The sequence below is a fragment of the Hydrobacter penzbergensis genome, from assembly GCF_900106985.1.
In the GTDB taxonomy this organism is placed as follows: Bacteria; Bacteroidota; Bacteroidia; order Chitinophagales; family Chitinophagaceae; genus Sediminibacterium; species Sediminibacterium magnilacihabitans.
On record NZ_FNNO01000003.1, the window covers coordinates 1 to 115,343 of the forward strand.

101 protein-coding genes, 2 tRNA genes and 2 riboswitches (1 of these 105 running past the window's edge) are annotated in these 115,343 nt (G+C 45.8%); of the genes, 46 read left to right on the top strand and 57 right to left on the bottom strand.

Features of this window, described 5'->3' with window-relative positions; genetic code table 11:
• Positions 1–101: 101 nt before the first annotated feature.
• Positions 102–1,181 carry a helix-hairpin-helix domain-containing protein gene (locus BLU98_RS04515; protein WP_092722471.1) on the top strand — a complete coding sequence of 360 codons (1,080 nt, stop codon included), beginning with the start codon at positions 102–104 and terminating at the stop codon, positions 1,179–1,181.
• 20 nt (positions 1,182–1,201) lie between these two features.
• On the opposite strand, the gene BLU98_RS04520 is transcribed toward BLU98_RS04515, so the two are convergent.
• Together BLU98_RS04520 and BLU98_RS04525 are read right to left on the bottom strand one after the other, a co-directional pair.
• Positions 1,202–1,645 (bottom strand): hypothetical protein, encoded by a 444-nt coding sequence (locus BLU98_RS04520; RefSeq protein WP_092722474.1) that lies wholly within the window; start codon positions 1,643–1,645, stop codon positions 1,202–1,204.
• A 30-nt stretch (positions 1,646–1,675) separates the two neighbouring features.
• A complete protein-coding gene (locus tag BLU98_RS04525) occupies positions 1,676–3,961 on the bottom strand; it encodes a KAP family P-loop NTPase fold protein (RefSeq protein ID WP_257574704.1) in 2,286 nt (761 codons plus the stop codon).
• Positions 3,962–4,752: 791 nt separating this feature from the next.
• Here BLU98_RS04525 and BLU98_RS04530 point away from each other — a divergent pair.
• From BLU98_RS04530 to BLU98_RS04565, 7 genes are all read left to right on the top strand, one after another.
• Entirely contained in the window at positions 4,753–5,364 is a 612-nt protein-coding gene (locus BLU98_RS04530) for a M15 family metallopeptidase (RefSeq protein ID WP_092722478.1), read from the top strand.
• 120 nt (positions 5,365–5,484) lie between these two features.
• Positions 5,485–6,135 carry a hypothetical protein gene (locus BLU98_RS04535; RefSeq protein WP_092722480.1) on the top strand — a complete coding sequence of 217 codons (651 nt, stop codon included), beginning with the start codon at positions 5,485–5,487 and terminating at the stop codon, positions 6,133–6,135.
• Positions 6,135–6,680 carry a hypothetical protein gene (locus BLU98_RS17700; protein ID WP_092722482.1) on the top strand — a complete coding sequence of 182 codons (546 nt, stop codon included), beginning with the start codon at positions 6,135–6,137 and terminating at the stop codon, positions 6,678–6,680. Before BLU98_RS04535 ends, BLU98_RS17700 begins: the two co-directional genes overlap by 1 nt.
• Positions 6,681–6,727: 47 nt before the next feature.
• Complete coding sequence (locus BLU98_RS04545) at positions 6,728–7,105, top strand: VOC family protein (RefSeq protein WP_092722484.1); 378 nt, start codon at positions 6,728–6,730, stop codon at positions 7,103–7,105.
• A gap of 62 nt (positions 7,106–7,167) precedes the next feature.
• Positions 7,168–7,689 carry a DinB family protein gene (locus BLU98_RS04550; RefSeq protein WP_092722486.1) on the top strand — a complete coding sequence of 174 codons (522 nt, stop codon included), beginning with the start codon at positions 7,168–7,170 and terminating at the stop codon, positions 7,687–7,689.
• Between the two features lie 532 nt (positions 7,690–8,221).
• Positions 8,222–8,551 carry a single-stranded DNA-binding protein gene (locus BLU98_RS04560; protein WP_092722490.1) on the top strand — a complete coding sequence of 110 codons (330 nt, stop codon included), beginning with the start codon at positions 8,222–8,224 and terminating at the stop codon, positions 8,549–8,551.
• Between the two features lie 23 nt (positions 8,552–8,574).
• The gene (locus tag BLU98_RS04565; protein ID WP_092722492.1) at positions 8,575–9,153 is read left to right on the top strand and encodes a hypothetical protein; all 579 of its coding nucleotides are present in this window, start codon (positions 8,575–8,577) and stop codon (positions 9,151–9,153) included.
• A gap of 63 nt (positions 9,154–9,216) precedes the next feature.
• On the opposite strand, the gene BLU98_RS17705 is transcribed toward BLU98_RS04565, so the two are convergent.
• Complete coding sequence (locus BLU98_RS17705; RefSeq protein WP_257574705.1) at positions 9,217–9,348, bottom strand: hypothetical protein; 132 nt, start codon at positions 9,346–9,348, stop codon at positions 9,217–9,219.
• A 147-nt stretch (positions 9,349–9,495) separates the two neighbouring features.
• Here BLU98_RS17705 and BLU98_RS04570 point away from each other — a divergent pair, with 147 nt between their 5' ends.
• Both BLU98_RS04570 and BLU98_RS04575 read left to right on the top strand, forming a co-directional pair.
• Positions 9,496–9,708, top strand: a complete 213-nt coding sequence (locus BLU98_RS04570; protein ID WP_139173834.1) for a hypothetical protein — start codon at positions 9,496–9,498, stop codon at positions 9,706–9,708.
• Positions 9,709–9,747: 39 nt separating this feature from the next.
• Entirely contained in the window at positions 9,748–10,140 is a 393-nt protein-coding gene (locus BLU98_RS04575; protein WP_092722496.1) for a single-stranded DNA-binding protein, read from the top strand.
• Between the two features lie 174 nt (positions 10,141–10,314).
• On the opposite strand, the gene BLU98_RS04580 is transcribed toward BLU98_RS04575, so the two are convergent.
• On the bottom strand, positions 10,315–11,310 hold the full coding sequence (locus tag BLU98_RS04580) for a hypothetical protein (protein WP_092722498.1): 996 nt from the start codon (positions 11,308–11,310) through the stop codon (positions 10,315–10,317).
• 6 nt (positions 11,311–11,316) lie between these two features.
• On the opposite strand from BLU98_RS04580, the gene BLU98_RS04585 reads away from it, so the two are divergent.
• The 4 genes from BLU98_RS04585 (at position 11,317) to mobC (ending at position 15,854) form a co-directional block, all read left to right on the top strand.
• The gene (locus BLU98_RS04585) at positions 11,317–12,033 is read left to right on the top strand and encodes a JAB domain-containing protein (RefSeq protein WP_257574706.1); all 717 of its coding nucleotides are present in this window, start codon (positions 11,317–11,319) and stop codon (positions 12,031–12,033) included.
• Between the two features lie 217 nt (positions 12,034–12,250).
• Entirely contained in the window at positions 12,251–12,646 is a 396-nt protein-coding gene (locus tag BLU98_RS17530) for a plasmid mobilization protein (protein WP_139173835.1), read from the top strand.
• Positions 12,631–13,857 carry a relaxase/mobilization nuclease domain-containing protein gene (locus BLU98_RS04590; RefSeq protein WP_092722500.1) on the top strand — a complete coding sequence of 409 codons (1,227 nt, stop codon included), beginning with the start codon at positions 12,631–12,633 and terminating at the stop codon, positions 13,855–13,857. Before BLU98_RS17530 ends, BLU98_RS04590 begins: the two co-directional genes overlap by 16 nt.
• A 23-nt stretch (positions 13,858–13,880) precedes the next feature.
• Positions 13,881–15,854 (top strand): conjugal transfer protein MobC, encoded by a 1,974-nt coding sequence (mobC, locus tag BLU98_RS04595; protein ID WP_092722502.1) that lies wholly within the window; start codon positions 13,881–13,883, stop codon positions 15,852–15,854.
• A 12-nt stretch (positions 15,855–15,866) separates the two neighbouring features.
• On the opposite strand, the gene BLU98_RS04600 is transcribed toward mobC, so the two are convergent.
• From BLU98_RS04600 to BLU98_RS04625, 6 genes are all read right to left on the bottom strand, one after another.
• Positions 15,867–16,142 carry a hypothetical protein gene (locus BLU98_RS04600; protein ID WP_092722504.1) on the bottom strand — a complete coding sequence of 92 codons (276 nt, stop codon included), beginning with the start codon at positions 16,140–16,142 and terminating at the stop codon, positions 15,867–15,869.
• A 231-nt stretch (positions 16,143–16,373) separates the two neighbouring features.
• Positions 16,374–16,459, bottom strand: a tRNA-Leu gene (locus BLU98_RS04605).
• A 36-nt stretch (positions 16,460–16,495) separates the two neighbouring features.
• Positions 16,496–16,568 (bottom strand) — tRNA-Gly (locus BLU98_RS04610).
• 85 nt (positions 16,569–16,653) lie between these two features.
• On the bottom strand, positions 16,654–16,857 hold the full coding sequence (locus BLU98_RS04615) for a hypothetical protein (protein WP_026770336.1): 204 nt from the start codon (positions 16,855–16,857) through the stop codon (positions 16,654–16,656).
• Positions 16,858–16,898: 41 nt separating this feature from the next.
• On the bottom strand, positions 16,899–17,927 hold the full coding sequence (locus tag BLU98_RS04620; protein ID WP_092722506.1) for a glycosyltransferase family 2 protein: 1,029 nt from the start codon (positions 17,925–17,927) through the stop codon (positions 16,899–16,901).
• Between the two features lie 32 nt (positions 17,928–17,959).
• Positions 17,960–19,093, bottom strand: a complete 1,134-nt coding sequence (locus BLU98_RS04625; protein ID WP_092722508.1) for a serine hydrolase domain-containing protein — start codon at positions 19,091–19,093, stop codon at positions 17,960–17,962.
• 235 nt (positions 19,094–19,328) lie between these two features.
• Between BLU98_RS04625 and rocD the strand changes: the two genes are divergently transcribed.
• Positions 19,329–20,567 carry an ornithine--oxo-acid transaminase gene (gene rocD / locus BLU98_RS04630; protein ID WP_092722511.1) on the top strand — a complete coding sequence of 413 codons (1,239 nt, stop codon included), beginning with the start codon at positions 19,329–19,331 and terminating at the stop codon, positions 20,565–20,567.
• Here the strand turns inward: rocD and BLU98_RS04635 are convergent.
• The gene (locus BLU98_RS04635) at positions 20,530–21,615 is read right to left on the bottom strand and encodes a tryptophan 2,3-dioxygenase family protein (protein WP_092722513.1); all 1,086 of its coding nucleotides are present in this window, start codon (positions 21,613–21,615) and stop codon (positions 20,530–20,532) included. The genes rocD and BLU98_RS04635 overlap by 38 nt on opposite strands.
• A 57-nt stretch (positions 21,616–21,672) precedes the next feature.
• Between BLU98_RS04635 and pyrF the strand changes: the two genes are divergently transcribed.
• Entirely contained in the window at positions 21,673–22,485 is an 813-nt protein-coding gene (gene pyrF / locus BLU98_RS04640; protein WP_092722515.1) for an orotidine-5'-phosphate decarboxylase, read from the top strand.
• A gap of 57 nt (positions 22,486–22,542) precedes the next feature.
• Positions 22,543–25,350: a M16 family metallopeptidase gene (locus tag BLU98_RS04645; protein ID WP_092722517.1), complete on the top strand. Its 2,808-nt coding sequence runs from the start codon at positions 22,543–22,545 to the stop codon at positions 25,348–25,350.
• Positions 25,351–25,487: 137 nt separating this feature from the next.
• Here the strand turns inward: BLU98_RS04645 and BLU98_RS04650 are convergent, their stop codons facing one another.
• Positions 25,488–26,774, bottom strand: a complete 1,287-nt coding sequence (locus BLU98_RS04650) for a glucose-1-phosphate adenylyltransferase (RefSeq protein ID WP_092722519.1) — start codon at positions 26,772–26,774, stop codon at positions 25,488–25,490.
• 20 nt (positions 26,775–26,794) lie between these two features.
• Positions 26,795–28,210, bottom strand: coding sequence for a glycogen synthase (locus tag BLU98_RS04655; protein WP_092722521.1), 1,416 nt, complete (start codon positions 28,208–28,210; stop codon positions 26,795–26,797).
• Between the two features lie 125 nt (positions 28,211–28,335).
• Here BLU98_RS04655 and BLU98_RS04660 point away from each other — a divergent pair, with 125 nt between their 5' ends.
• Both BLU98_RS04660 and BLU98_RS04665 read left to right on the top strand, forming a co-directional pair.
• On the top strand, positions 28,336–29,784 hold the full coding sequence (locus BLU98_RS04660) for an MFS transporter (protein WP_092722523.1): 1,449 nt from the start codon (positions 28,336–28,338) through the stop codon (positions 29,782–29,784).
• Between the two features lie 11 nt (positions 29,785–29,795).
• Positions 29,796–30,764 carry an ROK family protein gene (locus BLU98_RS04665; RefSeq protein WP_092722525.1) on the top strand — a complete coding sequence of 323 codons (969 nt, stop codon included), beginning with the start codon at positions 29,796–29,798 and terminating at the stop codon, positions 30,762–30,764.
• Here the strand turns inward: BLU98_RS04665 and lipA are convergent.
• Positions 30,733–31,683: a lipoyl synthase gene (gene lipA / locus BLU98_RS04670; protein ID WP_092722527.1), complete on the bottom strand. Its 951-nt coding sequence runs from the start codon at positions 31,681–31,683 to the stop codon at positions 30,733–30,735. The two genes, BLU98_RS04665 and lipA, sit on opposite strands and share 32 nt — an antisense overlap.
• 36 nt (positions 31,684–31,719) lie before the next feature.
• Positions 31,720–32,550, bottom strand: a complete 831-nt coding sequence (locus BLU98_RS04675; RefSeq protein ID WP_139173836.1) for a hypothetical protein — start codon at positions 32,548–32,550, stop codon at positions 31,720–31,722.
• A gap of 44 nt (positions 32,551–32,594) precedes the next feature.
• Here BLU98_RS04675 and BLU98_RS04680 point away from each other — a divergent pair, with 44 nt between their 5' ends.
• On the top strand, positions 32,595–32,999 hold the full coding sequence (locus BLU98_RS04680) for an OsmC family protein (RefSeq protein ID WP_092722532.1): 405 nt from the start codon (positions 32,595–32,597) through the stop codon (positions 32,997–32,999).
• 3 nt (positions 33,000–33,002) lie between these two features.
• On the opposite strand, the gene BLU98_RS04685 is transcribed toward BLU98_RS04680, so the two are convergent.
• The 7 genes from BLU98_RS04685 to BLU98_RS04715 all read right to left on the bottom strand — a co-directional run bounded on the left by BLU98_RS04685 (position 33,003) and on the right by BLU98_RS04715 (position 37,942).
• Positions 33,003–34,277: a DUF2851 family protein gene (locus BLU98_RS04685; RefSeq protein ID WP_092722534.1), complete on the bottom strand. Its 1,275-nt coding sequence runs from the start codon at positions 34,275–34,277 to the stop codon at positions 33,003–33,005.
• Positions 34,278–34,306: 29 nt separating this feature from the next.
• Positions 34,307–34,912 (bottom strand): Maf family protein, encoded by a 606-nt coding sequence (locus BLU98_RS04690; RefSeq protein WP_092722536.1) that lies wholly within the window; start codon positions 34,910–34,912, stop codon positions 34,307–34,309.
• The gene (locus tag BLU98_RS04695) at positions 34,909–35,847 is read right to left on the bottom strand and encodes a geranylgeranylglycerol-phosphate geranylgeranyltransferase (protein ID WP_092722538.1); all 939 of its coding nucleotides are present in this window, start codon (positions 35,845–35,847) and stop codon (positions 34,909–34,911) included. Before BLU98_RS04695 ends, BLU98_RS04690 begins: the two co-directional genes overlap by 4 nt.
• Positions 35,848–35,878: 31 nt before the next feature.
• Positions 35,879–36,394: a KdsC family phosphatase gene (locus BLU98_RS04700; protein ID WP_092722541.1), complete on the bottom strand. Its 516-nt coding sequence runs from the start codon at positions 36,392–36,394 to the stop codon at positions 35,879–35,881.
• 21 nt (positions 36,395–36,415) lie between these two features.
• A complete protein-coding gene (iscX, locus tag BLU98_RS04705) occupies positions 36,416–36,655 on the bottom strand; it encodes a Fe-S cluster assembly protein IscX (protein WP_026770353.1) in 240 nt (79 codons plus the stop codon).
• A gap of 99 nt (positions 36,656–36,754) precedes the next feature.
• Positions 36,755–37,093 (bottom strand): 2Fe-2S iron-sulfur cluster-binding protein, encoded by a 339-nt coding sequence (locus BLU98_RS04710; RefSeq protein WP_092722543.1) that lies wholly within the window; start codon positions 37,091–37,093, stop codon positions 36,755–36,757.
• A gap of 72 nt (positions 37,094–37,165) precedes the next feature.
• On the bottom strand, positions 37,166–37,942 hold the full coding sequence (locus BLU98_RS04715; RefSeq protein WP_092722545.1) for a Rossmann-like and DUF2520 domain-containing protein: 777 nt from the start codon (positions 37,940–37,942) through the stop codon (positions 37,166–37,168).
• Positions 37,943–37,956: 14 nt separating this feature from the next.
• On the opposite strand from BLU98_RS04715, the gene BLU98_RS04720 reads away from it, so the two are divergent.
• Positions 37,957–38,820, top strand: coding sequence for an alpha/beta hydrolase (locus BLU98_RS04720; RefSeq protein ID WP_257574707.1), 864 nt, complete (start codon positions 37,957–37,959; stop codon positions 38,818–38,820).
• A gap of 66 nt (positions 38,821–38,886) precedes the next feature.
• Positions 38,887–41,484, top strand: coding sequence for a type I DNA topoisomerase (gene topA, locus BLU98_RS04725; protein WP_092722549.1), 2,598 nt, complete (start codon positions 38,887–38,889; stop codon positions 41,482–41,484).
• 41 nt (positions 41,485–41,525) lie between these two features.
• Here the strand turns inward: topA and BLU98_RS04730 are convergent, their stop codons facing one another.
• A complete protein-coding gene (locus BLU98_RS04730) occupies positions 41,526–42,599 on the bottom strand; it encodes a fatty acid desaturase family protein (protein ID WP_092722551.1) in 1,074 nt (357 codons plus the stop codon).
• A gap of 223 nt (positions 42,600–42,822) precedes the next feature.
• Here BLU98_RS04730 and BLU98_RS04735 point away from each other — a divergent pair, with 223 nt between their 5' ends.
• Positions 42,823–43,692, top strand: coding sequence for a transglutaminase family protein (locus tag BLU98_RS04735; protein WP_026773795.1), 870 nt, complete (start codon positions 42,823–42,825; stop codon positions 43,690–43,692).
• A 5-nt stretch (positions 43,693–43,697) separates the two neighbouring features.
• Here BLU98_RS04735 and BLU98_RS04740 read toward each other — a convergent pair whose 3' ends face one another.
• Complete coding sequence (locus tag BLU98_RS04740; protein ID WP_026770360.1) at positions 43,698–44,108, bottom strand: OsmC family peroxiredoxin; 411 nt, start codon at positions 44,106–44,108, stop codon at positions 43,698–43,700.
• Between the two features lie 39 nt (positions 44,109–44,147).
• Between BLU98_RS04740 and BLU98_RS04745 the strand changes: the two genes are divergently transcribed.
• The 3 genes from BLU98_RS04745 (at position 44,148) to BLU98_RS04755 (ending at position 47,110) form a co-directional block, all read left to right on the top strand.
• Positions 44,148–44,477: a tRNA-binding protein gene (locus BLU98_RS04745; protein ID WP_092722553.1), complete on the top strand. Its 330-nt coding sequence runs from the start codon at positions 44,148–44,150 to the stop codon at positions 44,475–44,477.
• Positions 44,478–44,492: 15 nt separating this feature from the next.
• Entirely contained in the window at positions 44,493–44,990 is a 498-nt protein-coding gene (locus BLU98_RS04750) for a methylated-DNA--[protein]-cysteine S-methyltransferase (RefSeq protein ID WP_092722555.1), read from the top strand.
• A gap of 83 nt (positions 44,991–45,073) precedes the next feature.
• The gene (locus tag BLU98_RS04755) at positions 45,074–47,110 is read left to right on the top strand and encodes a T9SS type B sorting domain-containing protein (protein ID WP_257574708.1); all 2,037 of its coding nucleotides are present in this window, start codon (positions 45,074–45,076) and stop codon (positions 47,108–47,110) included.
• A 56-nt stretch (positions 47,111–47,166) separates the two neighbouring features.
• Here BLU98_RS04755 and BLU98_RS04760 read toward each other — a convergent pair whose 3' ends face one another.
• The 6 genes from BLU98_RS04760 to BLU98_RS04785 all read right to left on the bottom strand — a co-directional run bounded on the left by BLU98_RS04760 (position 47,167) and on the right by BLU98_RS04785 (position 56,659).
• The gene (locus tag BLU98_RS04760) at positions 47,167–47,655 is read right to left on the bottom strand and encodes a cytidine deaminase (protein WP_092722557.1); all 489 of its coding nucleotides are present in this window, start codon (positions 47,653–47,655) and stop codon (positions 47,167–47,169) included.
• Between the two features lie 72 nt (positions 47,656–47,727).
• Positions 47,728–49,245 carry a signal peptidase I gene (gene lepB / locus BLU98_RS04765; protein WP_092722559.1) on the bottom strand — a complete coding sequence of 506 codons (1,518 nt, stop codon included), beginning with the start codon at positions 49,243–49,245 and terminating at the stop codon, positions 47,728–47,730.
• 82 nt (positions 49,246–49,327) lie between these two features.
• Complete coding sequence (locus BLU98_RS04770) at positions 49,328–50,488, bottom strand: sigma-54-dependent transcriptional regulator (protein WP_092722561.1); 1,161 nt, start codon at positions 50,486–50,488, stop codon at positions 49,328–49,330.
• Between the two features lie 32 nt (positions 50,489–50,520).
• The gene (locus BLU98_RS04775; RefSeq protein ID WP_092722563.1) at positions 50,521–52,584 is read right to left on the bottom strand and encodes a TonB-dependent receptor; all 2,064 of its coding nucleotides are present in this window, start codon (positions 52,582–52,584) and stop codon (positions 50,521–50,523) included.
• A gap of 74 nt (positions 52,585–52,658) precedes the next feature.
• The gene (locus tag BLU98_RS04780) at positions 52,659–53,645 is read right to left on the bottom strand and encodes a pyruvate dehydrogenase complex E1 component subunit beta (RefSeq protein ID WP_026770368.1); all 987 of its coding nucleotides are present in this window, start codon (positions 53,643–53,645) and stop codon (positions 52,659–52,661) included.
• 110 nt (positions 53,646–53,755) lie between these two features.
• Positions 53,756–56,659: a TonB-dependent receptor domain-containing protein gene (locus BLU98_RS04785; protein ID WP_092722565.1), complete on the bottom strand. Its 2,904-nt coding sequence runs from the start codon at positions 56,657–56,659 to the stop codon at positions 53,756–53,758.
• A 74-nt stretch (positions 56,660–56,733) separates the two neighbouring features.
• On the opposite strand from BLU98_RS04785, the gene BLU98_RS04790 reads away from it, so the two are divergent.
• Positions 56,734–57,666 carry a phosphoribosylaminoimidazolesuccinocarboxamide synthase gene (locus tag BLU98_RS04790; protein WP_092722567.1) on the top strand — a complete coding sequence of 311 codons (933 nt, stop codon included), beginning with the start codon at positions 56,734–56,736 and terminating at the stop codon, positions 57,664–57,666.
• A gap of 1 nt (position 57,667) precedes the next feature.
• Here BLU98_RS04790 and trhO read toward each other — a convergent pair whose 3' ends face one another.
• Positions 57,668–58,714 carry an oxygen-dependent tRNA uridine(34) hydroxylase TrhO gene (gene trhO, locus BLU98_RS04795; protein ID WP_092722569.1) on the bottom strand — a complete coding sequence of 349 codons (1,047 nt, stop codon included), beginning with the start codon at positions 58,712–58,714 and terminating at the stop codon, positions 57,668–57,670.
• Between the two features lie 169 nt (positions 58,715–58,883).
• On the opposite strand from trhO, the gene BLU98_RS04800 reads away from it, so the two are divergent.
• Positions 58,884–61,271 carry a TonB-dependent receptor gene (locus BLU98_RS04800; RefSeq protein WP_092722571.1) on the top strand — a complete coding sequence of 796 codons (2,388 nt, stop codon included), beginning with the start codon at positions 58,884–58,886 and terminating at the stop codon, positions 61,269–61,271.
• A 6-nt stretch (positions 61,272–61,277) separates the two neighbouring features.
• Here the strand turns inward: BLU98_RS04800 and BLU98_RS04805 are convergent, their stop codons facing one another.
• The 3 genes from BLU98_RS04805 to BLU98_RS04815 are packed head-to-tail and all read right to left on the bottom strand — an operon-like array spanning position 61,278 to position 65,254.
• Positions 61,278–61,628, bottom strand: coding sequence for a hypothetical protein (locus BLU98_RS04805; RefSeq protein ID WP_026773784.1), 351 nt, complete (start codon positions 61,626–61,628; stop codon positions 61,278–61,280).
• An 11-nt stretch (positions 61,629–61,639) separates the two neighbouring features.
• Positions 61,640–64,102: a penicillin acylase family protein gene (locus tag BLU98_RS04810; protein WP_092722573.1), complete on the bottom strand. Its 2,463-nt coding sequence runs from the start codon at positions 64,100–64,102 to the stop codon at positions 61,640–61,642.
• A 60-nt stretch (positions 64,103–64,162) separates the two neighbouring features.
• A complete protein-coding gene (locus BLU98_RS04815; protein WP_092722575.1) occupies positions 64,163–65,254 on the bottom strand; it encodes an aminotransferase class I/II-fold pyridoxal phosphate-dependent enzyme in 1,092 nt (363 codons plus the stop codon).
• 50 nt (positions 65,255–65,304) lie between these two features.
• Here BLU98_RS04815 and BLU98_RS04820 point away from each other — a divergent pair, with 50 nt between their 5' ends.
• Positions 65,305–65,916 carry a MiaE family protein gene (locus tag BLU98_RS04820; protein WP_257574709.1) on the top strand — a complete coding sequence of 204 codons (612 nt, stop codon included), beginning with the start codon at positions 65,305–65,307 and terminating at the stop codon, positions 65,914–65,916.
• A 1-nt stretch (position 65,917) separates the two neighbouring features.
• On the opposite strand, the gene BLU98_RS04825 is transcribed toward BLU98_RS04820, so the two are convergent.
• The 8 genes from BLU98_RS04825 to BLU98_RS04860 all read right to left on the bottom strand — a co-directional run bounded on the left by BLU98_RS04825 (position 65,918) and on the right by BLU98_RS04860 (position 73,121).
• A complete protein-coding gene (locus BLU98_RS04825) occupies positions 65,918–66,910 on the bottom strand; it encodes a GSCFA domain-containing protein (protein ID WP_092722577.1) in 993 nt (330 codons plus the stop codon).
• Positions 66,911–66,945: 35 nt separating this feature from the next.
• Positions 66,946–67,818, bottom strand: a complete 873-nt coding sequence (locus BLU98_RS04830; RefSeq protein ID WP_092722580.1) for a hydroxymethylglutaryl-CoA lyase-like TIM-barrel protein — start codon at positions 67,816–67,818, stop codon at positions 66,946–66,948.
• 87 nt (positions 67,819–67,905) lie between these two features.
• The gene (locus BLU98_RS18020; protein ID WP_371937713.1) at positions 67,906–68,091 is read right to left on the bottom strand and encodes an aquaporin; all 186 of its coding nucleotides are present in this window, start codon (positions 68,089–68,091) and stop codon (positions 67,906–67,908) included.
• A 23-nt stretch (positions 68,092–68,114) separates the two neighbouring features.
• Entirely contained in the window at positions 68,115–68,858 is a 744-nt protein-coding gene (gene rlmB / locus BLU98_RS04840; protein ID WP_092722584.1) for a 23S rRNA (guanosine(2251)-2'-O)-methyltransferase RlmB, read from the bottom strand.
• Positions 68,859–68,869: 11 nt separating this feature from the next.
• On the bottom strand, positions 68,870–69,430 hold the full coding sequence (locus BLU98_RS04845; protein WP_092722586.1) for an NUDIX domain-containing protein: 561 nt from the start codon (positions 69,428–69,430) through the stop codon (positions 68,870–68,872).
• Positions 69,431–69,502: 72 nt separating this feature from the next.
• Entirely contained in the window at positions 69,503–70,756 is a 1,254-nt protein-coding gene (metK, locus tag BLU98_RS04850; RefSeq protein ID WP_026770385.1) for a methionine adenosyltransferase, read from the bottom strand.
• Positions 70,757–70,804: 48 nt separating this feature from the next.
• A complete protein-coding gene (locus BLU98_RS04855; protein WP_092722588.1) occupies positions 70,805–72,289 on the bottom strand; it encodes a DUF4270 family protein in 1,485 nt (494 codons plus the stop codon).
• Between the two features lie 13 nt (positions 72,290–72,302).
• The gene (locus tag BLU98_RS04860; protein WP_092722590.1) at positions 72,303–73,121 is read right to left on the bottom strand and encodes a glycogen/starch synthase; all 819 of its coding nucleotides are present in this window, start codon (positions 73,119–73,121) and stop codon (positions 72,303–72,305) included.
• Between the two features lie 105 nt (positions 73,122–73,226).
• Between BLU98_RS04860 and panC the strand changes: the two genes are divergently transcribed.
• From panC to BLU98_RS04920, 12 genes are all read left to right on the top strand, one after another.
• Positions 73,227–74,072 carry a pantoate--beta-alanine ligase gene (panC, locus tag BLU98_RS04865; RefSeq protein ID WP_092722592.1) on the top strand — a complete coding sequence of 282 codons (846 nt, stop codon included), beginning with the start codon at positions 73,227–73,229 and terminating at the stop codon, positions 74,070–74,072.
• A gap of 24 nt (positions 74,073–74,096) precedes the next feature.
• The gene (panD, locus tag BLU98_RS04870) at positions 74,097–74,444 is read left to right on the top strand and encodes an aspartate 1-decarboxylase (protein WP_443667550.1); all 348 of its coding nucleotides are present in this window, start codon (positions 74,097–74,099) and stop codon (positions 74,442–74,444) included.
• Positions 74,444–75,460, top strand: coding sequence for a lysylphosphatidylglycerol synthase transmembrane domain-containing protein (locus BLU98_RS04875; protein WP_092722595.1), 1,017 nt, complete (start codon positions 74,444–74,446; stop codon positions 75,458–75,460). Before panD ends, BLU98_RS04875 begins: the two co-directional genes overlap by 1 nt.
• Before the next feature lie 21 nt (positions 75,461–75,481).
• Positions 75,482–75,979 (top strand): D-glycero-beta-D-manno-heptose 1-phosphate adenylyltransferase, encoded by a 498-nt coding sequence (gene rfaE2 / locus BLU98_RS04880; protein WP_092722597.1) that lies wholly within the window; start codon positions 75,482–75,484, stop codon positions 75,977–75,979.
• A gap of 58 nt (positions 75,980–76,037) precedes the next feature.
• Positions 76,038–78,131: a polyphosphate kinase 1 gene (ppk1, locus tag BLU98_RS04885; protein ID WP_092722599.1), complete on the top strand. Its 2,094-nt coding sequence runs from the start codon at positions 76,038–76,040 to the stop codon at positions 78,129–78,131.
• Positions 78,112–79,005 carry a Ppx/GppA phosphatase family protein gene (locus BLU98_RS04890; protein ID WP_092722601.1) on the top strand — a complete coding sequence of 298 codons (894 nt, stop codon included), beginning with the start codon at positions 78,112–78,114 and terminating at the stop codon, positions 79,003–79,005. The genes ppk1 and BLU98_RS04890 overlap by 20 nt, the downstream gene beginning before the upstream one ends.
• Positions 79,006–79,035: 30 nt before the next feature.
• Positions 79,036–79,851, top strand: coding sequence for a 3-methyl-2-oxobutanoate hydroxymethyltransferase (gene panB / locus BLU98_RS04895; RefSeq protein WP_092722603.1), 816 nt, complete (start codon positions 79,036–79,038; stop codon positions 79,849–79,851).
• 75 nt (positions 79,852–79,926) lie between these two features.
• Positions 79,927–81,012, top strand: coding sequence for a sensor histidine kinase (locus BLU98_RS04900; RefSeq protein ID WP_092722605.1), 1,086 nt, complete (start codon positions 79,927–79,929; stop codon positions 81,010–81,012).
• A complete protein-coding gene (locus tag BLU98_RS04905; protein WP_092722607.1) occupies positions 81,012–81,710 on the top strand; it encodes a LytR/AlgR family response regulator transcription factor in 699 nt (232 codons plus the stop codon). Before BLU98_RS04900 ends, BLU98_RS04905 begins: the two co-directional genes overlap by 1 nt.
• A gap of 313 nt (positions 81,711–82,023) precedes the next feature.
• Positions 82,024–83,547 (top strand): L-piperidine-6-carboxylate dehydrogenase, encoded by a 1,524-nt coding sequence (gene amaB / locus BLU98_RS04910; protein WP_092722609.1) that lies wholly within the window; start codon positions 82,024–82,026, stop codon positions 83,545–83,547.
• Positions 83,548–83,757: 210 nt separating this feature from the next.
• Positions 83,758–84,456: a twin-arginine translocation signal domain-containing protein gene (locus tag BLU98_RS04915; protein WP_092722611.1), complete on the top strand. Its 699-nt coding sequence runs from the start codon at positions 83,758–83,760 to the stop codon at positions 84,454–84,456.
• A gap of 29 nt (positions 84,457–84,485) precedes the next feature.
• Complete coding sequence (locus BLU98_RS04920; protein WP_257574711.1) at positions 84,486–85,460, top strand: c-type cytochrome; 975 nt, start codon at positions 84,486–84,488, stop codon at positions 85,458–85,460.
• Here BLU98_RS04920 and BLU98_RS04925 read toward each other — a convergent pair.
• From BLU98_RS04925 to BLU98_RS04980, 12 genes are all read right to left on the bottom strand, one after another.
• Complete coding sequence (locus BLU98_RS04925) at positions 85,447–87,279, bottom strand: UbiD family decarboxylase (RefSeq protein WP_092722613.1); 1,833 nt, start codon at positions 87,277–87,279, stop codon at positions 85,447–85,449. The genes BLU98_RS04920 and BLU98_RS04925 overlap by 14 nt on opposite strands.
• A gap of 65 nt (positions 87,280–87,344) precedes the next feature.
• Entirely contained in the window at positions 87,345–89,654 is a 2,310-nt protein-coding gene (gene metE, locus BLU98_RS04930; protein WP_092722615.1) for a 5-methyltetrahydropteroyltriglutamate--homocysteine S-methyltransferase, read from the bottom strand.
• Between the two features lie 184 nt (positions 89,655–89,838).
• Positions 89,839–90,035: riboswitch (cobalamin riboswitch) on the bottom strand.
• 45 nt (positions 90,036–90,080) lie between these two features.
• Complete coding sequence (locus BLU98_RS04935) at positions 90,081–92,477, bottom strand: ribonucleoside-diphosphate reductase subunit alpha (protein ID WP_092722617.1); 2,397 nt, start codon at positions 92,475–92,477, stop codon at positions 90,081–90,083.
• Between the two features lie 184 nt (positions 92,478–92,661).
• Positions 92,662–93,630, bottom strand: a complete 969-nt coding sequence (locus BLU98_RS04940; RefSeq protein WP_026770400.1) for a ribonucleoside-diphosphate reductase small subunit — start codon at positions 93,628–93,630, stop codon at positions 92,662–92,664.
• A gap of 107 nt (positions 93,631–93,737) precedes the next feature.
• A riboswitch (cobalamin riboswitch) is annotated at positions 93,738–93,958 on the bottom strand.
• A gap of 111 nt (positions 93,959–94,069) precedes the next feature.
• Positions 94,070–94,750 (bottom strand): DUF8737 domain-containing protein, encoded by a 681-nt coding sequence (locus BLU98_RS04945; RefSeq protein WP_092722619.1) that lies wholly within the window; start codon positions 94,748–94,750, stop codon positions 94,070–94,072.
• Positions 94,751–94,775: 25 nt separating this feature from the next.
• Positions 94,776–95,288, bottom strand: a complete 513-nt coding sequence (locus BLU98_RS04950; RefSeq protein WP_092722621.1) for a hypothetical protein — start codon at positions 95,286–95,288, stop codon at positions 94,776–94,778.
• A 32-nt stretch (positions 95,289–95,320) separates the two neighbouring features.
• On the bottom strand, positions 95,321–97,198 hold the full coding sequence (locus BLU98_RS04955) for a glycoside hydrolase family 13 protein (RefSeq protein WP_092722623.1): 1,878 nt from the start codon (positions 97,196–97,198) through the stop codon (positions 95,321–95,323).
• A 3-nt stretch (positions 97,199–97,201) separates the two neighbouring features.
• Positions 97,202–98,530, bottom strand: coding sequence for an MFS transporter (locus BLU98_RS04960; RefSeq protein WP_092722625.1), 1,329 nt, complete (start codon positions 98,528–98,530; stop codon positions 97,202–97,204).
• Between the two features lie 63 nt (positions 98,531–98,593).
• Positions 98,594–99,076, bottom strand: a complete 483-nt coding sequence (locus BLU98_RS04965; RefSeq protein ID WP_139173837.1) for a hypothetical protein — start codon at positions 99,074–99,076, stop codon at positions 98,594–98,596.
• Between the two features lie 80 nt (positions 99,077–99,156).
• Positions 99,157–102,678, bottom strand: coding sequence for a chromosome segregation protein SMC (smc, locus tag BLU98_RS04970; RefSeq protein ID WP_257574712.1), 3,522 nt, complete (start codon positions 102,676–102,678; stop codon positions 99,157–99,159).
• 117 nt (positions 102,679–102,795) lie between these two features.
• Positions 102,796–103,500 (bottom strand): cell division ATP-binding protein FtsE, encoded by a 705-nt coding sequence (locus tag BLU98_RS04975; protein ID WP_092722631.1) that lies wholly within the window; start codon positions 103,498–103,500, stop codon positions 102,796–102,798.
• Between the two features lie 47 nt (positions 103,501–103,547).
• Positions 103,548–104,726 (bottom strand): AIR synthase related protein, encoded by a 1,179-nt coding sequence (locus BLU98_RS04980; protein WP_092722916.1) that lies wholly within the window; start codon positions 104,724–104,726, stop codon positions 103,548–103,550.
• Between the two features lie 83 nt (positions 104,727–104,809).
• Here BLU98_RS04980 and BLU98_RS04985 point away from each other — a divergent pair, with 83 nt between their 5' ends.
• Entirely contained in the window at positions 104,810–105,757 is a 948-nt protein-coding gene (locus tag BLU98_RS04985) for a bifunctional riboflavin kinase/FAD synthetase (protein ID WP_092722633.1), read from the top strand.
• 12 nt (positions 105,758–105,769) lie between these two features.
• Here BLU98_RS04985 and holA read toward each other — a convergent pair whose 3' ends face one another.
• Entirely contained in the window at positions 105,770–106,768 is a 999-nt protein-coding gene (gene holA, locus BLU98_RS04990) for a DNA polymerase III subunit delta (protein ID WP_092722635.1), read from the bottom strand.
• Positions 106,769–106,927: 159 nt separating this feature from the next.
• Here holA and BLU98_RS04995 point away from each other — a divergent pair, with 159 nt between their 5' ends.
• Entirely contained in the window at positions 106,928–107,884 is a 957-nt protein-coding gene (locus tag BLU98_RS04995; protein ID WP_092722637.1) for a DUF8428 domain-containing protein, read from the top strand.
• A gap of 74 nt (positions 107,885–107,958) precedes the next feature.
• Positions 107,959–109,119, top strand: a complete 1,161-nt coding sequence (locus tag BLU98_RS05000) for a sensor histidine kinase (protein ID WP_092722639.1) — start codon at positions 107,959–107,961, stop codon at positions 109,117–109,119.
• On the opposite strand, the gene BLU98_RS05005 is transcribed toward BLU98_RS05000, so the two are convergent.
• Positions 109,116–109,775, bottom strand: a complete 660-nt coding sequence (locus BLU98_RS05005; RefSeq protein ID WP_257574713.1) for a GIN domain-containing protein — start codon at positions 109,773–109,775, stop codon at positions 109,116–109,118. The two genes, BLU98_RS05000 and BLU98_RS05005, sit on opposite strands and share 4 nt — an antisense overlap.
• A 55-nt stretch (positions 109,776–109,830) precedes the next feature.
• Entirely contained in the window at positions 109,831–111,819 is a 1,989-nt protein-coding gene (gene glgB, locus BLU98_RS05010) for a 1,4-alpha-glucan branching protein GlgB (RefSeq protein WP_092722644.1), read from the bottom strand.
• Between the two features lie 136 nt (positions 111,820–111,955).
• Between glgB and BLU98_RS05015 the strand changes: the two genes are divergently transcribed.
• On the top strand, positions 111,956–114,727 hold the full coding sequence (locus BLU98_RS05015) for an outer membrane beta-barrel protein (RefSeq protein WP_092722646.1): 2,772 nt from the start codon (positions 111,956–111,958) through the stop codon (positions 114,725–114,727).
• 11 nt (positions 114,728–114,738) lie between these two features.
• On the top strand, positions 114,739–115,343 hold the 5' portion of the coding sequence (locus tag BLU98_RS05020; RefSeq protein WP_092722649.1) for a GLPGLI family protein. The gene runs 130 nt beyond the window's last position; 605 of the gene's 735 nt are visible here — the first part of the coding sequence; it begins with the start codon at positions 114,739–114,741; its stop codon lies beyond the right edge, outside the window.

Genomic DNA, 115,343 nt, shown 5'->3' on the forward strand with positions numbered 1-115,343 from the left:
AAGCAAAAAAAGAAAAGAAAGGTAATAGTAGTATTAGTAGGTCTTTTATATCTTAGTTGAACACATTATCTGTCCTACATATAGGGTACATTATAAAAGGCATGATGGAGCGGGGCTATACAGCCGATTATGCTGCAAGGGTCTTCAAACAATTGGAGGGCTTCGGCTCTTATGGCTTCCCCGAAAGCCATGCCTCCAGCTTTGCGCTGCTGGTCTATATATCCAGTTGGCTCAAATGCTTCTATCCCGATGTGTTCGCCTGCGCCTTGCTGAATTCCTGGCCCATGGGTTTTTACCAGCCCGCACAGATCATCATCGATGCCCGTAAGCATGGCGTAGAGGTTCGCCCCATCGACATCAATCATTCTGATTGGGACAACACCCTCGAAGAAAAAGCAGGAAAGTACTGTGCATTACGTTTGGGCTTCCGCCAGATCAAAGGCATCCGCGAAGAAGACATGCAGTTGGTAATCAACAACCGTCACCAACCTTACACGTCAATCAACGCACTCCGCGACACTGGCTTATCAGACAAAGTACTGATCAAACTGGCCGACGCCGACGCCTTTCGCTCCATCGGTTTGGATCGCCGCCAAGCACTTTGGGAAGTATCCACTAAAGACAATCCCATCGAATTATATAAGGGCCACCCCGCTCCCGCGGCTGCAAATGAAAAACAGATCGAACTACCCTTCATGCAACTCTCAGAACATGTGGTCGAAGATTACGCCACCACGGGCCTGTCACTCAAAGCCCACCCTGTCAGGTTCCTCCGCCCCCAACTCGACCAATTGCATGTCACCACCACCGCCGACCTTTCCAGGTTACGCAACGGCGACCGCGTAAAAGTGGCGGGCCTAGTCCTGGTCCGCCAGCACCCTGGCACCGCCAAGGGTGTTCTTTTTATGACGATCGAAGACGAAACCGGCAACGCCAACGCCGTCATCTGGGAAAGCGTCTCCCAGCAATACCGCAACGAAATCCTCAGCTCCCGCCTCATCCTGCTGGAAGGCAAACTCCAAATAGAAGGCTTGGTGATTCATATCGTAGTAGAAAAATGCCACAACTTGTCGCGCTTGCTAAAAAGGCTTACTCCCAGCCACAACTACGGACTCTCGGTTTCATCACACCCTGATACTACTCCACAAAATATATTCTTTGGTGGCAGAAATTTCAAGTAAGAAGCAACGTGTAACACTACTTAAGAAGATCGTGCTCTCCTTCGAGCCCATTCAAACAATTCCGATAAGGAACGAAATTCTGCGACATGGATAGCTATCAAGGTAAAATTCTTCTTTCGCAATTCACAATAGCTTTCTATTGCATTATACGGTGTTTTTAAGCTCTTATCCGACAACCATATTTCCTCTACTTTCGATGGAACATTTCCCACAACTTTCGCAACTGAATCTATATCGATCATTTCTTCTCGACGCTGTATAGCAAGCAAATAATCGCTCAATTCCTTCATTAAATCACCCCATAATGAATCGGAATGACAATGCTTATCAACTCGGTCAAAAAATTTTTTTGACAAAAGAAAATCAGCCTTAAACTGAGTTTGTAATTTGTTGAATTCATGCTCGTCTATTATAGCACCAGGAACAAATCCACTAAATATTTGATAAGCATCCTTATATTCCATCAGCGGCGCATTTTATAATCAAATCACAATTCACTGCTTCCTACGAAGCTTATTGTCAATCGGTATAGTGTAAAACTTAAAATTTATATATTTTTTAAATCCTGTAGCTTCCAATGCAGTAAATAATTCCTTGAACTCTTTCAGATAGCTCCATTTGGTATCTTTTTCACCATTTATGTACTCCTTGAATTTCTCCCAGCTACCAAAAATTATGGTCACGCCCCCAGATATTGCAAAAGTTTCCTGATTCAAAGGTTCAGCATCAATCATTAAATAAATAAATTCATTAAGTTCCTTATTAATGATCTCCCTCATTATTGAACAAATATCATCAGGGTAGTATTTTTCATCGCTGTAACCACCGTTTCCTGACGAAAGAAACTTTGTTTGCTCACAATCCCAAAACAAATCGAGCAATCGCTGGTCAATTTTCTGATACTCTTTATAATATTTTTCAAGATACCCTATGGAAATTTGCTTCAACTCATCTCTGGTTAAAGGGAATATAGCACCATCCACTAAGGTCCGATTAGCCAACCTGACAAACTGTGACTCATAGTAAAATGGCATATCTGCCTCTTCAAAGACTTGCTTAATAAATCGCCCTAAAGCGTCCTTGCCTCCAGCATTAGCATACAATACTCCAGAATTGTTTTGGTAGCCGCCTATCATTTCTATCAATCTATCTCCATCGTATCCAATGGTATGTTGATAACGATTTCCCCCAGATGGTCTATTAGCCAAATAAAATATAGCTCGAATAACTTTTTCAAACTCCTCCAGACTACGAAACTGCTTAATTTCTTTAAATCGATCTTGCAGTTGTTCGCCTAGCCCATTCGTCACCCATTGATCAATTTTGCGCTTTAACGCTGATTGTTCCAAAGTAAGAGATTCCTTGAACTCAATGTCCGACAAGTCTTCATCAGAAAGGCTATAAGAGAAATATCGATCAAATTTATCAACGTTTACCACCGACATAAAGCGCCCCTTCGGGTAATGGTACCCAACCGCATCCTGAAAGATGTCCTGAATAAAGGTGAAGACTTTGTCAACTTCATTTTGAGGAAGATGCATTTCCTCCCAATTTTTACTGAGGAATACTTTTAGGTATTTTTCATTTTTCTCCTTTTCAGAAAACCCTTCATGAATCCGCAAATCCTTAGCAGCTATAAGCCCGTACTTTCTGATATTCCCTCCCTGGTCTATCACCACTTGAAAAAAAGTCTGCCTATCTCTGAATAAAAGTTGATATACGCCCGGATATTTCAAATGCAGTAGTTCCAGATTAATAAAATCCCTGACATCTACTTCACCCAACAACGGAGTAAGATTTAGCAAAATCGCGTTTGATAGACGGGTGACATCCCGAATCGAATCGAGCCAATCCAATATCTGCGCTGGCGCAACAAGCGCACCTCCATAGAGAGCATGATCAATTTCATTATGCACGCCTTCTGGAAGAAATTTCTTTAATTTTTCACTCAGTACTTTTCGCAGCACCTCCTTTTTGAAATGTGGTAAAGTAATCTCTATCTGAAATATTTTTTCGAGAAATTGACCATGATTATACGGGTTCTGATCCTTCAATGCTTCCGTTATATATTGTTTATCATAGCATACAATAAAGCAAGTATTAAAGAAGTCAGCAGTGTTTCTAATCAACCGGATTACTTCGACGATCTCATTCTTATCCAGTCGGTCAATGTCGTCAATATACACAACTATTTTCTTTCCCAACTTTTCCAGAGAATCATTAATTGTTTTATGTAAGCTATTAAGCGAATCATAGCCAAACAATAAAGAAACCGAAGACTGAAGCGTTTTAGAAAATCGACTGTCATTTATCGCCATCAATTTGTTCGCGTAGTTGACCAGTTGATTGGATATTTCAGGGTCTTCCTCCCGAATCCTTTCTTCAATTGTATTAAAAAAATCCTTTATTATGGCCTGGGGCGTTTGACTATTCCACGGATTAAAATCAATTGAGATAACTTCGTTACGATTTCCAATACTTCGTTTTAGTAAATCAACAAACGAGGTTTTGCCTAGCCCCCATTTGCCATTAATACCGATGGCGAATGATTTCCCGAAATCACTGCATAAAATTTTTTTAGCCAGGTTATTCGCGTAAGGCATATATCCAAGCAAGTCTGCTCCATCACAACCAATCGAACTATCATCATCAAATGCTTGCTTATCACGTTTATATTCTGACGACTTGCTTCCTTTTAAAGATCGGTATAACCCTATGCCAACAAACAGTAAAAGAATATCAGCATATTTCAGCCATGGGGCGAAGGAAAAATCAGTCATAATGAACTCATTATCCATTATTCTATAATACAGATATAAAATGCAAATCAGAACAGATAGTGTCCAAAATAGGCGAGATATCGGAAAGATGCTCCTGGTAAAAATTCGGGATATTATAAAGGCCGCGGTTATAAAAAATACCGAGTCATTGACCCATGTTGACTCGACTGTTGATAATAGTGATGTGACAACATATTGACTTAATAAATGTTCAATGGGTTTATGAAAGATGATATAAATAAAAAGAGTAGCAACGACCCACTTGACCTCAGTAAATATTTTAAGTTTTCTCAAAGCCCTGGTTTTCATATAAGAAATATATACATAAATGTGTTTACGTCCTAATTCTTTAGAGGAATAAACCCTAAAATTTCCACCGCCTGCAAATACGTCCCGATGAAAACACTTCGAAAAATAGGTGATTTCACCCTTGCGTAGGGCCTCCTTTATCCCTACTTTCATTCCAGATTCCATCAGAAACTTGAGCGAGGCACATTTCACCCCTATGTAAAGATTAAATCGATCGATCAGCTATATAATTCGCGTCGCTCAAAAATGTGGTCAAGTATAACAGGAGCGGATACTAGTAATTCCCAGAAATAGGAGTATATAATAAAAGAGCTTCGTCTAATATCCGTGCGCAAAATCGCCGACAAGCAATTCAGATTCATTCATTTAAAATATAGCTATGAAGTACCTATTTGGATTGTTGGCTTGAAAACATGGAAAGCACAAATATCCTAGCACATATAGACGCTCCTTCTTATTCTCTCACTTAAAATTTCTAAACTATGAGTTACAATGCAATGAAAAGCGACATACTTTTTTATCAAAGGTTTTTACAATCGAATAACCTATATATGGGTAAACTTGACGGCATCTGGGGGCCTCTTTCAGATAAAGCGGACAAAACATTTCGCCAGATGAGCAGTTCTATTGCGGATGAAATGGGAAAATTCGATGAAAGAAGCGAGCAAAATATTACTACCCTGCTCCTTCCTGTTCAACGAATTGCAAGAAGGTTTCTGGCTAGTGTCGGAAATTATGATTCGATTGTTAAAATAATCTCCGGAACAAGGACTTACCAGGAACAAGACAAACTTTACGCACAAGGCCGGACAATTCCCAATCTACCCATTGTCACGAATGCGAAAGGTGGTCAAAGCAACCACAATTTTGGACTGGCTTGGGATATCGGTCTCTTTGAAGAAAGCGGACTTTACATTGAGGATGACACAAAATACCAGGAAATTGCTGAATTGACCTTGCCTCATTTATCCGAGATTGAATGGGGCGGCGAATGGCGAAGGTTTAAAGATTATCCGCACTATCAGTACAGGACATCCACCGATGAAATTGCTGCAATACGGCAACGTTTCGAAGCCGGATCGGTACTGGCATAACAGGGACTGCTACTGGCAATTTCCCCAAATAGGCGCTGTATGACAGAAGAGCTTCAGTCTAAAATAGACTGAGAGAATAGATAACAGGCAATTCAGATTCACTCAATAAAAAACATTGTTATGAAATACCTATTTGTATTATTGGCTTTATTTATAAAAACAGAGTCGTTTTCGCAAATACAAAGATTGACACCGGCCACTGCATTAGGGGTAACGCATGTAGATACCACTAGGAAGCCATATGCAACTTCTATCGCAAGGTCGGCTGATGTCCACAGGGACGTTAGTTTGTTCGCACAAAAAGACACCACGATTAATATTCGAATTGAAAGATCCCAGCTGGATTCATTCATCGCAAAAAAAATAGACATAGGACAGAAAGCTTCTTTATTACTCTCGAATTATGATTTTACCAAACCCACCCAAGATAATTCAAGGAGAGTTCAAAGAATAAAAATGCTATCCAATAATTCAGTCCACATACTATATAATGATGGGACAAGTCAAATACGTACTTACCAAACTATGTCAATGGAAGGTGCCGCAGACGACCCCGGCAGCAACGTCGATATCAGTTATCCTCAGGCGCCTCAACAGAACTCAACACTAAGTAAATACACGACAAAACTAAATAACGAGCTTCAAGACCCCTTACGAAAATTATTATCTCCGTCTGATTGGGATGATCTTGTTAAAGCAGAAAAGGATATATCCATTTTCGAACGAATAGATAAAAGGTTGCAATTCCTGATCTTTTTAACTACAAAGTAATGAGCATACGCACCGTAGCTAATACAAAGACGAGTTCGATACTATTAATACTGTGTGTGCTTTTCTGCATGCCTGTAGTTGCGAACGCCTATCAAAATACCAATCCTCAGAATAAAGAGTCGAAAACAAAGGATTTTTTAAAACGATACACATCCTATGACGCGGGTGCTGACAGCATGCCAACGATTCCTTCCGAACCCATGAATGATTCAGTAAAAGAGGCGTACAACAAATCGCTCGTTGCCTATTACACATACAAAAAGAATGAATTTCATCAAGCTAATAACGTATTCTATTGGCAATTGATAGCAAATAAGATTATTTTTTTCGTCGCCATTGGACTGGTAATTGCAGGTGTGTGGTTTGCAGGCGCTCAATTCTATCACTCCCTTAAAACCGGGGAAAAACTTTCAGAAAACCAATTAGAAGTGTCTAAGGACGGGATTCGATTGCATTCATCTGTGGTTGGTTTATTTATTCTATTAATCTCTCTGGCATTCTTCTATTTATACATCAGATTTGTGTACCCAATCCAAAAGGTGTAGAAAAGAGCTTTACTTTTGACACGCTAGGCAACTAAAACTATTATCTGATGAGAATACGTATTCAGGAAATTGAATTTGGAGTAAACGAACCCTCAGAAAGTGAGGAATTTTATAAGTCTGTTTTAGGATTTGAATTGTCCGTGAGCCAAAATGAATTGAAAGTCTTGAAACCTGGAGTAAATGAGCTTGATCTAAATTTTTCGCTGCACGTCCCACAAGGGACGGTATTTATTAGTTTTCTTTGTGATGACCTTGAAGAAATCATGTCAAGATTGATTAATAAAAATATCCCTTTTGATGGGCCAAAAAAATCACATCTTGGAATGAAAACCATTTCATTTCGAGATCCTAGCGGATATTTGGTTAAAATTAACATCCCTACGGATGAATCCCCGCAATGGCTAAGGGCAACGTTCCAGAAATAATGAGCCTTTCTAAAAGATGCCGTGACTAGGCAAAGCTTCCCGAAACAACTTATATTGCAACCATGAATGATCTAAGCGGTGCACTGAGCAAGAACACGACGCAGCTGATGAAGGCCATTACCCCTTTCAGCTACGAGGCCTTTAACTGCAGACCGCCTGAGGGTGGTTGGACCGCAGGCGAAGTGACGGAACATTTGTTACTCTTGGATATCCGCTTGACGGACTTATTGCAGGGTCCGACCGCGCCCTTGGATCGTCCTCCTATTGACCACACCCGCCGTTTCGCTGGGCTCAGTGACCAAACCCGCAAATTCAATGCACCTGCCTTCATCCTCCCCACTGAAACGGCCAAAGATGCCGGAGCAATGGCCGACCGCATATTGAACCAACGCCGCCTGATTGTGCAAATGTCTCTGAAGCAGGACATGAATCGGTTGTATACATTATACCCCCACCCCGCCATCGGCCTGATGACTGGCACCGAATGGATTCACTTTCTAATTATGCATGCAGAAAGACACCTGAAGCAGTTGTCAGCACTCAGCTACAATGTCGACCAGGTTCAGAAAAACACCTACCAGTAATCATATTTGCTGGATACCGAAGTACATCCATCCTCCGCTTACTCAAATTTCTTCACAATAGAGTCAAATCCTCTGCTGACTTTGATTTTACCATCATCAGTGAGTTTATAGCAAAGCGTATAGCAGTAACGGAATTCGCCCTTCGCCTGCGTAAAATAATCGAAGTTGAAGCCCTTTCCTCGCAATCTGTCTCTATCTACGTACGCATATTCTTTATTCTTAAGCGCATTTTGCAGCAATTCGAAATTGCGATGCAGCACCTTGTCAATATTGACGATGTCGGGGTTGACACCGGACCGCCGCCTATTATTAAAAGCAGTCCTGCAATAGGTGTTGCAAAACTTGGCATCCCTGCGCATTTTATCAGATAGCAGCTTTTCGCAATAAAGACATCGCTTTTCTTCCGGGCTATTCATAGCCTAAATATACCCAAAAATTATCCGTGTGAAACGTTTATTAAACGAAACGGATACGTTTAAAACTTCTCTCTTCCGTCACTCCTGATGAGCTTTGTGTCATCAAATCAAATCTCATGAAAACACAAAACAACATCCAGTTAATCGGTTATCTGGGGGCTGATCCGGTCCTTAGGACGGCTGTGAATGGCGCTAAGCTTGCCCGTTTCAGGATGGCAACAGATTACTATCGCCGAAGTAAGTCCGGCACTGTACTAAAAAAGACCACCTGGCACAATATCATTGTCTGGAACAAACTCGCTGAACTATGCCCTGGAAATTTCATCAAAGGAAGCCACATACTCGTACAGGGACAGATCCGCCACCGGACCTACCAGGACGATTCTGGACATACACAACATTTCGCGGAAGTAAGGGCATCCCAACTCCTGAACCTTGACCGCTAACCTTCGCCATACATACATCAACCATGAAAACACAACAACCGGCATTCACTTATACCCGGTCTCAGAAAATCTCCAACTGGGGCTGCCGCTTCGATTCCTTGACCGAACTCAAATACGCCATCTCCATCATCGAAGATTACGAATTCCTGCGCGAGCGTGTGGTGATCTACTATGATCGTTCAACACTCGAACCGACCGAACATCTAAGGAGTAATTATACCTATTACGTCCCTGACTTCCTGATCCGCCATAAAATGACCGGCGAGGCTTTTCTGGTGGAGATCAAACCAAGAGGTTTTGCCGGCCAAAGACAGATGGACATACGCAAAGAAGTCGCCGAACGGTACATCAAATGGAAGGGTTACGACTGGAGATACATCGTCGTCTATGATGATGAGATTATTTTGTCCGAGCAGCAGCTACAAGATTTTAACGAGTGTTGCAGATTGAAATCAAAATCCGCTTTCAAAATCTGGTTCGACCAGTACAATAGGAAACTGAACATTGCGATGGTATCCGTTTTTACCAATGCTTCCCCTGAAGCAAGGATCAGGTTCATCATGTTCGGCCATACCTTGCAGGCGGGTGGCTGGCGTTCGTAACAAGGGGCATCTTCGTTGCGTCGCACCCTTGTACCGTAGTCCTTTTCGCAGCCATTTTTCCCTTCATTCATCTTTTTCCTTCGCGAAGTTCTTGACAGGCTCTGCGGAAAGCAAGGTCTGCACCTGCATTTCATTCCGGCTGGCCTCTGGGTTTTGAAATAAAAATCGCTCGCGCTTTTCCGCATTTCGCGGCATAAACTACTGCGCTTTTTATTCCACGGTCGGAAATTTTTATCCCAAAAACCTTGCTTTTCGCGAGATCCTGTTTCAAGGTCAGGTTGCTACGATAAGAACGAACGAGGCTCATGCCAAGTGATATTTTAAAACGTAAACAACCATGTTATGAAACACACCACTCGACTCTCTTACCTCATGCAGTTGTCATGGGAAGTACAGCGTAAAAAACACATTTCAAGGGCACGGGCCTTACAGGCGGCTTGGGCGATCCTGTTAAACGAGGATATTACCATTTATTACCTCGTAAAACGCCACAGCAACCGCAACACGCCGAACAAAATTGAAGCAAAGGATTTAGCCCTATTTGCTTCGCATTAGCCAATAACTACTTTTTATTCATAATTAAAAACAAAAGCCATGGAAATCATCGCGAGAATTACAGCGGATGCCGTTGTAAAAACGACAAAAAACGAAAAGCAGGTAGTCAACTTCAATGTGGCCATTAACGACAGCTACAAACCAAAAGGGTCGGATCAGCTCATTAAGACCACAAACTATGTACAATGCGCCTATTGGGTCAATCCCGGAATCGCACAGTATTTGACCAAAGGCACATTGGTTGAATTATATGGGCGTATAGGTGTAAATGCGTACAACACTCTCCAGGGAGAGGCCAAAGCCTCGCTCACCTTTCATGTTAACAACATCAAACTGCATGGTGGGAATAAACCTACAGCAAAACCTGTTGAAACCTTCGCACCGGTGATTGCAGGAGAATTGACTGAACCACTGGACGATTTACCATTCTAAATTCATTCCGATATGGCAGGCGGGTATCCCGTCTGCCATTATTATATTCAAAAGATTGGCTGTCAATGGTCTTTTTTTCAACGTCAGGAAGCTGCCGCCCCATATTTTGCCCGACCAGTTAAATAGGGTGCAACTATATGTATTTATTTAGTCATATTTAGGATAAAAACCGACTTACAAAATCGATTCTGGATTTATTTTTTCTACAGATGAAAAGCCCTCTGTCTTTTTGAATTTCATATTATGTTTGAAATTCCGCATACAATCGGACGGGTCGATCTGATCAAAATTGATCTTGTCGAGTGTCTCAGGATAAATTAAAGCAGATAAAATGGCTTGTTCTTCCAGCCTGCCATTAGTGGAATTCACCAGTTCACCGACGGCATTGACAACGACAAATTTTATCGGCAGCAGGGCACAGGCTTCCCGCGCTACTTTTAATACGCAGCTACAGATATAATCCTGGTAGATTTCATTAAAACGAGATACCGGCAAATTCTTTTGTGAAAGTTTGCCAGTGCTTGTCTGCGTCAAAGCATATTTTGGAATGACTTCATCAGATTTTACCACTAGATTTAGTTCGGCATAATCTTCAGAAATATTACCCCGTATTTCCGACCCGAGACCACTCACATCGCTGAAGGGGTTAAAATAACTTAACACCTCTTTGTATTGCTTGACCTCCTTAGCCAAGACACCTTTTGCAAAAGCTTGCATTTGCTCCCATTCTGTGTAGTCTTTTTGGTACGCTTCCATTCGCGTTGAATGATTTGCTTGATCTCTTAGTCTCGCATCACTGACGGCATTTTCAAGTCTTCTTATTTTGCCTTTTGTCAAACCGAACAATTTATCGAGAAATCCCGGCTGAAAACTGTCCAGTTTTGCCCTGGCCACTTCTTCCTGGTCATGTGTAGGGATTGGGATTGAGGGAGCATGCTCTGCTCGTATCGCCTCCCAATCCAACCATTCGGAAGCATCCTTGTGCAAGGATTGTAACATATCCATGTAATTATTATATTTCTCGGCAGCTTCCGCTGCACTGGCAATAGCCGCTTCTTTCTGATACTGTTTAAAGGCTCTGGCAGTTGCCCGGTTTTGCCTTTGCTGCTCTCTTTCCATGCGCTTGACGGCTGCACCAAATGTGCGTACCGCTCCCTGAAAAGTAGTCATAGTTAGATGGAGGTTTGGGTTCTTAAAAACTGGGGGGTATCTAAATATACAAATGAAACGGTTAAAACGATAATACTTCATTTATTCCTGCACAAAGTTCGGCATTTGGCTGCTGAAGCGGCCGGGAAATTCCGGCATAAAAAAGGCAAACCCATCACAGTCAATTATTGGATTTATTCCGTTGCTTCCCAGCCTTGGTTGCCCAAAACCGGGGACGGTTCCATAATAAATTTTAAACTTAAAAATGAGGTTATGGGACAGAAATTATTGCGCAACGACTGGAACATTGTAAGCGAAGTCGAACTAGTGTACAAATCAAAGATGAAAGCGTCTGAACGACCACAGTTAAAACAAATAATAGATGTAGTTGAATTTCTTAAACAGAATTGGGATGCAAACCGAATCGAACTGCTAGAACAATTCAAGGTAATTTTGATGAACAGAAGCCTCCGGGTATTGGGTATTTATGAAGTCTCCTCAGGAGGCGTTTCAGGAACGATGGTTGACCCTAAATTAATCTTTATGGCGGCTCTGAAGATGAACGCAAATACCCTGATCCTCGCACACAATCATCCGAGTGGCAATCCGGAGCCAAGTGAAGCGGATAAAAAGGTTACCCAAAAGATCAAAGATGCTGCGAATCTGCTGGACATGCGTTTGGTGGATCATATCATACTCACTACTGAAGGGTTCTATTCCTTTGCTGACGAAGGGCTATTATAAGCCCTTTTTTTGTTCAGTCTTATCCTCTGCTCGGGCAGAATATGCCCTAGTCTTTTTTACAAAACCCTCCCCTTCTACCTTTATGTTCCTAGAGAGCAGTTTGCCTATTCCCGCAAACGGCAAGATGTTCAAACGTGGCCACGTTTGGGCATCTTGTCCCTTCACTCGGAACTCGTGCGGGGAGCAAATACAACCTGAAAAGTGAAAATGAACGGCGATGAAAGAGAAGAAGAAAGAAGTGCGCCACCTAATCCTAAAAGTCAGGATTAGCGCCGCCGAAAAAGAACAACTTAAAAAGCTCCAACAAGCTAGCACTGAAAAAACGATCAGTAACTATTTACGCAAAGTAACACTGCAAAAGCCAGTCATTGTCAGTTACCGGAACCAGACAGCAGATGATTTTTTAAAAGACATGCTGGATCTCACCAAACAGCTGAATGGCGTAGGAAACAATTTTAACCAGGCCGTTCACAAGTTGCATACCCTTGATCGCATTCCTGAATTCCGCAGCTGGATTCATGAACAAAAGGTCGTGCACAAACAGATTGTGCAAAGTATTGAACTCATCCGTTTACGTATCAATCAACTGTACGAACAATGGTTGCTAAAATAACTTCCCCTGCGAGAGTAATCTCAGCATTGAATTATAACGAAAATAAGGTAACTGAAGGCAAAGCAACATGTCTTTACGCTTCGGGCTACCTGCGCGACGTCGCAGATATGAACTTTTACCAGAAACTCGAAGGCTTTGAACGGTTAAATTCTCTAAATAGCCGGGCATCAACCAAGACCTTGCACATATCCCTAAATTTCGATCCATCTGAAAAACTGTCCAATGAGTGCCTGATAAATATTGCGACCGACTATATGGAAAAGATCGGTTTTGGATCACAGCCCTGGCTAATGTATAAACACACGGATGCAGGTCATCCTCATATCCACATTGTCACCACTACCATACAAGCCAATGGCAAACGGATTGACACCTTTAATATCGGACGCAACCAGTCAGAAAAAGCCAGAAAAGAAATCGAACAAAACTATGGGTTGGTGAGCGCAGAAAAGCAGAGACGCTTATTGCATCAGTCAGCAGTACCGGTGCAACTGGAAAAAGTAGGCTATGGCAAAACAGAAACCCAAAAAAGCATAAATAATGTGGTTAACGCCGTACTGAACACTTATCTGTATTCTTCCTTGCCAGAATTTAACGCCATCCTCAAAGCCTACAATGTGGTTGCAGACAAAGGACGCGAGGATAGCCGCATCTTTAAGCACAAAGGGCTTGTCTATCGTATACTGGATACCAGCGGAAATAAGGTTGGTGTCCCCATCAAAGCAAGTTCATTAAACAGCAAACCAACGCTCAAAAAACTCGAATTGCTTTTTGAGAAAAACAGATCGCTAAAAGAGGCATTTAAAATGACGCTGAAAAATAGCATCGATCAGGTACTGGCACAAAGCCCTCACGACATGGCGGCATTCATTCGCCAGCTTGATCAGAAAAATATTAAAACTGTTTTACGTGAAAATGGAGAGGGAAGAACTTATGGGGTCACTTTCGTTGACTGCAACAACAAATGCGTATTCAATGGCAGTAATCTCGGCAAATCGTATAGTGCGGCACATCTGCAAGAACAACTAGTTGTATTCAGTCAGATACCGACAAATCAATTAACACAAACAAACGAATCGCAGTCAACGGAGCAAAGCAAATCATTAGTCCTTCTGGACGTCATCATGACACCCCACGAAGAATATAGCTATACACCTGGACAACTGCGGAAGAAAAAGCGGAAGAAAAAAGGTCGATTACTCGTACTATAAATTCAAAATCAAAAAAGGTTACTATGTCAACGACTGGCGAAAATGAGATGGGGCTACGGAAGATTCTTGACTTGATAAGGTTCACGAGCCTTTTTATGCTATTCCTGCATTTTTATTTCTATTGCTACTCGACCTTTAAACTATGGGGGGTGCGCAGCGATATCACAGATAGGGTATTAAGCAATACTACCCATACGGGGCTATTCGTTGACTTTAACCGGTCAAAACTCATTTCGCTTGGTCTACTAGCAATCTCACTACTTGGCGCAAGAGGAAAGAAGAAAATGGAATTGCAGCCTAAAGTCATCCTGTTATTAATTGCCATAGGCTTCATATTGTTTTTTGTGAGCAATATAATCATGTCGCTCCAAGCGGACGAACAGATGCTCACCATATCCTACGTTTTAGTAGCGTCAACAGGCTACCTGTTTGTTTTATCGGGCGGTAACCTGTTAAGCCGTTTGATACAGGATAAGATGCACAAAGACGTATTTAATGAATTCAATGAAACTTTCCCACAACAGGAGAAATTAATCGAGAATGATTTTTCCATTCACTTTCGCGGCAAATATCGTTTGAAGGATAGAACACGGGACAGCTACATCTGCCTGCCCAATCCCTTTTCAGGAACCTTGGTGGTAGGCAGACCCGGTTCCGGTAAATCATGGTTTGTTCTCTTACCGGCGATCAGACAACTTATCGAGAAAGGGTATGCTATGTTGATTTATGACTTCAAATACGATGATCTTTCTAAACCAGCCTATAACTGGATGCTGGCAAATTTGAATAAATACGGCCATGAGCCTTCTTTTTATTCGATCAATTTAGATTATCCCGAACTTTCAAATCAATGTAATCCGCTTTATCCGGCGAGTATGAAAGACATTTCTGATGCGGTGGAATCTGCCAGTTCGGTACTGATCGGCTTGAACAGAGAATGGATAAAAAAGCAGTCCGATTTTTTTGTGCAATCAGCTATCAACTTTCTGACAGCAATTATCTGGTACTTACGCAAATACAGCAATGGTGAATTTTGTACGCTTCCTCATGCGATAGAAATGATGCAGGTTGACTACGATGAGCTGTTTCCTGTGTTGCAAACACAGCCAGAAGTCCAGGCCTATATCAGCGACTTCGCTCAATCCTTAAAAGATGGAACGAGTCCACAACTAAATGGTCAGGTAGCGTCGGCCAAAGTGGGTATGGCCAAACTCTCGTCTCCTCAACTATACTGGACGCTCTCCGGCAATGACTTTACGCTAGACATTAATGATCCTGAAAAGCCGAAAATTATCTGTTTGGGAAATAACCCCGAAAAGCAGGCAATCTACGGAGCAGTTTTATCGCTGTACATATCACGGCTGGTAAAGCTGGTGAACCAGAAGGGTAAGCAAAAATGCGCTTTGGTGTTCGATGAGTTCCCGACCATTTACTTCAACAGCATGGATGCTCTTATCGCAACAGCCAGAAGCAACAAGGTCGCTACGTTTTTGGGCATGCAGGACTTCAGTCAGCTTCGCAAGGACTATGGCAAAGAACAGGCGGATGTGATTACCAATATCTGCGGCAATATCATCAGCGGCCAGGTGATGGGAGACAGCGCCAAATCTCTATCAGAAAGGTTCGGCAAAATCATGCAGGAACGGCAGAGTATTTCCATCAATCGGATGGATACATCAATCAGCAAATCGATGCAGTTGGACTATGCCATACCTGCTTCTAAAATTTCCGCGCTTTCATCCGGGGAGTTTGTCGGTATGGTAGCGGACAACCCCGATGAGAAAATTAAATTGAAAATGTTCCATGCAGAAGTAATCAACGACAGCGATGCAATGAACATAGAAATGAAAACGTTTGTCGATCTGCCAGTGGTCAAAGAAATAGCCGAACAGAAAATTATGGATAACTACTATCAGATCAAGCACGACATACAAATGCTGGTTGACCAGGAAATGTACCGGCTTAGAATGCTGGAAGAAGAAATCGACGAATTATAGCAGAAATTTCAATCAGTTGGGAACCGTAAAGCCTCTTTCTTCTAATAGTAGTTTAGCTACATCGCATGTCTCGTAATCTTCTCTTAGCAATGCCTGGATATACAGATTCATTAACGACAGATCTGTTTGCTTCAAATCTTTCAATACTGCCAGTCTTTCTTCCTTTGTATTGAATCCACCCTTGGTTTTCTCAGAAATGAATTTTGACAGGCTATTGTAGTTTTCCACCCACCATCTTTCCGTTTCATTCTCAGGTATGAATTCTTTAATTGCTTTTAACTTGTCCATTTTACCTTCTTTTTGGTGTATCGATAGGACGTAAGTTAAGAATTTTTAGAAGCGAATGTTGGACAGATATCGTAGTTTTAAGAAGTAATATCAATTAAAAGCTCTTTTACATTCCTCTCAATTTTGCAAAAAAAACGAAGCCGTTTTAGCGTCACCTGCAAATGACCTGCAAATCCCTCTAAAAAACAAAGACCCACCGAAGTGAGTCTTTGTAACAGATTGGTAATCAAGTGCCCCAGACGGGAATCGAACCCGTACTCGCGTTTCGGCGAACAGGATTTTAAGTCCTGCGTGTCTACCAGTTCCACCACCGGGGCAGACTACAAAAAAAATCCCGCTCGAGGCGGGACTAGAGCGGAAGACCGGGCTCGAACCGGCCACCCCGACCTTGGCAAGGTCGTGCTCTACCAAATGAGCTACTTCCGCGATTGTTTGTTTAAGAACTAAATTGGGAGTGCAAAAATAGGATTCTGCGATTAACAGCCAAATTTTTCTTGCAGTCTCCCGGTGTTTATTTGTACTCCGGTGTGTACTTGGAACTTCCCTGGATCTCTATATCGGGCTTGCCTTTATAACGCTGGTGATACAAACGATAACATCCGCCTAAAACAAATGCCAGCATGCAAAATACCTGCAGATAAAACAGAAACCTTGATGAATTTACCCAGTTTTTGGTAAAATCTTTTTCTCCTACGTTGTTCGTTTCGTTTGACATATTTTCTGATTGCCTTGCAAAAATAAGGCGGGCTTCACAAATTATAAAACCTTCTTTTGAATAATATCCCGGAAACGGGTTTTCCGCTTCACAAAATATTGCCACACAATCGTACCTCCATATACACCGTCTAACCCACGCAAAGGCCGCCGCTGCTCGCTTCTACGTATCCCACCCCTTTTCAGCCAAAGTCCGTGCACAGCAAAATGCGCCTTGAAAATAGCCGTAAAAAAATCCACATCACCCTGCAACAATCCCTTTATCGCCGATATGCCATCGAGCACCAGCCGCAAAGGCAGTTTCCATAATTTCTCATTCCAGGGCAGGTTCTTGTGCAACATCAACAGGTTATTACGGAAATTCAAAAAAACCTTTCTTCCTCCGCGCGGCAAAGTGCCGGCCCCTACATGGTATACCACCGAAGCAGGGCACGACATGATCTTATACCCGGCCAGTTGCAGGCGCCAACAGAGATCAATCTCTTCCTGGTGCGCAAAAAATGAAGCGTCGAGTCCGCCCATGGCGTGATAAAGTTCCGCTCGTATGAACATAGCTGCTCCCGATGCCCAGAAAATCGGGATCGTATCATTGTATTGCTGCTCATCGGGCTCACAAACATCGAAGATACGGCCACGCGAAAAAGGATAACCCAACGAATCGATCCATCCGCCGGCCGCACCCGCGTATTCAAACATACCCGGTTCTTTGTATGACAATAATTTCGGCTGACAAGCCGCAATCTTTGCACCGCTTTCCATGACACCGATCACCGGTTCAATCCAACCGGGCGTCACACACACATCGGAATTAAGCAACACATAATAGTCGGCCTTCACCAGGCGCAGGGCCCAGTTGTAACCGCCGGCAAAACCTTCATTGGTATCATGTGTAAGCGCTTCCACGCCCGGGAAAGACTGTTGCAAAAACGCTAGCGAATCATCGGTAGAAGCATTATCAGCCACCACCACTTTCAATGCAGGATATGTGGAAGCCAGCACAGAAGGCAGGAACTGCTCCAGGTAATGCCTGCCATTATAATTCAGGATAACGACTGCTACACTCGGATTCAACGATCAGGTGATTTTGTGCGAAAATAAGGCATTCAGGAAAGTCCCCAGTTAATCAGCCACCGTACTTCTTTCGGCACTGTGTGTTCTCTTGTCATCGACGTCATTTTACCCAGTCTTACGATGATGGTCTTTTTTGAAGGGATCACAATGATGTATTGCCCCAGGATGCCCCTTGCATAAAATATATCCGGATGCAACGGATCGATCCACCACTGGTAACCATAATAATCACAGGGCTTGCCGCGGGTATCGGTGATACCACAGGCTTTGATGGATGCAGCATAATAATCGCTGTCGATAATGCGCACGCCCTTCCACTTGCCACTGTCTAACATCAATTGGCCAATACGCGCAAAATCACGTGTATTGGAATTGAAACAACAATAGGCTTTGGCATGTCCGTTCTCATGATCCGTGCTCCACAATGCCGGATGTTCCGCGCCCAGCGGCTGCCATAATTTAACAGCAGCATAACTACCCAACGACTGCCCGGTTGCTTTTTCCAGTACCAATCCCAGCAATTGAGTATCACCACTTTTATACCGGTGCAATGTGCCCGGCTCCTGTACCATTTTTACATTGACTGCAGTTTTGTAGGCATCGCTTCCATAATACAAGTCAGTTGTAACAGACAAAGGATTCCAGTACGATTCATCAAAATCAGAGCCGCTGCTCATGGTAAGCAGGTCGATGATCTTTACCCGGGCTTTGATTCCTGTGTTGAACTCCGGCAGGTAATGGCCAACTGGCTCCTGCAATGATTTGATCGCCCCTTCTTTTAATGCCACCCCTATCAATAAACTCGTAATGCTTTTGGCCATGGAGAAAGAACCCGATAAAGAGCTGTCGCTATAACCATCCCAATATTTTTCAAAAGCCACCGAATCATTCCTGATGAGTAACAAACCAACAGAGCCCAGGTCTTCCAGGAGTTGATTGAGACTATCGGGATAACTGATCTTATTGTAATTGACTGCATTGTGCCAGGGTTGCGGTATGCCGGTACCAACAGTCGTATTGGAGAATATTTTATAATCGTCGATATTGGCGAAATTGTACCATACTGCTTTGAAGAGATAAGTCTTGCCACTGATCCAGGCATAAGCAGAGAAAATGGCAATCAGCCCAAACAACGACAAAACAATACGTTTGAGTATTTTTTTCATATTCTGAAAATACAAATTTTTATTCCTTTTACCGCATCCTTGTCGTATCTTGCATGCAGAAACCCTATTATGCGATTCTTGCACCTCAATCTTGATTTTTTAGACCATCCAGCTCAATAGAATACTGCTGCGCAGGTGCATTTGTTTCATTGCAATCTTTTCAATTCATTTTATCATTTTCATTTGAACAGGCGTTGATGCTTTTCAGGTGAAGCCGATCACATACAATACAACCATGTCACTACTTACTTTATCCGGATCAGCCAGCGCGTATTTACAGCTGGAAGAAAAATACGGCGCACATAATTACCATCCCCTCCCCGTTGTGCTCGAAAAAGGAGAAGGTGTTTTTCTCTGGGATGTAGACGGTAAACGTTATTACGATTTCCTGAGCGGTTATTCGGCCGTTAACCAGGGTCACTGTCATCCCCGAATCGTTCGCGCCCTCATTGAACAGGCGCAGAAGCTTACGCTCACATCGCGTGCCTTTCACAACAACTTATTGGGTGAATATGCGCAATTCATCACTGCTTATTTTGGTTACGATAAAGTGCTGCCAATGAATACAGGCGTAGAAGGCGGTGAAACAGCCATCAAGCTGGCCAGGAGGTGGGCTTATACCCGTAAAGGTGTTGCAGAGAACCATGCAAAGATCATTTTTGCGGAAGGCAATTTTTGGGGAAGAACACTCGCTGCCATCTCCTCCTCTACCGACCCCAGCAGTTACAAAGGTTTTGGTCCTTATATGCCGGGATTTGAGATCATTCCTTACAACGATACCATTGCACTGGAAAAAGCATTGCAGGATAAAAATGTAGCAGCCTTTATGGTAGAACCCATACAGGGCGAAGCTGGCGTGGTAGTGCCTGACGATGGCTATTTGCAAAAAGTGCGCGAACTCTGTTCGCATTACAATGTGCTGTTCATTGCAGATGAGATCCAGACCGGACTGGCACGCACAGGTAAAATGCTGGCCTGCGATCATGAAAATGTTCGTCCCGATATACTCATCCTCGGCAAAGCCCTCAGTGGAGGTATGTTACCCGTATCTGCCGTACTCGCCGATGATGAAGTGATGCTCAACATCCAACCCGGTGAGCATGGTTCTACTTATGGCGGCAATCCGCTGGCCTGTGCCGTGGCCATGGAAGCGCTTAGAGTATTGAAAGATGAACAGATGGCTGAAAATGCAGCGGTCATGGGTGAATTGATGCGCAGCGAACTGGCAAAGTTATCTTCTCCCTATATCCACACCATCCGTGGCAAAGGCCTGCTCAATGCCATCGTTATCGATCACGCCAATGCTGATGCTGCATGGGAGCTTTGCCTGGCATTGAAAGAAAAAGGATTGCTGGCCAAACCCACACATGGCGATAAGATCCGTTTCGCTCCTCCGTTGCTTATCAATCGTGAACAAATACTGGAGTGCGTGGACATCATCGGTGAAAGCCTAGCTTCTTCATTAGCTCAATAGGCAGCTTGGGCAGGTTTTTTCTTTCGATCAGGTAAGTAGCAAGGCCCGATAAATCGCGGTACACATAATGTTTGCTCAATGCTCCTTCCAAATAACCTGCTCCGGAAGTATTGCCCGTGCCTACCCGCATGCCAATCATACGGCGCACCATGATGAGGTGCTTGTGGCGCCAGTTGCTGAGCAGGTGATCAATTTCAATCAAAGCATCAAGCAGTTGGTAAGATGTTTGGAATACCGGAAAATCGCGGTACAGCATGATGAACAAAGCAGCCCGCATGGCTTTGGGTGAAAAATTACTCCGCAGTGTTTCCAGTTGCTCCGGAGTATAATCGACGTGCGCTTTTTCAAAAAAGACATAATCGAAATCAAATATCTTGGCCTGCTCACGTTCTGTTAAGCCTTGCAGGTAAACAGCACGGTAATCATTCCAGAAAGGATGATCCGTAGTATTGTTCGTTGTTGCCGGTTTATATTGATGCCATAATTCTGTATCAAAGAAAGGCATGCGCTCCAGCCAGTCGTTCACCAGTTGCAACAGGTTCTTTTCTGTTTCTACGGCTGTGATACGTTCATAATCATTCCGGGTAAACCCGCCTTCATTGGTACGTTTGTAATACTCTTTCTGATGCCGTTGATCGATCTGCAATCCCAATCTCGCCTCAATCAGCCTGAACTGCGCACTCTGGAAGCCGGATGAAGGCGTGAGCAGGTTACGGAACTCCAGGAAATCGAGCGGGGTCATGGTATTGAGGATGGTGATCTGCTGGTTCAGCAGTTCCAGTATGCGGATGACCCGGTGCAGGCGGTGACAGACCAGGTTCATATCCTCGGAGTTATCATTGATCTTTTCCTGTGAAAATATATGCATCACATAATCCAGCTCGAACAGTATCTGTTTGAACCATAGTTCATAAGCCTGGTGTATGATGATGAAGAGCATTTCATCGTGTGCAGGCGCATGGCCTTCTTCAAAACTCACCGGGTGCTGGCCATCCAATATCTTTTCCAGGTGCAGGTAACTGCCATAATACAGGGGTTCCTTTTTCATAACAAGCATCGTTCTTTCAGCAAAGAAAAGCTTTGTTTACCATTATCTTTGCAATCTATGACACGCACAGAACTGGTAGCACAAATACGGCAAAAGAAATCTTATTTAACGGTGGGACTGGATACCGACATCACCAAAATTCCACCCCACCTGCAATCACACCCCGATGCCGTATTTACCTTCAACAAAGCCATCATCGATGCTACCCTGGAATATTGTGTGAGTTACAAGATCAACACTGCTTTTTATGAATCACAGGGTTTGAAGGGTTGGGAAGCCCTGGAAAAAACCGTGCACTATATTCCTTCCACCCATTTCAAGATAGCCGATGCCAAACGAGGCGATATTGGCAATACTTCTTCGCAATACGCCAAGACCTTTTTTGAAGTGCTGCCTTTCGATGCAGTAACGGTAGCGCCTTACATGGGTGAAGACAGTGTGCGTCCTTTCCTGGAATACGATAACAAATGGACCATTGTACTGGGCCTCACTTCCAATGCAGGCAGTCTTGATTTCCAAAAACTCTCCCTGGCTTCTAGCGAAAAAATGCTGTACGAACAGGTACTGGAAAAAACAGTTTCCTGGGGTACACCCAACAACCTGATGTTCGTGGTAGGCGCTACCCGCGCCAGCGACCTGCAACACATACGCACCATCATACCTGATCATTTCCTGCTGGTACCGGGTGTTGGTTTCCAGGGCGGCAGTCTCGAAGAAGTGTCGCAGTATGGATTGAACAAAGACTGTGGTTTGCTGGTCAATGCCAGCCGCGCCATCATCTTCGCCAGCAGCAAAGAAAATTTTGCCGAAGAAGCCGCTACCATTGCAGCCACTTATGCCGCTGAAATGAAGCAGTACCTCGAAGTCTGAGCCTCATTTATTTTGCCTATCTTAACGGCCCAGTTTTAACGTTAAATCAGGTATTCTATGCAAAGGACAAAGATGCTGTTCGTTCTTCTGCTGGTTGTTGTACAACTGACCGCACAAAACAAAACAGTAAAAGACAAAGTGCTGCCGGTTTCGCCGGAAGTTAAAATAGGCAAGCTTTCCAATGGCCTCACTTATTATATCCGTAAAAACCAGGAACCCAAAAACAGGGCGGAACTGAGACTGGTAGTCAATGCCGGTTCTACACTGGAGAGCGATAAACAGGTAGGTCTTGCGCACTTCGTTGAACACATGTGTTTCAATGGTACAAGACATTTCAAAAAACAAGAGCTGGTAGACTTTCTTGAAAAAAGCGGCGTGAATTTCGGCGCCGACCTGAATGCCTACACCAGTTTCGATGAAACGGTATATGAACTACAGGTGCCTACGGATAGTCCTACTGTATACCGCCAGGCTTTGCAGATACTGGAAGACTGGGCACACCTGGTCAGCTTCGAGCCCGTTGAAATAGACAAAGAGCGCGGTGTGATCGTAGAGGAATGGCGACTGGGTCGCGGCGCCGATGCCAGGCTCCGTGATAAATATTTCCCGGTCATGTTAAAGGGATCGCAGTATGCCAAGCGCCTGCCCATTGGCACCAAAGAAAATATCGATACAGCGCATTACAATACACTCACCAGTTTTTATAAAGACTGGTATCGCCCCGATCTGCAAGCAGTGATTGTAGTGGGTGATGTGGATGTAGCGGAAACAGAGCGGATGATCAAAGAGCATTTCGCGAAAATACCCAGGGCTGTCAATCCCAAACCAAGGAAAAAATTCAGCATTCCATCTCATACAGAAACCAGGGTATCCATCCTTACCGATCCGGAGCAGCCTTATAATGTGGTGCAGATTTATTATACCCAACCGGAAATACCTGCCGCCAAAACAGAGAGCGGGTACCGTGCGTCTATTGTACGCGGACTGTTCAATCAAATGATGAGCAGCAGGCTGGATGAAATTGCACAAAAGCCCGATGCGCCCTTCCTTTTCGGAAGCAGTAGCTATGGTAGTTTCATTGGCGATAAAGATGCATTCAGTTTGCTGGCCGTAGCCAAAACAGGTAAAGACATTGCCGCTTCCATCGAAACCCTCGTAACAGAGAATGAAAGGGTAAGGCAATACGGTTTTGTACAAAGCGAACTGGACCGCGCCGTTAAATCCAGCATGTCGTACATAGAGAACCTGTATAAAGAACGCAACAAGACCAAATCGGCGGAATTGCTGCAGGAACTGGTACGTAACTATTTAAAACAGGAATCCATTCCCGGTATTGAATACGAATATGGATTGTACCAGAAATTCCTGCCTACCATCACCCTGCAGGAAGTCAACAGCCTGATTAGCCGGTGGATCAAAAAGACCGATCGTTCTATTATCGTTACTGCACCCGAAAAAGAAAAAAACAACCTGATCAGCAGTACGGCTGCATTGGATATACTGAACAAACCTTTGGGCTCGTTAAAAAAGTATGAAGATAAAATGGCAACAGGTCCGTTGTTGCCGGTTTCACCCATTCCGGGTAAAATAACAGCCGAGAAACAATACGAATCTATTGGTACTACTGAATGGACTTTATCGAACGGTGCACATGTTGTGCTCAAACCCACCACATTCAAAAACGACGATATCCAATTCTCGGCCATCAGTTGGGGCGGCACTTCACTTTACAGCGATGCCGACTACATGAATGCATCCAACGCCTCATTGATCGCACTCACAGGCGGCATGGGCAACCTGGATATACAAAGCCTGCAAAAAGAAATGGCGGGAAAGAACTGCACTGTAGCGCCTTCCATGAGCAATTATATGCAGGGCATGAATGGCAGCAGCACCATGAAAGACCTGGAAACGGCCATGCAGTTGTTATACGGCTATTTTGTAGCGCCGCGTAAAGACAGCAGCATGTTCAAAGTAGTACAGCAGCAGATGCAGGTACAGTTGGCGAATAAGGATAAAAACCCGGCCAGTGTATTTGGCGATACAGTGGGCTATGTAATGGGTAATTATCACCCGAGGCGCAAACCTGTTACGCTGGAAGCAGTGAAACAACTGGAACTTGACCGTGCATTTAATATTTATAAAGAAAGGTTCTCTAACGGCGGACAATTCCTGTTTACGTTTGTAGGCAATTTCACGCTGGACAGCATCAGGCCGCTGGTTGAAAAATATATTGCCTCTCTCCCGTCCACCGGCAAACAAGACAGTTGGAAAGACGTGGGCCTGCGTTATCCGCAAGGCGTCATCAACAAAGTGGTGAAGAAAGGAAAAGAAAGCAAAGCCAGCGTACGGCTGTATTTCACCGGCAACAGTGCTGCTTTCAACGACCTCGACGAACTGCAAATTGGCCAGTTGTGTAAAGCATTGGGCATCCGTTTGAGAGAAGTGCTTCGTGAAGACGCCGGCGGCGTGTACGGCGTAAGCGTTTCGGGCGGATTGAGCAGGGAGCCGGTAAACAATTACAGCATCGGCATACAGTTTGGTTGCGCACCCGAAAACGTAGACAAGCTGATAGGACTAACCATGGATGAAATAAATCATACCAAGTCCAACGGCATCGCCCCCGTGAACATTGAAAAAGTGATAGCCGAACAAACCCGCGGCCTCGAAACCGAGTTCAAGGAAAACAGTTACTGGCGTTACAAACTGGAACAGCATATCTTCCGCAAGCAAAATCCTGAAAAAATACTGGAAGCGCCGCAACTCGTTAAGAAAATTACCGTGGAGCGTACGAAAGAACTTGCGAATCAATATTTCAATGAAGCCAATATGGCCAAATTTGTCTTACTGCCTGAAGATAAATAAAAATGCCTGATCGTCATCCCGAGCAACGTCACCCTGAGCGAGCGAAGCGAGTCGAAGGGGCAGCCGAGGGATCTGCCTGAGCATTCAGCATATCCTTCGACTCGCTTCGCTCGCTCAGGATGACGATCAGACATTTTTTATCCAATTACAAAACCATCCGGTAGAATAGCCATCTTCTTCACTACCACAATACCGTCTTTCACCGCATATAAAGGATGGTCTGTATTAGCCAGGTGGTCTCCTCCGTTGATCTGAACGGCATTGCCAATGCGGCAATTCTTATCTATGATCGCATTCTTGATAAAGCAACGTTCTCCAATGCCCATCCTGGGTATTCCTTTGAAATCATCCGAGGTCATCTCTTCAATGGTTTCATAACCGTCATTCCCCATTACATAACTGTTAACGATGGTGGTGCCGGCTCCGATACGCGAACGGATACCCACCAGGCATTGTTCCAGCCTGCTGGCATTGATGATGGAGCCTTCCGCTATCAGGGTCTTTTCCAATGTAGTGCCGCTGATCTTGGCCGGTGGCAGCATGCGCGAGCGGCTGTACACTATTTTAGTATGATCGAATAAATTGAATGGCGGGATATCCTGTGTTAACGCCAGGTTGGCTTCATAAAATGAGTAAATGTTTCCAATATCGGTCCAGTAGCCGTCGTACTGGAAGCTGACAACTTTATAGTTCGCAATGGAATCAGGGATGATCTCTTTACCGAAATCCGTTGCCTGGGGATGTACTTCATTGAGCAGGTGGTACAACATTTTTTTACTGAAAATGTAAATACCCATGGAAGCCTGGTAATGACGGCCCGCCTGCTGCATTTCAGCGCCGGTATCACTTACCCAATCTGCCAATACATCCTTTTTGGGTTTCTCTATAAATGAAGTGATGAAATTCTTTGCGTCTGTTTTCATGATGCCGAATTCTGTAGCTTCCCTTTCTGCTACCGGAATGGTAGCAATGGAAATATCCGCTTCACTCGCCTTATGCGCTTTGAACATTGCAGTAAAATCCATCTGGTACAACTGGTCACCACTCAGAATAAGTACATATTCGAAATCGTGGTTCGAAATATGCCGGAGCGATTGTCGCACAGCATCGGCAGTACCCTGGAACCAACCGCTGTTTTCAGGTGTTTGTTCGGCGGCCAGTATGTCTACAAAACCAGTACTGAAAGCGCTGAATAAATAAGTATTCTTGATGTGCTTGTTCAACGATGCCGAGTTGAACTGGGTAAGCACGAACATGCGATTGATATCGCTGTTGATACAATTACTGATAGGGATATCAACGAGGCGGTATTTACCGGCAATCGGCACAGCGGGTTTGGATCGGCTCGCGGTAAGCGGGAACAGTCTTGTTCCAGCGCCTCCTCCCAGGATCACGGCCAGAACTGATTTTGAAATCGTACTCATCGTATAGCGGTTTTATTAGGTTATCGTAATGACCTGTACAGCTTCAGGTATGCTTCTACTACAGATTCCCAGCTGTGGTCTATTTCCATCATCTGCTTGCGCATGGTATCCAAATGCGCCGGGTGTTGGTATACCGACACAGCGCGGCTGATCGAATAGTCGATGTCTTCAATATTCGCATGGTTGAAGCGGATACCAAACCCACCGGGATCGCCCATATCCGTCACTGTATCCTGCAAACCACCTGTACTTCTCACAATGGGAACGGTTCCATAACGCATGGCATACATCTGGTTGAGTCCGCATGGCTCCACCCTGCTCGGCATCAACAAAAAATCAGCGCCGGCATACATCAGGTGACTCAATGCTTCATCATACCCGATCACCACATTGAACACATCGGCATAAGGTTCCTTCATTTGCTGGAACTGCCATTCCACCTGTGTTTCGCCACTGCCCAACACAAGAAAAGAAGCCTGGCCCTGTGTGTGGTCGATGGCCACACGGATCGCATCGGGTAATACATCGGCCGCTTTTTCGCCCACGAGCCGGCCAATGAAAACAAACAATGGTTTGCTAGGGTCCAAACCAAACCGCCTGCACAATAACTCTTTATTCTGCTGCTTGCCTGTCTTTGCGGTGGCAACAGAAAAATGATGATCGAGGTATTTATCCGTTTCAGGATCCCATACTTCATTATCGATTCCGTTGAGAATGCCCACACATTTCCCCTTTTCGTATTCGAATAATTTTTCCAGTCCGTTCGAATTCGAGCGCAGCTCATCCATATAACTATGGCTCACGGTGGTTACTTTATCGGCGCACTTGATGCCCGATGCCAATGGATTGATATTACCGTTCCAATCCAGCATACCCCTTTTCCACAGGTCCCACCGCGGTATATACTTACTCTGGTCCCACCCCATCCATCCCTGGTATTGGGCATTGTGAATGGTAAGCACGGTGGGGATAGATGCCAATTTCCGGTAATCATAGCAATGCTGCATCATGAAGGGCAGCAGACCGGCATGATAGTCGTGGCAGTGCAGCACGCGGGGTTTGTGTTCCCAACTGCTCATCCAGTTCACTACAGCGATCTGGAAGGCTGTGAACCGCTCCACATCATCATCATACCCATATATCCGGTGCCGGTCGAGCAGCCCGTTGATGTCTACCAGGTAAAGGTCGAACCCCAGCTTATTGGTGGTTTCCTTGATAATGGTATAGTCGAAAAACCAGTTTCCCAGGTTGGAACTTCCTTTGAAATCTACCGTCCACTCGTTGTCGTATAAGAATTTGGTCCGGTACATGGGCATCACCACTTTGGCTACATGCCCCGCTTTGCATTGGTATTTGGGTAAAGCCCCTACTACATCGCCTAATCCGCCCGCTTTGGCTACGGGATAACACTCTGCACTGACATGAATGATCTCCATGAGACGCTTTTGAAAGATTTGCTCTGAAGTTAGTAACTAAAAGCATTCATCCAATTCTCGTATTTAAATTTTTCCATCTTATTTTTGATTATTTTGCAGCCCCTGTCTAAAACAGCTTGTCTACCATGAACCAACAAACCAAATGGTCGCAGTTCGGCACCCTCATTTCTGTTTTCTTTTTCTGGGGATTTGTAGCCGCGAGTAACGACATACTCATTCCGGTATTTAAAAAAGCCTTTAACCTGTCGCAGGCGCAGAGCATGCTGGTATCTGTGGCTTTTTATGTAGCCTATACCGTAGGGTCGCTTATTTATTTTGGCATATCTAAAATGATTAAGCACGACCTGCTGAATAAAATGGGTTATAAAAACGGCATTGCCCTTGGACTCCTTATCTCGGCCATCGGTACGCTGCTGTTCTATCCTGCGGCCAACAGTTCTTCTTTTACATTGATGATTACCGGGCTGTTTGTAGTAGGATTAGGTTTTTCACTTCAGCAGATCGCTGCCAACCCACTCGCCATTGTGATCGGCGATCCCAAAACTGGTTCACAAAGACTAAACATGGCAGGAGGTATCAATAACTTCGGTACCACCATCGGCCCATTACTGGTAAGCTTTGCCATCTTCGGCAGTGTTACCAGCGGTTCCGGTACCGCCAGCATCGAAAGTGTGAAAGTGCCCTACCTCGTCCTCGGCGCCGCTTTCATCCTGGTGGCGTTGTTCTTTAAGTTTTCATCCATCCCCAATAAAATTGACCTGGAAGATGTGGCAGCACACGAGGCCGACAGTGAAAAGCAGGTGATGCACCGGTCTTCGGCCACTCAATACCCGCAACTTTGGCTGGGCATGATCGGCATATTCGTATATGTAGGCGTGGAAGTGGCCACCGCCGCCAACCTGCCCGAATACATGCGGCAGCACATGAACATTCCTACAGATAAGATCGCACCCTTTGTATCGCTCTATTGGGCCAGTCTTATGATGGGTCGCTGGACTGCATCTGTGGGTGCATTCAGTGTGAGCATGGGAGCTAAAAAAATCCTTAATTTTCTCATGCCCTACCTGGCATTTGCCGTTTTCCTTGCGGTGAATGCTATTGCCCGGCACGATATCAGTTCCTTTTATGTATACGGTTTTGTGATCATTGCCATGATCATAGGTGATATCCTCAGCAAAGGCAATCCCGCACGGATGTTATTGATCTTTGCATCGATGGGCATTACAGCATTAGTGATCGGTATGCTCTCAGAAGGCAAGACCAGTGTGTTTGCATTCATCAGTGTTGGACTTTTCTGCAGTACACTGTGGCCCTGTATTTTCACCCTGGCCATCGCCGGTCTGGGTAAACATACCAACCAGGGAAGCAGCATGCTCATTATGATGATTATGGGAGGCGGACTGGTGAGTTTACTGCAAGGATGGGTAGCTTCGGATCATATACTGGGCATCCGGTATAGTTATGTGGTAGGCGTAGCGTGTTTTGCTTACCTTGCGTTTTACGCAATCCGTTCAAAAGCTATTTTGAAAGCGCAGGGAATTGATTATGATATAAAAACAAGTGGAGCTCATTAAAAAAATTGTACATGGTGAAGAAAACGCAGGGTGTAGAGCCTTTGGCTATTGGAATTGATATCGGTGGCACCAACACCAAATTCGGAATTGTAGATGAAGTAGGTAATATACTTTTCTCGAACGATATGTCTACCCGGGTTCACAAAGATGTGAACAGTTTCATTGACGAGTTATATAACAACCTGCATCCCTTCATTGAGCAGGCCGGCGGCATAGGCCGCATCAAAGGGATTGGCGTAGGCGCCCCCAACGGTAATTATTACACCGGCACCATTGAATACGCACCAAACCTGCCCTGGAAAGGCATTATACCATTGGGTAAGCTGATCGAAGACAAGTTCAAAATACCCGCGATCATCACCAATGATGCCAATGCAGCTGCATTGGGTGAAATGATGTATGGTGCGGCACAGGGCATGAAGGACTTTATCATGATCACACTGGGCACCGGTGTGGGCAGCGGTATCGTAGCCAATGGCCACCTTATATACGGGCATGATGGTTTTGCCGGTGAACTCGGACATACCATCATCATACCGGATGGCCGCCTGCACGAAGGCACCGGTAAAAAAGGATCCCTGGAAAGTTATGCATCTGCAACAGGCGTACGCCTCACCGCGTTGGAATTCCTGGAGAAAAGCCCCAAACCCAGCCTGCTTCGCGCCCTACCGCAAGACAGCATTGACTCCAAAGCAGTACACGATGCCGCCATGGAAGGCGATGAACTGGCCAAAGAGATATTTGAATATACCGGTAAGATATTGGGCATCGCCCTGGCGAACTTTGTCATGTTCTCCAGTCCGGAAGCCATTATTCTTTTCGGAGGCCTTACCAAAGCTGGTGATATGATACTGAAACCTACACGCGAAAGCATGGAAAACACCCTCATACAGGTGTTCCAGAATAAAGTGCGGATTTTGGTGAGTCACCTTAAATCGGCAGATGCTGCTATACTAGGGGCGTCGGCGTTGGTGTGGTAAGTTTTTCCTGCATCCATTTTTCTTTTCCCCATCCGGGTATGACGTGTTTTTCACTATGGTAAGAGGAACGCACCAGCGGACCACTCTCCACATAATCAAAACCGAGCTCATATCCTATTTCACGCAGTTCAGCAAACTCATCGGGATGCACGAAACGCTGAACAGCTAAATGTTTTTTGCTAGGTTGCAGGTATTGCCCCAGGGTAAGTACATCGCAACCAACTGTAAGCAGGTCTTCCATACTTTGGATCACTTCTTCTTTGGTCTCTCCCAGTCCCAGCATGATACCTGTTTTAGTACGCATGCCTCCTTCTTTCAACATACGCAACACATCGAGACTGCGACGGTATTTAGCCTGTATGCGTACCTGCCTGGTTAAACGCTCTACTGTTTCTATATTATGACTCACCACTTCAGGCGCAGCATCGATGATGCGTTGCACCTGTTCTGCATTGCCCCTGAAATCGGGGATCAACGTTTCAAGCGTGGTACCGGGGTTGAGGGCCTTGACCGCTTTGATGGTATTGTACCATATAATGGATCCGCCGTCTTTGAGCTCGTCGCGGTCTACACTCGTGATCACGGCATGCTTTACCGTCATCAGGTGAATGGCTTCCGCTACACGCTGCGGCTCATCCCAATCCACCGGTTCGGGCCTGCCGGTGGCTACGGCACAAAAACCACAACTGCGGGTACAGATATTACCCAGTATCATGAAAGTGGCAGTGCCTTCGCTCCAGCATTCGCCCATATTCGGACAATTGCCGCTTTCACAAATGGTATGTAATTTATGGGTATCCACCAGTCCGCGTACGTGCTTATAACTGGCGCCAATAGGCAGCTTTACGCGAAGCCAATTGGGTTTTTGAAGTTTATGATCGTTGGTATCAACTTTGGGAACTACGGGTAACTCTTGCATGGAACGCCTCTTAATCTGGTTCTATGCAAAAATAAGTCACTTTCGCTTACCAAAAGTGAGGGCTATATAAGCGTTGAAAAAGAAGCTTTTATCGGGCACTTGCACCAGGATAGGCATTTTCTGGGAATAATATTCCGCGTTCAGTCCCACTTCAATGGCCGAAAGCAATTCATTGTACCTGCCATAATCGAAGCGCAATGCAGTACGCAGGTGCGCTCCGGGCACTACCTGCACTTCACCCCATCCCTTGAAAAACCCGCCGCTGCCGGTAATGATCGTAGGATCGAGGAACAGGCTATCGTTACTGCCATTGTATTTGATGCTCTGCGCTTTGTTGCCGTCGTACTTATTCAGTATGTTGAGATAGTAAGGTTTAAGTAATCCGGCAGTAATACCGCCGCCATAAATGGCCGACACAGCCACACCATTTTTATTACCCTTGCCGCCGATCAGTTTCTGCTGACCGAAGCCCAGTTTGAAATTATAAAAGTTATTGCGCTTACCATACACATAATTGGAGATGATGGTGAAGCCCGATCCATTGTTGTTGAAAGCAGCGCTTTTATCTTCTTTGGGATGTTTGTGTTCGCCAAACTCCATCCACCAAATATTAGTAGTAGTGATGGTCTTGTATTTGCCATGCTCATAAAAAATACCCCATCCATCGGTGTTGAATTTGAAGCCATAAGCATTCTGTTTCTGGAAAATGAGCGCACCTTCTTCTTCCTGCTTGATTAATTGATTGATCCTTTCTTTTTTCTCAGCTTTTTTTTGCGCCTTTTCAGCGGACTCTTTAGAAAGCTGCTTTTGTTGCGCCGATACGATCATGGAACCCAGTATGAACGGAATAAAAATTAGCTTCTTCACATCGTTTGGTTTGATAGCTGTAAATTTATGGCAAATTTGATGCAATGACTTCACAAATTATTTATAAAGGTGATTTGCGTACCACTGCTACGCACCTGCAAAGCGGAACTGTTATAGAGACCGATGCGCCTACCGATAACCAGGGGAAGGGAGAACGTTTCTCTCCTACCGACCTTGTAGCGACAGCTTTAGGCACCTGTATGATTACTACCATGGCCATCAAGGCAAGAACGATGAATATTGAGTTGGATGGGGCCCGTGTGGATGTAACCAAAATAATGGTAAGCGACCCTCGTCGCGTTGGCAAGATCGTAGCACACATGTATATGCCTGCCGGCTTGCATGTAGATGAAAAAACAAAAGCGATCCTCGAGAGAACGGCGCGCACCTGTCCTGTTGAAAGAAGCCTGCATCCTGATGTAGCGCTCGATATCGCTTTCTACTGGTAACCTTTAACCGGCATTGAGTATTTTATTGCCCACCGCGCATACCAGGCACCTTTTTTTTGCGCAGTAATGATTACTGAGTTCCGTCATCGCCTGTGAATCCAGCGCTGAGTGGATGGTTATACCCATGGCCTGCCATTCCCTGGTAATCCTGTTCTGCTCAGCCGGCAATTCCAGTAACCAGGAAAGCAGGTCGGCTTTTTGATGCACAGTGTTATGATAACTCGCATGGGCAAATAAAAGCGGGATCACCGTGTTGATGATGAGGTTATCGGCCATATACCGGCCAAGGTATTTGGGTTGCGATTTACTTTCTTCTTTGAAGTGGTAATGCGTGTTCCAGTAATCATCTGCTGCGATATCTGCAAATACAGTTGACAAGGAAGCAACAGACCGTGCTTCGCAGAACAATGAGTAGAATGAAGGGCAGCGATGGAACAATGCTGCTAATTGCGACAGCCGTATCGTGGGAAACGATGCAGGACGCATACGCAGAAAAGCCGCCGGCAAAGCGGATGGCACCAACTTGTATTTATTCCTGTAGAATGCATATTCCCTTTGCAGCAAAAGTCCATACGCATCCTTGCCTGCATGGCCCAGCAGGTTGGCCTGCCCCATTAAAAGCGCTTCCAGTTGCGTTCTGCGATTGCGATGACGCGCCAACAATCGCACTGGCAATGCAGTTGCCACCTGTTCAAACAATATGCGGTTTACTTTACCTCCGAAATTGCCGGCAATAGAACGCCAGCAGACTTCTTCCCAATCGCCATTGCATTGCTGCAATGTTTCGAGTACCTGCATGGCTTTCTGTTCCAGTCTTTCAGCAGCCAGCCGTTCTTTCCATGCATACCATGCCAGTGGAGTGAGTGCAGGTAAAAAAGAAGCACAGGAAACAGGCATGGGATTATCCATGATGCATCGATAACGCTGCAACAAAGAAGCAGCGATCCTATCTTTCAGTTCGAGCGTAGGTATCCTGTTCCCGTAACCATCGAACAATAATTCATCTTCTTCCCATACTACATGCAGGATGATTTTTTGATAATACGGGTCATCATAATGCCGGTGCCTGTTCCAGTCAGACGCAAGCAGGTGCAGTTCTACAGCGCCCACCCAGGTAGTATTCCCGATATGTATCCATGCTTCCGAGAAATCGGGCCCCTGGTGCAGGTTCAGCATACCACAACGCTCTATCACCACCCTTTCTCCCTGCGTGGTAAACAACTCCTTCACATTGAAATACTGGAACTGCCAGATGAATTGCAACAACCGCTCGTTCATACCTGTTCATTAAACAGGCAAAATAGAAGTTAATGGCTTGCGGAAAATACGTGATTTGACAACTCTCTCACCACCCTGCTCACCGGCAGCCCCATTACATTATAGAAGTCGCCTTCCACACGTTGTATCCCCACCACACCAATCCATTCCTGGATGGCATAAGCGCCGGCCTTATCGTAGGGTTGGTATTTGTCTACATAGAAGATGATCTGATCAGGACTCAGGTGATGAAAATGGACTTCTGTAACATCTGAGAAAGATATTTCACCTTCACTATGCAGGATCACTACGCCGGTGATCACCCGGTGTGTGTTACCGGAGAGCGATTGAAGGATGCGGATCGCTTCATCGCGGTCAGAGGGTTTACCAATCACCTGCCCATCCAATACCACAATGGTATCGGCCGCCAGGATGGTACTTCCTGCATATTCACCATGATAAGCTTCCTGCACGTACTGCTTTACTGCTTCTGCCTTGCCCCTGGCAATATGTATGGGCACTTCGGTTACCGGCATTCCTTCAGGAAAACTTTCATCGGTAGATTGCACGATCACTTCAAATGGAATCTCGGCCCATTCCAACAGCATTTTTCTGCGTGGAGATTGTGAGGCCAGTATGATAGGAGTCTTCGTCATAAATAAAATCCAAAAAACACCATCGACAATATACCCGTCATCATCACCAGTTTTACGATGGTACTGAGTGTATGAAAATCTTTGGCTGAATTGGCTTTGAATAATTTAAGCAATATCCATACCAGTGGGGCAATGATCAATACGATACAATACAGCACACTGAGCCACCAGCCGAACGGGAGAACATAAAACTGGAGAACCAGCAACGAAGCAATGAGTACGATCAGCCAAACTGCGGCATACACTTTACTGGCATTGATACCCCATACAATGGGCATGGTGCGGCACCCGTAACGCCTGTCACCCTCCACATCTTCCATATCCTTGATCACTTCCCTGACCAGCGATATGATGAAAGCAAATGCGGCATAAACAATGGTAAGCCTGAAAAAACGCACTTCATTTGTTTTGACGGCGAGTATATGATCCAGTTGTAAAGGTTGCTTGGACAGGAAAAGGATCATGATCACCCATGCCGTCAATAAGGAAATAAGGATATTGCCTATGAGCAACTGTTTTTTGAAATTGGTGGAATAAAACCACAACAATATAATGCTCGCCAGGTTGGCCAGTACCAGGTGCCAGTAGTTGTTCAGCGGAAGCGCTGCAAAACTGAAGAAAAGCCCCAGCAGGCTCAGGAACATGTGCCAGAAAATCACCCATCGCCGGTTGATGATCACATTCACCACCACTTTACCGGGCTTGTTTACCTGATCAATATTCAGGTCGAAATAATCGTTGATGATGTAACCTGCAGCCGCTATCATTACGGAAGCAATGACCAGAAAAATAAATTGGCGGGTATCGTCCGGCTGGCTGGCTTCTCCTGTATAGATACGTTTGTAAATGCAGTATTCGAACAGCATTTGGGTAAGCACGATGAACACCAGGTTCGGCCATCGCACCAGTCTGAAAAAAGCAGTAATGAGTTTCAAATTGGTTATGTATGCTATGCAAGATAATGAACTATTGGGCCCTGATGCTGAAGTCTTCATTCCAGTCACCCCGCAGCCTCATCACTTTCTCAATCACATCCCGCACGCAGCCTTCGCCTCCTTTGAGCCGGGATACATACAATGATTTCTTCCTGATCTCCTGTGCAGCATCGGCAGGGCAGCAAGGCAGGCCTGCCAGGTCCATGGCTTTTATATCGGGGATATCATCTCCCATATACAACAATTGGGTGCTGTTAATATTGTGATTATGCATGAATGCCTTTAGCACCTCCACTTTGTTTTCCACTTTCATCCATACATGCTCTACACCCAGTTTATTCAGGCGCTCGTTTACTTCATCGGAATTTCCTCCTGAAATAACTGCCACTTTATATCCCTTCTTCACAGCCAGTTGCAATGCATAACCATCTTTGATATTCATTCGTCGCGCCATCACACCGCCGGGCAATACCAGCAGGCTGCCGTCGGTAAGTACACCGTCTACATCAAAGACAAAAGCAGTAATGGGTTTGAAGCGTTCCAGCATGCAAAAAAATTGAAGTATCTGTTATTTCTGGTTATCGCGCCATTCATAAACCCAGGCGCTCTGTATCATTTCCAGGTGCCCTTCGGTGCTCTGTTCACGGGTTCCTTCGAAACCGGGCAGTTCCAGTATCCACTCCAGCAGCTCGGTGAAACGGATGCGATATATTTTCGCCTCGGTGAAATCATCGCCGAACTTTTCATACAGCTTCATGGCAATGTCTTCATGATCATTCCAGTGGATCGGCGGTTCAAAATGACTCATAACTTTTTAATTAGACAATTCGTCAATTTGATAATTCGACAATGAAAAGTGACAAGAAATTGTCGAATTGTCTAATTATCAAATTGACAAATTATATTTTTATTCTCCTAAAAATTGCGTCTGATCGGGGATTGTGATACTTACCTCTCCTACACTTCCTTCCTGCAATACACATTGGCATCCCAGGCGTGAATTGATGCGCGGGTTAACGGCACGATCAATGAAATCCTCCTCCTTATCGCTCAGGTCTTCCAGCAGGTGCATGCCATCTTCTACATACAGATGACAGGTACTGCAGGCACATACGGCGCCGCAATTGTGGTGTAATTCAATGCCATTATGCAGGCATACCTCCAGCAAACTCTGATCGGCCTTGATGTTGTTCAATATAACCGGCTCCAGTCCCCGCTGCTCAAACTTTACCTTGATCGTGTACATAGTTTCATTTTCCGGTGCAAAAGTATCTGAAAACGAACAAAAAGGCAAAAGACCCTGCGGGAAACGTTTGTTTTAGTGGTTAGCATGACCAAACTGGTGACGAATACTCTCGCTCAGGGCTTCGTACACTTTGCGCAACGATGGATAGTCTTTCAGTAAAGCCTCGTGTTTATGCAGGGTGCTGGTATCATTGCGAAAGGCGGGTCCAGCCTGTACATTCTTCGGGTGAAACGACTGTACCTGACGGGCCGTATCGGCGATGATGGGATAAAAAAGACTAAAATCGATCTGTTCCGCCGCACAATAATCGGCCGCCAGGTGGTATAAATGATTGGTGAAGTTGGATGTGATGGCCGCCAGCAAATGCATGCGTTCCCTGGTAGCATCCCCGGCGCGGGTGATAATACCATTGGTAAATATCCCTGCGATTTTTTCGATGCTTTCGATTGTTGCTGTTGTATTGCCATCAACTATTATAGTCACAGGGTCTATTGTCTCCATGGATTGACGGATCATTTTCATGGGCCACAGTACGCCATAACGGCTGCTTACGGGCTTCAACACTTCTTTGGAAACCGCTCCTGCCGTATGAACAATGAGTTCATTGTGCAACCTGAGTTGTTGGGCAACCGGTTCCAGGCCTGTGTCGCTCACGGCCAGTAAGTAGAGATCAGCACCGGGCTTCAAACCCTTCAGGTCTGTAACCGCGGCTGCACCCAATAGCTGTGCAAGCGATGCGGCATGCGCTTCCTGTCTGCTCCAGACCTGTTCAATTTCATGGCCGGCAGCGTGCATGAGCCGCCCCATCACAGCAGCCACATTACCCGAACCTATGATCACAACCTTCATATCTTTGTATGTATATGGAAATGAAATTAGCACAAAGAGTTGTGATCGGTTATTATAAAACCAAATTCAAGACCATTGGGCTATTATCTCCCCGCAAAGCAGCCGAATCGGCATTCCGCTTTTTCTGTACTCCCTATGTTAAAAAACCCGGCAATAAGGTTCCGCCCATTTTTCACAAAGCAAGCCGCCTTTCCTTTGAGCTGGAAGGCATCACTGTTCGTGGGTTTCACTGGAAACCTGCGCAGGGTACGGGCCGGAAAGTGCTGGTAGCACATGGGTTCAGCAGTTATGGTTATAAATTCGAACAATATGTACAGCCTTTACTCAAAGAAGGTTTTGAAGTTTTCATTTTCGACGCTCCTGCACACGGCACAAGCGATGGCAAAATGATCAATGCCATACTGTACAAAAACATGCTCTTGCGGGTGGAAGTCCTGTACGGCCCTTTTTACGGATTCATTGGGCATTCGCTGGGTGCATTGGCCATTTCCCTGGCCATGGAAGAGATGCCTGATAATCATAACAAAAAAATGATATTGATCGCCCCTGCCACAGAAACCTCCAGGGCCCTCCGTCAATATTGCCGTTTATTGAATATCAAAAAAGAGACGCAGGCAGCCCTGGAAACCATCATCGAATCCATCGCCAACCGATCCATCAGTCATTTATCCGTTAACCGGGCGGTTCGGCAGGTGCCTACCCCCATTTTATGGGTGCATGACCAGCATGACCGTATCTGTCCTTTTAAAGACACCCTTCCGTCCCGGGAACACCCCCTCCCCAACCTGCACTTCCTGGTTACAGAAGGGCTGGGACACAATAAAATATACCGCGATCAGCGGGTGATGAAGGAAATTACCAGCTTTCTGCTGGGTTAACCGTTTATAATCGCCTTTTTTTCAACATTTTTTGCATTTTGCAGGTTTGGCCTAATATTGCATTACATGGCAAAGAATTTATTGATCGTTGAGTCGCCGGCAAAAGCCAGGACAATTGAAAATATCCTTGGAAAAGATTTCGAGGTAAAAAGTTGTTATGGCCATATCCGCGATCTGGAAAAAGACGATATGGGCATTGACCTGAATAACCAGTATCAGCCCCGTTATATTGTTCCCGGCGAGAAAGAAAAAGTAGTCCGTGAACTGAAACAATTGGCCAAAAAGGCCGATGAAGTATGGCTGGCATCGGATGAGGACCGTGAAGGGGAAAGCATCAGCTGGCACCTTGCCGAAGTATTGGGGCTGGACCCCAAAACCACCAAACGCATTGTTTTTCATGAAATTACAGCACCAGCCATTAAAAAAGCGGTGGAAAACCCGAGGAGAATAAACATGAACCTCGTCAATGCCCAGCAGGCCCGCCGAGTGCTGGACAGGCTGGTGGGTTTTGAACTGAGCCCGGTACTCTGGCGTAAAATAGGCATGCAGCGCAGCCTCAGCGCCGGCCGGGTACAAAGTGTGGCCGTAAGACTTATCGTGGAAAGGGAAAGAGAGATCAACCAGTTCGTTCCCGAAAGCAGTTTTAAAATAGAGGCTTTATTTGCCGCCGAAGATATAAATGGTAAGCCGGTCGCTTTCAAGGCAGATGGGCCGGCCAAGCTGGCCTCTCAGGAATCTGCCGAAGCTTTCCTCAATGGCTGTAAAGATGCCACTTACACTGTTACCGATGTAACGGTAAAACCATCTAAAAGAACGCCTACCGCTCCTTTTACCACTTCTACCCTTCAACAGGAAGCGGCCCGTAAACTGGGCTATGGCGTAACCAAGACCATGTTGCTGGCGCAGAAATTATACGAAAGCGGTAAGATCACCTATATGCGTACCGACAGTATCAACCTGAGCGATACGGCCATGCAGGACATACATAAGGAAGTGGCTTCCAGTTATGGCGCAGAATATTACCAGCCCCGCAGATTCAAGAACAAGAACGAGAGTGCGCAGGAAGCCCACGAAGCCATCAGGCCTACTTATATGAGTAATCATACAGTGGCCGATGAAGAGACCCGCAGACTCTATGAACTGATCTGGAAAAGGACCATCGCCTCACAAATGAGCGATGCCGAATTCGAAAAGACGATTGCCAGGATCAATATTTCCACCAACAATGAAACCCTCACCGCTACCGGTGAAGTGATGAAATTCGATGGGTTCCTGAAAGTATATCTCGAGGGTAAAGACGATGAAGATGAAGACAATGAAGGTATCCTGCCACCCCTGGCCGTAGGGCAGCATCCCGAATTCAGGGAGATGACAGCAGTTGAAAAATTTACCCGCCCTGCCCCGCGCTATACGGAAGCATCACTGGTTAAAAAATTAGAGGAACTGGGTATCGGCCGGCCTTCCACCTATGCGCCTACTATTTCCACCATCATTAAGCGTAACTATGTAGAGAAGCGCGATAAGGATGGTGTAAAAAGAGAAGTACGTTTACTGAAACTGGGCAAAAACAACCAGGTAAAAAAAGAAGTACTGGTTGAAAATACCGGTGCAGAAAAAAACAAGCTCTTCCCTACCGACCTGGGCAGTGTTGTGACCGATTTCCTGAAACAACATTTTAAAAAAGTGATGGACTTCGGCTTCACCGCCCGTATAGAAGAAGAGTTCGATGAGATCGCCGAAGGCAAAACGCGCTGGAGCAATATGATCGATTCGTTCTACAAACCTTTTCATGAAGACATTGAGCATACACTCGAAAACGCAGAACGCGCCAAAGGAGAAAGAGAACTGGGCATTGACCCTGCCACCGGCAAAAAAGTGATTGCCCGTATGGGTCGTTATGGCCCCATGGTACAGATTGGCCAGGTTGATGATGAAGAAAAACCCCGTTTTGCCAAACTCAAAGCCACACAAAGTATTGAAACGATTACCATGGAAGAAGCCATGGAATTGTTTGCCCTGCCACGTATACTGGGTGAATATGAAGGACAGGAAGTGGCGGTGAATGTGGGCAGGTTCGGTCCTTATATCAGGCTGGGAGAACAATTCATCTCCATACCCAAGGGCGAAGACCTTTTTGAAATGGATATGGACCGGGCAATACAACTCATCGCAGAAAAACAACAGGCCGACGCCCCCATCGGTTATTACCAGGAGCTCCCTGTTACCAAAGGCAAGGGGCGTTTCGGACCATTTATCAAATGGAACGATATGTTCATCAATATCCCCCGTGCTTATAATTTTGACAATCTCAGTCAGCAGGATATCAATGAACTGGTAGAAAAGAAATTAGAAAAAGAAGCCAACCGGTTCATCAAACAGTGGCCTGAAGAAAAAATCTCTATCGAGAACGGCCGTTGGGGTCCCTTCATTCGCTTCAACAAAAAAATGCTCAAACTGGGTAAAGCACCTGACGGCAACAAATACACCGCTGAAACACTGGCGGATATTAACGTTGAAGAGGTGAAAAAAATGATTGAAGAGCAGGTGCCCAATGCTTTTGCCAAGAAAACAAAAGCCGCTCCAAAAAAGAAAGCAGCAACCAAGAAGGCAGCCGCAAAAAAGACAGCTACCGGAACTAAAAAGGCGACTACAACAAAAAGATAAATGAATTGCTCAATTGTTCATTACACAATTGGGCAATTCACTCATCTTCCCATTTGTTTTAAAAATCTTACATGTGCGGCCACTGCCTGGCGCATGCTGGGGTATTCGATATACTGCAATTGATATTCCATGCATACTTTCCTTACGATCTCGCTGATAGCGGGGTAATGAATATGCGATATTTTGGGGAAAAGGTGATGTTCGATCTGGAAATTCAGTCCGCCTACCAGCCAGCTAACCAGTTTATTACGGGTAGCAAAATTGGCTGTTGTTTTGATCTGGTGGGCCGCGAATTCATCGGGCAGTTTGTGTGATTCTGTATCGGCCACGGGGAATTCCGTATGCTCTACCGTATGGGCCAGTTGGAATACAATGCTCAGGATGAATCCGGCAACCAGGCTCATGACCAGGAAACCGACCAGCCAACTCAGCCAGCCTACAAAAATGACGGGAATGACAACGAATACAAGAATATGGTAAAGTTTAACACCCCAGAATTCAATATGGTCTTTCACGCTCATTTTCTTCAATGGCACATTGCCGATCTTGCGTGAAAAATATTTACTGTAATCTGAAAAAAAGATCCAGAACAGGTACAACAGCATATACAGGGCCCAAAAATAAAAATGCTGGAAGCGATGCATTTTGTATCGCTTTTGTGAAGGCGCCATGCGCATCAATGCGCCAATCTCAATATCATCATCCACCCCGTCTACATTGGTAAAACTATGGTGGATCATATTGTGCTTCATGTTCCACATAAAATGATTCGCGCCCAGCAGGCTGATGGAAGAAGCGGCAATGCGATTCCATCCCTTGTTCGTACTGAAGCTGCCATGGCTGCCATCATGCATAACATTGAAACCAATCCCTGCTACCAATCCACCCAGCACCACACATTCACCCAAAGCCAGGTACCAGACCGGTGTGAAAAAAACAAGGTGAACAAATACGGCGATGAAACCCAATACCATCAGCAATGCTTTGGTAAAGAGCCTGGGGTTACCTGTGGAATCGATCCCTTTTTCGTCAAAATAAGCCTGTACACGCTTCTTCAATTCAGTATGCAGGGATTTTTGAACAGCAGGGAATTTGGGAACAACGGATTGCGACATATACAGCATTGGTTAAGGCGGCACAAGGTAGCCTTTCTGTTCGTCACGACGCATTTTCGCGTGCACTTTTTTTCTTCCAATCTGTTAAAATCAACGTAAGATCTCGCGAATTATTATTTAATATAAAGATCACATTTCCACACAAGTGGGAAAACTTGCATACGATTATCTGGAGAATTTTAGCGTAGTTTGGTGTGGATTATGTGTTGAACCAACTAGCCTTATGCAGGAGACCCGAGAAATAAACGCCCTGTTCAACCTCATAGATGACCCCGATGAGGAAGTATATTCCACGATTTCAGAAAAGATCCTGGGGTACGGCAAGGGCATTATCCCTAACCTGGAGCATCTTTGGGAAACCACCCTGAACGAAGAAACGCAGGAACGGATTGAAATGATCATCCACCGGCTTCATTATACAGACCTGCAAAACGATCTTACGGAGTGGCGCGATAGTCCCTATAACGACCTGCTTTTCGGTTCCCTGCTTGTGTGCAAATTCCAGTATCCCGATCTGCACACAACACCCGTATTACAGGATATTGAAAAGATTCGTCGCAATGTATGGCTGGAGTTGAACAGTTTTCTAACACCGCTTGAGCAGGCCAACGTATTGTCGAGCATCCTGTACAATTATTACAACCTCAAAGGATCGGAAATTGCCCATACGAACCCCGATGATTTTTTCATGCACAAAGTGCTGGAATCAAAAAAGGGCAATACACTCAGCAATGCCATTGTTTACCAGGTGCTTTGTGAGTTGTTGGATATCAATGCCCGGATCATCAATATACCAAGGCAATGCCTGATTGCTTTTTTCCATTCCGATTTTGACCCTGACACCTACAAAGGCAATCCCAAAAACAAAATACATTTTTACATAGACCCCACTTCGGGTCATGCCTACTCGCACGCAGATATAGAAAATTATTTCAAAAGGATTTCAGTACCTCCTGTTTCATTTTATTTCAAGCCGCTCTCGCACAAAAGGATCATACAGGTATTGCTGGAGGAAGTAGCCAAATGCTTCACCAGTCCAAAAGATGAATACAAACAGAAGGAACTGGTGAAGCTGGCAGATCTTTTCAGTTGAACATATTAAACCAGGCTGGCTTCCAAAGTAATGTCCATCTTGTACGCTTTGCTCACCGGGCAATTGGCTTTGGCATCAGCGGCAGCGGCCTGGAACTGGGCATCTGTAATACCGGGCACCTGGGCCTTTGTAGTCAGTTGTGAACTTTTGATAACGCCGTCTTCCAGGGTAATGGCACACTGGGTTTCAATAGAATCGGGCGTGAAGCCTGCAGCCCCGAGCACAAAGCTCAGCTTCATGGTAAAACAACCGGCATGTGCAGCGGCCATCAGTTCTTCGGGGTTGGTACCCACACCATCGGCAAAACGGGAATTGAACGAATACTGTGTTTTGTTCAGGGTAGTGCTCTGGGTGGTCAGGTGTCCGTTTCCCTCTTTGCCGGAGCCATTCCAAACGGCAGTTGCAGTACGTTTCATAAATGTGTTATTTTTAGTTTTACCAAAATTAAATGATATATGATTAGTTGGGCAGATTTTGAAAAAATCGATATCCGCAGCGGAACCATTCTGGAAGTTAATGATTTCCCCGCTGCCAGAAAACCCGCCTACCAGTTAAAGATCGATTTCGGTCCGCTCGGTATCCGCCAAAGTTCGGCCCAGGTTACCCATCATTACTCCAAAGAGTCGCTTATGAAACGCCAGGTACTGGCTGTAGTGAATTTCCCGCCCAAGCAAATTGCCAATTTTTTCAGCGAATGCCTGGTTTTGGGTGTGTATGATGAAAATAATCAGGTAATTTTATTACAGCCCGACCGGGAAGTTGCCAACGGACAACGGGTAGGATAACCCCCAACACTAACCATGGGAGAACTGCACTACACTTACTACGAAAGCCCCATCGGCCTCCTGAAGATCGGAGGCACGGAGCATTATATTGGTGAAGTGACTTTTGTTGACAATCCCGATCAACTCACGCATGGCGAACCCGGCATTACGGAGATCATGCACCAGTGCACCGAACAACTGATCGAATTTTTCCACGGCAGCCGTAGAAATTTTGAATTACCTGTACACCAGGAAGGCACCGACTTTCAAAAAAGGGTTTGGGGAGAACTGCTTGAGATTCCTTACGGCAAAACCATCAGCTATATGGATCTCGCTAAACGGCTTGGCGATCCCAAAGTCATCCGCGCCGCCGCCAGCACCAATGGCAAGAATAATATCGCCATCATCGTTCCCTGTCACCGCGTTATCGGAAGCGATAGGTCGCTCGTAGGGTATGCGGGAGGTATGTGGCGTAAGAAATGGCTGCTCCAGCTCGAATTTAAAATTGCACATGGGGTGCAGACCTTGTTTTAAGTTGATTTTATCCAGCATCTAAGCAACGATCGATGGCATTACAAAGTCAATAAGCAAACCGCATAATCCGGTATTTTCGTGTGATGAAATTCATGCCCAGACTTTGTGTGCTTGTGGTATTGCTGCTTGGTATTTTACAGCCGGGGATTTCCCAACAGGCATGTTCTACATTGGGACAAAACCCATACTCTGCTTTTCCTGTCTGTGGCAGCACCACGTTTTCGCAGCAGTCTGTGCCTATTTGCGGTGGTAAGACTGTTCATACCTTATGTTCAAACCAAACCATTTATACAGACAAAAATCCTTTCTGGTACAAATTCACCTGCTATACTGCCGGCACATTGGGCTTTGTTATTACACCCTTAGCACAAAATGAAGACTATGACTGGCAGCTATTCGATATTACCAATCACGATCCCATGGATGTCTATACTGACCCGTCGTTGTATGTTTCTGCAAACTGGTCTGGTTCCTATGGTCCAACAGGTACTTCGGCTAATGCTCGTAATCCATATGAATGCTCTTCTTCTCCCGACCAGGGTGTATCAACATTCAGTATTATGCCCGCACTCATTGTAGGTCACCAATACATATTACTGGTCAGTCATTTTTCCGATACACAAAGTGGCTACACTTTATCTTTCGGTGGTGGTACTGCTAGTATTGTAAATCCCATAGTACCGCTTATTAGAAATGCCTATGCGGTGTGTGATGGCACTGAGATCGTTGTAGTGTTGAACAAAAAAATAAAATGCAAGAGTATTGATGCCGATGGAAGCGATTTTAAAGTCAGTGGCCCAGGCAATGTATCTATCGTTTCTGCTACCGGCAATGGATGCGGCAACAGTTTTGATTCAGATTCCATACTATTGAAACTGAATGGAACACTCGCACCCGGCACCTACCAGGTAACGGCACAAGTGGGCACTGATGGCAATACACTGGTTGACAATTGTGATAACCAACTGGCTGCCGGATCCAATACCAGCCTGAGTTTTACCCCTGCTGCTCCCACACCGATGGACAGTATTCGTCCCGTGCTGTGTATCACCGACACACTCCAACTGGTATTCAAGAACCCCATCAATTGCAACTCCATTTCGGAAGATGGCAGTGACTTTGTTATTACAGGCCCTGTTCCGGTTACTATTAAAAGTGCAACAGGTAATTGCAGCGGTGGGGCATCTACCCTCATCAACATTTTGCTTACCGCGCCTATCAAAACAAACGGCACGTTTGTAGTAACACTGCGCAATGGTACTGATGGCAATACACTCATCAATGTATGCGGGCAAAGTACTCCTGCCGGCTCTTCTATCCGTTTTACCACACAAAATATTGTTACAGCCGATTTTCAGCCAACAGTCAATACCGGTTGTAAATACGATACCCTTCTGCTCACGCATAATGGTAACAACAACGCCAGCCAATGGAACTGGAGCATAGACGACGGCAATATCAGCACTGTGCAGAACCCCGTATTAAAATACAATACGTTTGGCACAAAAAAGATTCGCTTGCTGGTCAGCAATGGCAAATGCAGCGACACAGCAGCAACTTCGGTTACATTGCCCGACCTGACCGTAAAAGCAGCTTTTAATGCACGGGATTCTTTGTGCCCTTCCGATACCCTCGTCTTTACAGATGCCAGTACCAGTGCCAGTGGGGTTATCAAGTGGAACTGGAATTTCGGGAATGGCACTACCAGTATGGTGCAGTCGCCACCTGCACAACGTTACCCACTGGTTTCTCGCATCAGTTCTTATACTGCCCAGTTGGTTGCCACCAATAATAGTCACTGCAGTGATACTGCTTATCGAAGTATTACATTATTGGTTAGTTGTTATATAGCGGTTCCTTCGGCATTCACACCCAATGGCGATGGGTTGAACGATTATCTCTACCCGCTCAACGCTTTCAAAGCCGGCAATATGATATTCCGGGTCTTCAACCGGTATGGGCAAATCATTTTTGAATCGGGGGATCCGGGCAAAAAATGGGATGGCACGCTCAACGGCATGCAACAACCCAGTGGTACTTATGTGTGGACACTTGAGTTCACTCATAAAGACACGGGGCAAAAGTTGTTTATGAATGGAACGGCTGTATTAATAAGATAATGCAAAAGCCAAAATAGAATTTGAGTGTTTTTATATTTTGAGTTATGCATTTTGAATTACAAACTCATATCATTACTTGTGAAACTCAAAGGCAGCAACATGCTCGCTTCCGGAATGATGTACACTTTCCCTTCCATACCACTAATGATGATGCGAATGGGCGTTTTAAAATGTGTCTCGTGCTCCAACAGACTCTGCCGGCAAAGGCCACATGGAGATACAGGGTGATCGCTGGCTCCATGCTGGTTGTGGTAACTAATGGCAAGCGTGGTAACCGGCACTCCCGGGCAAAGTGAAGAAGCTGCCGAAAGCAGCACCCGTTCGGCACAGATACCCACAGGATAACTCGCATTCTCCTGGTTGCTTCCCTTCATCTCTTTTCCGTTGGCGAGCATCGCTACAGCCCCTACTTTAAATTCAGAATATGGCGCATAGGCTATCTGCGTCGTTTCACGGGCCTGGGCCAGTAACCGGGCATCCTGGGGTGCAAGCTGATCGATGCCATCATATACTTCGTAATCAAAACCATAATGCATTTGCTTCATGGCAAACTTATTTAGACAAAAAAGTCCTCAACGCCAAAGCGATGAGGACCCCTTACGGTAAATAAAGATAATCTATTTGATACTATTAAACAAGCGCTTCCAGCGCAAGCCCTTATCCCAGCTGAACCAGATCAGCGAGGCCTTTCCTACGATATGTGTTTCGGGTACAAAACCCCAGTAACGGCTATCCTGACTACGATGGCGGTTATCTCCCATCATCCAGTAATAAGTGTATTGCGTGGTATAAGTATTCGCTTCTTTTCCGTTGATGAAATATTTGCCGTCACGCTCTTCCAGTTTGTTGTGTTCGTAAGTAGCGATCAATCTCCTGTACAGCGCAATGGTTTGCGGATTGAGCGGCAGCACATCTCCTTTTTTAGGTATTCGGATGGGCCCGTAATTATCGACCGACCAGGGGTAATTGGCGTCGTCGTTAGGGAAAGTATTGCCCACAAAATTATCAACGTGCGGTGTTACCGATTTAATGTGTGGCTGCTTCTTCACCATCTCCGCCTCGGCATGTGTCATATTGATCACATACAACCCTGGTGTATTGGTAACAGGCCGTAGTTGCATGCGGTTATTGTCTTCCGTGTCGATCCCCAATTCTTTTACGAGTTCTTCCGGCAAAGCATTGCCATCTGTGGTAACCAGGTATTCTGTTTGTGAATTGGGCGGAACCAGGGCAGGTTGTCCGTTTATATATAATACGCCTTCTTTTACCTGTAGCAGATCTCCTCCTACCGCCACGCAACGTTTGATGTAATTATCGGTTTTATCCATCGGATGTACAATGATGGGCGGCAGCGAAGCATCGGCCATCATTTCTTCGCGATTACCCTTGTATTGGGTACGCAGCACATCATAATAAGTAACCTTACTGCCATAATCGGGATGATTGATGATGGTATCTCCGGCGGGAAAATTGAACACCACCACATCGTTCCGTTTTACTTCTGAAAAAGCATAGAGTCGCTTATATGGCAACTGCACCGCTTTAATATAAGAAGGTGTTGTTTGCGAGAAGGGCATGGTATTGTGTACAAAAGGAAAACTGAGCGGCGTTTGCGGAATGCGGGCGCCGTAGGTCATTTTATTCACAAAGAGAAAATCATTGATCAGCAATGTCTTCTCCATACTCTCGGTAGGAATCACATACGCTTCAAAAATAAACGTGCGGATGATGGTAGCCGCCACTACGGCAAATACACCTGCATCGATCCATTCCCTCGATACCGGCTTCCGATAACTGTGGAAGCCTGCTTCACCATACCATTTTTCGTCTTTGGAGAAGCCGAGATAAGGCAGGTAAATAAAGGGCACCAGTACGGTAAGCGTATGATGTATCAGGTTGAACCGCTTGAAGTGCATTACAAAGATGATGGTGATCCAGATGGTAATGAATTGTCCCGCTATAGGAATCAGCTGCAACCAAAACCAGTATTTGCGTATATGGCATTGCTGAACAATGAGCCAGGTATTGTAGAAAGGAATCAGCGCTTTCCAGGGAGTGAGTCCCGCTTTTTTAAACATACCATACAAACCGATATGCCAGCCAACCACATAAATAATGCATAAAAACAAACCCATATTGTCCGATTAAGTAGTAACAAAAATATCCTTTTCACCCAGTTCCGGGCTTTCAGAAGGTCAAAGTTTTCTTAAATAAATGCTATTTGGGCAGTACATACGCCGCTACATCTGCCGCGGTGATCTCTTTACCCGATAAAATGATGAGTCGCTCCACCACATTCCGCAGTTCGCGGATATTGCCGGTCCAGTTGTGCTGCTTCAACGCGTCCAACGCTTTTTTATCGATTCCCTTTTTGACCTGCCCGTATTCTTCTGCCACATCGGTCAGGAACTTTTCAACCAGCAGGGGCACATCATCGCGCCGCTCATTCAGCGAAGGCACATGTATCAATATCACGCCCAGCCTGTGGTACAGGTCGAGCCGGAAGCTCTTGGCATCTACTTCTTTGAGTAGGTCTTTATTGGTGGCGGCAATTACACGCACATCTACCGATATTTCTTTTTCACCACCCACCCGGGTGATCTTGCCCTCTTGCAGTGCACGCAGCACTTTAGCCTGCGCGCCCAGACTCATATCACCTATCTCATCCAGGAAAAGCGTTCCTCCATGTGCCTGTTCAAATTTGCCGATACGCTGTTTGATGGCTGAAGTGAAAGAGCCTTTTTCGTGGCCGAACAATTCGCTTTCAATGAGCTCGCTGGGAATAGCGGCGCAGTTCACTTCTATCAGCGGTGCGCCGGCACGGTTACTCTTCTCATGCAGCCAGCGGGCTACTAATTCTTTACCGCTGCCATTCTCACCGGTGATCAGCACCCTGGCATCGGTAGGTGCTACTTTATCAATGGTCTCTTTGATCTTTACAATGGCTTCGCTCTCCCCAATGATCTCCTGTACTTTGGATACTTTGCGTTTGAGCACCCGGGTCTCTTTTACGAGCGAAGTCCTGTCCATCGCATTGCGGATGGTGATCAGCAACCTGTTGAGATCGGGCGGCTTGGATATATAATCGAAAGCCCCCTTCTTCACAGCATCCACTGCTGTTTCTATATTACCGTGCCCACTGATCATGATCACCGGTATTTCCGGGTTGTGATCAGTGGCTTTTTGCAGGAATTCCAATCCGTCGAGTTTGGGCATTTTGATATCGCACAAAACAATGTCGTAGGTAGAGGTTGTAAATTTTTTCAGTCCTTCTTCTCCATCCGCCGCCTCATCCACTTTGAATCCTTCATTCCCGAGAATATCTTTCAATACACTCCTGATGGCGCGTTCATCATCAATGATCAGAATATTGGGCATGGTACTCTTTGTTTGTTGCTAAGATAGGGAGATCAGAAACTATATTGGACACCGGCGAAAAAGTTCCGGCCGGGCGCCGGGTTATAGAACCTTTTACCAACGGCATTGATATCGTTCCCCAGGCTGTATACCTGGTTCAGGAGGTTATCAACACCTGCGAAAAAATGCAGTATGCGGCCGTTCTTTTTCCAGCGATAGCCTGCCTTCCATTGCAGCAACTGGTATGCAGCCGCATACACATCGTTGGCATCCGTCAGCGGCAATGAGCTGGTAGCGTTCAATGAAACAGCGCTATAGAGACCATTCTTTGTTTCCAGGTCCAGTCCGCTTACCCAACCATTCCGCGGCACACCCGTGAGTGCATTACCCGAATAATCGATGGTGCCTTGTTTGTACCCCTCGAAATAATAAGGCTGGTAGCTATAGCTGCTCCATACCTGCAGTTGGTTGATGAACCCTTGCGGCCGCAGCGGTAATCGATACCGCAACAGCGCCTCCACTCCTTTCTGCACAGCGCCTCCTGCATTTACAAAATATTCGGCTCCGGCGCTGTTAACCCTTCTTACAATCGCATCCTGTAACCTGAAATAATAAGCAGCCACATCGAATTGCAAACGCCTGTTCAGCGCATAACCCTTGATCCCTGCCTCGTAGTTCCATCCCTGCTCTGCATTCAGGTCTCCATGGTAGTTCCGGTCTGCCGGCCTTAGCTCAGCCTGCGTAGGCGGAGAAAATCCTTTGGCTATCAGCGCATATATTGTTACCCCAGGCTTCAACCGATAGGATAATGCTATGCGGGGTGTTAATACCGCATTGATCTGGCGGCGCTGTTCAACAGGCGAAGGGTCCGATAGCCTGATGAAACTGTACGATTGATTATTCAAACTCAAGCCCGCAGTAATATCCCATTTTGCACCCGGACGATAACTGGCCTGTGTAAACAGAATCCATTGTGCAGCGTGTACTTTGTCTTTGAATTGCACGGTGTCCTGCACACCGGCGCGGTTACCATAATCGTCAATGGCCGATCTGTTATATAGCCATTCTGCGCCGCTCACCCATTGCAACACGCCAGGTGAACGGCGTGGATGAAAACTGAAATGAAAACCTGCTCCAAGGTTGTCTTCAGCCCTTTTTTCATAATTGGTGATGAAGGGATTGCGGAACCGCGTGGTATTGGCTGTTACAAAACTTTTGAGTTGCCATACATCACTCAATGCCGCTTCATGAGATATGCCTGCAAAAAAAGTGCTGTTGTAAATGGCAGTTTTTTGCTGTACCGCACCTGGCAGGTTCCCGGCGGGCTGCCGCGCCAGTTGCGGATCCTGTTGCATTTGCGCCAGCGTAATACCCCCGGGTGTTTGATAATACAGGTTGGTATAAAAAAGCAGGAATTTCAATTGTTGTTGTTTGAAAGAAAAAGCACCGTTCCATTGCAATCCATCCCTGCGCATGGCCGACTGCTGGCGGTAACCATCCGATTGTGTATGTACTTGTTGCAATGAAGAATGAAAGGTCTGGTTACTGTATTGCCATCCTGCTTGTTGTTGCAGCAGTCCGTACGACCCGCCCAACAGCCCTGCTTCAAAATGATGTGTCGACTGTAGACTGAAAGTATCAACTGAGCGCAGCAACAATGCCCCGCCCGTGCCGGCGCCATATACGCTTGCAGCCGGACCTTTCAGCAGTTCTGCACCGCTGAGTTGCTGTACAGACAAGAGGTTGAGATAAGTATTGCCTCCCCCATCGGTCAGGGGAAAATCATTCCAGTATACTTTTATATTACGTACCCCGAAAGGCGAGCGCAGCAGGCTGCCGCGGAAAGATAAGCGGTAGCTGGCAGGTGATCTTTCTTCCATCCGCACACCTGGTATGGTATTGAAAGATGATACCAGGGTAACCGGAGATATTTTTTGTAATCCTTCCCTGTTGATCGTTGCAATGGCCGCTGGCAGTGATTCCCATTTTGCATTCCCATAAAAAGCAGTTACTACTACTTCGTCCAGTTTCGCAGCACTGTCTTGCTGACTGGTTTGCCAAGCAAACGACACTTTCGTTGAGCAACAAGCTATGAGCATGAGGAGGGAGAGGCGCATCAGTTGATATTATGAAAAGACAATAAAAAAAACCCGGAACACAAAATTCCGGGTTTACTGTATATATAATTCGTTTATTTTTTCATGTACATGACTTCTTTTACCAGCTTCACCGTCCTGCTGATATCGGGAATGGCAAGCGCAGCGAGGTTGGGCGCATAGTGCATAGGCGCATCTGCGCTGGTGATGCGGCGAATTGGCGCATCGAGGTAATCGAAGCCCTCTTTCTGTATGCGGTAGGTGATCTCTGAAGAAACAGAAGCAAAGGGCCATTGTTCTTCTACAATCACCAGGCGGTTGGTTTTCTTAACACTTTCAAGGATGGTTCTCCAATCAAGCGGACGAATTGTACGGAGGTCGATCACTTCTGCACTCACACCTTCTTTTTCCAGTTCTGCAGCGGCGCCCAAAGCCACTTTCATCATCTTATTAAAAGAAACGATGGTTACATCGCGGCCCTGTTTTTTAACATCGGCCTTACCCAGGGGAATATAATATTCTTCTTCAGGCACATCGCTTTTATCACCATAGCCTACTTCCGACTCCATAAAAATAACGGGATCTTCTTCGTAACGGATGGCTTGCTTCAGCAAACCTTTGGCATCATATCCATTAGAGGGTGATACCACTTTGAGGCCGGGAATATTGGCATAGTAGCTTTCAAAAGCTGTAGAGTGCTGGGCACCCAACTGGCCGGCGCTACCGTTGGGGCCGCGGAACACAATCGGACAACCGATCTGCCCGCCGCTCATGGCCAGCATTTTAGAAGCGGTATTCAGGATCTGGTCCAGGGCCAGCACGGCAAAGTTCCAGGTCATGAATTCCACAACAGGACGCAGTCCGTTCTGGGCAGCACCCACTGCCACTGCAGCAAATCCCAGCTCAGAAATGGGTGTATCAATTACTCGTTTCTCTCCAAATTCTGCCAGCATACCCTGGCTCACTTTATAGGCTCCATTATACTCGGCCACTTCCTCACCCATGAGGAAAACCCGCTCGTCTCTTCTCATCTCTTCACTCATGGCTTCACGCAAAGCCTCTCTTAAAGCAATTGAACGCATATCGCTGTTGGTTAAATTGAGGGGCAAAAATATAAGATTATGGGGTATAAAACCAAAAAGAAATCCCCTGTTGGGCAAACAGGGGATCTTCCGCTTTATTGTTAAGCAGTTTAAAACACATTAAAACCATAGCTGATATAGTAAAGCCCTCCGATCTGCGGGTTACCAAAACCAGTACGGTAATATTTATTGAATATGTTGGAGCCGCCTATTTTGATCAATGATTTGGAAGCAGGCAGCTTGTAGCTCACCATCGCATCTACTGTTGAATAAGATGGCATGGGACCTACTGCAAATGTGCCTTCATAATTGAATTTATCGATCCACCTGTATACCACACTGAAACCGAAGCGGTTGTCTTTCAGGAAACCTGAATTGCTGAATGCCAGGTTAACGCGGTATTTGGGGGTATTGAAAAAAGATACAAATCCTGCTGGCAGGTCTCCTATCACGTCTGAATACACGTTACCACTTACAGAATAGTTCTTGGGCAACAGGTATTCCAGTGAAGCGCCCCATCCGCTCGTGGTTACCTCAGTAGGGGTATTGACTGCAATACTGTAAATGGTGCGTGTAGAGGGACTCAACAGGCCGATCGGACTGCCTGTATTAGATTGTATCACAACCACCCTGCTAAGGAAGTCTTTGGATTTGCCCCAGTAACCATATACATCTATCAACAGTTTTTTGTCGACCAGGCCTTTGTAGCCGACTTCAAAAGAACGGCTGGATTCTGGTTTGAATTCGCCGAATTGTTGTTCTTGTAATAATGCCGGATTAGGACTGCCCGCAGCAGCACTTGCGCCGAATGCAGCTACACTGCCCGGTGTGTATACTTTATTACCACTGAAGTTATAATAGTCACGCAACTGCGGCAATCCGCCCATTAAACGAACACCGCCACTCACCAACAGGTTGATCCACTGGTCTTGCGTGGTGGGAAATCGATAAGCTGTCTGGTAAGAGAAACGCAGGTTATGATCTTTTGCCAGCTTCACTACCGCTGTTGCCCTGGGGGTAAAACGTCCGGCGAAATTGGTATTCTTATCGTAACGTCCAGATACGGTGAGTTTCAGCACATCGTTCAGCATTTTTTGTGATACCTGTCCGTATGCACCTACTTCATTGATCTTGATAGTACCTGCTGTATCGGCAAACAAAGTACCTTTTGAATCCAGTACATATTGTTTGAAGCTGCCCCCCACCAATAGTTCTGTGCCCGACTTATCGAGCCCCAGGTCGTTGGTAAAATTGTATTGTCCCTCTACCACATTCAATTTAGATTGATCGAGGAACAAACCACCTCCCTGTGAAATGGGTTTTCCAGCCACTTGTTGGAACATCAGGTTGTTACCGATAAAGCCGGTAGGTCTGCCCTGGTCGGCAAAACCTCTTGCAGCAGCATGCGCCGTCAGGTCAGGTGCCCCCTGATCGCGGGCAGCAACATACGCCGAAAGATATTGCGGGTACCAGGTAGCGCTGGCTTTCCACGCCTCGTTGAAGAGACGGGTAGTTACGGTTGCATTGAAAGAACTTCCGGCATTCTCACGGGTGGTATAGGCCCGCACATGCCAGTTCCTGTGACGAAGTTCCAGTTTGTATTGACCAATTTTCAGGTCTTTTAATGAATAGCGGTCGCTACCAGTATAGACAGAATTACCGGTACCGAAATAAGCAGCAAGCGATGCTTCGATGGAATTGCTGAGTTTGTAGTGCAGGGCTCCCGACAATTTCAGGTTCACGGTATTGGGATCGATCACATCTTTTTCGTCGTACCCGGTTCTGCTCACACTTTGGTTACCAAAATAATTTTTATTGGCATTCGAACCATAGAGAATGGGTACATAAGGCGCCAGCGGAGCCAGGCTGGCATTGCCCGCTACAAAGGCACTCAACTGTGCCAGCGTCATGGAAGGATTGCTGTTGATAATGCCATCAATAGCGGCCGTACCGCCTGCCCCTACAGCGCTGCGTACGCTGGCAGCGATGCCTGCCATTGGTTGGGTGGTTTCATCACCATACACATTCACACCATCATAATTGGGATCGGTGTACCTGCTGCCGGGAATGACTTGTCCGTATGGCGCATAAGGCGTACTCGCCCTTGAATAGTTATTGGTTTGGTTGGCCACCCAGTCCTGGGCCTGTATCAGCTGCGCTCCTATCTTAAACGCCCAACGCTCACTCAGCTTTTTGGCCCAACGAAGACTCCAGTCGTAATAGGGCGCCTTGTTGCGTTCATAATTATCGATATGATTGACGCCCTGTTTGATCTGGAAACTCAATCCCTGGTATTTGAAAGGGTTCTTACTATTGATCAAAATAGTACCATTGGTACCGCCCGGACCATACAACGCCGAAGAAGCGCCCGGCAACAATTCCATATTGTCTACATCCAGTTCGGTGAGCCCGATAACATTACCTACAGAAAAGTTCAGGCCCGGAGCCTGGTTATCCATACCATCTACCAATTGGTTGAGTTTGGTGTTACCGCTGCTATTGAACCCGCGGGTACCCATACTTTTAAAAGTGAGACTGGCAGTTACCACATCAACCCCTTTCAGGTTGGTGATCATATCGTAGTAGTTGGCAGCCGGTGTATTGCGGATGGCAGCACTGCTGATCCGTTCGATGGAAACCGGAGATTCCAGTATTTTTTCAGGGGTGCGCGAAGCAGCTACCACTACTTCATCACCCAGTGTAAAAGAAACGTCCAGGTCAACACTCAGCGCCTCACCGCCTTTAAAATCGATTTCTTTTGTACCGTAACCTACCGAAGAAAATATCAATGTAAATGGAGGTTTTTGTACGGTGGTAAACCTGAAATTGCCTTTATCATCTGTAAATGTACCAGTAGCTCCTCCTTTGATGGTTACTGATACCGCCGATATAGCTTCTTTCGATTTGCTGTTCTTCACACTACCCGAAACAGTGGTGGTCTGCTGCGCCGTGACATGAACGGATATTGCCGATGCCGCAATAGCCAGCAAGCAGTTGCTGTGTGGTCTTCTCATAGTATAGGCAAGTTTAGTTTAAATTATCACAATATAACACTTGTTAGTATTCCAATAAAATTTAATTTTGCGCCATGTCATCCTTTCAGTTCCCCTCGCAAACGCAGTTATACCACGGTAAAGTAAGAGATGTTTATACTATTAAAAACGATTGGCTCGTAATGGTTGCCAGCGATCGCATTTCTGCTTTCGATGTTATTCTTCCGCGTCCCATTCCTTTTAAAGGACAAGTATTGAACCAGATCGCTGCCTATATGCTGGAAGCAACCAGTGATATTTGTCCCAACTGGCTAAAAGCCGTACCCGCACCCAATGTTTCTATTGGCACCCGTTGTGTTCCATTCAAAATTGAAATGGTGGTACGTGGCAACCTGGTAGGGCATGCCTGGAGAACTTATCACAGCGGCAGCAGAACGCTTTGCGGCGCTGTGATGCCGGAAGGATTGAAAGAAAATGATTTCTTCCCCTTGCCCATCATTACGCCTTCTACTAAAGCCGAAGCAGGACACGATGAAGACATTTCTAAAGAAGAGATCATTGCAAAGGGATTGGCATCGGTAGCTGATTGGGCCGTACTGGAAGACTATGCGTTGAAATTATTTGCACGCGGGAAAAAGATTGCGGCTGCACGCGGACTGATACTGGCCGATACCAAATATGAGTTTGGTAAGATTGGCGACACCATTTACCTGATGGATGAAGTACATACGCCCGATTCTTCCCGTTATTTTTATGCCGATGGATTTGAAGCGCGGCAGGCCAGCGGAGAAAAACAACAACAGCTAAGCAAAGAATTTGTAAGGGAATGGTTGATGGCCAATAACTTCATGGGTAAAGAAGGGCAAACCGTTCCTGAGATGACCGATGAATGGATCAACACCATTAGTCAACGTTATATTGAGCTCTACGAAAAAGTAACCGGGCAAAATTTTGTTCCGCAAACACTGAGCGATGCCACAACAGAACAATTGGTGACCGATAGTTTGAAACAATTAGGAGCACTTTGATTTAAGGCTGCCGATCTTCATCCAGCCGTGGCCTCAATCGCGACTTACTTTTGTTGAACACATTCCTTCCCATGTCTACTCCCTGGCGGATTTGTTTTTGACGCTCCAGCGGCAGGTGCAGGGTGTCTTTACAAGCAGTACTGCAACATCCTTCATATGCAGCGGCACAACTTTCACACTGGATGAACAATAAGTGGCAACCACTGTTCTTGCAATTAGTATGGGTATCGCAGGGTTGTCCGCATTGATGGCATTTGGCAATCACGTCTTCGGTAATGCGTTCGCCGAGCCGGTCATCGAACACAAAATTCTTACCAATGAATTTAGGCTGTATACCCGCCTCTTTGGCTTGTTTGGCATAATTGATAATGCCGCCTTCGAGATGGAATACATGGTTGAATCCTTTGTGCAGCATATAAGCGCTGGCTTTTTCACAACGGATACCGCCGGTGCAGTACATGATGATGTTCTTTTCTTCATTTCCCTTCATCATATCCACAGCCATTGGTAATTGATCGCGAAAAGTATCGGAAGGAATTTCAATGGCGTTTTCAAAATGACCTACTTCGTATTCGTAATGATTGCGCATGTCGATGACTACTGTGGCAGGATCGTTGAGCAATTCATTCATCTGTTCTGCATTCACATACCGGCCCTTCCGCTCCATGCTGAATGATGGATCTTCTATCCCATCGGCCACGATCTTATCCCGCACTTTGATCTTCAATACCCAGAAACTTTTGCCATCATCATCTACTGCAATATTCAAACGCAGTTTATTCAGCGGCTCAATGGAATACAGGAAAGACCTGAATGCTTCGAGGTTGGCATCCGGCACACTGATCTGCGCATTCACTCCTTCTTTAGCCACATAGATGCGTCCGAATACCTGCAAACTGTTCAGGTGCTTATAAAGAAAGTCGCGGAACTCCTGCGGGTTCTGAATAGGGAAATACTGATAAAAACTGATGGTAGTTCTGTGGAAGTCTTCTTCCATGAGGCGTTGCTTCAACTCCTCGTTCGATACGCGGTTGTGTAATACGGGCATGATTGACAAATTTCAGGCATCTCCTTTACGGAAATGCTCTATTCAATAATAGAACCACTTGCAGGGTGGTCAAAATTTCGATGCAAAGGTACAATATCAGGCTGTTATACACTAATTCCAATCAAAAGCTTAATTTCAGCGCCTATTTCATTGATCCAAGGTTACTTATATGAAACCGTTTTTGCTTGTATCTGTTTTAACAACCCTTTCCCTTGCTGTGCATGCACAAAAAAAATTATCAGGAAAGGTATTCGATATCACCACCAAAGTGCCGCTGGCCGGCGCTACCGTTTCATTGCCGGGGAAAAACGTTGCCGTTACCGGGCAGGATGGTTCTTTTATAATGGATTGTACTCCATCAGGCAAGATCACAATCTCTTTTGTAGGATATGAAGCAAGCCGGATACTCATCACGAACTGCGACCAGGAGCTGAACATAGGCCTCCATCCGTTGAGCAATATCCTCGACACGGTAGAGATCACTGCCACTACTGCGCAGCATCCATCGCTGCTTTACCAATCTGCCTCCATTGCCAAGTTGGGCGAAACAGAACTCAAACGCGGTAACGGTCTGTACCTAGATGATGCCATCAACAGTAATATACCGGGCATGACCATGCAGCGACGCGGCATTTCTTCCGGGCAACAATTCAATATCCGCGGGTATGGTAATGGCATCGGCAGCACGCGTGGTATCAGCAGTAATTTCGATGGGCAGGGCGCTAAAGTTTATCTCAATGGCATTCCTGTTACCGATGCCGAAGGCATTACATTGATGGATGATATCGACTTCGCTTCTATCGGAGATGTGGAAGTAGTAAAAGGTCCTTCCGGTACTTTGTACGGACTGGCCATTGCCGGTGTGGTGAACCTGAAAACCAGCAGGCCTGAGAAAGGAGTAACAACTATTGGACAAGATATCATGACAGGCAGTTATGGACTGCAGCGATTCACCACCCGTTTTCAAACAGCTACCGATCGTTCTTCCGTTTTGCTCAATTACGGTTACCAGCACTCCGATGGCTACATGGTACATACCGCTTCTACCAAGAGATTTGCCAGCTATGCAGGGGATTTTCAATTGAACAATAAACAAAGCATCAGTTCCTACTTTGGCTTCAGCAACAGCTACGACCAGCGTGGCGGTGAATTAACTATTGAGCAATACCAAAACATGGATTATTCCGGTAACCCCGATTACATCAAGCGTGATGCCCATTCGGCGGTCATCAGCTTCAGGGCAGGCCTGGCACACACTTACCATTTCAACCAACAATTCTCCAATACCACTTCGGTTTTCGGATCAGGCGTTACCAGCCATTCCAGTTCAGCCGGCGGATGGACCGATAAGAACCCATTTAATATCGGGTTGCGATCGGTAGTGAATATGAAATTCGATTTAGCCGATGGAAACAGCGTGAGCAGTATTACCGGTATTGAAACACAGCACCAGTATGCACAGGTGATTGGTTATAATATGGTACCAAACCGTTTAGACTCTAACGGGTACTGGGTTATTGGCGCCATGAGGAGCAACCAAGCCACTTATTCCGGCACTACTTCCTTCTTTACTGAATGGACCCTCACCTTGCCGCATGACCTTTCTGTTACCGGCGGCATTGGAACAAGCAGCATGCAGATTGAACTCAAAGATCAATTCTATGTAGCAGGCAACACCAAGCCCACCCATTACCAGCGCAGTTTTTCAGGAATGACCTCGCCGCATATAGCCGTGAACAAAATATTCAGCAAGGGATTTTCTGTTTATATCAATTGCAGCCGGGGGTATAAAGCTCCGGCAAGCGCTTATTTTTTTATTCCTGCAACCGGGCAACTCAATACCGGCTTAAAGCCTGAGATCGGAGACCAGATTGAGGTCGGCAGTAAGGGTGTGCTGTTCCACGATCGGCTCAGTTATCAACTGGCTCTGTTTGATGCGCAGTTTAAAAATAAAATGACTGTTGTTGCGGTTCCACTCAACAGCACTACCACTGCTTATAGTTATATAGCCAATGGCGGCAGGCAGGATGATCAGGGCATTGAAGCCTTACTGAAATATAAAGCATATCAATCGGGCAATGGCTTCTTCCGTTCTGTTCAGCCTTTTGCCAATTTTGCTTATTCGCATTTCAGGTACAGGGATTATGTTTTTCAGAAGCTGAATACGCCTGCTACCAGCATCACTGTTGTTGATTACAGCGATCAGCCTGTTGCGGGTGTAGCTCCTTTTACTGCCAATATGGGTGTTGATCTTGGTTTAGCACAAGGCATTTATGCTAATGTACTGTACGGGTATAAAGATGCTATGCCTATCAGTTCCAACGGACTGAACCAGACCACCAGCTATAACCTGCTGAATGCAAAGCTGGGCATCCGGCAACATTTCTGTCAGCGCTTCAACATGGATCTTTTCTTTGGTGTGAACAACATCACCGGCGCGCAATACCCAAATATGGTATTCGTAAACCAATTGCCCGATGCTTATTTGCCGGCTCCCAATAAAGCAAATTATTTCGGAGGACTGAACCTGACCTATCAATTCGGAAGCAGGAATTAAAACAGCTTATTTAGATTGCCTGAAAAAGCTCCCGGTAAGTGCTGCCAATCCGGATACCAGTCCGCCCAGCACACCTGTAAGCAATATCAATACCACAAAAGATCCGCCCAACGGCAGTATCTGTGCTACTTTAGAAGACAGTATGTGTTCATTGGCAACATCTTTCATAGTAGCCAGGCTCACCCATAAAATGAACAGGCCCAGGAAGCCAGCCAGGAAAGCTTTCACGGCCCTTTGATGGATGGCTACAGATACGAGAAAAGAAGTGACCACAAAACTCCACCAGGGAAGTATTCCATAAATACCAACCGCAAAGGCAAGAAAAGCAGTGAGAAATAAAGCTGTGATGAATTTCATAATGCATAGGGTTATCCGTTGACGAAACTAATGTGCCATTTTATTTTTTCATGTTTCTGCGCTGCCTGTTTTTTCAGGAAGAGCAGGCGATAATACTTTCCGTTTGCCCAGCTATCGATAAATGTATCATAATACTTACTGCCGGGATTACCGCTTTGTCCGCCAGGGTACACGCCATAAGCTTCCACTGTTTCTGTCAGGTGTACGATCATACGCCAGCTGGGTCCGTGCGAATCTTTTGTTGCATTGATGATATGTGTGCCTCCACCGATGGGCAGGTGAAAGCGGCTCAGTGCCGGTATCTTCAGCAAGTGCGTGACTTTGGTGTCTTTAAAAACACCCCAGGCCAATTTGTCTTCCTTTTCAAGTTGTTTGAAATAGGCACAGGCTTTTTTACACGCTTTGGTAATGGTTTCGCGCACAGTTTCTTTTTTATCGGGCGTATTGATGTCGTCTGCAAAACGATAGGTACTATCCTTGATCAGGCTTTCCAGTAAAGTAGATTCATCTGGCCATGGCAAGGGCAATTTGGATTTAGCAAATTCATCCGACCACATCTGTGTTTCAATGCTATCCCATATACACCTGAAAACGGTCGCGCCTTTTTCGTTGATATCATTTCGGAGATTCCAGCCTTTCAACAATACCAGGTATTTTTTATCGGTATCGTCGAGAGATGCTTCGTCGAGGTACTTCAGTATAACGGGCCTTGCCATCTCTGCGAATACATTGTAATTATCGGTTTGCATTTGCTGCATGTCCTGCGGCGTGATGTTATTCATGGCCGACAGCTTTCTGTTGATGATGAAACCCCTGTAGGGAGGAAAATTGACAGGCGCTCCGAGGTAATACGGATAGGTGCTGTCTGTAGGCATTTGATTGGCACTGCTCACAAAGCCCCTGTCGGGATTTTTGATCGCCGGGTTTTCGTCAACCGGTATATAACCCTGCCACTTGTAGCTGCTATCGGCCCCGGGTAATACAAAATCGCCCTGTCTTTTCCAGCGCGCAACAAATGTGCCCTGTTGTTTGATGGCGATATCGCCCGACACAGATGCAAAAGCAAAATTCTGTCCGGGGCATTTCCAGGTGTTGATGGCGGCGATGTAATCATCGTAATTCTTAGCACGGTTCAAGCGAAAAAATACTTCCGGCCCATTGCCACCCTCGTGTGCAGTCCAGTGAATAGCCAGGTATTTGCCTTCGGTGCTCGCATTCTTGTAACTGTTATCATACATAACCGGACCAAATTCAGTCATGGCAATATTTTCTACCAGGTCCGGTTTTCCCTTGATCCGGATAACTTCTTTCCTGCTATCGGCTTTTTTCCAGGCGCCATTGTACCAATATTCCTGTAGCGTGGTGTCTTTGAATTTCAGGTCGAAATAATCGATCACATCCCTTCCTGCATTGGTTACACCCCAGGCGATGCTATCGTTAAACCCAATGATGACAGAAGGCGCGCCCGGGAAGCTCGCTCCATAAGTGCTGTATTCGGGTGTGGTGATCTGCACTTCATACCACAAAGACGGAAGGTTCAATCCAAGATGCGGATCGTTGCAAAGTATCGGGTGTCCGCTTTTGGTTTTGCTGCCCGATACTGCCCAATTGTTGCTGCCATTGTTTTTAGCCGGCAACTCCGGAGGAGCAATGGCTGCAGTTCGTGTATGACTCAGGTAAATAGAATCGGCGCCCGCAGGTTTTTGGGGAACAATAGAAGGTTTTGCAAACTCTGTTCCCCTGGGAATAATAGGATCCAATGAATCCTGAACGGCCGGATACAATTGTTCAAAATCTTTATATCCGAAGTAATTCCTGGCATTGGTCATTTGTAAATCAGTAGTAGCGCCGCGTGCAGTAAGATCGTACGACATGAACATCAGGAAAAGATAGGTCTTGAAAGATGTCCACTCTTCGGGCCGATAGTCGAGCAGTTTGTATTCAAAAGGAATTTGTTCTGGTTTGAGCGATTTGATATAAGCGTTTACACCTGCCGAATAAGATTCCACCAGGGCTTTTAGTTCAGGATGATTTTCCATATCCTTCGCAGTCTTCTCTGCTCCATATACCATTCCAAGTCTCCTGAAAAAGCGGTCGGTATTTACACGCCCTTCTCCTACGATCTCACTAAGCCTGCCGCCTGCCACATAAGTCTGGAATTCCATCTGCCACAGCCTGAATTTGGCATGCAGGAAGCCCTGAACATAATAAGCATCCAGGTCATTGTCTGCATAGATATGCGGCACGAGCCGGTCGTCCATATAAACGTCTACTTTGCCTTTCAGTCCACTTACTTTGATATCGCCATCAAACGAAACATCGGCAGGTTCTGCATTTTGCCAGAAGCCCTGTTGCGGAGAAAGAAAATATCCCAGCCGGGGTGTTTTGCTTTCACCGGCGGGTAACTGCACATTCAACAACGTGGTTATACCCATCGTAGCTACAGCGCTGAGGATACATGGCAGGATTCTCATAAGGAGGAGTGGTTGTATGAATGAAAATAAGGAAAAAGCCTGATTTAATGAAGATACCCGTTATTGCAGGCAGGTAATTAATTTTTCCATTTCATCATCGGTATTGAATGCATGCAATACAATTCGCAGACGCTCTTTGCCTTTGGGAACAGTGGGATATAAAATAGGACGAACATCCAGTCCGATATCCTGTAGTTGCATGGCCAGGTGTTTTACGGCTTCGTTGCCCGGAACAATCACTGCTTGTATAGGCGTAAATGAGATCAGCTTTTCATAAGCCAGGTTGGCTTCTTGAAATCGTTGCACTAATACTTTCAGCTTTGCTCTTTGTGTATGCATGCCAGGAAACAGCCGGTAACTTTCACCGATAGCCGCCACGGCATGTTCGGGCAAGGCAGTGGAATAGATCAGGCTCCGCGCAAAGTTGATGAGGTAACTGCGCAATGATGCCGACCCCAATACTACAGCACCATGACAGCCACAGGCTTTACCGAATGTATGCACCCGGGCAAAGACCGAATGCTGGTATTGTTGCTGCTGTACAAGCCCCTCACCCTCTTCTCCTATCACACCTGTTGCATGCGCTTCGTCGATGATGAGGTGGGCATTGTATCGTTGGCTGATGGCAACCAGGTTGCTGAGCGGACAAATGTCTCCATCCATGCTGAATACCGATTCTGTTACGATGAACAGGTTACCGGAAGCATGCTGCTGAATTTTCTTTTCCAGATCGTTCATGTCGTTATGCACAAAAGAAAACGACTGCGCGAAAGACAGCCGCATCCCATCGCGGATGGATGCATGACAGAGCTGGTCGTAATATATCGTATCTCCTTTCTGCGGCACACAGGATAAGAGTCCCAGGTTCGCATCGTAGCCAGAGTTGAAGAGAAGCGCTGTTGGTGCCTGATGAAAAGAAGCAATTTGCTTTTCCACGGTTTCCGTCAATGGATGATTGCCAGCCAGTAACCGGGAACCCGTAGATCCGGATGCATTATCTGTGTCATGGGTGATGATCTTCCGGTCATGTACCATCCCCAGGTAATCATTAGAACAGAAATCAGCCTTTCCATCGGGCAGGCGGAGGCTGCGCAATGCATCGTGACTGATGCGTTCATTCAGTTTTTTTTGGAGAAAATCATCGGGGTACATCGCTCAAAGCTAAAGTTTTGTTGCAGATATTTGCGGAGGAAATAAATAGCATGATGGAAATATCCGATCATACCAAAAACATACTTGGTCTGCGCCTGCCTACCGATCCGCGTTGGGTAAACCTGACTGAGTTGAGCCTGGAAGCCATCCTCACCGATCATGCTTATTGCGAACAGAAAGCAGCTGTTACCTGTATTTCACTCATTCAACGCTATGCGGATAGAGAACAACTCGTTGTTCAATTATCGCCCATCGTTACAGAAGAATGGGGACATTTCCGGCTGGTATTACACGAGTTACAACGTCGCGGACTTAAGCTGGGGCGTCAGCGGAAAGATGCGTATGTAAACAGGCTGCTCGCTTTCCAGCAAAAAGGCGGCAATGAAGAAGGAAGGTTATTGGATCAACTTCTTACCATGGCCATGATCGAAGCCAGGAGCTGTGAGCGTTTCAAACGGCTGAGCGAAGGGTTAACGGATGAATACCTGCGCAATTTCTATCGCCGTTTCATGGAAAGTGAAGCCGGACATTATGCATTATTCATCGATCTGGCAGAGCTGTATATCTCCAAAGAACTTGTGAGACAGCGATGGAAAGAGTGGCTGGAACATGAGGTAGCCATCATGCAGGAATTAGAAGTGCGGGGTGATCGTATCCACTGATCTAAAAAGCGAAGTATTGTAGCTCTTCACTGAAATCCAGGTATGGATGTTTTTGCTGTAATTGCCAGGTTTTTTCATGATAGCTAGCCATGAATTTCCGGTGCTGGGCCGAAGTAGCATTAAAAGGGCGGTGGTTATGTGCAATATTGATCTCGGCAATTTCTTTGATCAGGTTTCGGGTATCATCATCCATGCAGGCGCCCAGGAATTTTTCCCATACATATTGCGTGGCCTGGTAGTTGGGGTGCACCAGGTCTTCGGCATAAAATCGGTAATCACGCAGGTCATCTATTACCAGTTCATACGCAGGAAAATAATACAGGCGATCGAACTTGTCAACAAGATGATGCACGGCTTGTATCAGCACGGCTTTGCTCCTGTTGTTCTCTATCACTCCCTCACGCAGGTGACGTACGGGGCTGATGGTAAAGATGATCTTCAATTTAGGGTTGAAGAAAAACAAGCGGTGGATCATATTATCCAGCACACTCAGCACTTCTTCTATAGCCATGAGGCGCCTGTAAAACCAATCGGCGGGCGCCTTATGATTATTGGCGGCTACTGATCCGTGTTTAGCTTGCGGGGCTTTCTCCGTTAAAGTATAAATCCATGCGGAGCCCAGCGTGATCATGATATGATCGGCATTTGACAGGTAAGCATGTGCAGCCGCTGTGGCGGTATTGATCTTTTGCAATGACGCTTCAGTTGTTGTTGCCGAAAAGCGGCTGTGGTGTTTCCAACTATGCCATGCATCGTTGTATTGGAAAAGGTCTGATGATGTATAGATAGTATTGTCTACATAGGCCGTGATGGCTTCTGCAACACTTACCGGGTTGAACAGAATACCATTAGGATTATCCATCACCTTGAATTTGTGTTTCTGCAACTTCTCTCCCATATTCTCTGTAAAACAGGAGCCTATCAACATCAGGTTATGCTGGTGTTGAATCGGGTGCAACATCTTCTTCACATCAAATTCAAAATGGAATTTCATGAGCGCAAGTTCGTAAAAAACAGCAAGGAAAACGATTATTGGAAGATCGAATCAGCTATCTGCAGGCAGTTGTACATTGCCTGTTCGTTTATTTCTTTCAAAAAGCCACGTTCTTTGAAATAGCCGATCATCAACAAAGTGTCCATATTACCTACCAGGTCATCCTGCGCCATGGGGCAGCCGCCGATGCCTTTCAGGGCGCCGTCAAAACGCAGGCAACCCGCATCAAGCGCCGCAGTGAGTTTGGCTTCCCAGTTTTGAGCAGTGGAGTGCAGGTGCACACCGATAGTAATATCCGGGTATTGGGGAATCAATGTAATCAATGCCTTGCTAATCTGAGAGGGATTGGCTAATCCAACGGTATCGGCCAACGATATAATACGAATATCTTTTTCAGCCATCGCATCAGCCCAGTGCAATAAAATATCCTCATTATATGGATCATTGTATGGATTACCAAAACCCATACTGAGGTAGATCACCAGTTCTTTTCCAGTTTTCAGGCACAATTCCTGAATAGCATCTACCCGCTGCTCACTTTCTTCTATGGTACTGTTGGTATTGCGGAGTTGAAATGTGGGAGAAATGGAAAAAGGAAATCCCAGGTAATGCACCGTATCATACACCACTGCTTCTTCCGCCCCCCGCTCATTGGCTACAATGGCCAATAGTTTTGTAGAAGTACTGCCCAGGTCCAACCCTTTCAATACTTCCTTTGTATCCGCCATCTGCGGCATTGCTTTGGGAGAAACAAAACTTCCGAAATCCAATGTATCAAAACCTACTTGCAGCAATGCATTCAGGTACCGGACCTTATCGGCAGTGGCAATCAAATGCGGCCATCCCTGCATGGCATCGCGGGGACATTCTATAAGCTGCAAAGCAGGCAATAAAGCATCGGCATTCATGACGGCAAGTTACACTAAATGCAAAAGTCAAAAGCCAAAACGGTTTGTGTTTGACTTTTACATTTTGACTTACCTTAACCGGCTTGTCTATTTTTTAAAAAACTTATATACATATCCCGCCGCAATGGCTCCTGCAATAGGTGCTACGATAAACAACCAGCGTTGCGCTAAGGCATTGCTTTTGGAAAACAAGGCCTGGCTGATACTCCTTGCAGGATTTACCGATGTATTGGTTACCGGTATCGTTGCAAGGTGAATAATAGTAAGCGCCAATTCAATAGAAAAAAATGTTTGGATTATTTAATCCGCTGCTTCATGGCTTCATAAAGCACAATCCCTGTTGCCACCGAAACATTGAAGGAATCGAATTTCGTAGCCATAGGGATAGTGAAAAAAGCATCGGCTGCTTTGGCAAGATGCGCCTGCACTCCCCTGCCTTCATCCCCCATGATGATACAGCATGGGTCGGGAAAATGAAGTTCAAACACTTTTTTATCGGCGCGCATTTCACTGGTAAAGACCTGTATACCATTCAGATGCAAGGTATCAACGGCTTTGAGCAGGCTGTTCACCCGGCAAATATGGATGTGTTCCAGTGCACCGGCACTGCTTTTCATGGCTTCTTCATTCAGGGCACCTACTCCTTTATCGGGAATGATGATGGCCTGCGCACCGCAACAAACTGCGCTTCGGGCAATGGCGCCGATATTGCGCACATCAGTCACCCCATCAAGCATTACGAACAAAGGCGCTTCTCCTTTCGATACTACATGGTCTATCACCTGTTGCAGATCGAGATAAGGCACCAATGCAACGAAAGCCAGCACGCCCTGGTGATTGGCACGGGTAAGACTGTTGAGCTTTTCTACCGGAACAGGCTGTATAGGTACCTGGCGTTCGCGCGCCAGCTGCCTGATCTGGTTCACTATGTCGCCACCGGTATTTTTTTGCAGCAATATTTTATCGATGGCCCTTCCGGACTCGAGCGCTTCTATCAGGGGTTGCCGCCCTATGATCAGGGAACTTTGTTTAACAGCCATCTGCAAATGTATTATTTCAATCGTCCCTGAACCAACATCAATTTCACTTTTATAATAGCAGCCACACTCATCGAATCAGTGATCTCTCCTTTTTCAACCATTTGATATACCTCTTCAAAGGGCATTTTGCGCACCACCAGTTGTTCCGTTTCTTCCGGCTCAGCCTCCTGTTGTGTGAGGCCCGTTGCCAGGTAAATAATGGCTTTTTCATCACTCACAGAATTGGAGAGATGCATTTCCAGTAAGGGTTGCCAGTGTGCAGCCACCAGTCCTGTTTCTTCCAGCAGCTCCCTCTTAGCGCCATCCAGCGTAGCAACGCCGCCGGCGATCAGGCTACCACCTTCGGGAATTTCCCAACTATAGGCCTGTAAAGGGAAACGGTATTGCCCTACCAGGTAGGTGTTCATCTCTTCATCCAATACCATAATGCCTACGGCCGTATTTTTAAAATGCACCTTACCGTAAATACCTTTCTTTCCGGCAGGATTCAACACATCGTATTCCGTCAATGCGATCCAGGGATTCTCGTATACTTCTTTCTCTCCGGTTATTTTCCAGGGATTGTTTTCCATTGCGATCAATTTAGTACCTCACTCAAATAAAAAACCCCTGCTTTTGACAGAGGTTTTTGTGATGAAGTGTTTTTATTTTAAACCGAATGCTTTCTTCACTTTCGGAACATAATCCAGTTTCTCCCAGGTAAACAATTCCACTTTCACTTTCTTCACTTTACCATCGGGCGATTTAAACTCTTTCGTTACTTCTTCACTCTTGCGGCCCATGTGTCCGTATGCAGCGGTTTCGCTGTAGATAGGGTTACGCAGTTTCAGGCGCTGTTCAATAAAGTAAGGACGCATATCGAACAAACCTTCCACGATCTTGGCAATTTGTCCATCGGTTTTCTTCACTTTGGCAGTACCGAAAGTGTTCACGTTGATGCTGGTAGGCTGTGCCACACCAATAGCATAAGATACCTGTACCAACACTTCATCGGCCACACCCGCAGCTACCAGGTTTTTGGCAATATGACGGGTAGCATAAGCCGCTGAACGGTCTACCTTGCTGGGGTCTTTACCACTGAAAGCGCCACCACCGTGCGCGCCCTTACCACCGTAGGTATCTACGATGATCTTACGACCGGTTACCCCGGTATCGCCGTGTGGTCCGCCGATCACGAATTTGCCGGTAGGGTTGATATGGTATTTGATCTTGTCGTTGAACAGTTTCGCGTATTTTTTGTACTTGTTCTTTACACGGGGAATCAGGATCTTGATGATGTCTTCCTTGATCTTCGCCAGCATTTTGGCCTCGGTATCAAAATCATCGTGCTGGGTAGACACTACAATGGCGTCGATACGAACGGGTTTGTTGTTATCATCGTATTCCAGTGTTACCTGGCTCTTGGCATCGGGGCGCAGGTATTTGATCTGTTTGTTCTCGCGACGAAGCGCAGCCAATTCGATCAATATTTTATGAGCCAGGTCCAGCGCCAGCGGCATGTAATCATCTGTTTCGTTGGATGCATAACCAAACATCATACCCTGGTCGCCCGCTCCCTGCTCTTCTTTCTTCTTACGGTCAACACCCTGGTTGATATCGGCTGACTGCTCGTGGATCGCTGATAAGATACCACAGCTGTTGGCTTCAAACATGTATTCGCTCCTGGTATAACCAATCTTACGGATCACACCACGGGCGATCTCCTGCACATCCAGGTAAGCTTTCGATTTTACTTCACCGGCCAACACTACCTGACCGGTAGTTACCAGTGTTTCACAAGCCACTTTTGATTGTGCGTCAAAGGCCAGGAAATTGTCGATCAATGCATCAGATATCTGATCGGCTACTTTATCCGGATGTCCCTCAGATACACTTTCAGAAGTAAAGAGATAAGGCATATTGTTTTATTTAGTGAGTGCAAATATAGATCAGTAAGAAATAGTCTATCAAATACGTGAATAAATAATCCGCAGGCGCATCCTGAAACGGGAATGCGTTCCGCCTCCCAGCCGAACCCTTCCATAACCAATGGTATTACCTATTGAGGAAGGTGTTAGATAATAAAGCGAACCGGTACCGGTATTGGCCGGATAGGGATTGTGGTAATGTAAAGAGTCGTTCACAGGCGCTGTGAGGCGAAGCGTTTGCAGGGTATCCTGCCGGGTAACGATGCCTTGTACATAACGGCTCAGGTCGAACACATAAGTACCCAGCCTGTCGTATCCCGGAACAGTTTTATACAGGAGCCCTCCTCCAAAAGAAGAAATATTCGCACCGCTCGAACCTACAATGAAGTCATTGGGTACATTCCGTTTGTAGTTGTTCGCCGAATCGAATACGCTCAACAATAGGAAACGCGGTGGCAACAGTTGGGTTTCCAGCATTGCATTTGCGGCATCGGGCACCTGCTCAGCAATCAGCTCAGCGCGATGAATGATGCGGTTCGACAAAGTTTTCAGTCCGGGTATCCGTACCCGCACATAAGTGCCGGGGCCTGTTTGAAGGTAGACCAGGGAATCGGGTTTGGATGTTGTGGTTAAGTGATTGGCGACTTCACTTCCGCTGCGGTCGCGGGTTATATAGTTTACGCTGCCGCTGGACGAATGGCACCTGAAATACCGTACCGAAGTATCCCGTTGGGTAGCGCCGGTACTGCTGGAATTATAATAGAGCGCCAGTTTGGTGCTGGTATCTACCAGGTTGATCCTGAGCAGGGCGTTGGCCGGACTCACCGCATCTGCAGTAACAGCAAAGCCGGCAAAAACGGTCCGCAGTAAAGAGTCTGACTTATATACATTGCTCGAATCGTACACTTTCATGAACCTCCTGGCCACATCATTGTTCAACCTGATGCGCAACTGGTTAGTAGTTTGTTCAAAACGGTTTTTAACGGAGTCGCCCAGGCGCCTGATGTCAACGGTTACAGGTGCAGCCAACGGGCCGAGGGTCCTGATCGGGTGCAGGTCCGGATAATTGGCCGGATAGTTCCGCGTAAGGTCGATCGGCGTGGCGGGATCGATCCCATAAACATTAATATGGAGCGGCTGCGTGGAATCGCCATACACCCCATCGTAATGCAGGATCAGCACCGCCGAATCTACTACAACGCTGTCTTTTGTGCCCGGTATATAAAATGGATAAGAATCGGGCTGCATTTCAAAATACATCGCCGCTTTGGTCTTTCCGAAAAGCGGGTCATTGGTAATAGCGCCCAGCACGTGCATATCTGAACGATATACCCTCGCTGTATCGGGGTCGTCGAAATTATCTGTGATAACATCCAGCAGCGTATCCTTGGTAATCACACCATCGATGGGCGGAATAAGTCCGCTGCCCAGGTCGGTGGAAGTGATGCGCGTACAGCCTGCAACAATTAAAATGATGAGAAAAGAAAAAACAAATCGCTTTCGCAGTGTAAAGGGTAAATGCATGGATGGTAAGTAATTACTTGCTCGCAAGGTCGTTGTACAATTCTAAATACTCTGTTAAATCAGAATCCCAGCCTTTGAAGGGAACTACTTTTTTACCCTTTATTTTGGCAAATTCTTCAACGAGTTTTTTGTCTATTTTATCGGCACCAAAACTAATGGCATCCGCATAGGTTGCGCCACCTCTGAAAAGAGCCGTATTGGTCGCTTCTTTGAATGGCTCCAGGTCTTTATCCTTCACGTTGGCATTGATCAATGCCTGTTTCATGAAATCGGCACCCAGTTTTTCTTTGAATGTGTTCTGTCCGATCGTGAATACCACTTTACTATTACTGAACACCGGCTCTTTTTTATAAGCCGTTTTGATATAAGCAGGTATCAACCCGGTCATCCAGCCACTACAATGGATGATATCGGGGGGCCATCCGAATTTCTTCACTGTTTCCAGCGCTCCTTTACAAAAGAAAACGGTGCGCAGGCCATTGTCTTCAAACCAGTTCTCAACGTCGTCGTGAAAGATCTGTTTGCGCTTGAAGAAGTCCTCATTTTCGAGAAAATAAACCTGCAAACGGGCATTGGGCAGGGAGGCCACTTTGATCTGTAAAGGATGATCGTCGTTATCGACCGACACATTGATCCCGGATAATCTTACTACTTCGTGCAACCGGTGCCTTCTTTCATTGATCACCCCAAACCTGGGCATAATGCACCTCACTTCCAATCCACCATCATTGCTTTTGATAGCCAGCTTGTTGATCACTTCGGCAAATTCTGTCAGCTCCAGGTAAGGAGACATTTCAGTAGCTATGAATAAAATTCTTTTCTTTGTCGACATTATTACGCCCTTTTTACCAGAATGCTCAAAAATGAGTTGGCGAAGGTACAAAAAATATAGGGAATTTGTATATCTGGCCTATCCGGGCCTTTAATCCAGACCTCAATGATCCTTTTTAAAAAAGCCGGTGAACTCAAACAATACCTTTCGGGTCATGTCCTTCCAGGGCAAAAAAAGGGGTTTGTACCCACCATGGGGGCGCTGCATGAAGGGCATATTTCGCTCATTGAGCGCTGCCGCCAGGAAAGCGACCTGGTCATTTGCAGCATTTTTGTAAACCCTGCCCAGTTCAACGATCCGGCCGATTTTGAGAAATACCCCATCACCATTGAAAACGATATCCTTTTATTGGAAAAGGCCGGAACGGACATCCTGTTCCTCCCTTCTGTAAATGAAATATACCCCAATGGAAACCCCACTGAGCATTATACCCTGGGAGACATTGAAACCCTGCTGGAAGGGCGGTTCAGGCCCGGGCATTTCCAGGGGGTTTGCCAGGTAATGTATCGTCTTCTGAAGATCGTAGAACCCCAGCTCCTGTTCATGGGACAAAAAGATTACCAGCAATGCATAGTCATTCAACAATTGCTACACCTCATGGGCTCTTCAACGGAACTGGTCATCAGCCCAACACAAAGAGAAAGTTCGGGCCTTGCGATGAGCAGCCGCAATATGCGGTTATCGGAAAAAGGAAAAGAAACAGCCGCCGCCATCTACCAGGCGCTTCAATGGATCAAAGCACACTTGCAACAAGGCACTACCAATGATCTCATACAACATGCCGGCAGTTTGTTAACAACGGCAGGGTTTGACAAGATCGATTATATCAGTATTGCGCACGCCGAAACGCTTGTCCCGGTGGACTCTTGGGATGGCCATACACCGCTGGTGGCTTTAGCAGCAGCATTCCTGGAGGATGTGCGACTGATTGATAATCTCTCCCTCAATTGATGGTGAACTTCTTACTTTTGCACCATGATGCAAATAGAAATATTGAAATCGAAGATCCATCGTGCCGTTATTACAGAAGCCAACCTGCATTATGTAGGCAGCCTGACGCTCGATGAAGACCTGATGGATGCGGCCAACCTGATCGAAAATGAAAAAGTGCAGGTAGTCAATGTTAATAATGGCGAACGTCTCGAAACTTACCTTATTAAAGGCAAACGCGGCAGTGGTGTTGTTTGCCTGAACGGTCCGGCTGCCCGCCGCGGAGCCGTTGGCGACCTGGTGGTGATCATTGCTTATGCCATCATGGATTTTGAAGAAGCAAAAAAATTCCAGCCTGCGGTGGTCTTTCCAAAAGAAGGGAATAAACTCTGATGAATAAACGCTTCATCTCCATATTGAAATATCTTTTTTTCCTGGGATTGGGCATTTTCCTGGTCTGGTGGAGCCTGCACCAGATACCCAAAGAGAAATGGGGCGATTTTAAAAAAGATTTAGCAACGGCCAATTACTGGCTGGTGATCCCTGTATTTGTGGTACTGGCGCTCAGTCACCTGTTAAGGGCTCTGCGGTGGAACATCCTCATGCAACCCATGGGTTATAAACCGCATATCACCAATACTTTTTTTGCTGTGATGATCGGTTATCTGGCCAACCTGGCTGTTCCCCGTTTGGGAGAAGTGTTGAAATGTACCATACTGGCCCGCTATGAAAAAGTGCCGGCAGAGAAACTCGTGGGCACCATCGTGGCCGAAAGAGCGGTGGATGTGATCTCATTGGGCATTGTATTCTTTCTGGCCCTTATCACGCAGTTCGATGTGCTGGGCGCTTACGGAACAGAACTGTTCAGGCAATTGTTTGAAAATAAGCGTGGCAGCTTTTCCCCGTTGCGAATCATTATTGCACTGATTGTTTTGCTGCTGATCTTACTGGCCATCCGGATATGGTTCAGGCAGTTCTCGCATCTGAAAGTGGTGATCCTCGCTAAAAAAATCCTGAAAGGTATCTGGGAAGGGTTGAGCAGCATTGGCAAGCTCAAGAATAAAAGAGCGTTTATTTTGTATTCGGTGGGGATATGGGGACTATATATTTTCGGCACCTGGATAGGTTTGCTGGCCACTTCGGGCACTTCGCACCTGGGCCTCCAGCATGCAGTGGCGGCCCTGGCTTTTGGCAGTATTGGCATGATCGTAACACCCGGTGGAATCGGCGCTTATGCTTATTTTATTGCAAAAGTGCTGGAGCAAAATGATATTCCTTTTGAAACGGGTTTTGCCAATGGCACCCTGCAATGGTTCGCGCAGTTCATCATCGTAGTCATTGTTGGCGCCCTAAGCCTGCTCCTCTTACCTGTTTACAATAAAAAGAAAGAAGTACCGGTTTCTCTTTAGTTTCATACTTTATAATCTATTATGAAAGCCATCGACGCCATCGCCCATAAAATTGTAACGCTTCCGCAACTACTGGCGAGAGCCGCTTCATGGCGCATATTGGGCAAGACCATTGCGTTCACCAATGGCTGTTTCGATATCTTACATGAAGGACATATCTTTTCTTTATCACAAGCAGCAAAAGAAGCAGATTACCTTGTAGTGGGCGTAAACAGCGACCGGAGTGTAAAAGCCCTGAAAGGTCCTGACAGGCCTGTGAACCACGAACACAGTCGCGCCACGATACTGGCCAACCTGGTAGTGGTAGACGCAGTGGTGGTCTTTGATGAAGATACCCCACTGCAACTGATCAGCGCTCTCCTGCCCGATGTACTGGTAAAAGGGGGCGATTATACAGTGGAACAGATCGTAGGCAGCAAAGAAGTACTGGCCAATGGAGGAAAGGTAGTAATCAACCCGATCGTGGAAGGCTTCTCTACTACCGGTATCATCCGGCAGATCAAATCATCTTATTCATAAACTTAACGCCAACAGACATTGATCTTTTCTATATTTGAATAGAATAGATCGGAAAGGTATGTTGAAAAAAAAACTCATTCAAAGAGACATCAGCTGGTTAAGTTTTAATGCAAGGGTTTTACAGGAAGCAAACGACCCCTCGGTTCCCCTCAAAGAAAGGATCAGGTTCTTAGGTATCTTCTCCAATAACCTGGATGAGTTTTTCCGTGTGCGGGTAGCCACCCTCAAGCGCATGCTCGAGTTTTCTGAAAAGAGAAAAAAACTCAACATGCACATGGAAGAAAACCCGCAGTTCATCCTGGACCAGATACAGATCATTGTGCTGAAGCAACAGAATGAATTCAACCGCATCTGGGAAGGCATATTAAAAGAGCTGAAAAAAGAAAAGATTTTCCTGATTGATGAAAAGCACCTCAACCGCGAACAACAGGCTTTCGTAAGGAAATACTTCGACGAGGAAGTTCGTTCCAACATCATCCCGCTGATGATCGAAACCTTGCCCAGCCTACCCTACCTGCGGGATAAAAGTATTTACCTGGGTGTGGTCATGCATAAAAAGACTTCTGCCTACGACCAGAAATATGCGCTGATCGAAGTGCCTGTTACGGCCATCGGCCGGTTTATTTTGCTGCCTTCCAAACCCGGCGAACACTACATCATCCTGCTGGAGGATGTAGTGCGTTTCAACCTGCCGCATATCTTCTCTTATTTCGAATACGATACTTTCGACGCCCATATTTTCAAAGTAACCAAAGACGCAGAGATAGACCTGGATAGTGATGTGAGCACTACGTTTGTGGAGAAAATGGAAAAGGGACTTAAGAACAGGCGTAAAGGGAAGCCGGTTCGTTTCGTGTACGACAAAGAAATGGACACAGGATTATTAGAATACCTCACCCACCGCCTGAACCTCACGCGCAAAAGTAATATCATTCCAGGCGGGCGTATCCATAATTTCAGGCATTTTATGGATTTCCCGGATATTTTCAATCATAAAAGCCTGCGTCGCAGCCCTTTCACCCATCATGCGCTGAGAAGCAGTCTGCGCGTAACAGATGTGATTATTCAAAAAGATGTGATGCTACATTTTCCTTATCACTCTTTCGATCCGCTGATCGACCTGTTGCGGGAAGCGGCCATGGACCCCGATGTAAAATCCATTAAGATCACTGCTTACCGCCTCGCTTCCAATTCCAAAGTGATCAATGCACTGATCAATGCGGCGAGAAATGGCAAGGAAGTTGTGGTGATGTTAGAACTCAAAGCCCGGTTCGATGAAGAAGCTAACCTGGAATGGAAAGCCATACTGGAAGAAGAAGGCGTAAAAGTGTTATTAGGTGTGCCACGGATGAAAGTACATGCCAAGCTCTGCATCATCAAAAAAAGGAAAGGCAACAAAACCGTGCAGTATGGCTTTGTGAGCACCGGTAACCTCAATGAAAAAACAGCGCATGTGTACGGCGACCATTGCCTGTTAACAGCCAACCGGAATATCATGGCCGACATCAACCGTATCTTTCATTACCTGGCTAACTGGACACAGGGGCCACACCAACTCAAACTTTGCAAAACACTGATGGTTTGTCCGACCATCATGCGCAAACAACTCCTTGCCCTCATCCAGAACGAGATCAGGCACGCGAAGGCCGGCAGAGAAGCTTCGATCATCCTCAAACTCAATTCACTAAGCGATACGATGCTGATCGAAAAATTATACCAGGCTGCGGCAGCGGGTGTAACAATCAACCTCATTGTACGAAGTATCTGCTGTGCCATGACCGATCAGAAAAAGATCCGCCAGCATGTAACAGCTATCAGTATCGTGGATGAATACCTGGAACATGCACGGGTGATGATCTTCCATAACAATGGGAAAGAAAAAATATTTATTTCAAGCGCCGACTGGATGGTACGGAACCTGGATCACCGGGTGGAAGCCGCGGTGCCCGTGACAGACCCGGGCATACGTAAAGAATTGAAAGATATTATCCACATTCAATTAAGAGACAACGTGAAAGCGCGGATCCTGAACCACGAATTATCCAACAACTATGTACCTTCCGAAGGCAAAAAATTGATACGTTCGCAGATAGAGACCTATCATTATCTGTACAAGCAAAACACGGTGCATAGTGAGACTGGCAGCCATTGATATCGGAAGTAATGCCGCGCGATTATTGATTGCAGAAGTGGGTCATGATATAACCGGCAAGCCCCTGTTCAACAAACTGAACCTGGTGCGTGTGCCTTTGCGCCTGGGATTCGACGTGTTTGAGAAAGGAGAAATATCCAAGGAAAAAAGAGGCATGGTATTGCAAACCATGAAAGCCTATAGCCACCTTATGAATGCCTATGGCGTTGACCACATCATTGCTTGCGCCACCAGCGCTATGCGCGATGCACGCAACAGCGAGGACCTGATCCGCAAGATCAAACTTGAAACAGGTATTTCCATAGAGATCATCAGCGGAGAACTGGAAGCGTCCATCATTTACGAAAACCATATTGCCGAAAACATGGATACCGACCACAGTTATCTTTACATAGATGTGGGCGGTGGCAGTACGGAACTGACTTTTTTTGCCGATGGCAAGCTGGTGTTCAAAGAATCTTTCAACATTGGCACTATCCGGTTACTGAAAGATATGGTAGATGACGAAAAGTGGAATCAAATGAAGGATGTGATCAAAACCAGAACCCGCAATTATAAAAAGATCACAGCCATTGGTACAGGCGGCAATATCAACAAAGTGTTTTCACTGAGTAAGAAAAAAGACGGCAAGCCACTGAGCCTTGATCTGCTGAAAGATTATTACAAGGAAATCTCCAACTTTTCTGTTGAAGAACGCATCAACATATACAAGCTGCGGGCCGACCGGGCCGATGTGATCGTACCTGCCCTGCAGATATACATCAATGTGATGCGCTGGGCAGAGACCGAAGAAATATTCGTACCCAAAATAGGTCTTGCCGACGGGCTCATACAACACTTGTATTCCGAACTGGAAGCCAATAAAGTTCTGTAATTTGCACTGAATGTAACCAACTCTGTTGCTATGTCTGTAAACAAGGAAATCAAAAAAGTCACCACCCATACCCTGCTCAGGATGAAAGCAAGCGGGGAAAATATTTCCATGATCACGGCCTATGATTTTTCTTTCGCCAGGCTGTTCGATGCCGCAGGCATCGATGTTGTACTGGTGGGTGATAGTGCCAGTAATGTGATGGCTGGTCATGAGACCACCGTACCCATTACGCTCGAGCAGATGATCTATCATGCCCAATGCGTGGTACGCGGCATTTCCAGGGCCTTGGTGGCAGTGGATATGCCTTTTGGTTCTTACCAGTCCAATTCAGACATAGCGCTGGCTTCCGCTATCCGTATCATGAAAGAGAGTGGTGCGCATACCATCAAGCTGGAAGGCGGAGAAGAAGTGGTGGACAGCATCCGGCGGATTGTATCGGCGGGCATACCTGTGATGGGGCACCTGGGATTGACACCGCAGTCCATTTATAAATTCGGTACCTATGCCGTAAGAGCCAAAGAAGAGCTGGAAGCCGAAAAGCTCAAGCGCGACGCACAGTTGTTGCAGGAAGCAGGTTGCTATGCTATTGTGTTGGAGAAAATACCTGCTTCACTGGCCAAAGAAGTGAGTGAAAGCCTTTCCATACCCACCATTGGCATTGGTGCGGGTTCGCATTGTAACGGGCAGGTGCTGGTAATGCATGATATGCTGGGCATCAACAATGAATTCAAACCACGTTTTTTACGACAATACCTGAACCTCCAGGAACAGGTAACGGGAGCGGTAAAACAATATATCGGGGACATCAAGTCGGGCAGCTTTCCTTCTGAAAGTGAATCGTACTGAGTATTTCACCGATCGCAGCCGATATTTCGCCCAAATTCTTTTTTGCTCCATGACAGTCGCAATAGATTTGAAATAATGAACAACAAGAAAATAGTCACTGCCCTCTCCCATGTTGCTGCCTGGGTCTGCTTTTTCTTTTTACCCTACCTGGTTTTTTTTCCGCGACTGCGCGAATTCAGTATGAGCGAGCACATGCTGGCAACCATCATTTGTAACAACATTTTCCTGGTTTTCTTTTATTACCTCAATACCCTCGTACTCATTCCCAGGTTGATGGTCCATGAGCGGTGGTTGTGGTATATTCTTTCCGTTGCAGTCTGCCTGGCTGTATTCCTGTATGCTCCACGCGCCATTGCTACATTGTTCGTACAACCGGAATACATTTATCAGAACAATGCTTTTGTAAGAAATCCTGCTTTTACCGGAACACCCAGGATGACAAGGCCACCACGTTGGCGCCCCCGCACTGCTGCCGATCCCTACAATACGGTTCTTTTCCTCCTCGTGTTTGCTTTCGGAACCTGCATTTCTATCACCCAACGATGGCTCAAAACAGAACAAACACGTAAAGAAACAGAAAACGAAAAACTCAATACTGAGTTGTCTTTCCTGAAATCACAGGTAAATCCCCACTTCTTCTTCAACACACTCAACAATATCTATTCACTGGCAGTAGTGCGCAGTGAAAGGACCGCTCCTGCAGTGATGAAGCTTTCCTCCATTATGCGGTATATCCTTACCGAAACTGAAAGGGACCTGGTTCCGCTGCACAATGAAGTGGATTTTATACATAACTTTATTGAGTTACAACAGGTGAGGTTGACAGATAAGGTAAAACTGGATTTTGCCGTAGAAGGATCAATAGATGATATGTTGATAGCACCGCTGGTTTTTATCCCGTTTGTAGAGAATGCGTTTAAATACGGGGTGAGTACAAAAGAAACTTCTTCTATTGATATCCGTATCCATACGGAAGAAAAGAAGATATTTTTTACCTGCGTCAACTATATCGTTTCATCGGAGAACAACCTCACCGAGAACACAGGTATAGGTATCAATAATGTTAAACGCCGGTTGGAGCTGATGTATCCCGGCAAGCACATACTGGTTACCAAAGAAGAAAACCGTTATTATACCGTTCACCTGGAAATTACTACCTGATGATACGCTGCATAGCCATAGACGACGAGCCCCTTGCCCTGCAACTGATCAATGAATATTGCGGCAAGATCGCTTTCCTTGGACTGGAAAAAGTCTTCACTAATACAGATGAAGCAAAAGCATACCTGAACCAGAACCCGGTTGACCTGGTCTTCCTGGATATCCAGATGCCCGACATCAACGGTATCCAGTTTTACAAAGGGCTTAAGCAGAAGCCACTGGTAATCTTTACCACTGCTTATAAAGATTTTGCCGTGGAAGGCTTCAACGTGGATGCGGTAGATTACCTGCTCAAACCCTTTGAATACGACCGTTTTCTAAAAGCCGCCTACAAAGCCAAAGAATACCTGGAATTCCTCAGTTCACAGGAGTTGCAGCTCAATTCGATTTTTGTGAAAGTGAACTATGAGATCATGAAGATCAACCTCAAAGACATTGAGTTGGTGGAAGCGCTGGACGATTACATCAAGATCTATATCAAACCCAATCCCGTATTAACACTCATGACCCTCAAAAGCATCCAGGAAAAATTGCCAGCCAGGGATTTTGTAAGGGTACACCGGTCTTTCATCGTACCCCTGGCCAGGATAGAAAAATTCAGCAAAACCAAGCTCTGGATCGCCGGAAAAGAGATCCCCATCGGCAGTAGTTACAGCCAGGTCTACGACCAATTGTTAATGATTTCCAAAAACAAGTGATTCCCCGACAAAATCGCCATTCTCACCTAATTGATTTGTACGCTTTTAATCAATCTTTAATTTTACATTGAAAATGCTGAATAAGCGTTTCATGCAGGGTTTTAGATAATAAAAAGGTATCACAGGTTGTTCTCAACGGATGTGGTACCTTTTTTAAATTTGTCAATTAGCCAATTCGTCAATTTGACAATGCAATCAAGTATTGCTGTGGTTCCCTGTCTGCTTAGCAATATCAGAATAAATTTCTCGACCCTTTCCCACATTATCGAATTGTCAAATTGCCGAATTGACTAATTTTATTTAAATACAGGTTATGGATTTTCTCGAAAAATTGAGCATACAACCAGCAAATGCAGGTGTTTCAACAGGTTCAGAATGGCTCAAAAGCAAAGGCGAACGCATCGATTCCTATTCTCCCGTAGATGGTCTTAAAACCGGCAGTGTTACTGCCGCTGATGAACATACTTATAATCAGGTAATTGATAAAGCTGTAAAGGCTTTCCATGAATGGCGCATGTGGCCGGCGCCCAAACGGGGCGAAGTGGTTCGCCAGGTAGGAGAAGCACTCCGTACTTTCAAAGAACCGCTGGGTAAGCTGGTGAGTTATGAAATGGGGAAAAGTCTCCAGGAAGGATATGGCGAAGTACAGGAAATGATTGATATATGTGATTTCGCAGTGGGACTTTCCCGTCAATTATATGGTCTTACCATGCACAGCGAGCGCCCTTTGCACAGGATGTACGAACAGTGGCATCCGCTGGGTGTAACCGGTATCATTTCAGCCTTCAATTTCCCGGTAGCGGTATGGAGCTGGAACGCAGCACTGGCATGGGTTTGCGGCAACACTACCGTATGGAAGCCCAGCGAGAAAACACCGCTATGTGGTATTGCCGTACAACACATCGTAGCAACTGTTTTCAAAAAGAACCAGGTACCCGAAGGCGTTAACTGCCTGGTGCAGGGAGGCAGGAATGTGGGAGAATGGATCAGTCATGATACACGCATACCATTGGTATCGGCCACCGGCTCCACCCGTATGGGTAAAGCATTGAATGTTGCTGTGGCAGCAAGACTGGGCAGGAGCATATTGGAACTGGGCGGTAACAATGCCATCATCATATCTAAAGATGCCGATCTTGACATGGCATTATTGGGCGCTTTGTTTGGTGCTGTGGGTACGGCCGGCCAGCGTTGCACTACTACCCGCCGCCTCATCATACATGAAACTGTGTATGAAAATTTCAAACAAAAACTGGTGAAAGCTTACGGGCAGTTGCGCATTGGTAACCCGCTCGATACCGCAAACCATGTAGGCCCATTGATTGATAAGGATGCAGTAGCACTTTATCTTCAGTCCATTGAGCAGGCGCGCGAACAAGGCGCCCGTTTTGTAGTGGAGGGCGGTGTACTTTCAGGCCCAGGTTATGAAAGCGGCTGCTATGTAAAACCCTGTATTGCCGAGGCTTCCAATGATTTCCCCATTGTACAGCACGAAACCTTCGCTCCTATTTTATACCTGATGCAATACCGCACCATCGATGAAGCCATTGCCTTGCAAAACGGCGTTCCGCAAGGTCTCTCCTCGGCCATCATGACGCTGAATATGCGCGAGGCGGAGCAATTCCTTTCACATGCGGGTAGCGACTGTGGTATTGCCAATATCAACATCGGCACCAGCGGAGCAGAGATCGGCGGCGCTTTCGGCGGGGAAAAAGAAACAGGCGGAGGCCGCGAGAGTGGCAGCGACGCCTGGAAAGCTTATATGCGCAGGCAAACCAACACCATCAACTGGAGTACTCAACTGCCGCTGGCGCAGGGCATCCGGTTTGATCTCTGAGATTAATCTTTCATTTAATTTGCTTTTTTCCCTGACAGCCTATTGCAAGTCAGGAAAAAACACCTTATGTTAGTAAGCAAATCTGACAAGCGTGAATCGTTTGTGAAGCAGGTTTTCCATCTCCCCCCATAAGTGTTTTCAGCATCAACAAAAGGTTTAACGACGTGTCAGCTTCTGTTCATTTTCATTGCTAACTAAACCTTTCTTTTTATGAAAAACAAGACTGTTACCCAGGGTACAGATCGAAGGAACTTTATCGGAGCTATTGCCACGAGCGCTGCTGCGATGGGCATTGGCTCTTTGGTGACTCCATTTGCCGCTGCTGCCAGCCCTACCCACAATGAAATGATCGGCGAAGCCGATGAATGGTTCAGCAAGCTCAAAGGCAAACACAAGATCGTTTTCGACGTACCTGCTCCACATGAAATTTTCCCCTTTGCATGGCCCAGGGTCTTTCTGCTCACCAACCAGGCCACCGGTACACCGGAAAAAGAAAACAACGTAGTGGTGATCCTTCGACACTCCGGCATTCCCTATGCTTTTGAAGACCGCATCTGGGAACAATATAAGTTCGGGGAAATGTTCAAAGTAGACGACCCCAAAACAAAAGCACCTGCTGTTCGCAACCCCTTCTGGAAACCCCAGCCGGGAGATTATAAAGTGCCGGGCATAGGCAGCGTAGATATTGGCATCGACCAATTACAGGAAAGCGGTGTAATGTTTGGCGTTTGCGATATGGCCATGACTGTATACAGCGCTGCTATGGCGCAGGGAATGAGCAAAGATCCTGCTGAAATTAAAAAAGACTGGATGTCCGGACTGCTCCCCGGCATTCAACCCATGCCTTCCGGCGTGTGGGCTGTAGGCCGCGCGCAGGAACATGGTTGCGCTTATTGTTTTGTAGGATAGCTTTGCCGGCTAAGAATCGAATTACGCTTATGCATTTTTTTAGATCCCACATCACTACGCTTGTATTGGCAAGTGTAGTGATGTTTTCCTGCCGTAACAACAAGCAAGAACCGCCAACTCCTGTTCAAGCAAAAACAAAGGACGCCGCCGTATGGCAGGCTCCTGATACCAGTACTATTCCCCATTCACCCGAAGGCGATATGATCCGGTATGGCAGGGAGTTGATTGCGCATACTGCTACCTACCTTGGCCCTAAAGGAAGTATCCGTCAACAAACCAACGGTATGAATTGCCAGAATTGCCATCTCGATGCGGGTACCAAACCATGGGGCAACAATTATAGTGGCGTATATTCCACTTACCCCAGGTTCAGGGCCAGGAGTGGTAGTATGGAAACCATGGTAAAGCGCGTGAACGATTGCTTATCAAGGAGCCTCAACGGAAAACCGTTGGATAGTACCGGTCGCGAAATGAAAGCCATACTCGCTTACATGCAATGGCTGGGACGTGACGTACCAAAAGGAAAAACACCTGCAGGCAGCGGCATCAAAAAACTGGCCTATCTCAACCGCGCCGCGGATCCGCAAAAAGGGAAACAGGTGTACGAAACCAAATGCCAGCGTTGTCATGGGGCCGATGGACAAGGTATCATGCAACCTGATCAGTCTATGTATGTATACCCCCCGCTTTGGGGGCCGCATAGCTACAATACGGCCGCAGGTCTTTACCGGCTTTCGTCCTTTGCAGGGTATGCGAAGGATAATATGCCTTTCGGTATCAATTACCAGAGTGCGGAGTTGAAAGATGAGGAAGCCTGGGATGTAGCGGCATTCGTTAATTCGCAACCGAGACCTGTAGTGCATTTCGTCAAAGACTGGCCTGTGATCGCATCAAAGCCCATCGATCATCCTTTTGGTCCTTATGCCGACACCTTCAGTCAGCAGCAGCATAAATACGGGCCCTTCGGTCCCATTCAACAAGAACAAAAGCTTAATATCCATTGAGGCTTCCACCTTTTGCAAAGAACCTGTCAATTGCTTTTTCGGTAGCCGGATCTTTTTCGAGTGGTGGTGCGTGATGCGGCTTGATACGCGCGTCGATCACCAGCGGTCCTTTACATCCCCAATGTTTATGCACAGTAAATGAGGCGATGCCATAAATATCGTGCGATGGATTACAGCGGGTGAAAGTGACCCAAAGATAATTGTGCATGGAAGCTGCTGTGAACGCTGCATCATCACACAATACAATAATGGGTACACCATTCAGTTCGTCTACATGCAATTGCAACTGCTGGTTCAATATTTCTATTTCCTGTTGCGTCGTTTCATAATCAACAAAAGGTTTGGCTTGCAGGCAAAGAACGCCGGGCATAGCCATTTCAGGATGTGAAAATATGTGGATGTCTTTTAATGGGGTTGGTACGGTTGTATCAAGTATTCGTTTGATCTCGCCACAAGCAGCCAGCACCACTTTACTGCCGGTATTAAGGCTCGTTCCGGAATAATCCAGTGTGTCGATGGTGGTATTGGTATGAAAATGCACGTCGCGTGTAAGGTCTATCCGTTCCAACAAATACATCATAAAATCCCTTACCTTATGTGTGCTGCAATGACCTGTATCATCTGCTACGATGAACAGGAACTTGGCGAGACTGAGCTGGCCTGTTCCCAGTATATGATTGGCAATGGTGAGCAGTTCTGCCGGTTGTTTCACGGGCATATAAGGCGTGTACCTTTCGCTGCCAATGGCCAGCAATAAAGGATGTACGCCGGCGGCATCTACTGCATGAATTTCTTTTACGCCGGGAATTTCTTTTGGAATGGCATTGCCTGTAATCTCATGGATCAACTGCCCGAAGCTGGTGTCTTCCTGCGGAGGTCTTCCTACTACAGTAAAAGGCCAGATGGCATTTTTCTTCGCATACACTTTGTGTACACGCATTACCGGGAAAGGATGCGTGAGGCTGTAATAGCCCAGGTGATCACCAAAAGGTCCTTCGGGTTTGTTTTCGCCGGGATACACTTCACCCGTGATCACAAAATCGGCATCGGTACTGATGCAATAACCATCCTGGTAAATATAACGGAACCTGCGGGCGCCCAACACACCTGCAAAAGTCATTTCACTGATACCTTCGGGCAATGGCATAACCGCTGCCACGGTATGTGCAGGTGGCCCGCCAACAAAACAACTTACTTTTAAAGGAATACCTTTTTGATTGGCTTTGGCCTGGTGCACACCAATACCCCTGTGTATCTGGTAATGCAGTCCTGCTTCTTTATCCGGCACATAATCATTGCCCGATAATTGAATACGATACATGCCCAGGTTCGATTGCATGATACCCGGCTGATCCACATCTTCAGTATACACTTGAGGCAGTGTAATGAAAGCGCCGCCATCTTTAACCCAGTGATGTACCTGTGGGATATCGGATAGTCTTATCTCTTCGTATAAAACAGGTTTTGAAGAAGGGTTCTTTAAAGGAAAAGCTTTGGCTGCCGCCAGCGCCGTTTGAATATGACTGAAAGGATGTTTCAATGCTTTCAACGGATCATTCTTGAGCGCTATCAATTGCTGCACTTTTTCCAGCGTATCCCTGAAAATAAATTTGCTTCGATCCAGCGTGCCGAAAATATTAGATGCGGCCCTGAACCGTGATCCTTTTACATTTTCAAACAATAAAGCCGGTCCTCCTGCTTCATGCACGCGGAGATGAACCGCCGCCATTTCAAGGTAAGGATCAATTGCTTCTTTGACCCTTACCAGGTGTCCGTTCTTTTCGAGATCTGACAAACAGGATTCCAGCGAGTTGTACATGGAGTAAAGGTAAGGAATGTCTGATGTAGCCAATTTAGTAATTAGCACATCAGACACTGTCTATTTTACAAAGCCCTCAAATACCTTGCTGCTTCTACCATTTCCTGAAGTGCCAATTTGGTTTCATCCCAGTTCCTGGTCTTCAAGCCACAATCAGGGTTTACCCAAAGCTGCTGAAGCGGTATCACTGACATTGCTTTTTGCATGAGTTGTATCATTTCTTCTTTGGAAGGTACCCGGGGAGAATGGATATCATATACACCGGGCCCTATATCATTCGGGTAGTTAAATACCGCGAAAGCATCCAATAGCTCCATTTGTGAACGAGAGGTTTCAATGGTAATAACGTCCGCATCCATCTTAGCAATACTTTCTATGATGTCATTGAACTCAGCATAGCACATGTGTGTATGTATCTGGGTTTCGTCTTTCACCCCTGATGACGACACTTTGAATGCTTTTATCGCCCAGTCTAAATAAGCTTCCCGGTTTTCTTTGCGTAATGGCAACCCTTCCCGGATAGCTGGTTCATCTATTTGGATAATCTGGATACCAGCCTTTTCAAGATCGGCCACTTCATCCCGTACAGCCAGCGCAATCTGCAAACAAGTCTCACTGCGAGGCTGATCGTTCCTCACGAAACTCCATTGCAGGATAGTAACAGGACCTGTCAACATGCCTTTTACAGGTTTCACGGTAAGGGATTGCGCATACTGCGTATAATCGAGGGTCATAGGTGCTTTGCGTTCAACATCGCCTACAATAATGGGAGGTTTTACACACCTGCTTCCATAACTCTGTACCCAGCCATGCTGGGTAAATACAAATCCTTCCAGTTGTTCTCCAAAATACTCAACCATATCATTTCGCTCAAACTCGCCATGTACCAATACATCTATGCCTATGTTTTCCTGCCACTCTATGGAATTTTTTGTCGCTTCTTTCAACAAAGCATCATATTCTTCTATTTTCAATTCTCCTTTTTTCCATTTAGACCGCCATGTTCTTACTTCAGAAGTTTGGGGAAAAGACCCGATGGTAGTGGTAGGGAATAAAGGCAAGTGTAGTGCTTCGTTTTGTTTTTTCTTCCTTTCTTGAAAAACGCTGTCTCGGTACGTATCTCTTTCCGCTACCGATCTGGCTCTTTCCTTCACGCTCTGTTTGTGAATGAAAGAAGATATTCTTCGGTTATTCATAGACTGTCTGTTTTGTTCGAACTGATGCAAAGCTTCATCAGATGGACTTTCAGAAGCAAGGTTTGCCAGCAAGACCACTTCGCCTATCTTCTGTCGTGCAAAAGCCATCCAGTCTTTCACCATCAATGGTAAGGATTGTTCGTCGGTTTCCAGTTCCAAATCGTTCGGCACGTGCAGTAGTGAACAGGATGGCGCTATCCACACCCGTTCACTTCCAACAGCATCCATTGCTTTATTGATCAGCTTTAATGATTCGTCAAAATCATTCTTCCATACATTCCTGCCATCCACTACACCAAGCGAAAGGTTGATTCTCTTTTTCGCAATGCCAGTGGCTAATATATCATCTAGTTGCAATGGGCATCTTATCAGATCGATATGTATTGTTTGTATAGGCAAGGATAATACAGTTGCAAGATTATTTCCGTAACATTCAAAATAACCCCCCAAAATAATATGCAGGTAAGGGAATGCTTTCTGAATGGCATCGTACACTTTTACAAGAGCAGACCGCTCCTTATCACCAAGATCAAGAGAAAGACATGGCTCATCGAATTGAATGTAGTGCACACCATTGTTATCCAATGTCTTCAACACTTCCAGGTAAACCGGCAGTAGATTATTGATCAGGTCAAGTTTATGGAAGTCTTTCCCCCTTTTTTTTCCCAGCAATAAAAAAGATATAGGACCAAGTAATACCGGTTTTACGGAAAACCCCTGCCGCTTGGCTTCATTAAACTCTTTAATTATTTTATCGGAAAAGAAGCTGAATCGCTGGTTGGCAGTAAATTCGGGAACAATATAATGGTAGTTGGTATCAAACCACTTAGTCATTTCCATGGCTGTAATATCGTAACCATTTTTTTGATAGCCTCGCGCCATAGCAAACATCAAATCTGTTTCTGTGAGCTGTTGCTCAGCCGCCAGCGCATGGTACCGCTCAGGAATAGCACCCACCATCAGTGTTGTATCCAACACATGATCGTAAAATGAAAAATCATTACAGGGCAACAGGTCTATTCCTGCTTTTTGTTGCAACTGCCAGTTTTCCTGGCGAATGCTTTTTGCTACTTGGTGCAATTCGTGTGCAGTCATCCGGCCTGACCAGTATTGTTCGCAGGCCTTCTTGAGTTCTCGACGGCTACCAATCCTCGGGTAGCCCAGGTTGTGGGTAATCATTACCTTTTGATTTTAAAAAGTGAAACAAAATGTTACGCTTTCCAATCACCTCCGGGTAATGCTGTTTGCAGATATGAGTAATTGGGTAGATATAGATAATAGAAGCTTCCACGGATACTTGAATGCCCGGCATGCACAACTATTATCATATCAATACCTGACACTACTTCAATCCACGAAAGCATTGTCAAAATCAGATAAGGCAGGTCTCCTGGCTTACAGCATTTTATCCGTTCTTCTCATTCCTCGTTACGGAACAATGAACATGTATTGGATAAAACATTCTCGCTGCTTACAGTTGCGGGACAGCTCATGATTTAAACATGATTCCCTTTTAATCCTTCCATATAATGGAAAGAACCTTTATCTATTTCGATAGGAGAAATTAGAAAAGAACTGAAGCGAAGGTAAGAAAATATATCTTTCCTACGCACTACATGTAATACAACCTTCCTGCATTGTGCAAGTTCCGCCATTCAGCAATTGATCGCTGGGAGCAGCATTGCCTTCCACCACCGATAATTGATGTGTATCTACCAACGGCTCTACCGATTTGCCTCCTTGCTTTTCTACAGTGAATTGTACAGCCTGCGAAGCGGCTTTGGTACGCAAGTAATACATGCCTGTTTTCAAGCCTTTTCTCCAGGCGTAGAAGTGCATGGAAGTGAGCTTGGCTGTAGTGGGCGCATCTACAAACAAGTTGAGCGACTGTGATTGGCAGATATAAGCGCCCCTGTCAGCCGCCATATCGATCACCGCTCGTTGTTTGATCTCCCAAACAGTTTTATAGATTTCTTTGATATCATCGGGAATACCATTGATCTTTTGTATGGAGCCGTTGTGCAGCATGATCTCGTTCTTCATGTCGTCGTTCCAGAGATTCAGTGACACCAGGTCGTGCAGGAGGTGTTTGTTCACCACTACGAACTCTCCGCTCAACACACGCCGCACGTATATATTGGAAGTATAAGGCTCAAAGCATTCATTGTTGCCCAGTATCTGTGAAGTGGAAGCCGTAGGCATAGGCGCTACCAGCAATGAATTGCGAACACCGTATTTCAGCACTTCAGCTTTCAGTGTATACCAATCCCAACGAAGGGTGGGTTCTGCATTCCACATATCGAATTGGAAAATACCTTTCGATACCGGTGAGCCCGCATAGGTTTCATAAGGGCCTTCTACTTTAGCCAGGTCTTTACTGGCCGTCATCGCAGCAAAATAAATGGTCTCAAATATTTCTTTGTTGAGTTGTTTTGCTTCATCACTTTCAAAAGGAAGGCGCAACAGGATGAATACATCGGCCAGTCCCTGTACGCCGAGGCCAATGGGACGGTGTTTGAGATTCGAAGTACGTGCTTCTTCAACAGGATAATAGTTGTAGTCTATGATCCGGTTGAGGTTTTTGGTAGCTTCATACGTAACCTCATACAGTTTCTGGTGATCGAACTGTCCGTTGATCACATATTTGGGCAATGCCAATGAAGCCAGGTTACACACCGCTACTTCTTCGGGTGAAGTATATTCCATGATCTCGGTACAGAGATTGGAGCTCTTGATGGTTCCCAGGTTCTGCTGGTTGCTCTTGCCGTTGGCGGCATCTTTATATAACAGGTAAGGCGTTCCCGTTTCAATCTGTGCATCGAGAACAGCAAACCAGAGTTCCTGTGCTTTCACTGTTTTTCTTGCCCTGCCCTCTTTTTCATAACGTGTATACAATTCTTCAAACGCATCGCCCCAGCATTCATGTAATCCGGGTGCTTCATTCGGACAAAATAAACTCCACTCTCCGTCTGCCTCCACGCGTTTCATGAACAGATCAGGTATCCACAGCGCATAGAAAAGATCGCGCGCACGCATTTCTTCTTTCCCATGGTTTTTACGCAGATCAAGGAACTCGAACACATCTGCGTGCCAGGGCTCCAGGTAAATGGCGAAAGCGCCTTTGCGTTTGCCACCGCCCTGGTCTACATACCTGGCCGTATCGTTGAAGACACGCAGCATGGGAATGATGCCGTTGCTGGTGCCGTTGGTGCCACCAATATAGCTGCCTGTAGCACGTATGCCATGAATAGCCAGCCCAATGCCACCGGCACTTTGCGAGATACGGGCAGTTTGTTTGAGGGTATCGTAAATACCTTCAATGCTGTCGTCTTTCACGGTCAGCAGAAAACAACTGCTCATCTGCGGTTTGGGTGTTCCGGCATTGAACAAAGTAGGCGTAGCGTGCGTAAACCATCTTTCGCTCATGAGGTGATAAGTTTTGATGGCGCTTTCGATATCGTTTTTGTGGATACCGATGGCCACGCGCATATACATTTGTTGCGGACGTTCAGCTACTTTGCCATCGATCTTGAGCAGGTATGATTTTTCGAGTGTTTTAAATCCGAAATAATCAAAACCATAATCCCTATCGTATATAATAGTAGAATCCAACAGCTCTGCGTTATCCTGTATGATCTGCCACACATCATCTGCCAGCAGCGGAAGATGTTTCCCTGTTTTGGTATCAGTGCATTCATACAATTGCTGCATCACTTTGGAAAACCGCTTGGTGGTATTTTTATGCAGGTTGCTCACAGCAATACGGCTGGCCAGCAATGCATAATCTGGATGCTTTACCGTAAGCGAAGCCGCCGTTTCTGCTGCCAGGTTATCCAGTTCTGTGGTAGCCACTCCATCGTACAATCCTTCAATAACTTTCTTAGCCACATCCACCGCATTCACAAACCGGCGGTCGAGGCCATAACATAATTTTTCAATGCGCGCTGTGATCTTATCGAACTTTACGCTCTCTCTTTTTCCGTTTCTCTTGATTACCTGCATGACTGTATGATTTTAATGAGTTATTGTTTGTTTTGTTTACCCTATCATCATCCCGAGCATTTTACATCGTCATCCCGAGCATTTTACATCGTCATCCCGAGCGCAGCCGAGGGATCTGTCCGAATGTGTGGCAGGTCCTTCGACTCACTTCGTTCGCTCAGGATGACGACCTCAGGATGACGTGCTAAAAGTCTTCGTCCGTTGAAAATGTCTGCGCTTCTTTACCTGCGAGTACCCCTGCTTTCTGGTAGTCTCCCACCCTCTTTTCAAAGAAATTGGTCTTTCCTTCCAGGGAAATCATTTCCATGAAATCGAAAGGATTGGATGCATTGAATATTTTGGGATAACCCAGTTCAGCTACCCAACGGTCTGCTACGAATTCAATGTATTGCTGCATCAACCGCGCATTCATGCCAATGAGGTCTACCGGCAACGCTTCGGTAATGAACTCCTTTTCAATCTTTACTGCATCCGTGATGATCTCGTATACCTGTTCCTGTGATAATTTGTTTTGCAGCATGCTGTACAACAAGCAGGCGAACTCGCAATGCAGTCCTTCATCGCGACTGATCAGTTCATTACTGAAGGTGAGCCCCGGCATCAATCCTCTTTTCTTCAACCAAAAAATAGAACAGAAACTGCCGCTGAAGAAAATGCCTTCCACAGCCGCAAATGCTACCAGTCTTTCTGCAAAGTTTCCGTTCTCTATCCAGCGCAAAGCCCATTCTGCTTTTTTCTTCACAGCGGGAACGGTGTCGATGGCATGGAACAATTTGTCTTTCTGAACAGGATCTTTGATATAAGTATCTATCAGCAAAGCATAGGTTTCGGAATGGATATTTTCCATCATGATCTGGAAACCATAGAAGCAGCGCGCCTCGGGCAACTGGACTTCACTCATGAAATTCACTGCCAGGTTCTCGTTCACGATGCCATCACTGGCAGCAAAAAAAGCCAGTACATGCGAGATGAAATGTCTTTCCCCATCGTTCAACGATTGCCAGTCTTTCAGGTCACCTCCCAGGTCTATCTCTTCTGCGGTCCAGAAACTGGCTTCATGTTTTTTATACTGTTCCCATACTTTGGGATAATTGATGGGCAGGATCACGAAGCGATCCTTATTTTCTTTCAATAAAATTTCTTCCTGTTGCATAGTAATGTTTTTATTACTGATGCCTTGGGTTAGGGAGACAGGTCAATTACAAGAGAAGAAGGTTCCTCAACTGATGACCAGTCTTGCTTTTCACCCGAAAGCACGACAATATTCCTGGATCTATGGCAGGTCTTCTGACTTACCCGATCCCTGGGAGCCTTCCCATTCCTGCTGGCAGGAACAGTGGCTGATTGGATTCCAGGGATACATGCCCGCTGGGGCGTCGGGTTCACAGCTACGGGGATAGTTCCGGATTCATCACCGGATTCCCTTTTAATGCAGTAAAACGCAGAACAACTATACCGCAACCATCAATCCTATAGCAACATTACTAAATCAATCTTAACATGGCCGGACAGACTTATGCACCAATTGTTGAAAAATGTAAGAAAAGCTTATGTGCCGCAGCTTTCGCTAAAAGAAACAAATCCAGTCAGTTTTATTTGCTTTTTTTCAATAATAGCCTTATGGATGCCAGGTGCGACAATAATACCACAGGTACCACACAGGCGGGAAGCCAGATATAGGGGAAATACAGTACGGCGATATTCGGTTGATCCAACCCAAAACGCTGGAAAGCGAATGGCGCAGAGAGAATCGCAATGCTGACAATATTGATCAGCAAAATGAGGCAGATGATATTCCATACCAACAATACCCATTTATTGTATGTCTCTTTGCGGAAAGCGATATAGTAAATGAACGGCGCCGATATGCCGGATAGTATGTCGAAATTCCGGCCTTCAAAAGTCATGATCTGCGGAACTACTTTATGCATGCAAAGCCACAACAATACGATCTCAACCGGTATTCTGATGATGTGCAGGATAGTAAGCACTTTCAGATTCATACCATCAATAAAAGTTCTTCCCCGTTTCGTTATAAATAAAACTAGTATCACCAACATATTGGGTAATGTGGCCAACAAAAACGCCGGTGGTTGGGCATGGGTGTTCCGGTAGTAAAATCCGGTGATGCTGATCACAGCTTGTGCAGCCAGCCAAATGAACAAGATAGATAGTACCAGGCGCATTTGGGTGGTGGCCAGTGCAAAGAAGTAAATAGTCAGCAAGGTGGTTAAGCCGAAAATAATTCCGACATAAGCAGGTACGTTTTCCATAACAGGTATTTTTAAAAGAAGTTTTTTATACCGTAAGCCGCCCTAATTGCCGCAGAACGGCCTCCAGTTGTGCAGGCTCCTGTGTTCCGATCAACAGCTTGGTGCCATCCGTAAATTCAAGTTGCAAGCCTTTATTGCCAACCACATTCAATGCCCTTCCCCTGCCGAAAAAGCCATATCGCATGCCCCATCCGCCATATTCCATTAATGGGTTGTATTCCCGGATATAGGCCCGGGTAATCTGGGTCCAACTATACTGTTTGAAAGAAAGGCGGAAAGGGAAGAAACGGACATATATCCCATCTTTTCTCACCTGAGTATCGAGACTAATCTGGGAAATAAGAAAAGTAACCAGCAGGGTAAGCACCACGCTGAAGATCAGGCCGCCGTTGCCGGCTGGTTTGCTCTCCAACGTTGCTCCGCCGGCCATCTGTTTGCAAAATGCAAACAGCATGAGTCCGTTAACGAGCAGAAGTATCAGCCACATCCACCACTGCCGGAACTTCTGCCTTTCCGAAAAAAGAATGGCCTCGTTCATGTATCCGGAGATTTTGCCTTCTAAAGATACTATTATGGCTGTAATTCAAGCACCATGGTTCCTTTGGCAGCAACAGAGAAATGATTGCTATACGATTGACCAGTCAAAATGTCTTTTCCCCTGGCAAAACCCCTGGTGCGTTCCTGGAATTGATCAAAATCGATAGCAGCTTCCTTATCACTGGTATTGAGCACACACATAATGGTTTGCTTGGTATTGTATCTGAAATAAACATACACTCCATTAGCGAAAGGCAGGTATTGCATGGTATGCCCAATAGTAAGCGCTGATGAATTTTGACGATAATGCGCCAGCGTGCTCACAAAATTGAATGCTTCGTTTTCTTTTTCCGAACGGCCCGATGCTTCAAATTTATTTTCCTTGTCACCAGGAAACCCGCCGGGAAAATCAAAGCGTACCATCGCATCACTGGAGTTCTTTAAATTCTTCATCAATATTTCTGTTCCATAATACAATTGCGGAATGCCACGAAGGGTGAGTAATAATACAATGCCTTGCTTGTAACGATTCATATCTTCTCCTGCCACGGAATAAAAACGATCCATATCGTGGTTATCGAGGAAGATGCAATTCTTTGACGGATCTTTGTATAAAATATCCTGTGCCAGCGTCATGTAGAGTTTGTTCACACCTTCTGTCCATCCAAAAGGCTGGTTGAGTGTAGCCAGCATGGCAAAATTCACCGGGAAATCTGTAACGCCCTGCAGGTTGTGCTTGAAAGGTGCTTGCAGGTTATTACGTGTAAAATAAGCGCTACCAGTGATGGTGTTGGACCATACTTCACCAAACACAGTCAGGTTGGGATATTCTTTCAACAAAGCATCATTGATGCGGTTGAGGAATGCTTCATCGCAATACTTATAGGTATCTACCCTCCAGCCATCGATGCCGAATGTTTCAGTGGCCCAGATAGCATACTGAATTAAAAAGTTCGCTACATAAGGATTACGCTGGTTCACATCGGGCAAATGCGGGGTAAACCATCCGTCGAGCATTTGTTTTTTGTCTTTGGCGCTGCCGTATCTGTCAAATACCACTTCATCACGGTGGTTGCTGCCGGTATAGGCAGGCCATTGATTGATCCAGTCTTTTGCCGGCGGGTCCATCACTATCCAGTGTTTGATACCGATATGATTATACACAGCATCCTGTATGAGTTTCATGCCCCTGGCATGGAGTGCATCTGATAATTGCAGGTAAGCTGCCTCTCCTCCGTAACGTTTATCGATCTTGTACTGATCGGTAAACCAATAGCCATGAAAGCCGCTCAGCATGCCATTGGGTTCTCTTTCAAGCGGCATATCATTTTCTACTACAGGTGTCATCCACACGGTGGTCACACCCAATTCTTTGAGGTAGTTGAGGTGCTGTGTCACGCCCTGTATATCACCACCATGGCGCATCAGTAACTGGGTTCGGTCGCAACTGGTATCGCGCATATCAGCAAAGCGATCATTTTTTGTATCCCCATTACTGAACCGGTCAGGCATGAGCAGGTAAACAAAATCTTTAGCTGTAACTCCCTGCGCAAATCTTTTACCGTTGCCTTCCCGTCTGGTATTCAATGGCCATTGAATACTGTGTTTGTTGTTGCCATCATTGAAAGTGATGGTCACCATACCCGGTTTGGCCGTGGGAGCTATCGACAGATCCAACACCAGGTATTTGCTGTTCTCTAACTGATGCGTTTTTACCAATTGCACACCGGGGTATTGAATGCCGGGCTTTTCTTTGCTGAAACCTTCGTGCGTGCTTTTTACGACCAACTGCACTTTATTCCATTGCATACCGGTAAACCAGTTTGTGGGATATACTTGTATATCCTGACTATAAGCAATGATGCAGGCACCAAAGGCGAGTGCCAGCAGGATTGTTTTTCTCTTGTACATGTTTTAATCTTTTTTTTCTTTTACCACCAATGCGCATACCAGGGCAGCGATACAGAGCATGCACCCGCCTACCTGCACTGCCAGCAACCGGTCGTTATGAAGGAAGTTATTCATGATCTTACCAAAGAACAATGAAGCGATGATCTCGGGCAATACAATGAAGAAATTGAAAACACCCATGTAAATACCCATCTTATCGGCCGGTAAACAGCCCGCCAGCATCGAATAAGGCATAGATAAAATAGAAGCCCAGGCAATGCCTACCAGTCCCATCGCTACATAGAGATAGGCCGGCTCATGGATATGGTTTACTGCAATTAATCCCAAGCCACCCAATAGCAAACAGGTGGTGTGCGTATATTTCTTGCCCATTTTTTTTACCCAAAAAGGCAGTGAAAATGAAAAGGCAAAAGTGACCAGGTTCAAAATGGCCGAAGTCGTGTTGGCATATTCCAATCCACGGGTATACAATTCGCTGTTGCCTTTGACATCACCTCCAAAAATTTCTGCGGCTACACCTGTGCTGTAATAAAACCACATGAGAAAGAGCCCGGGCCAGGTAATAAAGTTCACCAATGCCAGCCTTTTCATTTGAGCAGGCATTTGAAGAATGGAGGAAGTGATCTCTTTGATGCCACCGCCAAATCCTTTGTTGGATTCTTTTACTTTCTCGCGCCAGTTCAGATCAGACGGCGGGTATTCCTTGCTCCGGAACACAGTATATAAAACAGCTACCAGGAATACAAAACCACCGATGTAAAATGAGAGCATGATGTTCTGCGGAATAGCTCCGCCTGCTTTATCTCTTGATACGCCGAACCATTCTACCAGTTTCTGCGGCAGGTATCCTGCTATAAAAGAAGCCAGTCCAATGAACATGCTTTGCATGGCAAAACCATAAGGTCTTTGCTGCTCATCAAGGTTATCGGCCACAAAAGCGCGAAAGGGTTCCATGGTAATGTTGATGCTGGAATCGAGTATCCACAACATGCCTGCCGCCATCCATATCACCGATGCATTGGGCATGATGAACAGGGTCAGGGAGCTGAGTATGGCGCCTACCAGGAAAAAAGGCCTGCGGCGGCCTAAACGCGGGTGCCAGGTACGGTCGCTCAGGTAACCGATGATGGGTTGTACCAGCAAGCCGGTCATGGGAGCGGCGAGCCATAATCCGGGAATCTGTTCGGGGGAAGCACCCAGGTATTCATAGATGGCACTCATGTTACCCATTTGCAGGCTCCATCCGAACTGGATGCCGAAGAAGCCGAAACACATGTTCCATATTTGCCAGAAACTCAGGCTGTGCTTGACTCCTGTGTAGGTTGTTGACATAGCAATCGGTATCGTTTAACTAATATGTATTTATTACACAAAGTCTAAAAATACAACAAAACCTCATTCCTCCTTGTACCGGCGCTTTTTTTCTTCTTTGTAATCCAGTTGTTCTACCAGTGATTCCGGTGTAGGGTTACTGGTAATAGCAACCGCCACCTGGAACAGCGCTACACATAAAACAATGGAAGTCAGCAGTTCTCCCCATGTAATGCCATATCCCCAAAAGCGGTACACAGCAGCATGGGATGGCTTAGCAATTTCATATATCACCGTTAAGGTATCACCTTCTTTCCATTCCCTCAATGGGTACCTGGCATCGATGGCATAAGTAATATTGCCCTCTTTATAAACGGCCTTGGGAATATTGATGCCTGAAGCGCTGTCTTTGAGCCAGTGAATGGTTGCCGGAATTTTTTCTCCGTCGAAATAGTCGGGTTGCCTGGTAAAGAGCAGATAGCAACCGAAACAAACCAGGTAGAGTATGAAGATGCCTTTATACAATGACGGAACTTTGATGGCAAACTTCGTTAATTTATTTCGCACCTGATATCATAAGCCCAATAAAACAAAGAGCCGCTTTACAAAATGCGGCTCTTTGTTTTATCAGAAACATTGTATTACACTTAATTCGAAAGGCTCCTGAAGTCCACCGGCACCAGCTTACTCACACCGGGTTCCTGCATGGTCACACCGTAGATCACATCTACTGCACCCATGGTCTGTTTGTTGTGGGTAACAATGATGAACTGAGAATTATCGCTGAATTTCTTGATCATCTGGGTGAACTTACCTACGTTGGCATCATCGAGCGGCGCATCCACCTCGTCGAGGATACAAAACGGAGCTGGTTTGATCAGGTAGATGGCAAACAGCAAAGCCGTAGCGGTCAGGGTCTTCTCTCCTCCACTCAGCTGTGTAATAGAAGAAGGTCTTTTACCTTTGGGTTTGGCAATGATATCAATGCCGGTTTCCGCCAGGTTTTCAGGGTTTACCAGGATCATATCGGCTGTATCTTCTTCTGTAAAGAGGGCTTTGAACACGCGCTGGAAATTCTCGCGTACCTGGTTGAAGGTATCCAGGAACTGCTGGTTGGCTGTGGCTTCCACTTCCTGTATGGTCTGTAACAAACTTTCTTTTGCGGAAACCAGGTCGTTCTTCTGCTCTAAGATAAACTCATAGCGCTTCTTCATTTCAGTGAATGCTTCAATAGCCGTGGGGTTCACTTCGCCCATATTCTCAAGGCGCTTCTTCATCCGGTCTGAACTTGCCTGCAGTTCTTCTATGCTGGCATCGGTAGTGCGCACCTGGTCAAGGATCTCATCGAGTTCTATTTTGAATTCCACACTGAGCCTTTCTTTCATACCGGCCAGTTGCAGTTTCAATTCATTCAGTTTATCCTTGATTTCAGTTACCAAATGATCGATGGCTTCTTTATTCTTCACCTTATGGCGCAACTCACTTTCTTTCTCCTGTAATTGGTTGCGCAGGTTATAATAAGATTGATCGGCTTCATTCAGTTTTTGCTCTTCCGCTTCTTTCTTGCGCATCAGTTCCAGCAACAGGTCTTCCGATCCCAGCAATGCTTCCTCTCCTTCTTTGATATTGGCAGAAGCTTCTGTCAGTTGGGTTGAATTGCTTTGTATTTGCAGGTGCAGGTCGTTCAACTGGTTTTCCTTGAACACCAGTTCCTGCTTCAGCGTCGTGATCTTGCTCTGCTGGCGCGTCAGTTGCAGGTTGCTCTCATTGTATTGCGCCGATGCAAAATTGTATTCCTGCTCAGCCTGCTGGTAGTCCTGCTCCACCATTTTCATTTCTTCGCCCGTATGCTGCAATGCTTCATTGAGCTGCTGCAATGCTTCGCGGGTAGCGGAAATCGCATCCTGCTCATCCTGCCTGCGCAATTCAATTTCTTCTATTCGCTGCTGGGCGTTTTGTTGCGCAGCCTGCAGGTTCTCTATGCGGTTGCGGGTAGCAAATACCTGGTTGGTCAGTTGGTTGATCTCATTCTCGGTTTGCTTGATGGCATGCTCTTTCAATTGCTCATTGAAACCAATTACTTCATTGTGCTTGGCCTGGATATCTGCCTTAAGTGCATTCACAACGGCTTCTTGAGCAACGATTTCTTCATGCAGTTTTTCGAGGTTCTTGGCACGGCCGATCTTCTTTCCCTCGAACAAACCTACACTACCACCGGTAAGGGTGTATTTTCCTTTTACATATTTGCCATTCTTTTCCAGCACCACAGCGCCATTGCTGTTGTTCAGCGCTTCCTCATTCTCTCCGATGTACACATTACCCAGCAGGTATTCAGCCAGCTTGCGGTATTGCGCATCTACCTCTATCACATCCATGGCTTTGATGGTGTGTGCAGGCTGGTGCGTTTCAACATTGACAGCAGCGAATTTCTCAAGCATAAAGAAATTGGCCTTGCCTTTTTTATGCTCATCGAGGAGTTGAATCGCCTGCAAGCCTTCCTGCAGGTTGTTCACCACATAATAGTTGAGATAAGGTTCCAGCACATTCTCAACAGCTGCACGGTATGCTTCTTTTACATAAATGATATCGGAAAGAATGGGCGCTGCGTGATTCCAGCTGGGGTTCTTGTGCAGGAATTTGATGCTCTCGGGGTAACCTTCCATTGAATCGATCAGGCTTTTCAGCAGATCATATTCGTTCTTTTTGGCATCGAGCTTGCGGTTCTCTTCGGCCAATTGATTGCGCAATACTTCCAACTGTGATTGCGTTTCGAGTATCTGTTCTTTGGTACGCTCATGTTGTTCCTGCAACTGTTGCAGGTCAATACGTTTAGCCTCCAGGCTTTCTTCCTTCTCTTGTAATTCCGTATTCAGTTGCTGCAACTGGTAAGCGCGGTTCTGCTGTTCTTCGGCCAGTTGTGCATGTGCACGTTGTAAGTTTTGTATAGAGGTATCGGCAACCGCTACTTTTTTCTCTGCATCGAACTGGTTGCGCTGTATCTGCTGGTAACGACCACGCAAAGCATCCACACCACTGCGTTTCTCATCGAAAATGCGGCGCTTGTCTTCAATGTCCATTTTAGCAGTCTCTACCCTATCCTGCAGTTCCTGCAAACGGGCTTCTTCTTCGCCCACCTGCAACTGGGTATATTCAATAGAATCTCCAATGGTTTTGAGTTGCCCTTCTGCTTTTTCCAGAAAATCTTTGAGGCTACCTTCTTTTTCTTTCAGGTAGTGCAGTTTCTGCGTAGCCAGGTTCTTCTCATTTTCCTTGCTGCGCAGGTGTTGCAGCAATTCATTGAACTCATGCTGCATACTTTGCAAAGCCCTTTCTTTTTCAATGAAACCTACTTTTTCCTGTTCCAAAGCGGCTTCTTCGGTAGCGATCTCTGCTTCTAATTGTATCCTCTTATTGGTCTCGTTCTCCTGTTGTTCGTTCAGGTCTTTGTAGGTAAGATTGAAGCCTTCCAGTGCAGCCTTGGTCAGCTCTATCGATACTTCTTTGTATTCTTTTTTGATCTCGTAATACTTCTCTGCTTTCTTCGCCTGGTTTTCCAGGGTCTTCAACTGGTTGTTGATCTCAAAAAGCAGGTCCTCGATACGCGCTAAGTCCTGCTCGGTAGCATCGAGTTTATTCTTGGCTTCTTTTTTCCTTGTTTTATAAATGGTAATGCCGGCCGCCTGTTCCAACATGCGGCGCCGACTGTTCTCTTTGTCTTTGATGATGTCATCTACCATGCCCAACTCAATGATGGCATAGCTATCGGTGCTTACACCGGTATCGAGAAAAAGGTTATGGATGTCTTTGAGGCGGCAGCTTACATCATTCAAACGATACTCGCTTTCACCGTTCTTGTAAAAACGGCGGGTAACTGTTACCGTACTGAATTCTGTGGGCAGCAGGTTCTTGGTATTCTCAAAAGTGAGACTCACTTCGGCCAATCCGCTCGGACTTCTTGTTTTACTTCCGTTGAAGACCAACGCTTCCAGGTTCTCGCTACGCAATGCCGATATTTTCTGTTCACCGATCACCCAACGGATGCTATCGATGATGTTACTTTTACCACAACCATTGGGGCCGATGATACCGGTAATACCTTCGTCGAAACTCACCACCGTTTTATCAGCAAAACTTTTAAATCCTTTGATCTCTAATGACTTTAATCTCACTTTTGTCCCAGTTTTAGTACCTGCGAACATACACGAAAAGGGCTATATTCTCAGAAAAGAATAAAGGCCTGTGCATAACAGGTGGAGAAATGAAAAAATAAATAATTGTGTATTTTTCTAGCCAATAACTGATTGATTTTCAGCCAGTGCGCCGGTGTCAACTACTTTTCCCATTTCGGTACTGAGCATGCGTGAAGGGTATCTGTTGATGACAATAAAATCATGTGTGGCCATGATCACGGCTGTTCCATAATCTTTAGATATCTGTATGAGCAGTTGCATGATCTCATCGCTGGTTTCGGGGTCGAGGTTACCGGTGGGCTCGTCGGCTAATATCAGTTTGGGAGAATTCAGCAATGCGCGGGCAATATCAACACGTTGCTGTTCTCCACCGCTCATTTCAAAAGGCATTTTGAAGCCTTTGCTTTTCAGGCCCACTTTATCCAATACATCATGTATCTTCTCTTCGATCAGTTGATCATCTTTCCAACCGATGGCTTTGAGTACGAATTTCAGGTTCTCGTGCACATTACGGTCTGTCAGCAGTTGAAAATCCTGGAATACAACGCCCAGGTTGCGCCGGAGGAAGGGCACTTTTTTCCAGGTCATCTCACGCAAATCAAAGTCAACCACAGAAGCCGTCCCTTCTTTCAATGGCAATTCACCGTAAAGAGTTTTCAACAAACTACTTTTACCAGTACCTGTCTTTCCTACCAAGTATACGAACTCTCCTTTATTTACAGTAAAATTCACATCCTGGAGAATCAGGTTATTTCCCTGGTATATATTGGCATGATTGATGGATACAACTGTTTCTGACATAAAGCTAAATTAATGATTGTGCTTCAAATCGGACAAGCTTCGAACTGTTAATATTCGTAAACCAGTTCTCCGAATGTTCCTTTCAGCACCAGGCTTGACCTTTCTGCTGCTTCTACTTTTCCTACCAGTTTTGCTTCAATATTGAACTCCTGCGCCATGTTAATCAGTGCAGCAGCCGTGTCTGCGTTGGTGAATATCTCCAGGCGATGCCCCATGTTGAATACCTGGTACATTTCTCTGTTATCAGCGCCGGAGTTTTCCTGTATCAACCGGAAGATAGGTGGCGGTTCAAATAAATGATCTTTGGTGATCTTTAAAGGGCGCGGCAGGTATTTCATGCATTTGGTTTGACCACCGCCGCTACAATGGATGAGTCCGTTGATGGCATCGAAATGCTCGTCCAGTACGCGTTTCATCAGGGGGGCATAAGTCCGGGTAGGACTCAATAATAATTTCCCTACGCTGATAGCCCCATAGCCCGGCACTTCCATGGTATCGGTCATTTTGTTTTTACCGATGTAAACCACTTCATTGCTGAGCGTGGTTTCGAAAGTCTCGGGATATTTTTCCGCATAATATTTATGCAATACATCGTGGCGGGCGCTGGTAAGTCCATTCGATCCCAGTCCGCTGTTATAAGCCGTTTCATAAACAGCCTGCCCTGCGCTGGCAAAACCCACGATCACATCACCCGGCGCTATTTTTTCATTGGTGATCAGTTTCGATTTGGGCCAGCGGGCGGTCATGGTACCGTTTACGGCAATGGTCCTTACCACGTCTCCCACATCGGCTGTTTCTCCGCCCAGGTAATGGATATTCACCCCAAAACCGCGCAGCTGATCAAAAAATGCCTGTGTACCATTGATCACTTCCTGTAATACCGCTCCTGTGATCACTGATTTGTTGCGATCTATCGTAGAAGAGAAGAGCAGGTTATCGGTGATACCCACGCACAACAAATCATCCAGGTTCATGGCTACTGCATCTTGTGCAATGCCACGCCATACACTTGCGTCGCCGGTTTCTTTCCAATAGAGATAGGCCAGGATACTCTTGGTACCGGCGCCATCGGCGTGCATGATATTGACCCAGTTGGTGTTACCCCCTAAAAAATCGGCATATATTTTACAGAAAGCTTGCGGGTAAAGGCCCTGATCGAGCTGCTGTATGGCCGCATGCACTTCTTCTTTCTGGGCAGAAACACCACGTTTTGCGTATAACGACATGAATGAAATGTTGAATTCGTGCAAATGTACAACACGCTTACTTACCAGTTCTTCTGTTTTCTGACTTACTTTTGCCCCCAATTATGAAGGTACATCGTGAACTGGCAGGCTCTCTACCCGAATTCCGCAATGCAGTAGTTACCATCGGGGCTTTCGATGGGGTACACCTGGGGCACCGGCAAATCATTGCACAACTGAAAACGGAGGCGGCGCGCATCAACGGAGAAACCGTGATCGTTACTTTTCATCCCCACCCCCGCAAGATCGTTTCTTCTGTTCCCGGCGATATCAAGTTGCTGAACACATTGAATGAAAAGATCGCCCTGCTCAGCGAAACAGGCATCGATCACCTGGTGGTGGTGCCCTTCGATCACCGTTTCTCCAACCAGCCTGCAGAAGCCTATGTAACCGATTTCCTCTACCGCTATTTTAAACCGCATACCATTATTATAGGATACGATCATCGTTTTGGCAAAGGCCGCGAGGGGGATTATCATTTGCTGGAAGATTTCGGCAAGCAATTGGGTTTTGAAGTGAAAGAGATTGCCGAGCAATTGCAAAATCAAATTGTTGTCAGCTCTACCCGCATTCGCCAGTCCATCGCGCAAAACGATATTGCAACAGCCAACGCCTTACTCGGTTATCCCTATTTTTTTGAGGGGCTCATCGTGGAAGGCAACCAGTTAGGCCGTACCATTGGCTATCCTACTGCCAACCTCCACATCACTTCAGAAGAAAAACTGATACCGGGCGATGGGGTGTATGCAGTACGGGTGAATATAAAAGACGCCAGCAATTCAACTGCATTTTTAAATGGTATGATGAATATTGGTGTACGACCAACGATTGGCGGCAGGAAGCGTGTGATAGAAGTGAATATTTTTGATTTTGATGCAGATATATATGGACAGGTATTACAAGTGCATGTAGTGCATTACCTGCGTGGCGAAGTAAAATTCAATGGACTGGAAGAACTGAAAGCACAATTGCAAAAAGATAAAGAAGCAGCCATTGCGCAATTGAGCCATTGAGCCATTTGCACATTACGCCATTGCTTTCACCAACATTTCCTTGAGCAAACCTGCATCGGAAGTACCTCCATCATTCACACCTATGCTGCGCAGGTTGTACTGGTGCAGCAGCAGCAACAACCGTTCTACACCCTGGTAATCGTATTTGCGGGAAGCCGCCAGGTAATCTTTCACAAAATAAGGGTTCACGCCCAGGGCCAACGCGGCCGACTTTTCATCTGGATTGGGAATACCATATAACATATACAACTTGCTAAAGAAATTGTATAGTGCAGGCAGCACCAGTTGTATGGGCGCCGCTTTGGGGTTGGCTTCAAAATATTGTACAATGCGGATGGCTTTGGGCAGGTCTTTACGCGCTACGGCATCCTGCAGTTCAAACACATTGAACTCTTTGCTCACCCCTATATAATTTTCAATATCATCTTCGGTGATATTTTTCCTGGCATTCAGGTTCACCGCCAGCTTTTCTATTTCGTTCTGTATGCGGCTCAGGTCATTACCAATATGGTCTACCAACAGGGAAAGCGCTTTTTGGGTAATGCTGAGTCCGTGCTGCTTCACTACCTGCCCCGCCCATTCCGGCAACTGGCTGTCATATATCTTTTTAGTGGTAAGCATTTCGCCCTTTTGCTTGAGCACTTTAGCCAACTTCGACCGCCCGTCTACCTTTTTATCCTTATAACTTACTACAAAGACCGTGGAAGGCTGCGGGTTATCTACATAGGCTTCCAGCTTTTCAATATCCCGCATCTGTTGCGCCTCTTTCAGTATCACCACCTGCCGTTCGGCAAACATGGGATAACGGCGGCAGGCATTTACCACGGAGGGCCAGTCGGCATCCTTGCCATAAAAAACGGTGAGGTTGAAGCCCGTTTCGCTTTCATTGAGCAGGTGTTTTTCCGCATAATCCACTACCTGGTCAATAAAAAAAGGTTCTTCCCCCTCCAGCCAGTAAACAGGTTTAAAACTCCCTTTCTTCCATTCGGTTATGATCTTTTCTGCCGACATAGCGCAAATATCAAATACGGTTCATGAATAATGAAATACGAACAAAGGAACTTGCCAACAATCTTTTGGCACGGTTTTGGTTCTCTTCGTCAGAATTAATGGAATCCGTAAACAAATCCATTTTTAACTTTACTATAAATTAAACCAAACCATTTTTGTATGAGTTACCCTCAAGCCACTAATACCCCCCAGCCTGAGCAACCGAAAGACAACCGCAAGATCGTTTATGGTGTTTTGATCGCTGCCTTGATTGGCACGTGGGGTTATATCTTTTATGACAAAAGTCAGACCCGTCAGGCTGTGACACAGCTTGAAACCCGGATCAATAATGTAGACAGTGCCCGCTCGGCCGTTCAGCAGGAATTTACCGTTGTTTCCGCTAAAGCCGATTCGTTGACACAGAACAATATCCAGTTGCAAGGCACACTGGCCGAAAGAGGTTCAGAGATCCAGAAGCTGAAAAGCAATATCAGCAGCATCCTGAAAAAGAAAAATGCTACCCAGGCAGAACTGGCACAGGCCAAGCAAATGATTGGTGAGTTGAACGGCAAGATGGATGGTCTCGTTGCCGAGCTTGAAAAAGTCAAAGGCGAGAACCAGCAGCTGACCACCGAAAAAACACAATTGACCGCCGACAAGCAGACACTGCAGGAAAACCTGGATAAAACCAGCACAGAGAAAAAACAAATTGAAGACTTAGCTTCTACCCTGCATGCATCCAACATCGGTATCACTGCTTTGAAAATAGGCAGTTCCGGCAAGGAAAAAGTAACTACTACCGCCAAGAGAACCAATGCCATGCGCGTGTCTTTCGTACTCGATCCTAACAGGATCACCACTACCGGCACCAAAGACATTTATGTATGTGTAACAGCTCCCGACGGTAAGGTCATCAGTGATGGAGGCAGTTCATTTGACACCCGCGAAGAAGGCTCCAAGTCTTTCACCAGCAAAGTATCAGTGAACTACGAGCAGAACAAAGTAACCCCCGTTAGCTTCGATATCAAGCAAACCGATAAATACCAGGTAGGCGATTACAAGATCGAGATCTACAACAACGGTTTCAAAATCGGCGAAGGAGTGAAAAAACTGAAAAAAGGCGGATTATTCAGTTAAATGACAAATTCCCCCCCATAAATGTAAAAGCAACCTTCCGGGTTGCTTTTCTTTTTTAGTCTTATTTTAGAGAGATGATTCCATCCTGGCTCAACTGGCGCACCATACTGGTCTTTATAGCCGTACTCATTGTAAGCGGCACCATCTTTTATTCGAATTACCTGGCCGGGAAGATCGCCTGGGAAGAAAGAAAAAATGTGGAAGCCTGGGTGGAAGCGCAGCGTACCATTCTCAATGCATCGCCTGGCGTCAACCTCAACCTGGCCACAAAGATCTCTACAGAGAATAACCGGATACCCATCATCGAGACCAATGAAAAAGACCAGATCACCGGTAATTACCTGAACCTAGATTCCCAACTGGTAAAATCAAACCCACATTATTTAGCAGAAAAACTGCAACAATTCAAACGCTATAACAGGTTACCCATTGTATTGATCATCCACGAGCGCCCATACACCGCCAATAAATATTATTACGGCGAAAGCAGCCTGCTCAAAGAAGTAAAATTGTATCCCATCGTGCAGTTGATCATTATTGCACTCTTCATAGCCATTGCCATCATTGCCACCAGGAGTTATTACCAGAGCGCCCAAAACAAACTCTGGGCTGCGATGGCCAGGGAAACGGCACACCAGTTGGGCACGCCTGTTTCCAGTTTACAGGGCTGGCTGGAAATACTCAAAGAGCAGGAAGCCAATGCTTCCATTGTTCCAGAGATCAGCAAGGATGTGAACAGGCTGCTGCTGATCACCGATCGTTTTGGAAAGATCGGAAGCCTGCCCAAGCTGGAGAGAAGCAATCCTACAGAACAGATACAGCACATGCTGGAATACATGAAGAAAAGAACGGGGGGACATGTTCAATTCGAATTCAACGGCGCTGCGCTGGCACATGCCAATCCATTGCTGAGTCCGCCCCTGTTCGACTGGGTATTGGAAAACCTGATCAAAAATGCACTGGATGCTATTGAAGGAAATGGCAAGATCAGCATCCGTTCGCAGGTGAACGACCGCAAAGAAATGATCCTGGATATAACGGATACCGGTAAGGGCATTCCCAAAAACAACCTGAACAAAGTATTCAAGCCGGGTTTCACTACCAAAAAAAGAGGTTGGGGATTGGGGCTCCCATTATGCAAAAGGATCATTGAGGAATACCACAAAGGCAGGCTCTTTGTAAAATCGAGCGAGCCGGGTAAGGGCACTACTTTCAGGATCGTATTGCCTGCTTAATCCCCTCTTCTTACCGACCCGCCGCTGCTTACATTGATATCGCGTATCATTCCTGTTCCTTTGTACCGGATCTGTCCGCCGCTGTTGGCTTTGGCTGTGATCTCTTTGGTAATGGTTACCTGCACGCCGGCTCCGCTGCTTACGCTGGCCTTGCAGTTGACCACACTCAGGTCGTATCCCCTGAAATGCCCGCCACTGTTGCCATCCACCTCTAACTCGTTTACCTTACCTGCGAGGTTGATATGGCCGCCGCTGCCTACCCGGGCCGACAAAGTAGAAAGATCAACATTTTTGCTGGTAATGGATCCACCACTGGATGCCCTCACTCCGTCTAACCGGGTATAAGAAACATAAACAGTGATCTTCCAGTTTTTCCATTTTTCCCAAAACTTCCAGTTGTCTTCGCGGCTGATCTTCAGTACACCATCCACTACTTCTGTTTTTACCCTCGTCAGCATTTCTTTATCGGAAGCGGTAAGCGCAATTTCCTCCTTGTTGCCTTTCGTGAGTACTACGGCTATGCCGGATGATGTTTCGACGGCGTGGAATCCTTTGACCTCTCTTTTTTCAGCATTTTCACCGTAAACCACATCCTGGGCGCGAAGGCCACTCAGTGAGGCAACAAATAAGGACACAACAATCCATATCTTTTTCATAAGCTCTTTTTTCATGGAACGGGAGAGCTGAAAATATGTTACAGATGGGCCGGTATTATTTAAGCACGATGGCACCCAAAGGAGGTAAGTTCAGCGTCAATTTATAGCAGGCGCTGGGTTTATCAACCAGTTCGGTCTTTATCTCAGGGTTATACACATCACCCGTTCCCCAGAAAGCCTGGTCATTGCTATTGAATATTTCTTTCCAGGATTTTTTATCGTGTACATATACTTCCCAATTATGCCGCACGATGGGTGTCACATTCAGTAATACCAGCACATCGTCTTCGGGTTTCTTTCCTTTGCGTTTATACACCATCACCGATTCGCTGCGATGCTGGAGATCGATCCATTCAAAACCACCGGGCTCGAACTGTTTTTCGTAGAGTGCCGGTTCTGAACGATACAATTCATTCAGTTTTTGTACGCAATATTTCATACCACTGTGGCTCACAAATTGCAGCAGGTCCCACTGCAGTTCTGTTTTATGATTCCATTCGCTGGTAGCGGCAAACTCGTTCCCCATGAACAACAGTTTGGCGCCGGGATGTGTATACATATAAGTATAGAGTAACCGCAGGTTGGCAAACTTCTGCCATTCATCGCCCGGCATCTTATATATCATCGGGCTCTTGCCGTGCACCACTTCATCGTGACTCAATGGCAGCATGAAATGTTCGTCATAGAAATACATCATGCTGAACGAAAACTTATCCTGGTGGAACTGCCTGAACACCGGGTCCATCTTGAAGTAGTCAAGTGTGTCGTGCATCCACCCCATCATCCATTTCATACCAAAGCCAAGGCCATCTTCATAAGTAGGCCGGCTGATCTTGGGCCAGTCAGTGGCTTCTTCTGCAATGGTTTGCACATCGGGAAAATCGCGATAGAGGGTTTCATTCAGGTCTTTGATGAAAGCGATGGCTTCCAGGTTACCATTTCCACCGAACTCATTGGGTTCCCACTGTCCTTCATCCCTGCTGTATTCGAGCCGCAGCATAGAGCTTACCGCATCTACGCGCAATCCATCCACATGGAAACGATCGCACCAGAAGCGCGCGCTGCTGATGAGAAAAGATTTTACTTCTCCCCTTTTGTAATTGAATATATAGGAGTTCCAGTCGGGATGGTATCCCTTGCGCATATCGGCATACTCATAAGTATGGGTCCCGTCGAACATGAATAGTCCATGCGCATCGTAAGGAAAATGAGAAGGCACCCAATCCAGTATCACACCAATACCAGCTTGGTGAAAAGCATCGACCAGCGCAGCAAAATCCTGCGGCGATCCGAAGCGCGAAGTGGGCGCAAAATATCCCGTTCCCTGGTAGCCCCAGCTACCATCGTACGGATATTCCATCACGGGCATGAGTTCGATATGGGTAAAGCCCATTTCCTGCACATAAGGCACCAATCTTTCTATCAACTGCTGATAGCTGTTGTAAGAATCTTCATTGTATTTATCGGGTCGCATCCAACTGCCCAGGTGCACTTCGTATACAGAAAATGGCGCCGTTAAAGCATTGTTCTTTTTGCGGTCTTTCATCCATTGGGTGTCTGACCATTCGTAGTGGGTTTGCCAGGTGATGGAGGCTGTATAGGGACGCAGTTCGGCAAAATGCGCGAAGGGATCAGCCTTATCCAGCCGAACGCCTTTGAATCCATGTATATGATACTTATAAGCTTCTCCCTGTTTCAGATGGGGAATGAATCCTTCCCAGATACCGGAATGGTCGAGGCGTACTTTCAAAGGATGTGATTCCTTATTCCATTGATTGAAATACCCTGTAACACTTATATAGGTGGCGTTGGGCGCCCATACGGCAAAATAAGTGCCGGGTGTATCCAATACTGTCAACTGCTTGTTGCCGAACAGTTCATAGAGCCGGTAATGGGTGCCCTGTTGGAAATTACGGATGTCTTCATCGGTAAACAATGAATAATTCCACACGGGTTGTTCCGTCTCAACAAAATGGATGTCTTCGTATTTTTTTTTCATCTGCTTTCCAACTTTCGGGTGAATAGGTTTTCTTATCAACTGCATTCATCAGCTCATTTGACCGTATATCAAGTCATTGTTAAATTATGAAATTTTTTAACATTAATTAACAACTATTTTTTTAGTTTTATAACATATTTATGGATTTTGCACTGCGTTGCATCTCACATTACAATCTGCTATGAAAAATATGAAAAAACTGACGCTTTTACCCTTATTACTTTTTACTTGTTTTTTTTCTGTTTCTTATGCACAACAATCTGTAGTGAAAGGAAGGATTGCCGATACGGTATCCAAGCAAAACCTGGAACACGCGGTGATCAGTTTGCTGCATTCGAAAGACTCTACCCTGGTGGGATTTGCCCGGGCTGATAACAAGGGGCATTTTGAGTTGAAAGGCATGCCTGCAGGGCTCTTTGTAGTGATGGTCACTTATCCTGGCTATGTTGAAATGATCGACACTTTATCATTGAACGGACAAACCCCTTATGATTTCGGATTGATCCCGCTCAACACCAAGGCGCACCTGTTGCAGGAAGTAATTGTAAGGCAAACCATTGCTCCTATCCGTATCAAGGGGGATACCACCATTTACATGGCTGATAGTTTCAAGATGCGGCCCGATGCTACGGTGGAAGACCTGTTGAAAATATTACCGGGCATTTCTGTGAACAGCAAAGGTGAGATCACTGCACAGGGACAAAAAGTGCAGAAAGTATATGTGGATGGGGATGAGTTTTTTGGTGATGACCCTACTATGGCTACACAGAACCTGAATAAAAAAGATGTGGCGCAGGTGCAGGTATTTGATAAGAAGAGCGATCAGGCGGCCCTCACAGGTATTGATGACGGACAGAAGCAGAAAGCCATCAATTTAGTGATGAAGGAAGATGCCAAGAAAGGATATTTCGGTAAAGCGGAAGCTGGTAGTGATTTCAAACAATATTATCAATCGAAAATTACGGCCAACTGGTTTACCAGTACTAAAAAAATGGGAGCTTACCTGACTGCCGACAGAACAGGCAATAACCACATGAGCTGGGAAGAACAACAGGATTTTGGAAGTCTGAATATGCAGATGATGGATGGCGGCGGAATCATGATTAACAATGAAGGCGACGAATTCAACACCTGGAATGCCAAGGGTATTCCAGAAAGCCAGCAAATGAGTTTCATGTACAACAATAAGTTCGGCAAGTTGAAAAGCAATACTGCCAACAATTATGGGTATAACCATCAATTTCTTTCGGGCGACAGCTATACACGCTCTACCTATATTTTGCCAGACTCATTGTATTACAATAACCAGGATGAACACATGAGGGGAAGCCGCATGCGAAATCGCATCAGCACCAAGAATGAGTTGAATCTCGATTCCGCTACTACCCTCACCATCAATGCAAGAGGCAGTTGGAGTAAAAACGATCAGGATGCCACCCGTTCCAGCGAGTACCTGAACAGCCATCAGGCCCTTATCAACAACAGTTTTCGTCACCACTATTCCAATGGCGATAAAAACGACCTCAAAGCAGATGTATTTCTCAAACGTAAACTGAATAAGGCCGGTACCCGTTCAGTAACCATCAGTGCCGGCATGGGCAAGATCACCGACAATTCAGATGGATACCTGTATAACAAGACCCAGTATTATACCAACGGGCTGGTCGACTCCACACAGCTGATCGACCAACGCAAACGCAATGCCAGTATTATTACTACTTCCCAGGCAATGGTGACTTATGTTGAACCGTTAACTAAAAGGACTTCTATCAATCTGAATTATACATTCAACAGCAGTAACAGTGAACAAGACGCGCGTTCTTATGAAAGAGGCAATGGTAAATATGACTCACTGAACCTGCTTTACAGTAACCATTTCAAATACGATTACTATTCTCACCGCGGAGGCATCAGCTGGAACTACATTTATAAAAAGATCACATTGCGGGCTGGTTTAGGTTTGCAGGAGCTTTCAATGAAACAAACCAACCTGTACAAAGATTCTTCTTATGCACGCAATTTTGTCAATTATTTTCCTTCTGCTAATTTCAGTTGGCGATTTGCCCAAACAGGTGTCTTCAACCTTGGTTACAATGGAAACACACAGCAGCCATCTCTCTCTCAACTGCAACCTATTTTAAATAATATCGATCCTTTGAATATCACCATTGGCAACCCCGATCTTAAACCGGCATTCAATCACAATTTTAATTTCTACATGTACCATTATAAAGTCATTTCCAAGCGAAATATCAATCTTTGGGGTGGCATTAATATCAACCAAAATGCTTTCAGTAATAAAAGTATTGTAGATAAGCAAGGTAAAAGGACCAACCAGGCGGTCAATGTAGACGGCAATTACAACTATTATTTAGGAATTAATATTGGCAAGGAAATCAAATTCATGAAACTCTCTATTAATTTCTCGCCACGTATGAATGGTGGCCAGTACAAGAGTTTCATCAATGGGCTTGAAAATACCACCAGGAATTTCACTATTTCACCGGAAATAAATATTGGCCGGTATTCCGAAAAGAAATTCGATTTAAATCTCTCCTATGGACCGGGGTATAACCAGTCTACATCATCCTTCAGCACAAGTATCATCACTAAATATTGGACCCAAAACTTCGGTTTAAACTTCCATTATTTCATGATCAAAAACTGGATATTCGCTACCGATATAGACGCCACCTACCGGCAGAAACTATCTCCTGGTGATAACGGAATCCATACGTTCGTGTGGAACGCTTCCATTGAGAGAAAGATCATACCGAAAAAAGACATTTCTCTTATTGCATCCATCAATGACATCCTCAACCAGAGAGTCGGATTCCAACCAAGTATTACCAGCAATTTCATATCGCAAAACACCTATACCACGGTACAACGTTATGCCTTGTTATCGCTGAGATGGAAATTCAACAAGAACAGAAAATCTTCAGACAACTAATCAACGACAACATGAAAAAGATATTATTACTGATACTTGTCTTTGCTACCCTCCACGTGCATGCACAAACCCAGTTCATTCAATCGGGAAAAATAGAATTTGAAAAGAAACTGAACGTCTATAAAGAAATAGAAGGTGAAACCTTTCTCGATAACTTCAAAGACAAGATACCCAAGTTCCAGACCAGTTATTTCAATCTGTATTTTAAAGACGGAAAAACATTGTATGAGAAAGGGAAAGACTCAGATGTAAAAGTTCCTTTCTTTGGTGAAGACAGAGCAATAGACGATATCATCTATTGCGACCTGGAGCACGGCACTTTCCAGAAAAAACAGAAAGTATATGACGAAAAATTCCTGCTCGCCGATTCCATCCGCAAGATCAACTGGCGCATATTCAATGAAACCCGCGATATTGCAGGGTTCGAATGCAGGAAAGCTGCGGGCATTATCATGGACTCGGTGTATGTGGTCGCATTTTATACCGATCAGATTCCTGTTAGTGGTGGCCCGCTTTGTTTCACCAATCTTCCCGGCATGATCCTGGGCATTGCCGTCCCCAGGTTGAACATTACTATTATGGCAACCAAACTGGAACTGGAAACACCCAAGGCCGA

Coding starts and splice junctions, on each gene's coding strand:
- BLU98_RS04515 (WP_092722471.1), top strand. CDS start 102: ATGATGGAGCGGGGCTATACAGCCGATTATGCTGCAAGGGTCTTCAAA.
- BLU98_RS04520 (WP_092722474.1), bottom strand. CDS start 1,645: ATGGAATATAAGGATGCTTATCAAATATTTAGTGGATTTGTTCCTGGT.
- BLU98_RS04525 (WP_257574704.1), bottom strand. CDS start 3,961: ATGACTGATTTTTCCTTCGCCCCATGGCTGAAATATGCTGATATTCTT.
- BLU98_RS04530 (WP_092722478.1), top strand. CDS start 4,753: ATGAGTTACAATGCAATGAAAAGCGACATACTTTTTTATCAAAGGTTT.
- BLU98_RS04535 (WP_092722480.1), top strand. CDS start 5,485: ATGAAATACCTATTTGTATTATTGGCTTTATTTATAAAAACAGAGTCG.
- BLU98_RS17700 (WP_092722482.1), top strand. CDS start 6,135: ATGAGCATACGCACCGTAGCTAATACAAAGACGAGTTCGATACTATTA.
- BLU98_RS04545 (WP_092722484.1), top strand. CDS start 6,728: ATGAGAATACGTATTCAGGAAATTGAATTTGGAGTAAACGAACCCTCA.
- BLU98_RS04550 (WP_092722486.1), top strand. CDS start 7,168: ATGAATGATCTAAGCGGTGCACTGAGCAAGAACACGACGCAGCTGATG.
- BLU98_RS04560 (WP_092722490.1), top strand. CDS start 8,222: ATGAAAACACAAAACAACATCCAGTTAATCGGTTATCTGGGGGCTGAT.
- BLU98_RS04565 (WP_092722492.1), top strand. CDS start 8,575: ATGAAAACACAACAACCGGCATTCACTTATACCCGGTCTCAGAAAATC.
- BLU98_RS17705 (WP_257574705.1), bottom strand. CDS start 9,348: ATGCCGCGAAATGCGGAAAAGCGCGAGCGATTTTTATTTCAAAACCCA.
- BLU98_RS04570 (WP_139173834.1), top strand. CDS start 9,496: ATGAAACACACCACTCGACTCTCTTACCTCATGCAGTTGTCATGGGAA.
- BLU98_RS04575 (WP_092722496.1), top strand. CDS start 9,748: ATGGAAATCATCGCGAGAATTACAGCGGATGCCGTTGTAAAAACGACA.
- BLU98_RS04580 (WP_092722498.1), bottom strand. CDS start 11,310: ATGACTACTTTTCAGGGAGCGGTACGCACATTTGGTGCAGCCGTCAAG.
- BLU98_RS04585 (WP_257574706.1), top strand. CDS start 11,317: ATGGAGGTTTGGGTTCTTAAAAACTGGGGGGTATCTAAATATACAAAT.
- BLU98_RS17530 (WP_139173835.1), top strand. CDS start 12,251: ATGAAAGAGAAGAAGAAAGAAGTGCGCCACCTAATCCTAAAAGTCAGG.
- BLU98_RS04590 (WP_092722500.1), top strand. CDS start 12,631: ATGGTTGCTAAAATAACTTCCCCTGCGAGAGTAATCTCAGCATTGAAT.
- mobC (WP_092722502.1), top strand. CDS start 13,881: ATGTCAACGACTGGCGAAAATGAGATGGGGCTACGGAAGATTCTTGAC.
- BLU98_RS04600 (WP_092722504.1), bottom strand. CDS start 16,142: ATGGACAAGTTAAAAGCAATTAAAGAATTCATACCTGAGAATGAAACG.
- BLU98_RS04615 (WP_026770336.1), bottom strand. CDS start 16,857: ATGTCAAACGAAACGAACAACGTAGGAGAAAAAGATTTTACCAAAAAC.
- BLU98_RS04625 (WP_092722508.1), bottom strand. CDS start 19,093: ATGAAAAAAATACTCAAACGTATTGTTTTGTCGTTGTTTGGGCTGATT.
- rocD (WP_092722511.1), top strand. CDS start 19,329: ATGTCACTACTTACTTTATCCGGATCAGCCAGCGCGTATTTACAGCTG.
- BLU98_RS04635 (WP_092722513.1), bottom strand. CDS start 21,615: ATGAAAAAGGAACCCCTGTATTATGGCAGTTACCTGCACCTGGAAAAG.
- pyrF (WP_092722515.1), top strand. CDS start 21,673: ATGACACGCACAGAACTGGTAGCACAAATACGGCAAAAGAAATCTTAT.
- BLU98_RS04645 (WP_092722517.1), top strand. CDS start 22,543: ATGCAAAGGACAAAGATGCTGTTCGTTCTTCTGCTGGTTGTTGTACAA.
- BLU98_RS04650 (WP_092722519.1), bottom strand. CDS start 26,774: ATGAGTACGATTTCAAAATCAGTTCTGGCCGTGATCCTGGGAGGAGGC.
- BLU98_RS04655 (WP_092722521.1), bottom strand. CDS start 28,210: ATGGAGATCATTCATGTCAGTGCAGAGTGTTATCCCGTAGCCAAAGCG.
- BLU98_RS04660 (WP_092722523.1), top strand. CDS start 28,336: ATGAACCAACAAACCAAATGGTCGCAGTTCGGCACCCTCATTTCTGTT.
- BLU98_RS04665 (WP_092722525.1), top strand. CDS start 29,796: ATGGTGAAGAAAACGCAGGGTGTAGAGCCTTTGGCTATTGGAATTGAT.
- lipA (WP_092722527.1), bottom strand. CDS start 31,683: ATGCAAGAGTTACCCGTAGTTCCCAAAGTTGATACCAACGATCATAAA.
- BLU98_RS04680 (WP_092722532.1), top strand. CDS start 32,595: ATGACTTCACAAATTATTTATAAAGGTGATTTGCGTACCACTGCTACG.
- BLU98_RS04685 (WP_092722534.1), bottom strand. CDS start 34,277: ATGAACGAGCGGTTGTTGCAATTCATCTGGCAGTTCCAGTATTTCAAT.
- BLU98_RS04690 (WP_092722536.1), bottom strand. CDS start 34,912: ATGACGAAGACTCCTATCATACTGGCCTCACAATCTCCACGCAGAAAA.
- BLU98_RS04700 (WP_092722541.1), bottom strand. CDS start 36,394: ATGCTGGAACGCTTCAAACCCATTACTGCTTTTGTCTTTGATGTAGAC.
- iscX (WP_026770353.1), bottom strand. CDS start 36,655: ATGAGTCATTTTGAACCGCCGATCCACTGGAATGATCATGAAGACATT.
- BLU98_RS04710 (WP_092722543.1), bottom strand. CDS start 37,093: ATGTACACGATCAAGGTAAAGTTTGAGCAGCGGGGACTGGAGCCGGTT.
- BLU98_RS04715 (WP_092722545.1), bottom strand. CDS start 37,942: ATGAAGGTTGTGATCATAGGTTCGGGTAATGTGGCTGCTGTGATGGGG.
- BLU98_RS04720 (WP_257574707.1), top strand. CDS start 37,957: ATGGAAATGAAATTAGCACAAAGAGTTGTGATCGGTTATTATAAAACC.
- topA (WP_092722549.1), top strand. CDS start 38,887: ATGGCAAAGAATTTATTGATCGTTGAGTCGCCGGCAAAAGCCAGGACA.
- BLU98_RS04730 (WP_092722551.1), bottom strand. CDS start 42,599: ATGTCGCAATCCGTTGTTCCCAAATTCCCTGCTGTTCAAAAATCCCTG.
- BLU98_RS04735 (WP_026773795.1), top strand. CDS start 42,823: ATGCAGGAGACCCGAGAAATAAACGCCCTGTTCAACCTCATAGATGAC.
- BLU98_RS04740 (WP_026770360.1), bottom strand. CDS start 44,108: ATGAAACGTACTGCAACTGCCGTTTGGAATGGCTCCGGCAAAGAGGGA.
- BLU98_RS04745 (WP_092722553.1), top strand. CDS start 44,148: ATGATTAGTTGGGCAGATTTTGAAAAAATCGATATCCGCAGCGGAACC.
- BLU98_RS04750 (WP_092722555.1), top strand. CDS start 44,493: ATGGGAGAACTGCACTACACTTACTACGAAAGCCCCATCGGCCTCCTG.
- BLU98_RS04755 (WP_257574708.1), top strand. CDS start 45,074: ATGAAATTCATGCCCAGACTTTGTGTGCTTGTGGTATTGCTGCTTGGT.
- BLU98_RS04760 (WP_092722557.1), bottom strand. CDS start 47,655: ATGAAGCAAATGCATTATGGTTTTGATTACGAAGTATATGATGGCATC.
- lepB (WP_092722559.1), bottom strand. CDS start 49,245: ATGGGTTTGTTTTTATGCATTATTTATGTGGTTGGCTGGCATATCGGT.
- BLU98_RS04770 (WP_092722561.1), bottom strand. CDS start 50,488: ATGCCCAATATTCTGATCATTGATGATGAACGCGCCATCAGGAGTGTA.
- BLU98_RS04775 (WP_092722563.1), bottom strand. CDS start 52,584: ATGCGCCTCTCCCTCCTCATGCTCATAGCTTGTTGCTCAACGAAAGTG.
- BLU98_RS04780 (WP_026770368.1), bottom strand. CDS start 53,645: ATGCGTTCAATTGCTTTAAGAGAGGCTTTGCGTGAAGCCATGAGTGAA.
- BLU98_RS04785 (WP_092722565.1), bottom strand. CDS start 56,659: ATGAGAAGACCACACAGCAACTGCTTGCTGGCTATTGCGGCATCGGCA.
- BLU98_RS04790 (WP_092722567.1), top strand. CDS start 56,734: ATGTCATCCTTTCAGTTCCCCTCGCAAACGCAGTTATACCACGGTAAA.
- trhO (WP_092722569.1), bottom strand. CDS start 58,714: ATGCCCGTATTACACAACCGCGTATCGAACGAGGAGTTGAAGCAACGC.
- BLU98_RS04800 (WP_092722571.1), top strand. CDS start 58,884: ATGAAACCGTTTTTGCTTGTATCTGTTTTAACAACCCTTTCCCTTGCT.
- BLU98_RS04805 (WP_026773784.1), bottom strand. CDS start 61,628: ATGAAATTCATCACAGCTTTATTTCTCACTGCTTTTCTTGCCTTTGCG.
- BLU98_RS04810 (WP_092722573.1), bottom strand. CDS start 64,102: ATGAGAATCCTGCCATGTATCCTCAGCGCTGTAGCTACGATGGGTATA.
- BLU98_RS04815 (WP_092722575.1), bottom strand. CDS start 65,254: ATGTACCCCGATGATTTTCTCCAAAAAAAACTGAATGAACGCATCAGT.
- BLU98_RS04820 (WP_257574709.1), top strand. CDS start 65,305: ATGATGGAAATATCCGATCATACCAAAAACATACTTGGTCTGCGCCTG.
- BLU98_RS04825 (WP_092722577.1), bottom strand. CDS start 66,910: ATGAAATTCCATTTTGAATTTGATGTGAAGAAGATGTTGCACCCGATT.
- BLU98_RS04830 (WP_092722580.1), bottom strand. CDS start 67,818: ATGAATGCCGATGCTTTATTGCCTGCTTTGCAGCTTATAGAATGTCCC.
- rlmB (WP_092722584.1), bottom strand. CDS start 68,858: ATGGCTGTTAAACAAAGTTCCCTGATCATAGGGCGGCAACCCCTGATA.
- BLU98_RS04845 (WP_092722586.1), bottom strand. CDS start 69,430: ATGGAAAACAATCCCTGGAAAATAACCGGAGAGAAAGAAGTATACGAG.
- metK (WP_026770385.1), bottom strand. CDS start 70,756: ATGCCTTATCTCTTTACTTCTGAAAGTGTATCTGAGGGACATCCGGAT.
- BLU98_RS04855 (WP_092722588.1), bottom strand. CDS start 72,289: ATGCATTTACCCTTTACACTGCGAAAGCGATTTGTTTTTTCTTTTCTC.
- BLU98_RS04860 (WP_092722590.1), bottom strand. CDS start 73,121: ATGTCGACAAAGAAAAGAATTTTATTCATAGCTACTGAAATGTCTCCT.
- panC (WP_092722592.1), top strand. CDS start 73,227: ATGATCCTTTTTAAAAAAGCCGGTGAACTCAAACAATACCTTTCGGGT.
- panD (WP_443667550.1), top strand. CDS start 74,097: ATGATGCAAATAGAAATATTGAAATCGAAGATCCATCGTGCCGTTATT.
- BLU98_RS04875 (WP_092722595.1), top strand. CDS start 74,444: ATGAATAAACGCTTCATCTCCATATTGAAATATCTTTTTTTCCTGGGA.
- rfaE2 (WP_092722597.1), top strand. CDS start 75,482: ATGAAAGCCATCGACGCCATCGCCCATAAAATTGTAACGCTTCCGCAA.
- ppk1 (WP_092722599.1), top strand. CDS start 76,038: ATGTTGAAAAAAAAACTCATTCAAAGAGACATCAGCTGGTTAAGTTTT.
- panB (WP_092722603.1), top strand. CDS start 79,036: ATGTCTGTAAACAAGGAAATCAAAAAAGTCACCACCCATACCCTGCTC.
- BLU98_RS04900 (WP_092722605.1), top strand. CDS start 79,927: ATGAACAACAAGAAAATAGTCACTGCCCTCTCCCATGTTGCTGCCTGG.
- BLU98_RS04905 (WP_092722607.1), top strand. CDS start 81,012: ATGATACGCTGCATAGCCATAGACGACGAGCCCCTTGCCCTGCAACTG.
- amaB (WP_092722609.1), top strand. CDS start 82,024: ATGGATTTTCTCGAAAAATTGAGCATACAACCAGCAAATGCAGGTGTT.
- BLU98_RS04915 (WP_092722611.1), top strand. CDS start 83,758: ATGAAAAACAAGACTGTTACCCAGGGTACAGATCGAAGGAACTTTATC.
- BLU98_RS04920 (WP_257574711.1), top strand. CDS start 84,486: ATGCATTTTTTTAGATCCCACATCACTACGCTTGTATTGGCAAGTGTA.
- BLU98_RS04925 (WP_092722613.1), bottom strand. CDS start 87,279: ATGTACAACTCGCTGGAATCCTGTTTGTCAGATCTCGAAAAGAACGGA.
- metE (WP_092722615.1), bottom strand. CDS start 89,654: ATGATTACCCACAACCTGGGCTACCCGAGGATTGGTAGCCGTCGAGAA.
- BLU98_RS04935 (WP_092722617.1), bottom strand. CDS start 92,477: ATGCAGGTAATCAAGAGAAACGGAAAAAGAGAGAGCGTAAAGTTCGAT.
- BLU98_RS04940 (WP_026770400.1), bottom strand. CDS start 93,630: ATGCAACAGGAAGAAATTTTATTGAAAGAAAATAAGGATCGCTTCGTG.
- BLU98_RS04945 (WP_092722619.1), bottom strand. CDS start 94,750: ATGGAAAACGTACCTGCTTATGTCGGAATTATTTTCGGCTTAACCACC.
- BLU98_RS04950 (WP_092722621.1), bottom strand. CDS start 95,288: ATGAACGAGGCCATTCTTTTTTCGGAAAGGCAGAAGTTCCGGCAGTGG.
- BLU98_RS04955 (WP_092722623.1), bottom strand. CDS start 97,198: ATGTACAAGAGAAAAACAATCCTGCTGGCACTCGCCTTTGGTGCCTGC.
- BLU98_RS04960 (WP_092722625.1), bottom strand. CDS start 98,530: ATGTCAACAACCTACACAGGAGTCAAGCACAGCCTGAGTTTCTGGCAA.
- BLU98_RS04975 (WP_092722631.1), bottom strand. CDS start 103,500: ATGTCAGAAACAGTTGTATCCATCAATCATGCCAATATATACCAGGGA.
- BLU98_RS04980 (WP_092722916.1), bottom strand. CDS start 104,726: ATGTCGTTATACGCAAAACGTGGTGTTTCTGCCCAGAAAGAAGAAGTG.
- BLU98_RS04985 (WP_092722633.1), top strand. CDS start 104,810: ATGAAGGTACATCGTGAACTGGCAGGCTCTCTACCCGAATTCCGCAAT.
- holA (WP_092722635.1), bottom strand. CDS start 106,768: ATGTCGGCAGAAAAGATCATAACCGAATGGAAGAAAGGGAGTTTTAAA.
- BLU98_RS04995 (WP_092722637.1), top strand. CDS start 106,928: ATGAGTTACCCTCAAGCCACTAATACCCCCCAGCCTGAGCAACCGAAA.
- BLU98_RS05000 (WP_092722639.1), top strand. CDS start 107,959: ATGATTCCATCCTGGCTCAACTGGCGCACCATACTGGTCTTTATAGCC.
- BLU98_RS05005 (WP_257574713.1), bottom strand. CDS start 109,775: ATGAAAAAGATATGGATTGTTGTGTCCTTATTTGTTGCCTCACTGAGT.
- glgB (WP_092722644.1), bottom strand. CDS start 111,819: ATGCAGTTGATAAGAAAACCTATTCACCCGAAAGTTGGAAAGCAGATG.
- BLU98_RS05015 (WP_092722646.1), top strand. CDS start 111,956: ATGAAAAATATGAAAAAACTGACGCTTTTACCCTTATTACTTTTTACT.